Origin of the sequence: Streptococcus oralis (genome assembly GCF_004127215.1) — a bacterium.
Classification (GTDB): domain Bacteria; phylum Bacillota; class Bacilli; order Lactobacillales; family Streptococcaceae; genus Streptococcus; species Streptococcus oralis_BD.
Window position 1 is genome coordinate 57,672 of the sequence record NZ_QEWJ01000004.1, and the last position, 82,748, is coordinate 140,419.

Sequence of the window (82,748 nt, forward strand, 5' to 3'; positions counted from 1 at the left end):
TTAAAGCATTTTGTTATCTTGCAGTGATTAGGTACAGAAAAACAGGCCTAAGCCTGCTCTAAATCTAACTTGATTTTCTCCAAAACTATTAAATTCAAATAAGCTGAGAAAACATAAAGGGTAACAAAAAGGGGACTTAAATTGATGAGTTCAGTAAGCAAGTAGATTGCACCTATCAAAGGTGCTTTTTATTTTAATAATACTGCACTTCAATTCCATCCATGATATTTATTAAAGTGTTGTCGCCAATTTTTAAAGAAATTAGATCATTGAATGACGATACCTGGTGTTCCTTATCTCCAATCACCACCACAATATCATGAATAGAATTAAGAAAAATCCCACACGCTTGACCATTATAATCAAAAGAGGCGTCCCAACCATTGTCATATAACGCTTGTAAATCATCTAATATTGCCATATAAATCTAAATCCTTTTCCATAGTGTTTTCTTTCAAATAAGGCAGGTAAAAGTGCCTAGATTGTTCTAAGCGCTATGAGATTGGTTTAATTGAGATAATCTCACTCTCAAAGAGAGAAATCTCAGTTGGTTCATCAGGGCTAGGGTTGTCAATGAGGATAGTGATTTCATCTTGCTCATCATTGTCCATTTCGTCAATAAAATCAGTTACTAGACCTGTTAAACTCTCTCCATTTCCTGTTATTACTGCAACTTTTGATCGTAGATACTTCCAAAGTTGTTTACTCATTTTTATCCCTCTCTCAGTTGCTAAAATTCTAAAAAAAGAGGCTTACAGCCTCAATAGGAAATGGCGGGACGGACTTTCCCCACCTCTCAGATACCCTTTCGGGTGCGTGTGCGTCCGATATTTTTCTACTTCATTTCCTCAGTAATATTATATCAAAAGTTACAAAAAAAAGCACCTAATGGCGCTTTCCCATCTGAGTGCGACGTACTTAACATACGCTTAATTGCTTTAATCACAATTCAGATGTTTAAACAGTGTACTTATACCTGTAATTCTATTCTATACCACGCGCGCGCTTTTGGCAAGTAAAAACTACGGTAAATTTAAAAAAGTATGGTTCGGTATGTCTCGTAACTCACTGACCTGCTTTTCATATGAGTTCCATATTCTATTGGCTAAAATATCTGCAGCCTGTATTAAATAGTCATTCTCAGAAACACATGACTTAGTATGGACAACAAAATCACCTTCTAAAATAGGAGGATAAAACTTTCCGTAGTTAAAGTTTGTAATCCCATGCTTCAACTCCTCCAGGATCCCCTCGCCCAAACCATATAAACCATTCGTAGCAAAGCCTTGCTGATCAATATTCACAAAAAGCTCAATATCATCATTCTTGTTAATCAAGCCTTGCTCTATTAGCTTTTTGAACAGATTTTTTACCACCCTCTTTAAGGCATAATCTTTAAATCGCTGACGTGATTTTTTATCTCCCATGACACTTGCGTGAACGTTTGGTAAATTAACTGACACAGAAAAACTAATCTCATCTTTAAGAACCTTAAAGAGGGCATTTTTGTGCTTTCTTTCAATATTCGCCGCTTTGAGTTCTCCCTCTATAGCTTTAGCTTTTTTTATTTTTGTATTAAGGGAGCGATAGCGTTTTTTTGCAGATATTTTGTCCTCGTCAGAAATAAAGCAAAAGCCTGCGTACACAAAGTAGTTATGATTGGAGTGAAAGACCCCTGAGTCATCTATAAAAATTGAAATTTTTTTCAACTGTTCTTCCTCATTAGTTACTAGCTAGAATTATACCACAACAATATATTAATTCATAGCTTTTGTAGTATCTCCTTAACTTTGATTTCAAAATAGCCCTTTATCTCCGCCTTATCTACTAAGTGTTCTATGGCTTTTTGCCTTACTCGATATACCGAGGCTGTAGATACACCTATTTCCTCAGCAACCTGCCAAGCGTCAAGAATATTCAAGTAGAACAGCCTGAGAACAGAACGCTCAAGCGGATTGGCCAGCTTATCGATCAGCCTAGATGTTTCCATTCTCTCCTCAGTAAGTCGCTCAATTCTCTGTAAAGTGTCCTCTTTTAGTTTTAGAACACTTATAAGGTTATTCTCTGCCGTATTTACCCTGCTTGTTTGTACTCTGGTAGTGCTCAGTTCTTGCTTTTTGATAATACCACTTTCTAAAGCTGCAAGCTCTAAATATAAGCCCTCTATTTCTTTATTGATCCACTTAACGCCCTCTAGTTTTTCTTTTACCTGCTCTGGTGTCATGCCTTGGCCTCCTGTATGGTATAATTTTATTGTGTTAATTATAGCTGAGGCGGAACGCCTTGGCTTTTTTGTTTTAGTTAAGTCCAAAAACGGACATTACTCATAGTATTCAACGTACTCAGGATCTCCGAAAAGACTTTCTGGCAATCCACAAACATCTATTAGGCGTTGTACTACTTGTACGTCTATCATTATCTCGCCCTTTTCTGTTATGTGATAGTATTTCTTATGTAAAGAGCCTAAATATACTCCGTTTTTATAGATTGAAAGGCTGCCACTTCTACTAGGTAAAAGTCCTGTATAACGATTATATAAACCGCGTTTCATAGCATTATTGTTTCCATACTTCGGTTGTCTATTCCCTCGATTACCTCTAGCAACTTGATTACCTGGTAAAAAACGCCCTCTAACATCTCTCTCCATTTAGCACCCTCTCACCGTGTTGGTTTCGGAAATTATACTTCATTGGAACGCTCTAAACGCTCCGTAAACCGTTCTAAAAAGTGTACCAGGGTTATTTTATCGCTGATACACTTTTGACTAGTTTTATAAGCTCTCAGATAGCCCTAGAGCCGTATCAAAATGATTAGAGTATGTTTCTAAAGCAGTATTCAATTCATCACTAGCTAAAACTAACATGAAAGCTAGATCACTTGCTGAACCGTTACTATCAATGATTGGAGTATCATGATAGCTCTTAGCATGTTGCTTGAATACCTTTAACAGTTCAGCTAGCCTATCTTCTTTCAGGATATAGCTAGGTAAAGCGATGTTGTTAGCTGATCCGATTTCATGTAATTTCTTAATGGCCAGCGGATTGCGCTTGTATTTCTCTAAGTAACCTAGCAGCTCCTGTTCCGATACTTTCATAGTGCTTAGCAAGTTCAACTCAGCAACATTATCAGCCGTTACAGTTTCGTACTCTGATTTAATTTTCTCTAGTTCTGTCTGTTCAAAGTTCTCTAGCTTAGCTAGAATATTGGCAAACTCAGTATCTGAGTACTGATCGGCCTCTTTTTTAAAGTTCTCCAGGCGTAGCTCAGCCTCAGACTGATATAAAACCTGATTTCGAACTTTTTCCCAAAGTTCTTTTTTCATTGTTCCATAAGCCTCAATCTTTTGTTGCTTATAAGTGCCTAGGCTGTAAATTTGTGCCTTTATTTGTTGTAGTGTCATAGCGATCTACCTCTTTCTTTTTTCTCTGATTAAAACAAAAAGAGACATGACAAAGAGTAGTTAAACTCTTATATCATGCCTCTAGTTTTCTAGTCAGCAGCTAAATTTTTTCTTTTTGCCTAGTTTCCTTTTGAATGGGTTTACCATCTTGTGTTTTGATGATTAGACTACCAAACTCTGGCAACTTAGCTGACTTTATTATACCATTTTTTGAGTATAAAACAAAGCCTTTATCTAACATATTTTTAAGTTGTTCTGCATTTAACGCCATATTAAATCTCCTCTATCTCGGGTGTACCTCCAGGTACACCTGTAAACATTAAATAGTTTGACCTGTAGTTATAACTAGGCTACCAAAATGTACAAACGGGTACAGTTGTAAGCTGACCCATTTTAGGGCCGTCTTTGAGCGACAAAAATGTCGAAAAATCTTCAGTTCCTGTATAACCGTCATTAGTTTTGTTTGCTACTCATTTTTGAGTCACAAATAAATGTTGTAATCTGATTAACTATAAATCATTGATATAACTGATATTTTCAACTATCCAACGTTTTTTACTACCCTTTTTAATGTACTTTAGCTCATTTTTGAGCTTTTTTGAGTTCCATTTTTGGAATGCAAAGCATGCACCTTTTAAGGGTGCAGCTGCACCCCGTGCATACTTTTTCAACCTGCTCAATTTTGAGCAACTTTAGCCTTTAAGCTACTGATTGAGTATCGCTTATCCTTGATTGTGAATGACTTGAAAAAGTTACCCTCTAGGCCAGTTCTGACACGGCTGGCTACTCGATCACTATACAAGCTAGCAATCTCTGAGCTACTTAGATTTGTAGTAATAATAGTCTTATCTCGATTGCTGAGAATATCAAAAATAAACTCTTCTTCCCAGACTGATTTACCTTTACTACTAGCGTTGTCCGATTTTATACCTAGATCATCAAGTACCAGGTAATCAGCCTCTTTTAGCATTCTTGAGTAATAGCCCTCTAGACTAGTAGGAGCGTTAAAGCTCTCTCGAACTCGTCTAAGGATTTCTGTTAGATTGACAAATAGCACGCTCTTAGGCTCTCCTTTGGCCTTGTAGCCCTCGTTTATAGCCTTAGCAATAGCTACGCTTAAATGACTCTTTCCAATCCCTGTAGAGCCTGTAAATAGGGTATTTCCTGTCATACCGTCCAGGTATTTATCTACCTGATCCCTAGCAAATGCTAATAGTTGCTTTTCCTCGGCTGTCTCAACTATGAAATTCTCAAAGCTAGCCTCTTTAAGCTCCCTAGGGATCGTACTGTCTCGCATAAGCACATTATAGGTTTTTAGGTAGGTCTCAGCATTCAAGCTATTATCTACTCCCTCCCTATCCTGCCTCTCTATTAGTTCCTTTGTGCATTCAGGACAAAACTCTTGTATACTTCGTTCCTTACTGCCCCTTTTAGGTGTTGATATTTGCCAATAATTGACCTTGTGAACCTCACATACCTTTTCACTAATTTTTCTGTTGTTATATTGCTCAAATTTATTTTCCATTGCTCACCCTCCTAAAATGGGTTTTCTTCTGTTCGTGTTTTTAGCCATTCCTCACGACTAATAGGTTCTGCTTGCTTAGGTGACTGTTTCAGTTTTTGACGTTGCTCCTCATGCTGCTTAACTTGCTCTACTGTTTTAAGTCCTAGACCCTGCCAATTTGAAAGAATTGACCTGGTATATCTAATTGACTTACCAGCGTTTAGGATAGTTACCTCAAGAGCATGGATAACTAACTCTTTGCCATGGATCTCTAACAAGTCTCTCACTTCTTCTATCATTGTCCCATTGACTGACATTTGACCAAAAGCTGACTTTAATTTTTCAAAGATTGGATTTTCATGCTCGTCCTCGTCATTCTGACTTGACCTAGATTGACTTAGATTATCTTGACTTGACTTATATTGACTTATATTGGGTAAACCAGTGGTTTCCGTTTGGTTGTCCATTGGTAAACCAGTATATTTCTCAGGTGGCTTTTCTAGTAAATGCTTATAGATACTAGGACTGTATCTGTCTTTTCTAACAGTATTCTGCTCATGAAAATCCACAATAAAATAAACCATTTCATCATTAAGCGGCCTGATAAATTCCTTGACTATCAAAAGTCCTAGGCTATCCTCACTAACCCCTATCATTCTAACAACAGGGAAAGCCTCTACTACTCCATCATCATCTGAGTTTTGAATTAAATGAAAATATAGAGCCTGTGCCTCTAATGGTAGCCGCAAAAATCTCTGAGTTTGGGTTACTGTCTTACTTATCATTCTACGATTTCCCATTTTTCTTCCGTTGCACCTCCTTGTTAATTCCCCTGATGATGTCATAATAAGAGTGACCAGGAGGAATGACATAGCCCTCTGTTTCAAATTCCACCCATTGCTCCACACCGTCCACAATTACCTTGCGTAGATTTGTGATGGTAGGCGTCCATTGTTCTTTTTTCTTTGTCATTATTCTCCCTAATCTACTGCAAGAAAATTGTATATATCGGTCTTGCGGTAATAAATCTTCTTACTGTTCTCAAAAGGCGACTGATAAGGCTTTAAGCCGTGTTTTTCCCAATTATTCAACGTTGTTCCGCTGATCCCTAACTTTTCTAGTAGATCAGCTCTAGCAATTAAGTCCCAGCCGTCATTATGCTGCTTTTCAAGCTCAAGCCTTTTCTCTAAGTGATCTCCCACTTTCTCCAGTAGCTCAAGCTCTGCCTCTCTTGATAATAGTTGCATATTGCACCCCTTTTCTAATTGTTCCGCTTGCCTGCTAGTTGAATATAACACCCATAGCAAGGGTTTAATTCCTCTCTTGGGGTTTCTATCATCTGTTTGCTTTCTCGCTCCATTTGGGAGCTTTTTTGGCGGTCTCGATGGTTCAAATAAAGTAGCAAGCCAATCAGTACCATCATGAAGATAACCGCCTGTGTATTGGTTAAATCTAGCTCGTTCATTTTAGTAGCCCTCTTTTTTGCAGATCAGCAACTACTAAACTACGTAAGTACATCCAAGTTGACGTAGTTACATGATTGATCCCATTACTTAAACCATTTTCTTTTATTACTTGATCTAAGAAATTGAATAGCAACCAGTCAGGAGCTTTTCCATGTTTTTCTGTACATTCCTCGTCATATCTTTTTAATTCTCCAAGCAAATTCTCAACATTCCTATTAAAGAAATCCTCATGACTTACCTCTTGCTTTTTATATGCCTCAGATAATTTGTAAAACTGAGTCCATAGCTGACTAATAGTTGATTTACAATCTTCAGCAATCTCTGTCGCTCCATCATGATTTTTAGCTATATGCCACTCTGATAGAATATCTAGTTTTTCCTCAACAAGTTGTAACCCTTTTTCAAATTCTTCAAAGTATGTGTTCATGTTTTTTCCTCGATCATATTTTATTTTCTATAGTTGCTCTACTCTAGGACTTTCTCCCAAATTTGGGAAAGGTTCCACCAGCTTTTTAATGTCTTTCTTGCAATTGCTCACTGCCTCACGCTCTCGGTCGCCAATATCTGAAAGCGTGAGAAAGTACCAGTTTAAAGAGTTAGCGCTCTCTCGTTGGGACACAAATCACTATTTTGTGATATAATTAAATAAATACTTAACTAAATCCCATACTTGCTATTTGTGGTTTTAGTTGTTTAAGTGAAAAGCCTTGCTAGTTTGCCGACTGTTTAGGCTTTTTTTGTTGCTCAGATTTCTTTTTGTGAAAGGTAGCAAGAAATCTTATAAATCTTCTACTAGCCAGTTCATGACTGCCTCATAGATACGCTTTGGAGCGTCATAGTCTCCATTTTCAACTTTGGTATAGGTTTGTGGTTTAATACCTAATTCCTCAGCTACAGCCTTTTTAGTCTGCTGAGCTTTAGCACGTTTAACACGTACCTTTTCAGCTAATTCCGTTGAAATAAACATACCAGCCCTCCTTTCTAAACAGACTTTTTTGTCTGTTTTCAAGTTTATAATGCAGACTTTTTTGTCCTTTGTCAAGTATTTTATTTTAAAAAACAGACTTTTTTGTCTTTTTTCTCCTTTTGTGTTATAATCGTTTTTGAAAGGTAGCAACAAAATGACAAAAAATAAACTTAAGGAGCTTAGAAAAAAAGCAGGCTTGTCTCAACTAGACATAGCAAATGAGCTTAATATATCTGTAAAGACTGTCTCACGTTGGGAAAATTTAGAAACAGATATTAAGCCGAATAAAGCAGAAGAGTTAGCAAAATTGTTAGGGGTAACTGTTCCTGTACTACTTGGTTATGGATATCAAGAACCTATTAAATACCTCGCTTGGATGGGCAATATACCAAAATTGAGAAAAGAAAAAGGTATAACTCAAGAAACACTCTCTAAAGAGACTTCTATCCCTTTAGAGCTTATAAAAGAGTGGGAGAATAATAACGGTAGCTACACACCAGAACAGTTAGAAATCTTAGAAAAATACTTCGAAGTCTCTACCCCAGAGATAATAGGATATTCCATTGCTCACTCAGAGCTAAGAAACGTGATAAATGAGCTTTCTGAGGATAGTAAACAAAAACTATTAACTTACGCTAAAGATCTAAAAGCCTTGGAGGATTTCAATAAGGCAAACAACACCTAAAACAAACGAAAATAGGCCTATTCTCGTAACTCTCAGCGCCATATAAAAACAATATTCATAAATACTTAACTAAATCCCATACTTGCTTACTGATGTTAGAAAGGTATGACTATGAATATTACAGAATACAAAAAGAAAAACGGTGCTACAGTGTACCGTGCAAGTGTTTATTTAGGCGTTGATAAGCTTACAGGGAAAAAGGCCAGGACAACAGTCACGGCCAACACTAAAAAAGGGGTTAGAATCAAAGCCAGGGAGGCCGTCAATGCTTTTGCAGCTAACGGATATAGCGTAAAGGAAAAACCAACCATTACAACCTATAGGGAGTTAGTCGCTTTATGGTGGGAGAGTTACAAGAATACAATCAAACCTAACTCCCAGCAATCCATGGAGGGGATCGTAAGGCTTCATATTTTGCCTGTATTCGGCGATTACAAGCTAGACAAGCTCACTACTCCTATCATTCAGCAGCAAGTCAATAAGTGGGCTGACAAGGCCAATAAGGGCGAAAAAGGAGCGTATGCAAACTATAGCTTTCTAAACAATATAAACCGCCGTATTCTCCAGTATGGAGTAACTATGCAAGTGATCCAGCATAACCCTGCTAGGGATGTCATTATTCCACGCAAGCAACAAAATAAAGAGCATAAAGTAAAATTTTTCAGCAACCAGAAACTAAAACAATTTTTAGGCTACTTGGATAACCTAGACTTGTCTAACTATGAAAATTTCTTTGACTACGTGCTTTATAAGACATTGCTTGCTAGTGGTTGCCGTATAGGTGAGGCTTTAGCTCTTGAGTGGTCTGATATTGACCTCAAGAAAGGTATTATTAGTATTTCTAAGACTTTGAATAGATACCAGGAAACAAACACGCCTAAATCTAAGGCAGGTCTAAGAGAAATTGACATTGACAAGGCTACAGTTTCCCTACTCAAGGAGTATAAAAAGCGCCAACAGATCCAGGCATGGCAACTAGGACGGTCTGAGAGTATTGTCTTTACTCCTTTTACCACAAAATACGCCTACGCTTGCTTGCTAAGAAAGAGACTGCAAGGCCACTTTAAAGCTGCTAGCGTTCCTGATATTAGTTTCCATGGTTTCCGACATACTCACGCTACAATCATGCTATACGCTGGCATAGAGGCGAAAGATCTACAGTATAGGCTAGGCCACTCTAATATCTCAATGACCTTGAATACTTATGTCCATGCTACCAAAGAGGGGGCCAAAAAAGCCGTCTCAATCTTTGAGGCAGCTATCAGCAATCTATAAATAATAAGGGTGTCCCATTTTTGGGCTACCCTATTACTATACCTAAAATTAGTTATGGGTAACTAAAAGGGTAGTAAAATCAAAAAAAGCACTCTAGGATAGAGGCCTAAAGTGCTTCGTTTCAAGGCTTTACAGCCTATCTTATTTAATAAAATATTACAACATTTTGTTGTAGAATTCAACGACAAGTGCTTCGTTGATTTCTGGGTTGATTTCGTCGCGTTCTGGCAAGCGAGTCAATGAGCCTTCCAATTTTTCAGCGTCGAATGATACAAATGCTGGACGTCCAAGAGTAGCTTCTACTGCTTCAAGGATTGCTGGAACTTTCAATGATTTCTCACGAACTGAGATCACTTGACCTGGAGTTACGCGGTATGATGGGATATCAACGCGTTTTCCGTCAACAAGGATATGACCGTGGTTTACGAATTGACGAGCTTGACGACGAGTAGTCGCAAGACCAAGACGGTAAACAACGTTATCCAAACGACGTTCCAAAAGAAGCATGAAGTTGAAACCAAGGATTCCGCCTTTGATTTTTGTAGCTTGTACGAACAAGTTACGGAATTGTTTTTCACCTACACCGTAAGTGAAACGAAGTTTTTGTTTTTCAGCCAATTGCAAACCGTATTCTGACAATTTAGAACGGTTGTTTGGTCCGTGTTGTCCTGGTACGTAGTTACGACGTGCCAATTCTTTACCTGTACCTGTAAGTGAAAGGCCAAGGCGACGAGCTTGTTTCCAAGATGGTCCTGTATAACGTGACATATGTATGTCCTCCTGATATAAATAATATTTCGGTGGAAATAGTCACTTAGAGAGCCCTGATTCGTGCAGATGCCCTTCGCCCAAACAGCCAAGGTTACTTGTCATAAGACACCTGTTGACGAGCTTCATGCTTTCCTGCTGCTATTTCACACAAAGGCTATTGTACCATGAAAAGCTAGATTTGTAAAGGGATTTTACAGCTTTATTTCAAATTGAGAGAGAATGTAAACTTGCTACCTAAGCCATACTGACTTTCTGCTGTGATGTCGCCACCAAGCTGATGGGCTAGTTCTCGTGCAATCGCAAGACCTAAGCCATGACCACCTGTTTTCATATTGCGTGAAGTTTCTACACGGTAAAGTCGTTTAAAGATCTTTTCCAAATCCTCAGGATGAATCCCCTGACCCTCGTCTTTCACACTGATTGTCAGCTCTTGTTCTGTTAATTGGGCAAGAACCTCGATTCTGGTTCCTGGTTCTGAATATTTAAAGGCATTGTTTAACAAATTGACCAGAATGCGAGAAAGTTTGTCATGATGGCTCTTGACTTTCGCTGACTCAGGTGATACTTGAATGTAAACATCTCGCTCCTCTTGTTCAATCTGGAGTTGAAATTCACTCATTGACTCAATCAGCAACTGATCTAAAAAGACCTCTTCGACTTCTTCATCAGTAGTAACTTGAGGTTGGGTGTTGAGAGTCAAAACATCCAACTCCTCCACCAGCTTGTTTAAACGCTCGGTTTGTCGACCAATCGTGGTTAAGTAGTGGAGTCGCTCCTCTTCTTTGATCACCCCATCTAGAATTCCCTCCACGGTAACCTGAATGGAGGTAATGGGAGTTTTAATATCGTGAGAGAGCTGCGCAATCATCATTCTTTTTTCTTGCTCACTCTCATTAAGTGATTGAAAGATAGCCTGCAAATTGTGGGACATATCATTAAAAGCCTGGCCCAGCTCTTGAAATTCTAATGGTCCTTTGGTTTCAATTTCTGTGCTGAAATCCTTGCTAGCTATATCCTGAGCTTGTTTTTTCAAGTGTTTCAGAGAAGAAAAAACAGGTGACAGAAGAAAAATGCTCACTGCAGCGCCGATGAAACTAGCAATCAAGGTCATTCCAACGAGAAAGTAAACTTCACTTTTCTCAATCAACATTCGTTGGACTGCCCAGAAAACGACCAAAATCGTTAGTAGAGTCGACACTAGATACCCCACTAAAATATAGTTTTTTAATTTCATTTTCTACCTCTTGGTCTTTCCATCTTATAGCCCAAACCCCAGACAGTTTTGATAGCAGGAGCATTTGAATTTGTATACTTGGTCAACTCTTGCCTCAAAGCATGGATATGAACATTGAGTGTATTGGTATCATCCACATAGTCCTCTTGCCATACCTTCTCGTAAAGTTCCGTCTTTGAAAAGACTCTCTCAGGATTACTGGCCAATATCCATAGAAGTTCAAAGGATTTCACTGTCAATTCCAAAGGTTGCTCCCCAATGCGAACCTCATGAGTCACATGGTTGATTACCAAGTCACCAAACTCGATCTGCTCTATCTCACCTCCACGGCTAAGGCGACGCAAGATATTATTTACTCTTAAAACCAATTCTCGTGGACTAAAGGGTTTGACTATAAAATCATCTGCCCCCAAACTCAAGCCATAAATCTTATCCTGTTCGCTTGTCTTAGCAGTTGTAAAGAGGAAGGGTTGATCCGGAGCGATATACTGAACTTCACTGATAAAATCATAACCGTCCATATTGGGCATCATGATATCTGTGATGATGAGGTCAATAGATTTTTTTCTGAAAAGCTCTAATCCCTCTTTACCATCATGGGCGACTAAAACATCGTATCCTGCCTGTAAAAGATAGCGGTTTTGAATATCTAGAATATCTAACTCATCATCAACCAGCAAAATTGTCTTTTTCATCTGACACTCCTTTGATAAAAACAGTGTTATACTTGCTTTAGTATAACACTATTTTCCCTAATGTTTAAATAATTTGAATCTTAATCTTCTCGTTTGGTTGTCAAACCTAAGAGTCCAATAAGGCCTGCCAAGGCTAGACCAAAGATACCAAGGCCAGCTGTAGCCGGTTGAGCTTCCCCAGTATTTGGTAGCATCGCTTTATCATCTTTTTTCATCATATTAGTCATTGGGCTAGAAGCCGGTTGATCGGTCTTCATGTCTGACATACGGTGATTTGTGCCCATCATACCCTCAGTTGTACCTGTAGAGCCTGTTTCAGAAGGTTTCGTATTCATCTGACCTTGTTGAGATGGTATTGTCGCCATTTCTTTTCCACGAAGCTGAATCGTTACTTGACGAGTAGCAATCAGATTGGTCAAATCAGGTTTGCCATCTTTAGAACCATACACTTTAACAGTAGCTTGGTAAGTGTGAGTGCCATTGGCACGAAGTTGATCTAGAAGGGCTTGTCCTTCTTTGCCTGTCGTGTTGCCATTCAAATCCACTTCGTAGAAATATTGGCCTTTAGCCAAGCCTTCAAGTGGCAATAGCGCTGGGTTATTCGCTGTTCCATTGTCAGACCATGGGGCTTTGTCTGAGGCCTTTAACAAGAGACGAGTCAACATACCATCTCCACCAAAAGCTTCGTATGGGATGACTTGGTTGACACCGGCCAAGAAAGGTCCAGGAACCTTAGCCTTATCAAGGTAGCTAGCTGGAACATCAATCATGTCTTTGACATTGTTAACAACAGACTCTTTAACCTGATTTGGTGTGGTCAAGCCGTTCAAATTAACAGTCAAATCTTTAGTCGCTACCAGATTAGTTAAGTCAGGCTTGCCGTCTTTTGCACCGTACACCTTGATGGTTGCCTTATAGCTTTGAGTGCCGTTTTGTTTTAAGAGGTCAAGCAAGTCCTTATCTGATTTTCCTTGAGTGCCTGCCAAGTCTACTTCATAGAAGTAGAGGCCTTTGCCCAATTTCTCTACTGGTGGGAGAGCAGGATTTCTAGCTGAACCATTATCTGACCATGGGGCCTTGTCTGAGGCCTTCAAGATAAGACGAGTCAACATACCGTCACCAGCGAAGAATTCGTATGGAATAACTTGATTGACACCAGCTGTAAATGGTCCTGGGAAATTGGCTTTATCCAAGTAAGTAGCTGGAACATCCACTGTGTCTTTGGTGTTGTCGGCCACGCCTTTTTGCACTTCAGCTGGTGTGGTCAAGCCGTTCAAATTAACAGTCAAATCTTTAGTCGCTACCAGATTAGTTAAGTCAGGCTTGCCGTCTTTTGCACCGTACACCTTGATGGTTGCCTTATAGCTTTGAGTGCCGTTTTGTTTTAAGAGGTCAAGCAAGTCCTTATCTGATTTTCCTTGAGTGCCTGCCAAGTCTACTTCATAGAAGTAGAGGCCTTTGCCCAATTTCTCTACTGGTGGGAGAGCAGGATTTCTAGCTGAACCATTATCTGACCATGGGGCCTTGTCTGAGGCCTTCAAGATAAGACGAGTCAACATACCGTCACCAGCGAAGAATTCGTATGGAATAACTTGATTGACACCAGCTGTAAATGGTCCTGGGAAATTGGCTTTATCCAAGTAAGTAGCTGGAACATCCACTGTGTCTTTGGTGTTGTCGGCCACGCCTTTTTGCACTTCAGCTGGAGTGGTCAAACCATTCAAATTAACATCCAAATCCTTAGTCGCTACCAGATTAGTTAAGTCTGCCTTGCCATCTTTCGCACCGTACACTTTGATGGTAGCCTTATAGCTTTGCGTACCGTTTTGTTTTAAGAGGTCAAGCAGCTCTTTACCTGATTTTCCTTGAGTACCTGCCAAGTCTACTTCATAGAAGTAGAGGCCTTTGCCCAATTTCTCTACTGGTGGGAGAGCTGGATTTTTAGCTGAACCGTTGTCTGACCATGGAGCCTTGTCTGATGCTTTCAAGATAAGACGAGTCAACATACCGTCACCAGCGAAGAATTCGTATGGAATGACTTGGTTGACACCAGCTGTGAATGGGCCTGGGAAATTAGCTTTGTCAAGGTAGCTAGCCGGAACATCTACTGTGTCTTTGGTGTTGTCAGCTACGCCTTTTTGCACTTCAGCTGGGGTAGTCAAACCGTTCAAGTTGACATCCAAATCTTTAGTCGCTACAAGATTGCTCAAGTCTGCCTTGCCGTCTTTCGCACCGTACACTTTGATGGTAGCCTTATAACTTTGAGTGCCGTTTTGTTTCAAGAGGTCAAGCAACTCTTTATCTGATTTTCCTTGAGTGCCTGCCAAGTCTACTTCATAGAAGTAGAGGCCTTTGCCCAATTTCTCTACCGGTGGGAGAGCGGAATTTTTAGCCGTTCCGTTGTCTGACCATGGAGCCTTGTCTGATGCCTTCAAAATCAGGCGAGTCAACATGCCGTCTCCACCAAAAGCTTCGTATGGAATGACTTGGTTAACACCAGCTGTAAATGGTCCTGGGAAATTGGCTTTGTCAAGGTAGCTAGCTGGGACATCTACTGTATCTTTGGTGTTATCGGCCACACCTTTTTGCACTTCAGCTGGAGCGGTTGCTGGCTGCGCTTCACTGGCTTCACGGTCTTGCACAGAAACTGTAGATGCAGGACTTTCCACAGGTTTAACTGCATCTTCTGTTTGTTTCTTAGAGTCAGGTTGGGCTTGCACTTCTTCTTTTAGTGCCACTACTGGCTCTTTGGCATCGGCATCCGCTTTTTCTGAAGAGTCTGTAGCATCCAAACTTGTTTTAGGTGTTGGAACAGACTGTTCTGAAGGAAGAGTTACATCGACTGCTTTTTTGAGAACATCTACTGGCAGGTCGCTTTTTCCACTCACGGAAGCAACGTCTGGCACGACTTGAGCAGGAGTTGGATTGACGACGTCAGCACGTGCAGAACTTGGTTGACCGATTAGGACAAAAAAGCCACTGGCTACAACAACTGAAGCAACACCGACACTGAGACGGCGAATAGACCAACGAGTATATCTCTGATTTGGATTGAATTTCATAGGATTCTCCTCAGAACTTTCTTTTTTTGATGACTCTAGTATAATCTCCTAAAATTAAAAAGGATTAAGAAAAAGTTAAAATTTTTCTTAAATCCCTCTTATAAAATACTTATATTGACTCGTTAATTATTGGGAAAGAGAGTAGTCCTTCCTTTCCTACTCACTCAGCTCTGCTAGAGTATCCAAATGTTGGTTATTAATGACTGCCATGATATAGCTATCTGCCTGCAAGAGATCATTGGGTCCGAATTGGACATCCAGAGGAGCATTTTCATAGGCACGAAAACCTAGTACGTTGAGGTTGTATCGCCCACGTAGATCTAACTGACTGAGGCTTTTACCTATCCATGATTGGGGGATTTTCATCTCGACAATCGATACATTCTTGTCCAACTGAAAGACGTCTACGCTGTTATGAAAGAGGATGGTCTGCGCCAATGAGCGCCCCATTTCAAACTCTGGTGAGATAACTGCGTCCGCGCCAATTTTTTCCAACACCTTTTTAGCTGTATGGCTTTTGACCTTGGCAATGACGGTCGGCACTCCTAGACTCTTGCAGTGCATAACCGCTAGAACACTGGACTCCAAATTTTCACCCGTTGCGACAACTACGGTATCGCAGGTGTCAATCCCCGCTGATAGAAGGAGTTCTTCATCCGTGATATCTCCAACTACTCCACGCGCCAGCACAGGCTCAAATTGATTAATGCGTTCCTCGTGGTCATCAATAGCGATGATATTCATGTCATGCTTGGCTAGGGCAGCCAAAACACTGCTCCCAAAAATTCCCAAGCCTAAAATTCCAATTGTCCGATCTGACATCATTCTTCCTTTCTTATCCGATAGTGATATCTGCTTTCATATAGTGAATCGTATCTTTCTTGTCTGGCTGGTATTCCGCTACACTGACCAGTAGTGTCAAGGGACCAATACGGCCGATAAACATCAGCAACATAACGATACTGAGGGCTAACTTACCTAACTCCGGCGTTAAATTTGCCGTCACTCCAACTGTCGCAAGGGCTGAAATGGTCTCAAACATGAGGTAGATAAAACGCGGATTTCCCTCTGCTGTTATTCCTAGCAGGATCAAGCCCAGCAAGAAGGTCAGCAAGAAGATAATAAAGACACTGAAAGATTTTTGCACAGTTCGGGGTTCAATGGTCCTCCGAGCCACATTGGCATGAGGCAAGCCCAATAGTTCGCTACGGGCAAAGACCAATAAGACAAAGAAGGTCGTAATCTTGAGCCCCCCTGCTGTCCCTCCAGGCGCCCCTCCTAGAAACATCTGTAGGATATAGATGAACAAGGTCACCGGTCGAGCCTGGGTGTAGTCAATTGAAGCAAAGCCAGCCGTTCTCATGCTGACGGTCTGGAAAAAGCTAACCAGCAGTTTCTCTGGAGCGCTGAGATTTCCAATCGTCCCAGGATTGTTCCACTCAATTAAGAGAGTCGATACCGTTCCAAAGAGCAAAATTCCCGCAGTTAAAAAGAGAACCAGCTTAGTATGGAAACGCAGACGGCGTTTTTTCTTTTTTCCAAACTGGGTCGCTAGATCAAACCAGACCATAAATCCTAGCCCACCCGTGATAATCAAACCTGCAATCACTAGATTGATCAAGGGATCCGTTTGAAAGGCTAGCAAACTCGTACTACCAAAATTATCAAATCCAGCATTGCAGAAGGCTGAAATAGCCAAAAAGATAGAGGTTAAAATCCCTCGCCCCCAGCCAAATTCAGGAATAAAGCGGAAACTCAAGAGAAAGGCACCAATCCCTTCCACCAGAAAAGTCGTCAGAAAGATCGAGCGGATAAAGTCCTTTAGAGACTGAGTTTCCCCATAGCTAAAACTTTCTTGAATGGTCTCACGACCACGAAGACTGAGCTTTTGCTTGCCTTGGATATAAAAGATTCCGATAAAGGTCATGAGCCCCAAACCACCAATCTGGATCAAGATCATGCAGATCAACTGGCCCCAGATATTGTAAGTAGAGGCCACCGGCTGGGTGAAGAGCCCTGTCACACAGACCATGGACACAGTCGTAAAGAGATGGTCAAAGTAGGTCGCTTGTGACGTTGCTGCTTGCACAAAGGGAAGGCTTAAAAGGAGTGAACCCAGGAGGATAACCAGAGCAAAACTTAAAAAGATGCGACGGGCTGGCGATAACCGTCCCAGTGTCGTCTTGATTTTTTCAAAAAATGATTTGAATAACATAACTACATTCTACCATAAAAACAGTAAGAGTACTCACATATGGTGCACAATGGCAAGACAGAGTTCAAGGGCCTTCTCGAAAGCTTCTGAGCCCCAGTCACGACTGTCGTAGTTATCCAGATCTGCTAAGGAATCTGCGGTAAAGAGCAACTCTCCCCAGACAACCCCACGAAGCTGGGCTACTGCCGCCAGAGCAGAGCACTCCATCTCCACAACAGCACAGCCTTCTTCCTTGCGATAGGCAACCTTTTCAGCCGTCTCTCGATAAAAACCATCTGTCGTCCAGGTCATGACCTCCTCGTAAGGAATGCCTCTTTGTTCCAAGACTTGCTCGATGGCAGAGATCGCCTCAATCTGCATCTCCATATAACGAGAAGGCGCTACATAGTGGTAACTCGTCCCCTCATCTCGCAGAGCGCGAACAGGGACGAGAAAGGCATTTTCCTCTATATCGGCTAGGACGCCACAGGTTCCAGTGGAAATGATTTGCTTCACACCATAGCCAATCAACCAATCCATAAACTGGGCCGATGGGGCAGAACCAACAGGCGCCTGGGCCAGACAAATCTCCTCACCCTTGTAGTTGATGACATATACTGGATACGTTTTGGTGGCAGAAACGAACTCACCGATACAGTCCGCCCCTACTTCCTGAGCATAGTGGTCAATCTCCTCCTCCAAAAATGCATAGATACACTTCTTTGGCAACTTTAAGTCTAACCCCTCATGTGTCGGCATAAGAACCGCTTGGGGGTTATCATCAAACTCTAAAATGGGAATCGCATGCTTCTGAATCATAGTCCACCTCCTGTAATTTTGTACTATTGTATCAAAAGCTGACGGAGTGTCAAGGAGTTGTCTTTACATTTCCTCTAGTAAGAACACAAAACTCTCCCTTCTCTCTCGAGAAAGGAGAATTTTGCTTATCCTTGTCCGCCAGGGGCTGGACCGTCACCTTGAGGAACTCCATTCGGTCCACCGCCTCCAGGCATAGAATTGACGATTTCCGTTTGTTTTTCACCATTGAGGTAGATGTCTCCACCTGTGTAGGTCGCTGTTCCATCAAAGTCAAAACCTGTTTGCCCAGTCATTTTAATGGTTCCGCCAGTGACTGTCACGTTCCCATTTGAGTCGATTGGGTCTGTGTCCCCTTGACCGACTTCTACTGTCAGGTTCCCACCGTTCATGGTGAAGAAGATTTCACTCTGTTGGGCGTTTTTATTAGCTGCGTTGACTCCATCATCTGTCGAATAGATGGTAATGTCCCCACCGTTGATAGTGATGGATTTCCCTTCAAGTCCTTCGGTGGAATTTTTGACGGTGTAGGTCCCACTATCGATAACGAGGTCTCCAGAAGCGTGGATGCCATCATCCCCTGCTGTAACGGTGATCTTGTTATTAGATAGGTACATGGTTCCGACTGAAGTATCTTCATCATTGTCCACCTTGACTCCGTCTTCTTTGGCATCGATGGTCATGGTCGTACCAGTGATGTTGAGTTCATCATTGACATTAAAGGCATCGCCAACTGCTGTGATGTTATAGGTTCCACCCGTGATGTGGAGGGTGCCATTAGCCTTGATCCCATTGTTTTTCTTACCATCTACATTGAGAGTTCCTTTACCGTTGATGGTCAAATCCACCTTAGAAAATAAGGCTGCATCAGCTTTTTCGTCACTGTTCGAGCTTGAGTCAGAGAGACTGTTGGTGGTTTCTTCTGCCAGAGTCAGGTAGACATGGCCAGCCGATGTCGCAGATATCGCTGCATTGGTGTTAGTCATGGTCGCACCTTTTAAGACTAGGTGAATATCTGCCGACTCATCTGCCTCGACCTTAATCTGAACTCCGTCAGACTGACCTGAAATCACATAGATTCCAGATTTTGTGATGGTCACTGTTGAACTAGATACTGTTGCCCCATCTCCAGAGACGTTTGCAGATGAGCCAGATAGCTCAATCTTAGAAGCTGTGCTTTCATCATAAGAAGTATCATAGTCCTTTTCTGTAAAATAGGAAGTTTGATTTGTCTTTGTTGAAGTTGTCGTTGCATTGGTATTAGATGTAGTTGTTGACTGGGCACATGCTGCCATCAGCACCATTGCCGTTAGACTCGTTGCAAGTAGGGTCCATTTTTTTGATTTCATACCTTTTTCCTCTCCTTCGTATGATATAGCTAGACAGTCTACAGAAGATTCCTGAAACGAAACTAAAACTTTTCTGAAAGTTTCCTTAAATTTAGTTTCGATTAGTATTCTTTTGAAAGGGCTACTAGAAACAATTTGAGAGTACTAAAATGCATTTAATAGTTTTTAAAACCAACATCCCCAGTGCCATGTCTCCTTGACCAAGAAAGCCAAAAAGAAGAAAAATTTATAAGACTAATGCTCATAAAAAGAACAGCCCAGCTGTTCTTTTTAATTTTCTTTTACAGAGATTTCCTTGATAACACGCGCAGGATTGCCACCTAAAACAACATTGTCTCTGAAGGACTTGGTAATCACGGCCCCTGCTCCTGCCACTACGTTATTGCCCAGTGTCACTCCAGGAAGGACAATGACGCCACCTCCAGCCCAGAAATTGTCACCGATGGTGATGGGCTTGCCGTATTCGACCCCTGAATTACGTTCCTTCGGATCTAGTGGATGGAGTGGGGTTAAAAACTGACAGTTGGGGCCAATCATGGCATTGTTACCGATGCGAATCGGACAAACATCCAGCATGGTCAAGTTCCAATTAGAATAAAAATTTTCCCCTAGATGGATATTAATTCCATAATCAACCACCAGTCGTGGATTGACATAGAGATTTTTCCCAGTTGAACCAAAACAACTTTTGATAATCTCCGCCCCTTTCAAGGGATCTAGCTCCTGGTTGAAATCCGCCTGCTTCTGGCGTGCAGTCTGAGCCAAGGCCCGCAACTCAGAATCAAACGGATGATAGGGTTCTCCCGCTATCATTTTCTGGTATTCACTGGTCATCTTTATACCTCACACTTACTTTGACGCCATCATATCAAAAAGACTTTGAAAGGTCAAGAATAGCTTGCTTTCCAGTCTCTCAAAACAAATCCCCATCCCAACTCAAAACAACTTGCTTGACAAAAGCTTTACTTCATGGTTTAATATACCCCATAAGGGTATATTTGGAGGTGCCTATGTTTCACTTATTATTTACAAAAATTGACAGTATTTCTACCAGCGAGTTAGAAGCTAAACTCAGAGAACCGATTCAGCTACTGGATGTTCGGACACCTACAGAATTCCGCAGAGGTCATATCAAAAATGCCAAGAATGTCCCTCTAACCGAAATCGGATCTTACACACCTGAGACAAAAGAAACACTTTATGTCATTTGTCATTCTGGAGTGCGAAGCAAACTAGCTGCGAAGAAGCTAAAGAAAAAAGGCTACGATGTCATCAACGTCCGAGGGGGCATGAGTGCTTGGACAGGCAAGGTCATCTAGATTTATAAAGGAGAAAATCAATGAAAATCATTATTGTCGGAGGAGTGGCAGGCGGTATGTCTGCAGCAACCCGTCTCAGGCGTCTCATGGAAGATGCTGAAATCACTATTTTTGAGAAAGGTCCCTTTGTTTCCTTTGCAAACTGCGGACTTCCTTACTATGTTTCAGGAGAAATTGCAAACCGTGATAGTTTATTGGTTCAAACTCCTGAAAGTCTCAAGGCACGCTTTAATCTTGATGTTCGTCCTTTCCATGAGGTCATCCAGATTTCGCCAGCAGAGCACACTGTGACCGTACGCCATGATGGACAGGAATTCACAGAAAGCTATGACAAGTTGATCCTCTCCCCAGGAGCTAAACCATTTGTTCCTACCATTGAAGGCTTGGCAGAAGCTAAGAACGCCTACACGCTCCGCAATGTTCCCGATCTTGATGAAATTATGGCAGCCTTGGACAATCATCCAAAAGAAGCTGTCGTTATCGGTGCAGGCTTTATCGGTCTTGAAATGGCTGAAAACCTGGCAAAACGTGGATTGCAAGTTACCATCGTTGAGAAAGCGCCCCATGTCTTGCCGCCATTAGATCACGAAATGGCAGCCTTTATCCAAGCAGAATTGGTTAAAAACGGCGTTCGTGTTATCACTTCTCAGTCTGCTACTCGATTTGAAGATCAAGGAAAAATCATCATTCTCGAAAACGGTCAAAAGATCACTTCTGACCTCACCATCCTTTCTGTAGGTGTTGAACCTGAAAACAGACTGGCTCAGGCAGCTGGGATTGAACTGGGACTTCGTGGCGGTATCCTCGTCAACGAAAACTACGAAACCAGTCAAAAAGATATTTTTGCAGTTGGAGATGCCATCGTCGTCAAGCAAGAGATTACTGGCCAAGATGCCCTCATCTCTCTAGCTTCTCCTGCCAATCGTCAAGGACGACAAGTAGCGGACGTCATCGCAGGACTCGGTCGTACCAACAAGGGCAGTATCGGTACTGCCATCGTTCGTGCCTTTGATATGACAGCTGCTTCGACTGGTCTCAGCGAACGTATCCTTGTCATGAATCAACTTCCTTACAAGGCCCTTCATGTCAGTGGGAAAGACCACGCTGGTTATTATCCAGGCGCTACTGATATGACCTTGAAGCTCCTCTTTGACCCGACCACTGGAAAAATCTACGGTGCCCAAGGAGTTGGGAAGAAAGGCGTTGACAAGCGAATCGATATCCTGGCAACTGCTATCAAGGGAAATCTCACCGTCTTTGACTTACCAGAATTGGAGTTCACCTATGCGCCACCATTTGGCTCTGCCAAGGATCCCGTCAATATGCTGGGCTACGCAGCCTTGAACCTTATCGAAGGTCTCAGCGATAATGTTCAATGGTACCAGCTCGAAGACGAACTAGCTTCTGGAAAGAAATTCCTAGATGTGCGGACAAGTGGCGAATTTCAGAGTGGTCGACTCAAAGTCGACACTATCCACATTCCCCTAAACGAACTTCGTGAACGCTTGGATGAACTGGACAAGAACCAAGCCTACATCGTTAGCTGCCACAGTGGTTTGCGTAGCTATATCGCAGAGCGTATCCTCAAACAAACAGGATTTACCGTTCAAAACCTTGACGGCGCTTATTCACTATACAAAATGGCTAACCCAGAAGGAGTAGAATATGGTAACTAATATCAGCATGGCTGACTTTTATGAAAAATATCAAAATGAAAAACTAGATCTTATCGATGTACGTGAAGTACATGAGTTTCAAGCAGGACATGCGCCAGGTGCAAAAAATCTTCCGTTAAGCACCTTGGAGCAAGGCTACAAAGAACTCAAACCTGACCAGGAATACCATGTCATTTGTCAAGGTGGAGTGCGTTCTGCCTCTGCCTGTCAATTTCTCAGCGCCCAAGGCCTTACCGTTACCAATGTAGAAGGTGGTATGAACCACTGGCCAGGTGAGGTAGAATAAGTCAAAGTTACTTAAAATCAGTCTCAGCAATCAGTCCGCATCCAAATCCTCACATAGGATTAGAATGCGGGCTTTTTGTATTGACCACGTTAGTGCCGTTATCAATACAATTCCCCCTCTGGATAGCTGACCTTCACTCTCCCACAAGGATACAAGCAAGAAAAACCCAAACAATTTCTACAAATCTCTGTCAAAAAGGTTGCACTATTTTGACTATTTTGCTATATTAAGAACATAAACAATAATAAACAACTTATTTTTTGTAAGTTTTTTTTAAAATAAAAATGTATACGCTTACAAGAAAGAAGAGGGAGATTCCTATGGACAAAAGATTTTGGGAGAAATCCTGTCGCTACAGCATCCGCAAACTGACAGTTGGGACTGCTTCTGTTTTGTTGGGAGCTGTTTTTCTAGCCAGCCACACTGTCTCCGCTGATAGTATTGAGGTCAAACAAACTGAACAGACCTCCGTCGAAACTAGCACTAAGCCTGATAGCGAACCCAGAGCAGTTGAAGCTACTGAGACTACAGAGCCACCTCTAGCTGAGAATCCAGTTTCCAAAAGCAAAGCAACCGGGGAGACTCAGACAACAAATCGTCAAGCTAGTGAAGAAGCCATTGTAGAAGCTAAAGAAAATAAGGAGAATAAAAATACCGAGCTGCCAGTGAAAAAGCAAGAAAACTATCAACTCAACTATGATCAGCCAACAGCCCCTTCCTATGATGGATGGGAAAAACAAGCCCTTCCAGTCGGAAATGGCGAGATGGGAGCCAAGGTCTTTGGTCTGATTGGCGAAGAGAGAATTCAGTATAACGAAAAGACCCTCTGGTCAGGAGGTCCCCAACCTGATAGCACCGATTATAACGGAGGGAACTACAAGGATCGCTATAAGGTCTTGGCAGAGATTCGTAAAGCTCTCGAAGATGGAGACCGCCAAAAAGCCAAACAACTAGCTGAACAAAATCTAGTTGGACCAAACAACGCCCAGTATGGTCGTTACCTAGCCTTTGGGGATATCTTCATGGTCTTTAATAACCAGAAGAAAGGGCTTGATACTGTAACAGACTATCACCGCGGTTTGGACATCACAGAAGCCACTACGACCACTTCTTATACCCAAGATGGGACGACCTTCAAACGCGAAACCTTCTCCAGCTATCCTGATGATGTCACCGTGACCCACTTAACCAAAAAAGGAAACAAGACGCTTGACTTTACCCTTTGGAATAGCTTGACAGAGGACTTACTTGCTAATGGCAACTACTCTTGGGAATATTCCAACTATAAGAACGGTCATGTCACTACAGATGAAAATGGAATCCTTCTAAAAGGGACTGTCAAAGATAACGGCCTCAAATTTGCATCCTATCTAGGAATTAAAACGGACGGAAAAGTCACTGTTCAGAATGAGACTCTAACCGTTACAGGTGCAAGCTATGCGACCCTCTATCTCAGCGCCAAAACTAACTTTGCTCAAAATCCAAAAACCAATTATCGAAAAGACATTGACCTCGAAAAAACGGTTAAAGGCATTGTAGAAGCCGCTAAGGCCAAAGACTACGAGACACTTAAAAAGGACCACATCAAGGATTATCAAAGTCTCTTTAATCGCGTTAAACTAAACCTAGGTGGAAGCAAGACTGCTCAAACGACAAAAGAGGCCCTTCAAGGATATAACCCTAGCAAAGGGCAAAAACTGGAAGAACTCTTCTTCCAATACGGACGTTATCTATTGATTAGTTCGTCTCGTGATCGGACAGATGCCCTTCCTGCCAACCTACAAGGAGTCTGGAATGCTGTAGACAATCCACCTTGGAACGCTGACTACCACCTCAATGTCAATTTGCAAATGAACTATTGGCCAGCCTACATGAGCAACCTGGCTGAAACAGCCAAGCCAATGATTAATTACATTGACGACATGCGTTACTATGGCCGTATCGCTGCCAAGGAATACGCTGGTATCGAGTCAAAAGACGGACAGGAAAATGGATGGCTGGTCCACACTCAAGCAACACCATTTGGCTGGACTACTCCTGGTTGGAATTATTATTGGGGTTGGTCGCCAGCTGCTAATGCCTGGATGATGCAGAACGTCTATGACTACTATAAATTCACCAAGGATGAGACTTATCTCAAAGAAAAGATTTATCCTATGCTCAAGGAAACTGCCAAGTTCTGGAACTCCTTCTTGCACTATGACAAGGCCAGTGACCGTTGGGTGTCTTCTCCATCCTACTCACCAGAACACGGTACCATTACCATCGGAAACACCTTTGACCAGTCGCTAGTCTGGCAGCTATTCCATGACTACATGGAAGTCGCCAACCATCTGAAAGTCGACCAAGACTTAGTCACAGAGGTCAAGGCTAAATTTGACAAACTAAAACCCCTTCACATCAACAAAGAAGGACGGATCAAGGAATGGTACGAGGAAGACAGTCCACAATTCACCAACGAAGGGATTGAAAATAACCACCGCCACGTTTCCCATCTGGTAGGTCTCTTCCCAGGTACACTCTTTAGCAAGGATCAGGCTGAATACTTAGAGGCTGCGCGTGCAACCCTTAATCACCGTGGAGATGGCGGGACTGGTTGGTCTAAAGCCAATAAAATCAACCTCTGGGCTCGTCTCTTAGACGGTAACCGTGCCCATCGCTTACTCGCTGAACAGCTCAAGTATTCAACCCTAGAAAATCTTTGGGATACCCACGCACCATTCCAAATCGATGGAAACTTTGGGGCAACTAGTGGGATGGCAGAAATGCTCCTGCAATCTCATACTGGCTATATTGCGCCATTGCCAGCCCTTCCAGATGCTTGGAAAGACGGTCAGGTTTCTGGCTTGATTGCCCGTGGTAACTTCGAAGTCAGCATGAAGTGGAAAGATAAAAATCTTCAAAGCTTGTCCTTCCTTTCAAATGTCGGTGGAGACTTGGTTGTAGACTATCCAAATATCGAAGCCAGCCAAATCAAGGTCAATGGCAAAGCTGTCAAGGCAACTGTCCTCAAAGATGGCCGCATCCAACTGGCAACACAAAAAGGCGATGTCATTACCTTTGAACATTTCCTTGGTCGCGTAACCAGTCTGACAGCAGTTCGACAAAATGGAGTCACTGCCGAACTCACCTTCAACCAAGTAGAAGGCGCTACCCACTATGTCATCCAAAGACAAGTGAAAGACGAATCTGGCCAAACCTCTGCAACTAGAGAATTTATAACCAATCAAACTAACTTTGTCGACCGATCACTAGATCCTCAACTCGCCTATACCTATACTGTAAAGGCTATGCTGGGCGAAGTTTCCACACAAGTATCTGAACAGGTCACTGTAGAAACTCCTGGTGAATTGATGGACGACCGAGATAACCGTATCCAATACGGTGCTGCCTTTGGAAACTGGGCCGACTCAGAATTATTTGGAGGAACAGAAAAATTTGCTGACCTTTCAAAAGGTGACTACACAGACGAAGATATCACTGCTACCATTCCTTTCAATGGTGTTGGTATCGAAATCTATGGACTAAAATCGTCCGAACTAGGCCTTGCTACTGCTAAAATTGACGGCAAAGAAGTTGGAGAGCTTGATTTTCATACTGCTGGGGCAACTGAAAAAGGCAGTCTCATCGGTCGCTTCACAGGATTGTCAGACGGACCTCATACATTGACTCTTAGCGTTAAACGTGAGCACAAAGGACGTGGAAGTGAACGCTCGAAAATTTCATTAGATTACTTCAAGATCCTATCAGGAGCAGGCAACACGATTGAGAAAATGGATGATCGCGACACTCGTATCCAGTATGGTTCCCAGTTTAAGGACTGGTCTGACCCTGAACTCTACGGAGGTACGGAAAAATACGCTGACATCAACAACAGCGACTCTAGTGCAGCTTCAGAAGCTCAGGCAACTATTTCCTTTACTGGTACAGGTATTCGTATCTATGGTTTGAAGAGCCTTGCCCTTGGACGAGCGCGTGTTACACTAGATGGCAAAGAAATGCCAAGTCTAGACTTCTACACTTCAGGTGCTACTGAAAAGAGAGCCTTTATTGGCGAATTTACAAACCTTGCTGACGGTCCGCACACCCTAACATTACGTGTTGACCCAGATTCACCAGAAGGTCGCAAGAAAATTTCTCTAGACTCCTTTGATATCATCAAAGCCCCTGCTGTTGGTATAGATAGCCCTAGTATCGCTCCTCTTAAAGAAAATGACAAAGAAATTTCCTTAACCCTACCATCTGGAGATTGGGAAGCCATCGCTGTGACCTTCCCAGGTGTCAAAGATCCTCTAGTCTTGCGCAAAGTGGACGAAACGCATCTGGTTACAAGTGGGGATCAGACCGTGCTATCAATCCAGGACAATCAAGTTCAAATCCCAATCCCTGACGGTACTGATCGACAAACCGGAAAAGCGATTGCAGCTTATGCCATTCAAGGAACTACCACAAGCAGTCCTGTCGTAGCCGTCTTTACTAAAAAGGATGAGAAAAAGGTTGACGAGAAACAACCAACTACAAGTAAGGGGGACGAACCAGCTCCTACTGTAGAAATTCCTGAATACACCAATCCTATCGGAACCGCAGGGCAAGAGGAAGCTCCAATAGTAGAAAAACCTGAGTACACTGACCCTATCGGAACGGCGGGTCAAGAGGAAGCTCCTACTGTTGAGAAACCTGAATACACCAACCCTATCGGAACCGCAGGGCAAGAGGAAGCTCCAATAGTAGAAAAACCTGAATACACCAACCCTATCGGAACTAGTGGAGATCAGGCTGCTCCAACCCTCACTCGACCTGAGTATCAGTTGCGCACCTTGAAAGATAAAAAGACGGGGGTCGAAATCATCGGTGGAGCTACTGACTTGGAAGACGTTGCCCACTTAGCAAGCCGACGAGTGCTAGCCCAAGAACTCTTTGGTAAGACATACGATGCATATGATTTCCAGCTCAAAAATAAGGAAAATCACAATGTCCAACTACAGAACCAAGTCTTAGTTCGCTTACCAGTTTCAGGAGAAGTGCAAGGAGTCTACTACCTCACTCCGACTAGAGAGTTAGAACCACAGGACTTTACTATCCGAGATGGCATGCTTGAATTTTTGACCAATAACGTTAGTACTTATGCAGTTGTCTACAACACTACAAGCTCACCAACTGTTGAGGTTGTAAACCCACATGAAAAACCAACTACAACAGAGACAGAGGCAGAGGCACTGGTACACACAACTGATAGTGGTCATCAAGAAAAACTCCCTGCAACTGGGGAAGAAAGAAATCCACTCCTCTTCTTAGCTGGTCTCAGTTTGGTCTTAACAGCTACTTTCTTAGTAAAAACTAAAAAGGAGTAAAATAAACATCATCCAAATCACCTAAAGATAAGAAGAAATCACATTGTCCTGCCCCCTAAAAGCTGCATTTGCTTCTAAGGGCAGGACAATTTTTTATTTGCTTGGTAGTCTAGAAAAGACGGAACAGACTGTCCGTCTATCACCTCTGCAAACAAAGTAAGGTAAAATGAAAAAGACCTAGTTCTGAGCAAGTCAAAACTAAATCTTTTCAGTTTTCCTACAGTTTTTAGATTGTCGTGAAAATCATCTGCCTATATTGTAGTTGATTTAGCAGACAATACTTCTCTCTATTTCCAAATCAGATACTAGACGAAATTTCAGGAGCTTGATAACAGACCGCAAGACCGTTCGGTAAAATAGAAAGACCCTCGTCTGTTTCTTGACAATGACTGGCTAGCACTACAGAATCACGACCTACAAGATAGTTTTCAGTTGATTGGTTAAAAATGGCTTGGACCTTTTGACCATCATAATTCCATTCTAGAACTAGCACATCCGGCTTGATTTCTTCTAGAATATATTTTCCATGCTGGATAATATCTGAAACATCCTTGCGAAGCTGAATCAATTTCTTCATAAAATCGAGCATCTCATTGCTGTCGGAAACGCGTTCCCAAGGCATCACACGACGACAATCTGGATCCGGCCCTCCGTCTAATTCTAACTCGGTTCCATAGTAGAAACACGGTGTTCCCCTTTGTAAAAAGAGGCAGGCTAGGGCAGATTTGACCAATTGGATGTTTCCTTTTGCTGTTGTCAAAATGCGCTCCGTATCGTGCGAATCCAGAAGATTGAACATCACTTCCGAAATCTGCTGTCTATAATACATAGACTGACCATTGATCTCATCGATAAATTGACTGGTCTTCTTGACCCCACGTAAGAAATAATCCTTGATACTGTCAGAGAGAGGATAGTTCATGACCGCGTGGAACTCATCACCATTTAGCCAAGGCTGAGACGTGTGCCAGACTTCTCCAAGAATATAAAGGTCAGGCTTTTTAGCCAAGACAGCCTTGCGGAAATCTCTCCAAAATTGGTGGTCCACCTCATTTGCCACATCCAAGCGCCAAGCATCGATATCAAATTCTTCAATCCAGTAGGTCGCAACGCTCAACAAATAGTCCCTCACTTGAGGATTGGCTGTATTTAGCTTGGGCATATAGCTCTCAAAGGCAAAGGTATGGTAAGGGAACTTTCTTGGATTTGTAAGCTTATCCTTTGTCACCGGGAACTCTTGAACATGGAACCAGTCTTTATAAACAGAATTTTCACCATGTTTGAGAACATCCTGCCACTGTGGAGACTGGTCTCCTATATGGTTAAAAACAGCGTCCAGCATGATTTTCATCCCTCTCTGATGAGCTTCTGTCACCAGTTGACGGAAGGTCTCCTTGTCTCCAAAATGACGGTCAATTTCGAAATAATCTGTTGTATTGTACTTGTGATTGCTTGGAGATTCAAAAATCGGACAGAGATAAAGACCTGTAATCCCTAAGTCTTGCAAGTAATCCAGATGGTCAATAATACCTTGTAAATCACCACCAAAGAAATCGCTAGTTTTTGGTTTAATAGACGAATCCCAAGCTAGCGCCCCTTTGGGAGAAATCTCAGGATTGCCATTGGCAAAACGTTCTGGGAAAATCTGATACCATACCGTCTCAGCTACCCAGTCAGGAACATGGCAAGCATCAATCTCATGGATATAAGGAACTTTAAAGCCGTTTCCTTCGTAATGAAGGTTTTCTAGCGTATTTTCAACACATCCCTTATCGCCATATAAGATTGTCTGACCTTGCTTATCCTTGAGTTCAAAAAGATACTGGAGTCGTGCATAGCCGACCGTAATCTCCACTTGCCAGTAATCAAACAAAGCATCGGAGGTGACTTTGACCATTTCCTTGATTGCTTCATAATGATCCTCTATAAAGATAAAAGGATCTCCATAATGTAAGTTGATGCTTTCAATATCATCTTTCTTGGTTCGGATACGAATGTGCATTGTATTGTCTTTATAAAGATATGCATACTCCGACTCTGGTCTGTGGTAAATGGCTGTTAATTCCATTGTTTTGTCTCCTAAATTGTCTCTTATCATTTCAATTCTATGCAAACGATTCCATAGCTTAATCCTAGTATACTACTTTACAACTACCTTTGCAAGCGCTTCTCTTTCTAGAAAATTCTCCTTCTTTTAGCACATTCCCCCTTCTTTAGAGCACCTGAAACAGACTACTTCAAATGGAATCTTCCTGATAAATCGTTACGATGTTCAGAATCAGATTCACTTCACTAAGTACCAGCAGTTTTCGAACTACATGATTTTTTAAGCATATTAAAAGATTCCTGTCTCACCTTTACTAGAAACAGGAATCTTATTTTATTTATACAAGATGATTCTGCAAAATAGCCCCACTCTTAATATTTCCCCAACTCACGGAGGCTAGTATGATTTTCCTGAATGCGTCGGAACATCTTTTCCATATCCGACTTGGTGAAATGCACCAAAACAGGACGTCCGTGGGGGCAGTTATAAGGATTGTCACATTGAGAAAGCTGATAAAGGAGCTGTCTGGCTGAGTGGTCATCGATACGGTGATTGGCCTTGATAGACCGCTTGCAGGACATCATGATAGCCAGCTCCGCTCGGTATTTCTTGATAGAAACTTCCTTGGTCAAGAGCAGCATGTCACACATTTCATAGATGCCAGACTCGATTTCTTCCTCTGCCATCCAAATAGGATGTTCACGCAGGATAAATTGGTGTTCCCCGTACTCTGCTAAAAAGACGCCCACTTCCTCCAAAAGAGGCATTCTTTCTCTAAGGCGAAGGGCATCATCCGCAGGAAATTCAAAGATGTAGGGCACTAGGAGTTGTTGTTGACTTTGGTCAACATTGCCAATGCTTTCACGGTATTCCTCGTACTTGACCCTTTCCTGAGCCGCATGCTGGTCTATGATGTAGAGCCCATCTCTACCTTGGGCAAAGAGATAGGTCCCGTGCATTTGTCCGAAAAATTCCAACTCTGGAAAGCTTGACGATTCTTCTCGCTCCAGCTTGTCATAAGCCTTATCGAGACTGGCAAGGTCTAGCTCTGGATGGTCTAGTTGATCATAGTTAGCTGGCTTTCTCTCTGCAAAATGGAGTTTGCCCGGCTTTGTCAGTTGCTCCAAGGTTTCCTTGGCAAACAGGGTTAAATCCTGCCCATCCTCAGTTAATTCAACCTGATGATCAGCTACCTCAGCTTGACTGGGTCTTGTTACCTCTGTTTTTTCATAGTAAAGCGTACTTTCTTTGAGTGGAAGAATGGTCTGCTCTACCTTTTGACGATTACGCACGGTCGATTTGGCAAGATTTTCCAAGGCATCAGGTATCAAAGTCTGTTCCTTAAGACTCTTTGCGATAGCTTCTGATACAAGTGCCATCAGTTCTTTTTCCTTGGAAATCCGCACCTCTTGCTTGGTTGGATGCACATTGACATCCGCCAGATAAGGATCGATATGGATGTGAATGACAGCCAGTGGAAAACGTCCTACCATGAGCTTACTGCCATAGCCGTCAAGAATTGCACGGTTGAGCAGGAAGTTTTTGATATAACGGCCATTGATAAAGATACTGATGTAGTTGCGGTTGGCACGAGTTAACTCAGGCAAAGACACAAAACCTGAAATTTCAAAGTCCAGATCCGAGTTCTCAATGGCTATCATCTTCTTGGCACTCGCCAAACCATAGATCCCAGCAATAGCTTGGCGCAGCTGACCAGTTCCTGCTGTCCGTGTCATTTCCTTGCCATCACTGATTAAACTAAAAGAAATCTCAGGATGGGCCAAGCCCAGACGGTTGACAATATCAATGATATGGGACAACTCCGCCTGCTGGCTCTTCATATACTTGAGGCGAGCAGGCGTATTGAAAAAGAGGTCCTCTACACAAACCTTGGTCCCCACGGGACTAGTCGCTGGGATGATTTCCTCAACTTGACCTCCACGCGCGACTAACTTGGTCCCATGACTCGCACCATCCACCGCCGTCAACAGAGTTAAGACACTGACAGAAGCAATAGAGGGCAGGGCTTCACCACGAAAACCAAGCGTCCGAATCCGAAAGAGATCTGCTTGATTTTTTATCTTACTGGTCGCATGGCGACGCAGGGCCAACTCCACCTCATCGTGGGCAATTCCATGACCATTATCTGTGATTTGGATCTTCTTAAGACCTGCTTCCTCAATCTCGATGATAATCTGGCTAGAACCAGCGTCAATGGCGTTTTCTACCAACTCTTTCACCACACTGGCAGGACGTTCAATAACCTCTCCAGCCGCGATCTGGTTTGCTAGCACCTCTGGCAATTCAATAATATGAGACATCTTTCAGCCCCTTTCTGTATCTATTTTCCTAGAAATTGATTATATTATACCATATTTCAGATGCTACCAGAAAAAGCAAATACCACATAGACTCCAAATCTCTCCACATAGGCAAAAGCTCTTGCCATGGGTCGTAAAATAGTGTTTAATAAAGGTGTACAGGAAGTGATCACAACCTTGTATAACTGAAAAGGAGGGAAATTTATGAAAGTAGAACTACAGATTAAGGAGACTTACGAGGAGGAAAAGCTGATTGTCCAAACTCCTCAGCCGACCGAAAAAGTCCAGAAAGTCATCGAGTTCGCAGAAAATCTTGACCAAAAAGAAACAATCAAAGGAAAGATTGATGATCAGGTCTATCTAGTTGAAATTGGCAAGATTCAGCGCTTCTATATAGAGAATCGAAAGGTTCTAGCAGAAACTGCCAGTCAGACCTACAGCATTGATTTACGACTCTATCAGGTTCTTGAAATTCTGCCGACCACTTTTATCCAAATTTCCCAATCAGAAATCGTCAATATCGATTCCATCTCTCATCTCAAGCTCACGCCCAACGGTCTGGTTGAAATTTTCTTAAAAAACGAAAGCTTCACCTACTCTTCACGCCGTTACCTAAAAACCATCAAGGAGAAATTAGAACTATGAAAAAACAAATCTTTCACGACGCAGCTGCTGGCGTCCTCATCGGCCTCATCCTCTCTATCATCTTTTCACTCATTTATGCACCAAGTACCTACGCCCCACTGAGTCCCGACTCTCTCATCGGCCAAGCGATGGCTCAACATCAGGTTCACGGTGCCCTAGTCTTGCTCTACTGCACGATTATCTGGTCAGCTATCGGCGTTCTCTTTAGCTTTGGCAGCCGCTTATTCAGCCGTGATTGGAGCATGCTTCGTGCGACTCTTACTCATTTCTTCCTTATGCTGGCTGGCTTTGTTCCACTAGCAACTCTGGCTGGTTGGTTCCCCTTCCACTGGACCTTCTATCTCCAGCTCATTCCAGAGTTTGCGATTGTCTACCTCATCATCTGGGCTATTCTCTATAAAAGAGAAGCTAAAAAAGTAGACCACATCAATCAACTTTTGGCCCATAAAAAGTAATAGACGATGAATGAAACCATATCCTTCACAATAAATCATTACGAGCCTCAAAATGAAATTTTTGAGGCTCGTTTGCTTACTCTATACTAACTGGGGCACTTAAAAAGTGACTTTTTCTGCATAATCATTTAATCAAAACAGACACACAATCATAGCCTTTCCCAATCATACTTGAAAGCGCTACACAAATATTTGTTTTTTATAAAAATAGGAGTACAATAAATTAGTATAATAAAATAAAAAGCACCGAATCGGTGCTCACTTTTTTAAGTTGTGTACGGACAAAGCCTTATTTTAACTTTGCTGTGTTGTTTCGAATGGTTCAAACTTACATAAAAAGCTACTCAAAAAATGAGTAGCTTTTTAACTATTCTAACCCTATACATAGCTCATTCCTTTGTAGAAAAGGAAAACGGCCAATACAATAAAAAGTACAGTGGCTCCGATTCGCTGGCTGGTACTATACATCCTTCTCTCCCATTTGACTGGAAAGATGACTGCTAGAAAGGCCCCACCTACCGCACCACCAATATGGCCTGCTAGGCTGATTCCTGGAATCAGAACACTTCCAATGATATTTATCACGAAAAGTGTCAGGTAGGATTGCCCCAACTGCTGGATATAGAGGTTGCGAGTTGCGTAGCGCAAAATGATAATCGCAGCAAATAATCCATAGAGAGAAGTGGAGGCACCTGCTGCTAGGACTTTCGGTGTGAAAGCAAAAACAAAGAGATTCCCCATCATTCCTGATAAGAGATAGAGAAAGAAGAACTGCTTAGAACCAAAAATCTCCTCCACCTGTCGTCCAAGAAAGTAAAGTGAAATCATATTAACAATGAAATGTTCCCAACCTATATGCACAAATATAGCTGAAAAAAGGCGCCATATCTGCTCTGGGAACAGGCGAATGATCGGTCCATACATAGCTCCAAACTGAAACAGAGTTTTTGTCTGATCAAAGTTGATACCCGTAGTAATCAACATCAAGAGAAATACCAAAGCTGTCATTAGGAGAAAAAGACTAGTAACAGGGTAACGTTTATCAAAGATTTCCTTCATAGATTAGCACCTCCTGGACGGGAATATCGTGGTCTTCCGAGTTAAATTCTTGAACTTGACAAGGATAGATTGTGCTCAGGCTATGCCCAGCAAAATTCTCCAAATAACGGTCATAGTAGCCCCCACCATATCCGATCCGATAACCCTCTGTTGTAAAAGCCAAGCCCGGAACATGAATCAAATCAATCTGAGAGGTATCCACCACTTCCAAGTTCCCTTGGGGCTCCAGTAGACCAAAGGAAGTTTTTACCAACTGCTGCGGATCGTAAACCACAAACTCCATACGCCCCTTGGGATAGGTTTTAGGTATCATAACCTTCTTGCCATCTCTTAGTGCCTGGTCAATCAGTCCCTGCGTTTGAAACTCATGCGGAAAAGAGAGGTAGGTTGCGATGACCTTGGCTTCTTGGTAAAAAGGATGGTGCAAAAGTCGATCGGTTAAAGCTCGATCCATAGTATTTTTTTGCTTCTGAGGAATGGCCTTCATTTCTTGCAAGACTTGCTTACGTAATTCCGATTTCATAGACAATACCTCTACTCTGCTACTTTCTTTTTCAGGAAGCTAGAGACCGCATCCACTCCAATAGCTAAGGCTTCTTCCTTGGGGCTCATCTGAGGGTGATGAAGAGCATAGGGACTATCAATACCCAGCCAAAACATAACCCCATCCACCTTTGAAAGGAGATAGCCAAAGTCCTCGCCAGTCATAGCAGGCTCGATATTAATCAACTCGATTCCCTCTTTTTCTTCAAAGAAGTCCATCAGCTCACGCGCCAAGGCTGGGTTGTTCTCAACAGGTAGGTAGCCTCCTTGCTTGAGTTCCACTTCGACTTCCATATCAAAGGCTACTGCAACCCCTTCTGCGACTGTCTTGACCCTCTTTTGTACTAGTAGACTCATATCCTGGGTCAAGGCGCGAATGGTTCCGTGCAAAAAGGCTGTATCTGTGATGACATTGTTGGTGGTTCCAGCTTGAAAAACACCAAAGGTCACTACTGCTCCCTCGATTGGATTGACATTGCGGCTGACCACTGACTGTACTTGGGTCACAAAGTAACTAGCAGCCACTAGAGCATCATTTGCCTCATGCGGGAAGGCTGCGTGCCCGCCTTTTCCTTTGAAACGGATCTTAACTTCGCAAGTCCCAGCAAAGAGTGTATGGGTGTTGGTCGCAATCTGGCCAACTTTCAAATCCGGGCGAACATGGAGTCCATAAAACTGGTCTGGTAGCCAGTCCCCAAAAGCACCATCTTCATACATAAGCATGCCACCAGCTTCATTTTCTTCAGCAGGCTGAAATAGGAAGAGTAGATTATTCTTGGGTTGCTCCTCAAGGGTGCGCTCAAGACAGCCCAAAGCAATGGTCATATGAAAATCATGTCCACAAGCATGCATACGACCTTGGTGTTGGGAAGAAAAAGGTAGTCCTGTTTGTTCAACGATAGGCAGGCCATCAATGTCTGTTCGCCAACCAATGGTACGCTCCGGCTGACTTCCCTGCAAATAAACCAAAATTCCTGTCCGCCACGTACGAACTTGAACAAAATCCTTGCCCGCAGCCAATTTCTCAATCACATCCAGCAAATATGCCTGAGTTTTGAATTCCTCCAAGCCAATCTCTGGAATCTGGTGCAAATCTCGTCGAGTCTGAATCAAATCTAACATCTATCTATCCTCCGATATAGCAGAAAGAGGCTGGAAAAAGGGTTCCGCCTCTTTTTTTTACTTTTATAATTACAAGGTACGAAGCGCATCCTCTAGCGCTGTTTTTTGTTGGGTTTGGGCATCAATTTCTTTGATGATACGAGCCGGAACACCTGCCACTACCACGTTTTCTGGAACATCTTGGGTAACGATAGCTCCTGCAGCGACAACTGAACCACTGCCGATTTGAACTCCTTCGATAACCACTGCATTGGCACCGATAAGAACATTATCTCCGACACGGACTGGTTCAGCGCTAGCTGGCTCAATCACACCCGCCAAAACTGCACCTGCACCAACGTGACTGTTTTTCCCAACGATAGCACGACCTCCAAGGATGGCACCCATGTCAATCATGGTTCCTGCACCGATTTCTGCTCCGATATTGATAACAGCTCCCATCATGATAACAGCATTGTCACCAATTTCAACCTGGTCACGGATAATAGCACCTGGCTCGATACGAGCATTGATAGCACGTTTATCTAACAAAGGAACTGCAGAATTACGAGCATCTTGCTCGACAACATAGTCTTGATTTTCTACTAAACCTTCAAGAAGCGGAGCCACGTCCTTCCAGTCTCCGAATAAAACATTTCCTAGTTTGACAACAGAGCTTGGCACAGCAGTTGCAAGTTCTCCCTCAAAAGTTACTTTGACACTGGTTTTCTTTTCCGCATTGGCGATAAATTGGATAATTTCTTGAGCGTTCATTTTTGTAGCAGTCATAGGTGCCTCCTGGTTCGTTATAATGATACCTATTCTACCAAAAAAGGCTTCAAATTTGAAGCCTCAACTATCAAATAATCATCTTTACCGGGCTTGTTTTGCTTCTTCTACAGATAAGAAAATCATCGGAACGATAATCAACACCATAGCCAAGGCCAAAAAACCATCCATGACCAATCCCAGAAAAAGAACACTTAATAAAGCTGAAGAGAGCGGTTCGCTAGCACTCACCACCGATACAACTAGCGGAGAAACGAGTGACACAGCCTTCATGGATAGGAAGAAGGCAAAAGCAGTTCCAAACACGGCAATCGTCAGACAAATCAGCACACTTACCAGATCCACTTGAAAACTTATCTGATAAATAGGGTAAAGGAAATTACTAAAGAGCCCTGCCAGAATCATCCCCCAACCAACAGTCGGAACAAATCCGTAGCGCCGTGCAAAACGCTGAGGAAGGATAACATTAAACATGACCCCTACTGCACTGAGCAAACCAGTCACTAGAGCCAAAGGTGTCATGGATAACTGGGACAAATCCCCTTTTGTAGCCATCAAAAAAACACCTAGCATGGCAATCAAAACATAGAACACAGCTGTAATCGAAGCTTTCTTCTGGTAAATAATTCGATTGTAAAACAGGATAAAAACAGGGCTGATAAATTGCAAAATGGTCGCCGTCGTCGCATTGGAATACTCAACGCAGAGATAAAAGAAAAATTGCACAGAAAAAATACCTAGAATAGCATAGGCTAAAAAGGGTAGATAATTTTTCTTATCACGCCAGATGTCCAATAATCGAGTGCGCAACTGAAAGGCTGATAGGCCTAAAACCAAACTCCCCGCCACTAGTAAACGCATAGAAGTAATCCATCCAGAAGACACTGGATAATGAGTGAAAAAATACTCCCCTAAAATCCCACAAATCCCCCAGATCAGGCCTGAGAGCAGCGAGTATAGTGTTCCCTTAACAATCTTTTTCTGATGATGATTCATATTCTTATTGTAACACGAAACCGACAAAGAAAAAAGTAGCACGAAACATAATATTAAATGAAACCTGCTACTTTTTATTCTATCGATTTGATTGATTTGAGCGAGTTGATGAACTTGTTCCAGAACGGCCACTTGAACCTGGAAGAGTTGGGCTAGGAAGACTCGGTAAACTTCCTAGAATGCTCTTCCAAGCATTTTGATAATCGGCATCGCTCCCTCCGATGGCAAAGCGGTAAGTGGTTACTGGCGCCCCTTCTTTAGTAGCCCAATAGCTCGTTACTGTAGAACCTGAAACGTTGACTTCTTTGCCATTGATTGTGACCTTGCCTGCTTTCTCCCCTGTCGATTTGAGGACTTGAGATTTTGTCACGCTTGGATCGAGATTGAAGCGCTCATTTCCCCATATTCCAGGTTCGACTTGCTGGATAGCATTAACCAAGTGAGCCATATAATTGGCGTTTCGATAATGACCAGCCCCCTTAGCTAGCGGTCGGTTGTCGTCGTGTCCTATCCAACCACCTAGAGTCAGTCGAGGTGTAGAAAGCATGAGCCACATATTTTCATCTTCATTGGTCGTACCAGTCTTTCCAATCCAGTCAGCACGAGCCAGACTTGGGTTGATAGAGGCCAAATCAGTCTGAAAGCTTGACGTAACTCGAGATGAAATGACATCACGAAGTAGACTTTGCATGATGGTCGCTGTCGCTTTTGAATAAACTTGAACAGGTTGACTTTTATATTCATAAATCACTTGACCCGTCGTCGATTCAATCTTGGAAATCATATGTTTCTTATGATAGACTCCATTATTAGCCAAGGTCTGATATCCGTTGGTATGCTGGGCAACTGTAACCTCAATCCCCCCACCCATCGGCAGACTTTCAATACCATATTCTGGGATTTCATAACCCATTTTTTCCATATAACCCTTGACATCAACACCCTTCTCTCGAAGTGTGCGATAAGTCCAGTAGGCTGGGATATTCCATGAATAATTGAGGGCCTCTCCCAAGGTCATCATCCCTGTGCCAGGACTATTGACATACATGATGGGATTGCCGTTTGAAAAGTTTGTCGGATAGTTTGATAAGATACTTGCGCTTCCCATCAAACCTTGGTCAATCGCGATACCATAGGCCAGTATAGGCTTAGTGGTTGAAGCTGGAGAACGCTTGGTATCAATAGCGTGATTGTTCTGATTTTCCTGATAATTACGGCCACCGACAAAGCCAAGAATAGCTCCCGTTTGGTTGTCCATAAGGACATTTCCTACCTCAGGCTGGCCTGTCGAATCATCTAGCAATCGACCATAATTTGCCACTGCATTTTGCATAGCTGTGTGAACTTTTTTATTGATGGTAGTAGTAATTTTATAACCACCATTTTCGATTTCCTTAGCTGCCAACTCACGATATGCTTTTTGGATGGATTCATTCTTTAACTCCTGAGCAGAGACATGATCTCTCTCAACTAGATAATCATACATCCGATCTGTGGCTTCTGATAGAGCTGCAAAATAAAGATAATCACGTGAAGCAGTACTCACACTACCTGATGGTAAGAAGTCTTTTCGTACATCATAAGACTTATACTGCTCATAGTCTTTCTGACTCAAGGCGCCTGTTCGATACATATTGTAGAGGACATCTTTCCCACGCTTTAAACCGAGGGCCATATCCTCATCACTCTTCAAACTTCCGTCAGATTCATAAGGGGAATAACTAATCGGGCTTTGCGGCAAGCCTGCGATAAAAGCCGCTTGAGGTACCGTCAAGTCCGAAGCATTAACACCAAAGATTCCTTCTGCAGCTTGCTGGGCACCTGCAATGTTTTGACCCTTATGATTGCGACCGAAAGGAGCAATATTCAGATAGGTTGTCAGAATTTCGTCCTTACTCATGACACGCTCCAAGGCAAGAGCATCTATGATTTCTGTCGCCTTACGAGCTAAGGTCGGAGCATCTCCAACCACCTGCTGTTTGATGACCTGTTGTGTTAAAGTTGAGCCACCACTGGATGAACCCAATCCCACAAGCGTTCCTAAAGTTGCACGAATAACAGCCTTTGGAACTACGCCCTTATGCTCAGTAAAATGCTCATCCTCCGTCGCAATGATGGCTTTTTTTAGATTATCAGATATAGCATCTGATGCTACTGAAGTGCGCAATAAATCACCCTCAATTGAAGCAATGGTGCTCCCATCAGCATAATAAATCTCCGAGATGGAAGTAATGTCTTTGACCCGATTAACCAACTCCGCTGATTGAGGGATAGAGACCTTATCAAATAAGGCGACACCGTAACCTATAGCTATTCCAGCCCCAAAAAATCCACCTATGACAGCCAAGACGAAAAGCGTATTAAAGGTCACTTTAAAGCCATTCAAAATCTTGGCAAGGATAGAGGCTACTCTAAATCCGCCTAAGACACTTGAATCTGCGGCTTTTTTTCTTGATTTGTTTTGGTTTATTACCGTTTTTGATTCATTGTTTCTTTTTTTCATGAATGTCCTCACTTTCTCTATTATACCATAAAAGGTAAACTTTCAATAAAATAGCCACTTTCTTCCCTATTCCACTAGGCTATTGCCCAAGTTTGTGATACAATAGGTAGAAACAATATTTTAAAAAGGAGAAAAGACATATGCACATTTTTGATGAGCTAAAAGAGCGTGGTTTGATTTTTCAAACGACTGATGAAGAAGCTTTGCGTAAAGCCCTAGAAGAAGGTCAAGTTTCTTATTATACCGGCTACGATCCAACTGCTGATAGCCTTCACCTCGGTCACCTTGTCGCAATCTTGACCAGTCGTCGTTTACAACTAGCAGGTCACAAACCTTATGCGCTCGTTGGCGGTGCTACAGGTCTCATCGGAGATCCGTCCTTCAAAGATGCTGAGCGTAGTCTCCAAACAAAAGACACGGTGGATGGCTGGGTCAAGTCTATCCAAGGACAACTTTCTCGCTTTCTTGACTTTGAAAACGGTGAAAATAAAGCTGTCATGGTCAACAACTACGACTGGTTTGGCAGCATCAGCTTCATTGACTTCCTCCGTGATGTCGGAAAATACTTCACCGTCAACTACATGATGAGCAAGGAGTCAGTGAAAAAACGAATTGAAACAGGGATTTCTTACACAGAGTTTGCCTACCAAATCATGCAAGGGTATGACTTCTATGTCCTTAACCAAGAGCACAATGTTACCCTTCAAATCGGTGGTTCTGACCAGTGGGGAAACATGACAGCTGGTACTGAATTGCTTCGTCGTAAGGCCGACAAGACAGGTCATGTTATCACAGTCCCTCTTATCACAGATGCGACTGGTAAGAAATTTGGTAAGTCAGAAGGAAACGCAGTCTGGCTCAACCCTGAAAAGACTTCTCCATACGAAATGTATCAATTCTGGATGAACGTCATGGACGCTGACGCTGTTCGCTTCTTAAAAATCTTTACCTTCTTGTCACTCGATGAGATTGAAGACATCCGCAAACAGTTTGAAGCAGCTCCACACGAACGCTTGGCACAAAAAGTCCTCGCTCGTGAAGTCGTGACACTTGTCCACGGAGAAGAAGCCTACAAAGAGGCTCTTAACATCACCGAGCAACTCTTTGCAGGAAATATCAAAAACCTTTCTGTCAAAGAACTCAAACAAGGACTTCGTGGAGTGCCAAACTACCAAGTCCAAGCAGATGAAAACCACAATATCGTAGAAATCCTCGTATCTTCTGGTGTAGTCAACTCAAAACGCCAAGCCCGTGAAGATGTTCAAAATGGAGCCATCTACGTCAACGGCGACCGCATCCAAGACCTTGACTATGTCTTAAGCGACGCAGACAAGCTCGAAAACGAACTGACTGTTATCCGTCGTGGGAAGAAAAAATACTTTGTATTGACTTACTAAATTGTTCAATATTTACCTATAAACAAAGGAGTTAACCTCGAGAAAGGTAACTCCTTTTTGCTGTGAATAGTCCCCACCTATCCCTTAATAGACAGGCTACGCAGTACAATGCGTAAGGTTGTTAGATTATGTAAGATAGAGAGATTTGAAGGACTGAGCCAGTTAAACAAGCCAAAGCCAATCAAACTACTATTTACGACAACGGTATCTTGAATATTCTTCTTAATGAGTGTTTGCAAAGATGATGATAGCGAATCCAATTCTTGGAAGAAATCCAAACGATTATCTAACAATAAGATATCACTCATCTGCTTAGAAATATCTGCACTCTCATTCATCACCACACCGATATCTGATAGGGTTAGAGCCGCTGAGTCATTCAATCCATCTCCAACCATCAAAATAGTGTGACCTGCTTTCTGCAGTTCCTCTACTAACTCAAATTTCCCATCAGGTTTCAAGTCTGTATATACCTGATCAAAGGGCAAATCTTTGACTAATTCCTCTGTCCTAACCGAGGTATCCCCTGTTGCCAGAATCAATTTTTTCCCCTGTGCCTTAAGTTTATCCAAGGCTGTTTTTGCTTCTTTTCTCAAAGGAGTATGAATGCAGAACATTCCAATCAATTCATTCTGATAAGCCAAGAATAAGAGATTGTAGTGACTCTTGTACTCTTCAATTAAAGCATTTTGTTCTGAACTGATATGAATCTGCTCATCCTGCATCAAGACATAATTCCCAATAAGAACTGGTTGGCCATCTATATGAGATTTGATCCCCTTGCTTGCGATATATTGGAGTTTCCCATGCATTTCCTCATGTTCAATTCCCTCTATCTCAGCTTGCTTGACGATGGCATTAGCAATAGGATGATAAATGTGTTCCTCAAGACAGGCACTGATTCTGAGAATATCTTCCTCACTATAGTCCCCAAAAGGTAACACCTTGTCAACTATCGGATAGCTAGTTGTGATTGTTCCCGTCTTATCAAACAAGAAAGTATCAACTTCCAGATATTTCTCCAAAACATCTCCATCCTTAATCACCATTTCACGGTTCAACCCCTCCTTGATAGCTGTTAAATAAGCTACAGGAGTAGAGATTTTCAAAGCGCAGGAGAAATCGACCAATAGGAAAGAAATAGCCTTAGAAAAAGAACCTGTCAATAGGTAAGTCAGCCCAGCCCCCAAGAAATTATATTTGACGACTTTGTCCGCCATTTTGATGAAATAGCGTTGTTTCGTTTTCTTGTTTTCTTCAGATTTCTTCATCAACTCAATCAGTTGTAAAACCCGGCTGTTCATCTGATTATCGGTTACACGAATGCGTAACTCTCCAGTTTCTAATACTGTATTTGCACAAACCAAATCAGACTCTCTTTTTTCAACTGGAAAACTCTCTCCCGTCAAGGAACTTTCGTTGACCATACCTAAACCTGAAACTACTTGTCCATCAAACAGAATTTCATTTCCTTGAGATAAGACCAAAACATCTCCTATTTGAACATCGGAACTCTTGATACTAACAACCGTATCGCCCTGTACTAGGAATACATCGCTCTCTTTTGCAAGAAGACTCTGTTCTAAATCTGTTGCAGTTTTTTTCAAGGACCACTGATCTAAATGATTCCCCAAATCAAGCATAAACATGATGTTGCTCGCTGTCTTGGATTGATTCATGAACAAGGATAATAAAATAGCCGAACAGTCCAAAACCTCCATCGTTAGTTCCTTACGCGCTAGGGTCTGATAAGCTTCTTTGACATACCCCAGAGCCTGATAACAAGTCCATATATAGCGAATAGGAGACGGTACAAGACTACGAAAAAGCACACGCTTAATCGCTGCACCTGAAACAATAGAATAGGCACTATCTTCTCTACGAATGGGAAGAGTCATCAACTCAGAAACTTTCCCTTTATCAATTCTTTTTAAAAAGGCTTCTGCATTGTCTAATACGGAGAAGCCTTCTTTTATACGTAGAGTAAAGTGCTGTTGATCCATGTAAAACTGGATAGACTCAATTCCCTTTTCATCTCTCGCCAAGGAACGAAGATAGTCTTGAATATCCAAGGTAAGTGAAAAAGAAGATGATAGTCGGATATGTTGATATCCTCTATATAGCACTTTAAAAGACATATTATTCTCCTATCAGGCTATCTAATTGTTCTTCTTTTTTCTCTTGCTCGTACAAATATTTAGCATCTTGCAAGACATCGTCTCCATGTTGCTTCACAACAGAAACAGATGCATCTAGCTCATCTTTCAACTTGTAAGCCTTAGCCAAAGCTTTAGAATAACCTTTTTTAGCTTCCTTACTTGCTAAGATTTTCAAACCAAGGGTTCCAAATGCAACACCACCTAAAAAGAGTGATGATTTTTTCGCAACTTTTGCGACAGTCAATACTTCTTTTAACATACTTATTTCCTCCTTATCATTATTATATAGCAATTTAGATATAAAAGCAATTTCATTCTATAAATTGGAGAATTAATTTTATTTCTACTGAATCTCCCATCTACTTATTCCTAAGGTTGCTTTCATTTGCCTCTTTTGATACACTTAAACTATGAATACAAACCTCAAACCAAAACTTCAACGCTTTGCTTCTGCTAGTTCCTTTTCCTGCCCCATCTGCCAAGAAGATCTCACCTTGGTAGAGTCTAGCCTCAAGTGTAGCAACCGCCATTCTTTTGATTTGGCAAAATTCGGCTATGTCAATCTGGCACCGCAAATCAAACAATCCACCAACTACGACAAGGAAAATTTTCAAAACCGTCAACAAATCCTAGAAGCTGGTTTTTATCAAACTATTTTCGAGGCAATATCTGACTTGCTAGCAAACTCAGAAAGCGCCAAAACAATTTTAGACATCGGTTGTGGCGAAGGGTTTTACTCTCGCAAACTACAAGAAAGTCACTCTGATAAAACCTTCTATGCTTTTGATATTTCCAAAGATTCCGTCCAAATCGCTGCTAAGAGCGAACCCAACTGGGCAGTCAATTGGTTTGTTGGTGATCTAGCTCGTCTTCCTATAAAAGACGCTAGTATGGATATCCTGCTCGATATCTTCTCGCCTGCCAATTATGGAGAATTTCGCCGCGTTCTATCCCAAAACGGTATCTTAATCAAGGTCATCCCAACCGAAAATCACCTCAAAGAAATCCGCCAAATGGTGCAAGACCAACTGACAAAGAAGGATTATTCCAACCAAGATATCAAGGAACATTTCCAGGAACACTTCAGTATCCAAGCTCATCAAATAGCCTCCCTGACCAAACCCATCACAGCTGAGCAACGCCAAGCACTGCTCAGTATGACTCCGCTACTCTTTCATGTTGACCTGACCAAGATTGACTGGAGCCAACTGACTGAGATTACCATTGAAGCAGAGATTCTAGTTGGGAAAGTACGGTAAACCAATCTTTCAGATAAGACAAAATCCGCACCTCAATAAAAGGTGCGGATTTGATTTTTGAAAAAAATAGTGAGTCAACTATTTCCATTTTTGTTTTAAACCAATTTCTCCCACTTGAGATTTTCTTTACTAACTGCATCTTGAATGGCGTTTGAAAACTCCCCTTTGATTTCCGCGTCGATTTGATTATTAACGAAATCAATCTCTTCCTTCGTCTTTGTACCTATTTCCTTCGCTTCTTTGTCAAATTTCTCAATAATCCGAGCTATAGCCCGTTTTTTAGCCGGAACATACAAGGTTTTTATGATGTCTTTTTCTAATTTCTTCTCAATTTCACTATAGGCTTCAAAAGAGCGTAACTGATCCATCCCCCAGTCATAAGCCCCGTGTATAGCACCCTCTACTTCTCTCACGCCTGGAATATGCTCCCTAGCAAAATCATTGATACCAGAAATTCCATTACCGATGTTGTCCATTGTGTCTGAAGCAAAGTCATAAATTCCAGTACCAACATCCTCAAAAAATCCCATCCGTTTCCCTCCTATTTTTCATCTGTCTGACATGCTCTTAGTTCACTAGAAAGTTGTTCAATAACTGCCTCTTGCTTTCGACACTTTTTCTTATAGCTATCTTCTAAGTCGTCATACTTTCTTTCTAGTTCGTATTGCCGAGTTTTAAACTCCTCTTCATTCACCATCCTATATCGGCGAATAGTCTCCACTGCAGCATCCAGCATATCCTCAGTCGCATCCGGCATTTTTGAATATGCTGATAAAACAATGGAATGCTTTTCGTCAAATTTTTGGTCTAAACCTCTATAAAAATCTCCCAAAAAATTCCACTTAGTGTCCAACTCATTCTTTGACTGTCGATATTCATCGTCTATCTTGTAGAGTTCTTCTTGAGCATCCACTAATTTAGATCTAATCTTACTCCACTTATCCATGGGCAATTAATCCTTGTAATTCTGTATCTTTCTGAACGGTTTGTTCAATTCCTGCCTTTATTTTTGTCTCCAAATTTGTAAATGAAGTAGCTACCGTCTTCGCGGTCTTTTTAACAGTTCGACAATGACTATCTACCGCTTCAACAATAGTTCCATAGTTAATATTAGATTCATTGTAAGTCGCTCTGACTTCATCAGAAGATAGAAGAAAACCGAATGGTACATCTCCGAGGCTTTTATACACAGTCAGAGCTTTATCGACTGCACTTGTCCCTTTGGCACCTATCAAATCAACCGTTGCACTGGAAGTAGCGGATAATCCGCTAGCAACAACCAGAGCCTGCTCTGAGTCCAGCGCGATGAGTTCTGCCTTGGACAAGCCATTTGGAGAAGCAGTACCGATGTCATTGACTTTAAAGAGATCTTTTTTAATCTGCACACTTTTTAAGCCTTGCTCTGTATTTCTTTTAATGTTGTCCATCGCAATCGTATACTTGATATCTCCAGCGACCGCCCGCAAATCCTCCATCATGTGACCACCTGAATGGGGGATGACATACTCCTTACCCACATAAACTCCACCGACTAGATCAGATATATTATTCAGAGGATCTTTCTTTGTCGTAATGCGAGTGATATTTCCTGTAAACTGAGCTATATCCCTCTTTATCTCAAATATGTTGCTTGTGAAAGGGACTGCTAAAGAAGGAATATAGAGAGGCGCTGCATTGTAGACAATGGTTTTCGGAACGTTGTATTTTAGAGCGACACGCTGAGCAATATTCCCACCCAAGGAGTGGCCTGTCAAGATAACATCTTCTGGATTTAAGCCGTTCTCTTTCATGACTTTTTCATAAAATTGATAGGCTGGACCGTAATGGTGACCCGTCCCAAAGGCGATACTGAGCCCATCTGTCATGACTGCATCATTTACCGAGTCACTATCAAGATTAGTCCCTGTAAAAGCAATGATGGTTTTGCCACTTGGCTTATCTTTAAAGGCAACCCCGCTCGTCCCTGTCGCAGGATCACGAAAGCTGGACACATATGTGAAATTTAGGGGTTTGATTTTCTTTTCGGTGTCAGAATACTTATCCAATACTTCGCGATCTGTTGCTCCATCTATCCTAGCTTTTTCAAATTCATAGGACAAATCCGAAGCATCTAGTGTCGGATTTGTCCCGTCTAGAACTGTATAGCCTTTATTATCACTCATATTTTTACCTCGCAGTGCTTCTCTACACAAATTTATTACTTTTGCCGAAATATAACTTTAGTAACCTTCAATTAATTCTGTATGAGAGTTATGATCATCTTTAATATCTAAAGTATAACTATAAGCCTTATTTTCAACGGTCTCATGCATGATATAAATAATCATTTTTAATTCTTTAGCCTGCTCCACTCCCATGTAGGTGTTCAAAATTGGATCCGTGAGAGTGTATACAATATCTGCACTCCCAGTCCCACTATTATAACTTTTACGAACTATATCCAGATCTGATAATTTATCTTTGTTTATAGTAAATCTCTGTAGCAATAACACAGAATTCTTAATTTTAAAATTCGCATTTGGATCTTTTAATTGAATTTTACCATCTTGATAAATGACTTCACCCTTATATACAAACCTTTCACTACGCTTCTCATCTTGATCAAAACTAACTTGTTTCTCTGATATTGTACCTGAAATCTGTCTAGTTTGAGAATTTCCATTTAAACTGATTGATTGGAGTTTATACCCACTTTCTTCATATTCGTATAAATCCTTTGAGGTAATCTGAAACCCCTCCGGAAACTTTTCAAATAAGTCTTCCAGGTTCTCTGTCGGATAGACCTTGCTGAGCTCAGCGGCCTTCCCTTCAATAAATTGTCGACTACTCTTCCCACTACATCCAGCTAACATCATCATTCCAAGCCCTCCTAATAACATCATCATTGCAATTTTTTTAAACATGGATTGCTCCCCCTTCTCAGAATCCAAGATAGTAACTTTATTATACCAGTTTTAAGGTTCTGATTCAATCTAAGCGCCAATCAAATGATTCAAATGATGGTTTTTCCACTTGTCTCATCTTTAAAGGCAACCCCACTCGTCCCTGTCTCAGGATCACGAAAACTGGATAGATATGTGAAATTCAGGGGCTTAATTTTATATTCTTCTTCGAAATATAGACTATCAACATCTTCATTAGTCGCACCATTAATTCTGGCCTTTTCGAATTCGTAGGACAAATCCGAAGCATCAAGTGTTGGATTAGTCCCGTCTAACACTGTATAAAGTTCATTAGCCATTTACTTTACCCCCCACTGATAATCTCCGCATGTGTATTTTGCCCATCTTGAATTTCTAAAGTATAGCTATAGGTCTTATTTTCAACAGTACCAGACATGATATAAATTACCATTTTTAATTCTTTATCCTGCTCTACTCCCATGTAGGTATTTAAAATTGGATCTGTTAAAATGTAGTCAATATCTGCGCTCCCAGTTTCAACACTATAACCTTTTCCTCCCATTTTTAATTTCGACAGAGTATTTCTATTGATTGTAAATTCTTGGAGCAATAGTTTAGGATTCTTTATCGTTACATTTGCCTGAGGATCCATCAATTGAATCATTCCATCTTTATAAACCACTCCACCTTCATAGAGTACATCTTCCTTTCGTTTTTTATTCTTATCTATGCTGACTTTTTTCTCCTTAAAAATTCCTCTAACCACTTTATTCTCAGCATCACCCTTTAGTTCAATAGATTGATAAAAATAACCTTCCCCTTCTTTATAATCATAAATATCGTCGCTAAAAATACCAAACCCATCCGGAAACTTGTCAAACAAGTCCTCCAAATTCTCCGTCGGGTAGACCTTACTGAGCTCAGCGGCTTTCCCTTCGATAAATTGTCGACTACTCTTTAGACTACATCCAGCTAGCACCATCATTCCAACCCCTCCTACTAACATCATCATTGCAATTTTTTTAAACATGGATTGCCCTCCTCTCAGAATCCAAGATAGGCACTTCATTATACCAATTTTAAGGTTTTGATTCAATCTAAGCGCCAATCAAATGATTCAAATAATGGTTTTTCCACTTGTTTCATCTCTAAAGGCAACCCCACTAGTCCCTGTCGCAGAATCACGAAAGCTGGATAAATATGTGAAATTTAGGGGTTTGATTTTATTTTCTTCTTTAAAGTATCGACTGTCAACGTCTTCATCAGTTGCCCCTTTAATTCTTGCTTTTTCAAATTCATAAGACAAATCTGAAGCATCCAGTGTCGGATTCGTCCCATCCAAAACAGTATATTCTTTATAATCGCTCATTACTAATCCTTTTCTAGTTTTCCAACAATGCCTTCTGCATGATAAAGATTATCATTTCTAAAAATGATGGAATATCCATAACTTTTACCTGATATTGTTGGTTCAAAAATATTGATACCCATATTAATTTGAGCATCATTCTCTAAGCCCAAATAAGTATTGACTTGTTCATTTTTAAGCTTATAGGTGATGCTGGCAGAACCCGTCTCAAAACTATAGCCTTTCCGAACTACTTCTAGACTTTTTAAACTCGACCTTGAAATAAGAAAATCTTGCATTAAAAGACGGGAATGTTTTAAGTCACCTTTCTCTTTATTTTTTGAAGAATTTCCCTCTGATAAATGTAGACTTCCATCTTTGTAGTAGACATGTCCTTGATATAAAATTTCTTCTTCAATTTTCCCATCTGAATTTTCAAATGAGCTTTCTTTGGTAATTTCTCCTTTTATTTCTTTAGTCTCAGAAATGCCATTTAAAACTAGCTGATAACTAATTGAAGGAGAGTCTTCACTATCCTCACTAATATCTGTTATACGAATCTGAAATCCATCCGGAAACTTTTCAAACAAGTTTTCCAGATTCTCCGTTGGATAGACCTTGCTGAGCTCTGAGGCTTTCCCTTCAATAAATTGTCGACTACTCTTTAGACTACAGCCAGCTAGAGTCAACAATGCTACTCCCAAAAGTACTGCTATCAGCACTAATTTTTTCCTCATAAATTCCTCCATCAATCATTATAAAGTTTATATTTCTTTTCCTTGTAACCACTAAATAATTCCGAATGAGAATTATGCCCATCTTTGATATCTAAAGTATAGCTATAAGCCTTATTTTCAACAGTCCCAGACATGATATAAAAAATCATTTTTAATTCTTTATCCTGCTCAACTCTCATGTAGTTGTTTAAAATTGGATCCGTTAAAATGTAATCAATATCTGCGCTCCCAGTTTCAAAACTATAGCTTTTTCTCCCCATTTTTAGTTTCGACAGAGTCTTTCTATTGATTGTAAATTCTTGGAGCAATAGTTTAGGATTTTTTATCGTTGCATTTGCCTGAGGATCCATCAATTGAATCCTTCCATCTTTATAAACTACTCCACCTTCATAGATTTTTTCTTCAGTCGGAGCCTTTGTTCCATTCGATGTTACCTTCTCACTAACAATAGTTCCTATTATCTGTTTAGTTTCTCCATCTCCTCTCAATTTTACAGATTGGAACATATAACCCTCCTCTTTATAATCGTAAAGGTCTTCACTCCAAATACTAAACCCTCCCGGAAACTTTTCAAACAGGTCTTCTAGATTCTCTGTTGGATAGACCTTGCTGAGCTCAGCGGCTTTCCCTTCAATAAATCTTCGACTACTTTTTGTAAAGCAACCAGTTAGTGACAATACTGCCACTCCTAAAAGTACTGCTGTCAGCGCTCGTTTTTTCATCATAAATTCCTCTCTTCTTTATCCGATTCAGTCTAATTAACAATAGTATACCTGTTTTTCCTCTGTTGTGCTAGCGTTTTACCGGTATGGAGGCTCTTCTATTAAAGTCCCTACTTTTTTCTATCAAAAAAACGCACCTTTTTAAGATGCGTTGTTTTATAGTCTCGTGCAAAGAATCTTAGTTCAAGTGCCAGATGTCTTCGTTGTACTGAGCGATTGTACGGTCAGATGAGAAGAATCCTGCTTTGGCAATGTTAACGATGACTTTATCCAACCATGCGTCACGGTCTTCGTAGTCAGCCAACATTTGCTCTTTCACCTTTATGTAGTCTTCCAAGTCAAGGAGAGTCATGAACCAGTCTTTGTTGATTAATTCGTTGTAAAGACGCTCCAAGCGTTCTTTCTTACCTACTGCAAGAACAGCGTCGCTGACGATGAAGTCAACCAATGGTTTGATGGCTTCACGAGCGTAGAATTCGCTTGATTTGTAAGCTGCTTTTGCGTAAAGGTCGATAACAGTTTCAGAATCTTCACCGAAGATGTAGATGTTTTCGTCGCCAACCAATTCAGCGATTTCCACGTTAGCACCGTCCATAGTACCGAGAGTCAAAGCTCCGTTCAACATGAATTTCATGTTACCAGTACCTGAAGCTTCTTTGGAAGCAAGTGAGATTTGTTCTGAGATATCACATGCTGGGATAAGGAAGCTTGCTGCAGTAACGTTGTAGTTTTCAACCATAACCACTTGCAAGTGTGGAGCTACTGCTGGATCATTTGCAATCACTTCTGACAAGCAAAGGATCAAGTGGATGATATCTTGGGCAATTGTGTAGGCAGGAGCTGCTTTACCACCAAAGAATACTGTAATTGGACGAGCAGGGATGTTACCAGCCTTGATGTCAAGGTATTTGTGAATCACATACAAAGCGTTCATTTGTTGGCGTTTGTACTCGTGGAGACGTTTGATTTGGATATCAAAGATAGAGTTTGTATTGATTTCCACACCTTGGTGTTCTTTCAAGTGACGAGCCAATTTACGTTTGTTGTGAGCTTTGATGCTTTCCAATTTTTCTTTGACAGCAGCTTTGTCTTCGTAAGACAAGAGTTTTTCAAGCTCATCCGCTTCATGGTGCCATCCCTCTCCAATAATCTCATCCAAGTAGTGAGATAGTCTTGGGTTGGCATGCATGAGCCAACGACGGAATGTGATACCGTTTGTTTTGTTGTTGAATTTTTCTGGGTAGATGTCGTAGAATGCCTTCAACTCTGAGTTCTTCAAGATTTCAGTGTGGAGTGCTGCTACCCCGTTAACACTGTATCCGTAGTGGATATCCATGTGAGCCATGTGTACACGGTCGTTTTCATCAATGATTTGAACAGCTGGGTCTTTGTATTCTGCTTTCACACGACGGTCCAATTCTTTGATGATTGGTACCAAGTGAGGAACCACTTCTTCCAAGAATTCAAGAGGCCATTTTTCAAGGGCTTCAGCAAGGATGGTGTGGTTAGTGTAGGCAGTCATGCTACGAACGATAGAGATTGCTTCGTCAAGCTCGATACCACGCGCAGTCAAAAGACGAATCAATTCAGGGATAACCATTGATGGGTGAGTATCGTTGATTTGTACAACTGCGTAGTCCGCAAGGTCATGCAAGTTGCTTCCTTTTTCGATTGCTTCGTCGATGATCAATTGCGCACCGTTTGAAACCATGAAGTATTGTTGGAAGATACGGAGCAATTCACCTTGCTTGTCGCTGTCGTCTGGATAAAGGAAGAGTGTCAAGTTGCGAACGATATCTGTCTTGTCAAAGTCGATACCATCTTTGATGATAGAAGAATCAACTGAATCCAAGTCAAACAAACGCAAGCGGTTCTTAGTTTCTGTCTTGTAACCAGGTACATCGATATCGTAAAGAGTAGATGTCAATGTGAAGTGTGCAAATGGCACTTGGTAGCTACGGCTTGAGCGAACCAACCAGTTTTGCTCAGTCAACCAAGCGTTAGGAATAGTTTCTTGTTGGTTGTTTTTAAGAACTTGTTGGAAAAGACCGAAGTGATAGTTCAAACCAACACCGTCACCGTTCAAGCCAAGTGTAGCGATTGAGTCGATAAAGCAGGCTGCCAAACGTCCCAAACCACCGTTACCAAGTGATGGTTCCAATTCCACTTCTTCGATTTCGATTAACTCTTTACCTGCAGCTGCAAGTTCTTTCTTCACATCGTCATAAAGACCAAGGTTGATCAAGTTGTTTGACAAGAGTTTACCAATCAAGAACTCAGCTGAAATGTAGTAAACTTTTTTCTTACCAGTGTTGACTGGTTTTTGACTGCTAGCAAGCTTGCTGTAGTTGAGAAGAGCAAGGTAAAGCTCTTCATTGCTACATTCTGCGATAGATTTATTGTAACGCTTTTGTACAAATTCGTTTAATGGTAACATGTTTATGTGTCTCCTGATAATGTCTTATTTCTTTAATTCTACCAAATTTTCATTGATTCGGCGATAAATTGTAGTCAAGTCAAGCAAAGTTTCTTCAACAGCTGGTGTCAATTGATCTTCAGTCATACGCCAAGACCAGTTTCCACCAAGGGTAGATGGGAAGTTCATACGAGCTGACTCATCTAGTTCTAGCAAGTCTTGCATGGTTGCAATAGCCATGAAGCTAACTGATGAAAAGACTGTACGAAGCATAGCGTGTGGCACTGTTTCGTATTCTTTACGGTTAGTGTAGCGAGCCATGTACTCACGTGTCGCATCATCGATCTCGTTACGGTACCAACCAAGGACCGTATTATTATCGTGTGTTCCTGTGTACATAACAGAGTTGGCAGGCGCCAAGTGTGGGCTATCGATACTTTCATCTTCTGGGTTGAAGGCAAATTGAAGAATCTTCATTCCTGGGAAGCCAGTGTGTTCACGTAACTCGATGACTTCATCTGTCATGAAACCAAGGTCTTCTGCGATGATGTTTAGCTCACCAAGCTCTTCCTTAACGGCTGCGAAGAGTTTGTACCCTGGACCTTTCACCCATTTACCTGGGGCCGCTGTATCGGAACCAGCAGGGATTTCCCAGTAAGATTCAAAGCCACGGAAGTGGTCGATACGAACAATGTTGTAGATTTTGAAGCTTTCACGCAAGCGTTCAACCCACCATTTGTAACCGTCTTTGTCCATTGCTTCCCAGTCATAGATTGGGTTACCCCAAAGCTGACCAGTAGCAGAAAACTCATCTGGTGGACATCCAGCGATGCAAGTCGCCTTGCCACTAGCATCTGTCTTAAAGAGATGTGGATTTGCCCACATGTCGCTTGAATCTTCCGCAACATAGATTGGCATATCTCCAACAATTTCGATGTGGTTATCGTTAGCATAGGCTTTCAATTTTAACCATTGTTGGAAGAAGAAGTATTGAGTCACACGGTGGTAAACCAACTTGTCTGCCAATTTCTCACGGTAGCTTTCAAGTGCTGAAGCTTTACGAGCACGAGCATCTGCATCTGGCCATTCTGTCCAAGCAAGATTGTCAAAATGCTCTTTGATAGCCATATATTCTGCGAAGAGTTCGAGCCATGATTGGTTGTCTTGAGCAAACTTCTCAAAATCTTTGACATCACCCACTTCCAAGAAGCGTTTGACTGCTTTTTCTAAAAGTGGACGACGTGCGTAATAAATCTTCGCATAGTCAACTTCAGATGCATCGTTACCAAAGTCAACACCTTTAAGATCACTGGCTTCGAGCAAGCCTTGCTCTACCAAGATATCAAGGTCGATAAAATGCGTATTCCCAGCAAAGGCTGAGAATGATTGGTATGGAGAATCTCCATAGCTTGTTGTCCCAAGAGGGAGGATTTGCCAGTAACGTTGCTTCGTACGAACCAAGAAATCAACGAAATCATAAGCAGTCTGGCCAAATGATCCAATCCCGTATGCTCCTGGCAGAGAAGAGATGTGCATCAACACACCACTTTGACGTTTTTTCATAATAGCACCTCATGTGTTTGTTATAAAACGTTGCGCAATTAAGGCGCAAACGTTTGCGTTAATTTAAGTATAACGCATTTCAAAAACAAATGCAAGCGTTTTTAAAAAAATTTTTTGAATTATTTTAATCAAACAAAACTTGTTGCCACTGATATTTTATGAAATAAGCGAAAAAATTTTAAAGATTTTCTGATTTAAGATAATTCATTCCCAATATCTGCTCTATTTTCTGAAAAACCGAGCCGAATTTACGCAATCGTTTTCCTAATATATTTTCAATTCAAAAAAAACAAACATTTTAAGTTCTTTCCTATATATGGGCTTTAACAAATGTTTGAAACCTTAAAATTTTTTTAAAAAATTTCCTAAAAACGCTTGCAACCGTTTTCTATTTGTGCTATACTAAGTTCGTAAAAGAAAACGTTTGCGTTTTCTCATTAAATTATTTTTGTTATTCTTTAGGAGGAATACACTATGTCATCTAAATTCATGAAGAGCGCTGCTGTGCTCGGAACTGCTACTCTTGCTAGCTTACTTTTGGTAGCTTGCGGAAGCAAAACTGCTGATAAAGCAGCTGATACTAGCTCATCTGAAGCAAAAGAAATCACTTTCTACGTTGAAGACCAATACAAAGCCTACGCTGAAAAAGTTGCTGCAGCTTATGAAAAAGAATCAGGTACAAAAGTTAACATCAAATCAGGTGACCAACTTGGTGGACTTGACAAACTTTCACTTGACAACCAATCAGGTCAAGCTGCTGACGTTATGATGGCACCATACGACCGCGTAGGTAGCCTTGGTACTGACGGACAACTTTCAGAAGTTACTTTGAGCGACGGCGCTAAAACAGATGATAAAACTAAATCTCTTGTAACAGCTGCTGACGGTAAAGTTTACGGTGCTCCTGCCGTTATTGAGTCTCTTGTTATGTACTACAACAAAGACTTGATCAAAGAAGCTCCAAAAACTTTTGCTGAATTGGAAGAACTTGCTAAAGACAGCAAATACGCTTTCGCTGGTGAAGATGGCAAAACTACTGCATTCCTAGCTGACTGGACAAACTTCTACTACGCTTACGGACTTCTTGCTGGTAACGGTGGTTACGTATTCGGACAAAACGGTAAAGACGCTAAAGACATCGGTCTTGCAAACGACGGTTCTATCACTGGTGTCAACTACGCTAAATCTTGGTATGAAAAATGGCCTAAAGGTATGCAAGATACTGAAGGTGCTGCAAACTTGATCCAAACTCAATTCCAAGAAGGTAAAACAGCTGCTATCATCGACGGTCCTTGGAAAGCTCAAGCATTCAAAGATGCTAAAGTAAACTACGGTGTTGCTACTATTCCAACTCTTCCAAATGGTAAAGAATACACACCATTCGGTGGTGGTAAAGCTTGGATCATCCCATCAAGCACTAAGAACCTTGAAGCTGCACAAAAATTTGTAGACTTCCTTGTTTCAACTGAACAACAAAAAGCATTCTACGATGCAACTAACGAAATCCCAGCTAACACTGAAGCTCGTTCATACGCTGAAGGTAAAAACGATGAGTTGACAACAGCTGTTATCAAACAGTTCAAGAACGCTCAACCAATGCCAAACATTTCTCAAATGTCAGCTGTTTGGGATCCAGCTAAAACAATGCTCTTTGATGCTGTAAGTGGTAAAAAAGATGCTAAGACAGCTGCTAACGATGCTGTAACATTGATCAAAGAAACAATCAAACAAAAATTTGGTGAATAATTGAATTCGTTACAAGGGGGGAGAATACAAATCCCCCTTTGAATTTATCAATAAAAAAACATATATAGTTTAGTTTTTGATTAAAAACCAGTATCCTATGAAAGGAGTTATTATGGAAAAGCAACAACCTAGTAAAGCAGCCCTGCTGTCTATCATTCCTGGGTTAGGACAGATTTACAATAAACAAAAAGCCAAAGGTTTTATATTCCTTGGTGTAACTATCGTATTTGTTCTTTATTTCCTAGCACTTGCTGCGCCGGAATTGCACAATTTGATCACTCTTGGTGACAAGCCAGGTCGTGATAATTCCCTCTTTATGCTGATTCGTGGTGCCTTCCATTTAATCTTTGTAGTCGTTTATGTGCTCTTTTATTTCTCAAATATTAAAGATGCATATACAATCGCAAAACGTATTAACAATGGAATTCCTGTCCCACGTACTTTTAAAGATATGATCAAAGGTATTTATGAGAATGGATTCCCATACCTTTTGATTATCCCATCGTATGTAGCAATGACATTTGCAATTATCTTCCCAGTTATCGTAACCTTGATGATTGCCTTTACCAACTATGACTTCCAACACTTGCCACCAAACAAATTGTTGGACTGGGTTGGTTTGACTAACTTTACAAATATCTGGAGCTTAAGTACCTTCCGTTCAGCCTTCGGTGCGGTTCTTTCTTGGACCATCATCTGGGCCTTGTCTGCTTCTACTTTGCAGATTGTGATTGGTATCTTCACAGCGATCATTGCTAACCAACCATTTATCAAAGGAAAACGTATCTTTGGTGTTATTTTCCTTCTTCCTTGGGCTGTTCCAGCCTTCATCACTATCTTGACATTCTCAAACATGTTTAACGATAGTGTCGGAGCGATCAACACTCAAGTATTGCCTATCTTGGCTAAGGTCCTTCCTTTCCTTGACGGAGCGCTTATCCCTTGGAAAACAGACCCAACTTGGACTAAGATTGCCTTGATTATGATGCAAGGTTGGCTAGGATTCCCATACATCTACGTTTTGACTTTGGGTATCTTGCAGTCGATTCCTAACGACCTCTACGAAGCGGCTTACATCGATGGTGCCAATGCTTGGCAAAAATTCCGCAACATCACTTTCCCTATGATTTTGGCTGTTGCAGCTCCAACATTGATCAGCCAATACACCTTCAACTTTAACAACTTCTCTATCATGTACCTCTTCAACGGCGGAGGTCCTGGTAGCGTTGGTGGTGGAGCCGGTTCAACTGATATCTTGATCTCATGGATTTATCGTTTGACAACAGGTACATCTCCTCAATACTCTATGGCGGCAGCTGTTACCTTGATCATCTCTATCATTGTCATCTCTATCTCTATGATCGCATTCAAGAAACTACACGCATTTGATATGGAGGACGTCTAAGATGAATAACTCAATCAAACTCAAACGTAGACTGACTCAAACCCTCACTTACCTCTACTTGATTGGCTTATCAATCGTCATTATTTATCCACTTTTGATCACCATTATGTCAGCCTTCAAGTCTGGTAACGTGGTAGCCTTTAAACTAGATGCTAACGTCGACTTTAGCTTTGCCAACTTCCAAGGGCTCTTCACTGAAACCTTGTACGGCACTTGGTACCTCAACACTTTGATTATCGCCTTGATTACAATGGCTGTTCAAACAAGTATCATCGTACTTGCTGGTTATGCCTACAGCCGTTACAACTTCTTGGCTCGTAAACAAAGTTTGGTCTTCTTCTTGATCATCCAAATGGTGCCAACTATGGCCGCTTTGACAGCCTTCTTCGTTATGGCCCTTATGTTGAATGCCCTTAACCAAAGCTGGTTCCTCATCTTCCTTTATGTTGGTGGAGGTATCCCGATGAATGCTTGGTTGATGAAAGGCTACTTCGACACAGTACCGATGTCTCTTGATGAATCAGCAAAACTAGATGGTGCAGGACACTTCCGTCGCTTCTGGCAAATTGTTCTCCCACTCGTTCGTCCAATGGTTGCAGTACAAGCGCTCTGGGCCTTCATGGGACCTTTCGGAGACTATATCCTCTCTAGTTTCTTGCTTCGTGAGAAAGAATACTTTACAGTTGCCGTTGGTCTACAGACCTTTGTCAGCAATGTGAAAAACTTGAAGATTGCCTACTTCTCAGCAGGTGCTATCCTCATCGCCCTTCCAATCTGTATTCTCTTCTTCTTCTTACAAAAGAACTTTGTTTCAGGACTTACAAGTGGTGGCGACAAGGGATAATTTATCCCCGCCACCCTTTTTCATTTTGGAGCTTGTTGCTAAAGCTACAAGATTGGACACCCTTCTACAAATCTTATTGAAACCCTATTTCAATATATAATTGATTTCCTAGACTTGAAATAAAGCACATTTCTCTATATAATAATACTCATATAGAAAACACTTTTAGAAAGATGCCTATGCTTCCATATCCATTCTCGTATTTCTCTAGTATCTGGGGATTTCGTAAGCCCCTATCAAAACGTTTCGGCCTCAACTGGTTTCAGCTTCTCTTTACGAGCATTTTCCTCATCAGTTTGTCTATGGTTCCGATTGCCATTCAAAACAGCTCACAGGAAACGTATCCACTGGATACCTTTATCGATAATGTCTATACTCCACTGACAGATGAAGCCATCATGGACTTGTCAGAGAATGCACAAATCGTTGATGGAAAGCTGAACTACTCAGGTACGAAGAATCAGCAGCCTTCTCTTTTAATTGGCCCAAGCCAAAACAAAGAATTGCCAAAGGACTTGCAACTTCATTTTGATACGGAAGAACTCGTCATCAGTAAGGAAAGTAAGGAACTAACTCGCATTCGCTACCACGCGATTCAAACGGAGAGTTTCCAGAGTAAGGAAGATCTAACCCAAGCCATTTCTAAAGATTGGTACCAACAAAATCGGGTCTATATCAGTCTCTTTCTCGTTCTTGGTGCAAGCTTCCTCTTTGGATTGAATTTCTTCATTGTCTCTCTTGGAGCTAGTCTCCTCCTTTATATCACCAAAAAATCACGCCTCTTTTCATTTAGGACCTTTAAAGAGTGCTACCACTTTATCTTAAACTGTTTAGGATTACCCACTCTGATTACGCTTATTTTGGGGCTTTTTGGCCAAAATATGGCAACCCTTATCACTGTACAAAACATTCTTTTTGTTCTTTATCTGGTCACCATTTTTTACAAGACACACTTCCGTGATCCAGATTATCATAAATAGGAGATTTTTATGCCCGTTACGATTAAAGACGTGGCCAAGGCAGCAGGTGTCTCACCTTCAACTGTTACCCGCGTTATTCAAAACAAATCAACGATTAGTGATGAAACCAAAAAACGAGTTCGCAAGGCGATGAAGGAGCTCAACTACCACCCCAATCTCAATGCTCGTAGCTTGGTAAGTAGCTATACTCAAGTTATCGGCCTGGTGCTTCCTGATGACTCGGATGCCTTTTACCAAAATCCTTTCTTCCCATCTGTCCTTCGTGGTATCGCCCAAGTCGCGTCTGAAAACCACTATGCTATTCAGATTGCAACGGGGAAAGATGCAAAAGAGCGGCTCAAAGCTATTTCCCAGATGGTCTATGGTAAGCGTGTAGATGGTTTGATTTTCCTCTATGCCCAAGAAGAAGATCCTTTGGTTAAGCTAGTAGCAGATGAGCAATTTCCTTTCCTTATCTTAGGTAAATCTCTATCTCCCTTCATTCCGCTCGTCGATAATGACAATGTCCAGGCAGGTTTTGATGCAACAGAATATTTCATCAAAAAAGGATGCAAGCGAATTGCCTTCATCGGAGGAACCAAAAAACTTTTCGTAACACAAGATCGTCTAATGGGTTATGAGTTAGCTCTTAAACAATACCAACTTCCTATTGATCCAAATCTGACCTACTTTGCGACCGAATTTCTTGAAGATAATGGTTATCGCTTTAGTAAACTTCTCTTCGAGCATGATCCAAATATTGATGCTATTATTACTATTGATAGCCTTCTTGCTGCAGGGGTCTGTGATTACATCGCAAAACACCAACTGGATGTCCCTGTCCTCAGCTTTGACTCGGTCAACCCTAAACTGAACTTGGCAGCCTATGTGGATATCAATAGCTTAGAACTCGGGCGCGTTTCCTTTGAAACCATTCTCCAGATTATTAACGATGCCAAAAACAATAAACAGATTTGTTACCGCCAGTTGATTGGACACAAAATTATCGAAAAATAAAGACCAGCCTCAAGGCTGGTCTTTTGAGTATTATTAATTGTCTGTTTCTACGAATCGTCCTAGGATGTGGACATTTTCGGATACAGAGACAAAGGCTGTCGGATCGACCTGTTTCATGATGTGTTTAAAATCATTAAACTCTGCTCGCGTGATAACCGTAATCAAGACTGCTTTTCTCTCATGATTATAGGTTCCTTCTGCATCGTGGATCATGGTTGCTCCGCGGTGCAATTTTTTATGGATTTTTGCGATTACCTTGTCAGGATTATTGGTCACAATCATGGCCTGCATGCGTTTTTGCTTTGTAAAGACCGCATCTGTCACACGGCTCGATACAAAAATGGTGATCATAGAGTAGAGGGCGTATTTCCAACCAAAGGTCAGACCTGCTATCAGCATGATGGTTCCATTTACCAAGAAAGAAATACTGCCGACATTCTTACCCGTTTTCTTTCGAATGGTGAGACTGACGATATCTGTACCTCCGCTAGAAATATTGTTACGGAGTGCAAAACCAATCCCCAAGCCCATGACAACACCCCCAAAAAGAGCATTGATGATGGGATCCTCTGTCAAGGTCACAACTGGCACAAGCTGGATAAAGAGGGAACTCATGGATACTGTGATAAAGGTAAAGATTGTAAACTTATGCCCAATCTGATACCAAGCCAAAATCATCAACGGAAAATTGATGGCATAAAAGGTCAGCGATATCGGAATATAAAAACCAAACCAGTGATTACTCAAAGCAGAGATAATCTGTGCCAAACCCGTCGCACCACTGGAGTAAACGTGTCCTGGTTGAAAAAAGAAATTGACTGCTACTGCTGACAGAAAGCCATAAACCAGAGAAGCCGATACTTTCTCATCATATTTTTCCCGAGAGATACTTTGTAAAACTCGTAAGATTTTTATCTGATAAGCAAAGCGGCGCAGATAATAGCGCCACCGCTTAATTCGTTTTGCTTGTTTCATCTTCTTCTACTTGTAAGCTGAGTTCCTCTAGTTGTTTGAGAGCGACTGTTGATGGAGCTTGTGTCATTGGGTCGGTTGCCTTATTGTTCTTAGGAAAGGCAATGACTTCACGGATATTTTCTTCTCCTGCTAAGAGCATCACAAAACGGTCAAGACCGATAGCCAAGCCACCGTGGGGTGGGAAACCATAGTCCATGGCTTCAAGAAGGAAGCCAAACTGGTCATTTGCTTCTTCAGCTGAGAAACCAAGAGCCTTAAACATGCGTTCTTGAAGGTCTTTTTGGTTGATACGAAGACTACCACCACCAAGCTCATAACCATTCAAAACGATATCGTAGGCAATGGCTCGAACCTTAGCCAAATCACCTTCTAATTCGTAAGCTGTTTCTTCCTGTGGAAGAGTAAATGGATGGTGGGCGCTCATGTAGCGACCTTCTTCTTCAGACCATTCAAACATTGGCCAATCAACCACCCAAAGGAAGTTGAACTTATCGTTATCAATCAAGCCAAGCTCTTTGGCGATACGGCCACGAAGGGCGCCTAGTGTTGCATTGGCCACTTCAAGCGTATCTGCTACAAAGAGAACCAAGTCCTTATCTTCAAGATCAAGTGTGCTAGTCAAATCACCTTGGATGCTCGTCAAGAACTTAGCAACTGGTCCGTTTAATTCTCCATCCACAACCTTGACCCAAGCAAGACCCTTAGCACCATACTGCTTGGCTACTTCGGTCATCTTGTCGATGTCTTTACGCGAATAGTTGTCCGCAGCCCCTTTAATGACAATCGCTTTAACTGCAGGTGCTTCTGAAAAGACCTTGAAGTCCACACCCTTAACGACTGCTGTCAAGTCTTGAAGCAACATGTCAAAACGGGTATCTGGCTTGTCAGAACCGTAAAGAGCCATAGCGTCATCGTATTTCATACGAGGGAATGGAAGTGTTACTTCAATGCCTTTGGTTTCTTTCATCACGCGCGCAATCAAGCCTTCTGTAATATCTTGGATTTCTTGCTCTGTAAGGAAGGATGTTTCCAAGTCGACCTGGGTAAATTCAGGCTGGCGGTCTCCACGCAAGTCTTCGTCACGGAAACATTTGACGATTTGGTAGTAACGGTCAAATCCAGCATTCATCAACAATTGTTTGGTAATCTGTGGACTTTGAGGAAGAGCGTAGAAATGACCTTTATTGACACGAGATGGCACCAAATAGTCACGTGCCCCTTCTGGCGTTGACTTAGAAAGGAAGGGGGTTTCCACATCAATAAACTCCAACTCGTCCAAGTAGTTGCGGATAGAGTGGGTCACCTTAGCACGAAGTTTGAGATTTTCCAACATCTCTGGACGACGAAGGTCAAGGTAACGGTAACGTAGACGCGTATCATCATTGGCCTCAATGCCATCCTTAATCTCAAATGGGGTTGTTTTAGCGGTGTTTAGGACTGTCAGGGCTGTCACGTTCAACTCAACTGCACCCGTTGCTAATTTATCATTTGCTTGCTCGCGTGCCACAACCTGACCCGTCACCTCTATGACAAATTCGCTACGAAAGCTTTCAGCTGTTGCCATGACTTCTGCTGAAACTTTTTCTGGATTGATAACCAACTGCATGATTCCTTCACGGTCACGAAGGTCGATAAAGATCAAACCGCCCAAATCACGACGACGGCCAACCCATCCTTTCAAGGTAATTTCTTGTCCGATGTGTTCCTCACGAACACGACCAGCATACATACTACGTTTCATGTTTTCTCTCCTCTTTTATTCTGTTACTATTTTACCATAAAAGCGCAGGCTCTTCATGAAAATCAGCAGAAAAGTTTGGTTGTCTGTAAAAATCAAAACGAAGAGCTAAAAAATCATGACAACATCAAAAAATCCGATGAAGACACCATCGGATTTTCTTATTTTGATTCTTGACCTTTTTTACGTTTTTCCGCGATTTCAGCCGCTTTTTTAGGCAGAACAATCTCCGTCGCATAAGCTGAAGCAAAACGCAAGACACCTGCAATAGGTGCAAAAATCACTGCTAGATTGTTGAAAAAGAAATCGCCTTTAAAGGCATAGGCAAGTGCCCCGATGATAAAGAAGAGAACAACTGCCTGTATCACTGCTAATAAAATTACTCGTTTCATGTGACCTCCTGACTCTATTATAGCATGAGTATCATCAAAAAGCCGATTAAATTATTCAAAGCATGTAAAGAAATGCTGTAAAGAAGGCCTTTTCGGCTCACATAAGCTAGACCCAAACTTAATCCCAGACTAGCATAGACTAAAAACTGTTGCAAAGTCCCTGGAAAATGAATCAAGGCAAAGAGCACACTCGATACGAGGAGAAACAGAGCTGTCTGTTTGCTATTGTCCTGCTTAGGAAAGAGGTAGCGCGCCAGCATCCCTCTAAAAATGAGTTCTTCCGTCAGAGGAGCAAAGACCACTACCATAAAGAAACCAAATTCAGGCTGTACCACTGTCAGTTGGGATACGATTTGTTGATTGGTCGACGGATCGTCTGGTAAAAAGAACTGGGCTGTAATAGCCACTAGTAAAACCAGAGTAGGCAACCAGATATAACGATTAAAAGCAGTTGTCTGGATGCTAACCTTTTCTGTCTGATACCACTTGTAAACTCCATAAACATAGGCTCCTGACAGGGCGATATAAAGTGGCAAGACTCCATAGATTGAAGCCCCTAGTCCAAGAGCTGACAGTGCCATACTCTGAACCAGACCATAACCAAAGAAAAAGGATAGAACAGTTAGAAGAAACCAGCCAAGATTTTTAAGTATTTTCATAAAGATCTCCTATTTGAAATAACGTTTTGTTTTGCGTAACTGCGCAAAATTGATGTAAAGATGAATTACAACCAAAAGAACTAAAGCAACAAGTTGTATTTCTTGTAAAATGATTGATAGCACCAATAATAAAATATAAAGTTCTGGGAGTAAAATTTGGTTTAATCTAAACAGGGTCAAATAGGTATTCTCCATTTCTGCTTGCTTTTCTCCCTCATCATAAGTATCTAGGAATTCTAACATTTCCTTAGGAGTTGCCATGATAGAAAGTTTATAATTACGGATCAAGCTAGTCGTATTGAGACAGTAGCTACCCACAAAAATTACAAGTATAGCTAAGAGAAAAGGAGATAAAGATAATCTAAACCCAGGAAACATGGTAACTAAGCTAAATAACATACTAATTAGCAAAGTACTATTAGCCACTGTACCATAATCTAAGAAACGATACATCCTAATATAGTCTTGTTCACTTTGTTCGTCGTCTTCTTCTCTTTGGTAGTTATTGTAGGCTTTACGACTCATTCTGGTAAAATAAAGAGCTAAAATTGTTGAAATAATCCCAAACCAGAAAAAGAAGGCATCTAGAACAAACAGTACTTGATTTTTAGAAATTTCTGAACGAAGACTAGCAAAGCCAGTACCAATCATTCCCAATAAAACACCTAACAGTACACTCCCCAACAAAATTAATAAATGTTTCTTTTTCATATTCATCTTCTTTCTAAACTACACCAATCCAACTAACCACTGACCAAAAGCTTTTCCTGATTCATAAATTGCTGTCAAACCCTCTGTTCCAAGTGATACTAAAATCAAACAAACAGCAAACAAGAGAATAGCTTGGTTTCTTGCTTTTTTCGCCCCTTCTCTTAAAGGATCTCTCCCAAGCCAGCCTGCTAGATAAGCATATAGGATGACTGTTAAAATCCCAAACTCTGTTGACGAAAGAAACAACAAAATTGCTACTAAACGGATAACGTTAGTCTTGATATTAAAATAATTTCCTAAACCTGCACAGACACCTGCAAGTTCTTTGTTCTCAGTATCTACTTGAAAACCTGCTAAAAATTCTTTCATATTCCTTCTCCTTTTTCACTTGCTAGATTTTTTGATTTCTTTTCAATCCATTCAATTACTGGTATGAGAGTAAAATAGGCCCAAATAAATTGGTCACTTTGATAGGGATTAAACCAGCCTAAGTCTATCCCAATCAATAGAAACACGCTGACTACTAGAGCTATAGCAACTATATAATAAATCACTTTATACTTATTCATTATTCATCCTCCTCTATACGAAATACCGACTCGACTGGTTCATTGAATATCTGTGAAATCTTCAGGGCGATCACAACCGACGGGGTATATTCATCCCTCTCAAGCAGACTGATAGTCTGTCGAGAGACCCCTGCTAGCTTGGCTAGTTCGGTTTGGTTGAGACCATCGCGAGCTCGAAGCTCTTTTAGACGATTTTTTAGTTGCATGTTACACACCTACTCTCCGTCAAATTCAACGGTTTGGATATCCTCAATACGTTGCAACTTGAATTTTTCTTTTCCTTTTTTATCTACACGTCGTAGCTTGACCCACTCCTCATCAACATCTACAACTTCCCAGTTGTCTGTCCCAAACAATTGTCCAACGATGACCGGTTTTTTCCCAATCAGTTCTTTTAAAATTCTTGACATTTCTTTATTTCCTTTCTGTTTTTGCTCAATTCTTTTGATTTTATTCTCTAGTTTCTTGACCCTTTGGGTATGATAGAGATAAAACATAATCACAAGAGGTACAAATCCTAATGCCCACATAATCGTTCCTTTCTGGTTTCTATTTCTTAACTTGAATTTATTGTAACACATCTTTTTCTTTTTGACAACAATATTTGTCAAAAAGTTTATGATTTTTGTCATTTTGCAAAAGAAAAAGGTCAGGAGTAGGTTCCTGACCGGTTTATCTGTTATTAAAACCCTAGTTTTTCAAAGACTTCTGAGAAGTTTTGGCTGATTGTATCAAGCGTAACTTCCACCTCTTCTCGAGTTTGGTTGTTCTTGACTGTCACTTGTCCGCTTTCGACTTCACTCTCTCCTAGGGTGATAAGGGTCTTAGCCGCAAAGACATCGGCTGACTTGAACTGAGCTTTGAGTTTACGGTTGAGGTAATCACGCTCTGCTTTGAAACCTTGTTGGCGAAGGGCTTGCACCAACTCCAAGGCCTTGATATTTGCTCCTTCACCCAAGACTGCAATATAAACATCTAGAGCGTTTTCGATAGGGAGGGCCACCCCTTGCTTTTCAAGAATGAGCAGCAGGCGTTCTACACCAAGTCCAAAACCAAAGCCAGCAGTTTCTGGGCCTCCAAAGTAAGCAACCAAGCCATCGTAGCGACCACCTGCACAGACCGTCAAGTCATTACCCTCAATCTCTGTGATAAATTCAAAAATCGTGTGGTTGTAGTAGTCCAGACCACGTACCATATTGGTATCGATGATATAGTCTACTCCAAGAGTTTCCAACATCTGACGCACAGCATCAAAATGAGCCTGGCTTTCTTCATCAAGGAAGTCCAAGATAGAAGGCGCATTCTCTACCGCTACCTTGTCTTCTTTTTCCTTAGAGTCCAAGACACGGAGAGGGTTTTCCTCTAAACGACGTTGGCTATCCTTAGACAAGGTCTCCTTGAGCGGTGTCAAATAGTCAATCAAGGCTTGGCGGTAGGCCGCACGACTCTCAGGATTGCCAAGAGTGTTGAGGTGCAGTTTGACACCTTGGATACCGATTTCTTTCAAGAAATGGGCTGCCATCGCGATGGTTTCCACATCTGTAGCTGGATTGCTAGAGCCAAAGCACTCAACACCGATTTGGTGGAACTGGCGTAAACGACCTGCTTGCGGACGCTCATAACGGAACATTGGACCCATGTAGTAGAATTTACTTGGCTTTTGCACTTCTGGGGCGAAGAGTTTATTTTCCACATAGGAACGGACAACGGGCGCTGTTCCTTCTGGACGGAGAGTGATGTGGCGGTCACCCTTGTCATAAAAATCATACATTTCCTTGGTTACGATATCAGTCGTATCCCCGACAGAGCGACTGATAACCTCGTAATGCTCAAAAATAGGCGTGCGCACTTCTGCATAGTTATAGCGCTTGAAAATTTCACGTGCAAATCCTTCAACGTACTGCCACTTGGCAGACTCAGCAGGTAAAATATCCTGCGTTCCTTTTGGTTTTTGTAATTTCATAGGGAATCCTCTTTAAACTTAATAGTCCTATTTTACCATAAATAGAGGGATTAAAACAGTGAGAAAAGAAAATCTCAAAAGAGTCTTTTCAGAAAATTCATCAAAAACTTGCCAAATTGTCAGAATTATGAGAAAATAGAGGATATTTATCAGGTGGAGGGACGTAATGAGAGACGATATCAAAATCAATGACCGCGCTTTAGCCTTACAAGACCAAATTATCGAAAAACTAGAGAAGGTTTTTGATACAGATGTGGAATTGGATGTTTACAATCTAGGGCTGATTTATGAAATCAATCTGGACGAAACAGGTCTCTGCAAGATTGTCATGACTTTCACTGATACTGCCTGTGATTGCGCCGAAAGCCTGCCTATCGAAATCGTGGCAGGTCTCAAACAAATCGAGGGCATCGAAGATGTCAAGGTTGAAGTTACTTGGTCACCCGCTTGGAAGATTACACGAATCAGTCGCTACGGCCGTATTGCCCTTGGACTACCACCTCGTTAAGCAGGCAAATCACTTTTGAAGATGAAAAGAAGCAAGCCGAAGGTGGCTTGCTTTTTGAGTTTATTTTTTACCTGACTTGTCCATATTCCAGAAGTCTGTCACGGCTCCGCGTGAAGCAGATGATACGATGTGGGCATATTTACCAAGGACACCACGGCTGTATAGTGGTGGCAAGGTTGTTTCTGCCTTGCGTTTTTCAAGTTCTTCTTCGGATACGGCCATAGAAATTTCTTTGGTATCTTGGTCAACCGTAACGATATCACCTGTACGAAGGTAGGCAATTGGTCCACCATCCTGAGCTTCAGGAGCGATATGTCCAACAACCAGACCATAAGTACCACCAGAGAAGCGTCCGTCTGTCAAGAGGGCAACCTTGTCTCCTTGACCTTTACCAACGATCATGGATGAAAGTGACAGCATCTCAGGCATACCAGGACCTCCCTTAGGTCCAACGAAACGCACAACGACAACGTCGCCATCAACGATTTCGTCTGTCAAGACAGCCTGAATAGCATCTTCTTCTGAGTCAAAGACCTTAGCTGGACCAACGTGGCGACGCACTTTAACACCAGATACCTTGGCAACCGCACCATCAGGGGCAAGATTCCCGTTCAAGATAATCAATGGTCCGTCTGCACGTTTTGGATTTTCCAGTGGCATGATGACTTTTTGACCTGGAGTAAGATCTGCAAAATCAGCCAAGTTTTCAGCAACAGTCTTACCAGTACATGTGATACGGTCTCCGTGAAGGAAGCCATTCGCTAGCAAGTACTTCATAACCGCTGGGACACCACCGACTTCGTAGAGGTCTTGGAAGACATACTGACCCGAAGGTTTCAAGTCGGCCAAGTGGGGCACACGCTCTTGGATCGTATTGAAGTCCTCAAGTGACAAGTCAACATTGGCAGCATGGGCAATAGCAAGCAAGTGAAGAGTAGCATTTGTAGAACCACCTAGAGCCATAGTCACAGTGATAGCATCTTCAAAGGCTTCACGAGTCAAGATATCTGATGGTTTGAGACCAAGCTCCAACATCTTAACAACAGCACGTCCTGCTGCTTCGATGTCTTCTTTTTTGTCAGCTGATTCAGCTGGGTGAGAGGATGATCCTGGCAAACTCATCCCTAGAACTTCGATAGCAGTCGCCATGGTGTTAGCTGTATACATACCACCACAGCCACCAGGGCCAGGACAGGCATTACATTCAAGACGTTTCACGTCCTCAGCTGTCATATCACCGTGGTTCCATTTCCCGATACCTTCAAAGACAGAAACCAAGTCAATGTCTTTGCCATCAAGATTTCCCGGTGCAATGGTTCCACCATAGGCAAAAATAGCTGGGATATCCATGTTAGCAATGGCAATCATGGAACCAGGCATGTTCTTGTCACAGCCACCGATAGCGACAAAGGCATCCACGTTGTGACCACCCATAGCTGCCTCGATTGAGTCCGCAATGATATCACGAGATGTCAAAGAGAAACGCATACCAGGCGTTCCCATGGCAATCCCGTCTGCTACCGTGATGGTCCCAAACTGCACAGGCCAAGCACCTGCAGATTTGACACCTTCTTTGGCCAATTTCCCGAAATCATGCAAGTGAATGTTACATGGCGTATTTTCTGCCCAAGTTGAAATCACTCCCACAATCGGTGTCTCAAAGTCCTTATCTGTCATACCAGTCGCACGAAGCATAGCACGGTTTGGTGATTTTACCATACTGTCATAAATGCTACTGCGGTGACGTTTATCTAATTCAGTCATTTGTTCCCTCCCGTCTCAGTTTTTACTATTATAGCACATTTTAAAAGCAATGAACAGAAGAAAATTCTTGAATTTTCAGAAAATTTCGATTAATTTGATTGAATGACTTCTAATTTTTTCATCTTTTTTTGTCAAGTAACTTTACTTTACAAAAAAAATGTGTTATCCTAGTATGGCTGATGAAAATCACTAGATTGAATCGAATTTAAATACCTAAAGGAGAAATCAAAATGGCAGTACCTGCACGTCGCACTTCAAAAGCGAAGAAAAACAAACGTCGTACACACTACAAAGTAACAGCTCCATCTGTAAACTTTGACGAAACTACTGGAGATTACTCACGTTCTCACCGTGTATCACTTAAAGGATACTACAAAGGACGTAAGATCGCTAAAGCTGCATCAGCTGAATAATAGAAGGGAGATACCATGCGCGTAAATATTACACTTGAACACAAAGAATCTGGTGAACGCTTGTACCTTACTTCTAAAAACAAACGTAACACCCCAGACCGTCTTCAATTGAAGAAATACTCACCAAAACTTCGCAAACACGTTGTGTTTACAGAGGTTAAATAGTAGGTCATTACGTTTCAGTAGAAACGAAAAAACCTTGATTTAACGCGATTCTTGAATTTTCAAATTTCAATGTATTGCAATAAAAATCAACCGAATGACTACATTTTTGACTACATTTTTTGTGAAATAAATTAGATGTTCGGATATATAGAAAACGCTCTAGTCATATTGTCTAGAGCGTTTTTGTATTTTATAATCTATTCAATCTTTGCTTTCCAATCATCAATGTTCAACGAATCATCATATAAATCATAAGCAATTGAGATTAATGTGATTTTTGAAGCAATACTCTCTATCTTCATAATTCATTTTATCTTATTATTAAATCTTCTATTTTTATCAAGATTGATATTTCAATTTCAACATAGTTCATATCGATTTTTAAATCTCTTTTTGTTTATTATCAAAAACTTTTTTTGAATCAATGATTTTTTGGTAAAAATCATATTCAATCTCTGTAAAGTGACAGAATACTTCAGCACACTCAATTAAAATAGGATTTAGTTTTTCTCTTGGGGGTAATCCAACTGAAAATTTAATTTTGTCTCCTTTTTCAAAACGTTCGGTCCAAAAGGCTTCATGAAATGCGACTTCAGACAAATGAACATAACCAGATGATTTATTGTAAATTTCTTCAATCTCAGGATAATACTTCGACATCCTTTTCTTAAGATTGGCATCAGTCATCTTTTCATTTTGATTATCTTTCATATTCCTAATAGGTGTACCACTTAATGTCTCTTTAATAAATGATCTTCTGTCCTCTGATATAAAAGCTGCAAAGACTCTCATAAGGTTATCAAGTTGTGTTCGTACTATAATTCCTGTACAAGTCAGATTTCTCGTTCTTAATAAGTTCATTATTCCATCAATAAATTGAACTCGTCTGTTAAGTGCAGAAATAAAAAATAAATCATCTTCAGTAAGATTTTCACCAATAATACCAGCAGCTATCGACTTTGATTCCTCACGATATTCTCTTAATTTAATGAAATATGTCTCTATTTCATTAAAATACTCATCGTTTGTCATTACATCTCCTCCTAATCTATCTTTCTAATATGGATTCAATCATTGGTTCAATCCCATTTTCAATCAAGTTATCTATCTTACGCTGAGCAGAAAAGCGCCCAACTTCATAAGCTACATAGTGTAAAATCTGAGCAGCCACTTCTTTAACATTGAATGAAAATTGTTCCTTTAGAACTCTATAAGAAAGAGTAGCAAAAGAGTCTGCATCTTCAAATCGTTTCAAATATTGCTCATAGTTAGAATGAATCGTCTGAATGATATAAATCGCATGTGTATCATCTAACTTCATAAAGATCATTAAGCTTTCAATAAAAACATTACCTTTTTTTATACATTCTTGACATAACTCTCTTGCTGGCATTTCATAGATATAGTTTTCTATGTCGTCATCAAAAACACCGTTGCTAATTTTTTCCCATATTGTCTTCTTAAAAGCATCGTCGCTTCTAATTCTCAACCATGCATTTAATGCACTCAACATTTCAGTAGCATCTTGATACCTATAATCAGGTTCTAAATTCGTAGCTTTTTCACTAACAGAACGAAGTGAATGAGAAGAAATATTAGGATACTTAGTCATAACAAAATTAATAATACGTCCCAGCGAATACACATCGCTTCGTTTATCGGCATCTTTTAAAAGCATTAATTGCTCTGGTGCGCAATAAAAGAGTTGACCAAAGGAAGTTGTGTCCATTGTTTGATGAGATGTCAGAGTGTTTAGGTTTTTTCCTAAACCAAAATCAGCAATCTTAATTATCCCATTCACGAAAAAAACATTGGTCGGACTTAAGTCTCTATGTAGAACATCTCTTTGGTGGACAAGAGACATAGTATAAAGTATTTGACGCAATATATTGAGTTTAGAATCCTCTGTCAGCTCACTTGCTTCAATATAATTTCCCAATGTATCATCGGCTTTTTCCATTGTGTATGAACAATTACTACTATCGAAATCAAATACTCGAATAATACTCTCAATATCCGAACAAGACTTAGTTATTTCATACTCTCTTTTTAACCTACTTCTCAACGATTGTCGTCTCACAGATTCCTCATTTAGTTTTTTTACCACTAATCCTGTGGATTTTTGGAAATAAATATCAGCAAAGCCACCCTTTCCAATCTCAACTAAATCTAAATCAATTTCTACTAAATAAAATTCAGTTCCTTTTCTTGAGAGTTTTAAAGAATAAACAGAACAAATTTTATCTAATTCATTTATTATTTTCTGCTGATGCTCTATAGCATCCACTTCACTTATCTGACGCTCTGTTAAAAGATATTGTTTGCTGAGTATAAGGTTGAAAAATGAATTGATAATGCCTCTAGATGAAAAGTCCAACAGCTTGTCATTCACATATATCCATCTTGTAGGAAAGCCCTGACCATAACTATCTTGAGTATGGAAATGGGTATTGAAAAAAGAAACTAGCTGAGGCCCTGATTTATAAGTAAACAGCTCTGTCTCATCTCCACAGAATATCTTTGCTAGTCTTTTGTAAAAATCTGGATTGATCAATAACTCGTCCTCCTTATAGATGGTAATTCTTTAATTTAATAAATGTAGGCAGTAACATACAATCTACTTTCTCAATTAAACAGAGGGTGTCGTCAAGAATAGAAAAAATATAAAATCTATCTTGAAATATAGTTACAAAATAGGTATCAAATCCCTTCGCTTTTAAACTTCTGTATTCAAATAGTGAGTGGAAATCATAATTTAACGCGCTTACAATAATATCATCCGAATTATCTGTCTCGAGTATATCAATCAGCTCAAACGAATATGGAAAAAATAATAAAAGGTTTTTCTGTTTTTCAAGCATTTTCAACACTTTTATGATATCTCTTTCAATACCATACTTTCTAATATTTAAAAAGTTTTCCCCTAATCGAGTGAGCTCTGATATATCTCTTGTTCGGAATGCAACATGAATCTGAGTAGCTTTTACTTCACCGAATTTCTTTTTACTTTCATGAATACCAATTATACCATCGCCATAATTGCTAATGCCCAGAGAAAACAAATGACTAGCTTGTAATCTAGTGCTAGATGATAATAATTTAAAGTCTATTTCATAATTTTTCGATATTGCATCACATTGACCATTATTTTCATTTAACGGTTTAGAGAAAGGAGATTGCCCTTTATCTTTAAAATGAGATGACTTATTAAGTAGCTCTAGTAAATAGTTCTCATAATTACAATCGGGCTCTCCATCAACAAAATTTTTAATAATAGTAGCTGGTGGTAACAATTTGAATTTTATACGTGGGTCAATATTAGGGTTTAAATTTTCTTCCATAAAAATTCCTCCAGTTTATTATAACATTAACATCTTAAAATTTTTACACTTAATACACTTACAACAAATAATTTCTTTGTTCACTAGCTTATGCTACCACCTACCCTTTAGTAACAACTATGGATACCTTATGTATTAGAGTATTTTGTACTATTATGGTATAATAAAATACAAACATCTTTACCTTTCATTTATATAATTAAAAAGGAATAATTATGCCTGAAACAAATAAATATCAGTACTGTATAAGCAACAATGAAATACTTGAACTTCACGTACTAGAAGAGGAATTCTATAGAAACAAACAAGCAACAAGAGACAGATACAGAGGTCAACTACTATGTCCTGGGTGTAAACAAGTACGATTATCTATAAAAGAGAATAGTAATGGAATTTACCTTGCTGCTTACCCCAACTCTGTTCATACAGAAAATTGTGAGTACTTACTTAAACCTGCTGCTAGAAGAGAATTAAGAGTATTCTATGATCAAATCGCTCCTGACAGAGCTGAACAAATGTTAGAACGTATTTTAGATGATAGAATAATTGTGGTAAATATACCTCAAAATCAAAATCATAATGTTGATGTTGATAAAGGTGATGATGAAAATTACGAATTGACAAATGAAAATGGTATTAGAAAATACTTGCCTCGAAGATCATTACAGTTAAGAAAAATGGAAGAATCTGACCATCTTGTAATGTATTATGGAGAATGCAGATTGTTTCTAGTGCAAGATAAGTGGAACAACTTCTACCTAAGAATTTTTCGAAATGATGAAACTAGGTATTATCTATGTAGTTTAAAAATTCCAAAAGTTGTTTTCAATCATTTATCGGATGAATTAAACTTTATTCCTTGCGAGCAAGATTTCGATGTAAATAATTCTAAGGAAAAATCTGTTCCTACTAGAATAGCTTTTATCTCTGAAATCGAAAAAAAATTATCGTATTTTAATGGGAAAATAATTCATTCTAAGCTATTAAAAGTAATCCAACTATAAATTAAGTTTAATCTCCTGATTTTTATATTACAATGCCAATCGTATCCAAATAACTTTTCATTAGCTTTTTATCATTATCAGAAAAATTCTTTTCAACCATAAAAATAGGTATAATCGTTCTTAACTGAGAGATAAAGTTTTGGTATTCTAATTCAAATTTTTCATAGAAATTTCCCTTTTGAAAATAAACATCCCAATCTAAGTTTAGATCACCAAGCATAAAAGAATTAAATCTCTTTTCTACATCTTTAACTAATTTATCTGAGATATTCATATAATATTTTTCTAACATTTGATGATTTTCACTATCGTACAATTCATATTCTTCTTCTAGGCGATTTATTATTTTCTGGTATGACTTTTCAATTGAAGTTATTTCTCTCATTAAACAAGAATATTCAGAATTAATTTCTCTGTTTAGTCCTTCTACTTCCATTGTTTCATTAAAATTTAAGAGTAAACTCTTAATGTTACAATAATAGTTTATATCCTTTACAAGAGGTAAGAGCGTATCTCTATACAGAACGTTAATGTACTGATAACAGTATTTAAGGTATAATTCAAATAAATCAATTTGATTATCGATATATTGGTTCTCAAAATATAAATTAAATTTAGAACAGTAAGTTTCATCATTTTCAAATAGTATATTCTGTAAAGTATAACAAAAGAATTTTGAAGATAAGTATAGAATTGTGTTTAATATGCTGCTAATTAATTTATCTGAAAGATTGTAGTATCTGTTGAAAGTAGCTTTGTAATGAATTCCACAGAAGATTACTAATATTGAATACAAGTTGTTCATCAAGTTTATTTTTGCAAAAAAACTATCAATCAATCTCGATAAAATAATAATTATTATTTGATTATTAATAAATCCCACTTGATCTATCAATAATTCCTTATTATCTTTTAAAGTTAGTAAAGAATTGTATATTTCATTACGTGTTGGAAAATCATAATAGTGTACTTTTTTAAATGTACGATTACTATTTTCTAAATCTTCCCTCAAGAATTTTATAAACTCACTGACAAAAGGTGCATTATATACTTTTTGAAGGTTTCCCTCTTTGAATTTTGTTTTCGTATTTTCAGATTTAATTTCAGTTGTAAAGTAAGGAATGTCAAAATAAAAAAATCTATCCTCGATTGTTAAAAAACAGTCCTGTTCATTAATGATGATGTTGTCGTTATATTTCAGGAAGTCTATCGGTATATTTGTTAGAGGGTATTTTAGACCACCAATAGATGCAGTGCAGTATTTCGAACTTGTTTTTTTAAATTTTATATGATATTTCCTTTCAATTTGCTCTTCAATATTTAGAAGAGCTTTTTTTTTATCCTCTATTGATTTAAAAATGATAAATTCTTCATTTTTAGAGGAAATGTTTGAAATATCTAATGTCAAACCCAATTTTTCAATATCTTTTAGATAACAAAGATATAGTTTTCTTTCAAACTCATTAGAAGTTTTCCCCTTAGAATTACTAGAATATTTTTGAGGAATTTCTTCGTGGATTGTACACAAAACTTTCCCTATAATTTCGGTATCTTTACCGAATAAAGAACAATAAACATACTTTAAAATCTCTAATTTATCATTTAGGGAGAAAAGATATTGATTCAAAATATCTTCTCTTTTTTCAAAAATCCTTAATTTTTTGCGAATAGTTTCCTTATCATAATGTATTGTTGAGTCACCACTATTCCATAAATTGGTAATACTATCTACTGTAAATTTTTCGTGATATAGCTTTTGTAGTTTGTTAATTAATAAATTGAAAGTATCTTCATCCCATTGATTAAATTCATGCCCCAAGAGTTTATATGTCCCACGATCTAAAGTATTCATTAAGAAGACATGTCTCAATAGGTTATATGCAATGGATAATTGTCTATCATTATATACATAGTCGATAAAAAACGATTCTGAATAAATTTTGCCAGTCATAAAAATCCCTCAATCCCAGGTTCATAAAAATTATTACTTTTGTTTTAATTATATATGAAAGTAATAAAAGATGCATAAGATAAAGTCAAGTGTAATTTACTGCTTTCAAACATAAATAATAAGTCCTATATGATGCGCATCGAATGGACGGATAGAAACTAAAAGTATCGACATATCTGTTAGTTGTCTATACCTTGTAGGGTTTCGCCGTTGATTTAGTGTGCTTTTTTAACATCTAGCGGTTGGGATTTATTTAGTTTCTTTCCGTCTTCGGACGCAAAGGAAGTAAAATGACATCATATAGAAAAGTGATAACAAAATTGTATTGCAAATTGTTAGGTGAAGAATTCAAGATAAGGTTCAAGGAGAAACAAATATTACAAAACCAAATTGGATATGAATCATACGAAAAAGAAGTTGATCTATTATCTGAAACAACGGTTGGGCAAATTCTGAAAGGAAAAAGAAATATTAGTTTCAACGCTTCGCTAGCTTTTCAAACTAGTTTAGATTATAAACATCCCAGAGATTTATTCTTTCCGAATAAGAAATTTGAATTATTGCTGATTAAAAATATAATAACTACGATTTTAACTGATCCTGTATTTGAAGACACGCTTCTAAAGCAGTTATTAGAAAAAAATTTTTTAAATATTTCTCAGAAAGATGTATCTCAATTCATTGAAAAAAACAAAGAAGTTTTCCTATGTTCTTTGTCAAACTTTATTTCAGATTTCCCCGAGGAAGAAACTTCTCATCAAATAGCTGAAAAATTAACTGATTGGTTATCTGAATTAGCTTGTTTAATATCACAAATTTAATAGTAAACTGTCAAGAAAACTGACAGTTTGCTTTCAGAATCTACGTTAAACTAAAAATGTCTTGGCCAAGACAAATAATTAAATACGAGGTGAAACTTATGAAAACAAGAAATCGTAAAAGTGGTTATTCAACTAATACAGCAAATGAGTATATAGATAGCAAGCAAGGTGTTTATTGCTTAAGCATAGAGTTAGAACCACAAATTAAATTTGAAGATAATCAACCGACAGGGGAAATTGTTGCTTATAAAGCCTGGTTCTCTCAGAAGGGACTTCCACCTTTTCGTGTCAAATTTGAAAACGAAATAGAACTTCCCTCCTATATGGCCTTGGTACAGTTTGAAAATTTACAAGCTTGCGAGGTCGGCTTTAATGTCTACTTCAAAGCTGATAATGTTAAGGGGATTAAATAATGACTAGAAAGGAACTAGAGCAGTATCTGCTTCAAAGTTTAAACATGGGGCTGGGAAGTATTATGCAAGGAGAAACCAGCTATACTAATAGTTTTGACTGTAAGGTTATGGAAGAAGGATTTCTCTTTCTTCCTCGTTTGCCAGCTAGCTATATCATTGATGATGATCTCTATCAAAAAATTTTTCTGATTGCAAATGCTTCTCTGTACCCTCGCTTCACTCTTCTCAAACAAAATTCGGCTTATTTTATGGCACTAGAAACAGATGATATCCATGTTCAACGTGGACTCTTCTTTCCTTGGAGAGTAGGTATATCTGAGCGATTAGTTATTTCTGATTTGGAAGAATTCTCAGATAATCAAAAAGGGTATTTGATTCCTATAATGAAAAACCTTACTCTTGACTACAATAAAGTAACTTCGATAGCTATAGCAGGGAATAGCGGTTCTGGTAAGTCTTACGCTCTGACCTATTTTCTTAGTCTACTAAAAAACATTTCAGATTTAATAATTGTAGATCCCAAATTTGACACACCCAGTCGATGGGCTCGCGAACATGGCATTCCGGTTCTACATCCTCAAAAGAATCGTTCTAAGTCTGACTTTGTTTCAGAAATCAACGAGAATTTGAGTAACTGCTTGAATCTTATCCAACAGAGACAGGAGATTCTCTATGATAATCCAGATCATAAATTTGAACATTTGACGATTGTCATTGATGAAGTGTTGGCGTTGTCCGAGGGAGTCAATAAAACTATTAAAGATTCATTCTTCTCTCTCTTAGCTCAAGTTTCTCTTTTGGGGCGTGCCACATCTATCCATTTGTTGCTGGTTAGCCAGCGCTATGACTATAATACTATACCTATATCTGTTAGGGAGCAATTAAATGTTTTAATTCAAATTGGTAATATCAACAAGAAGACAACACAATTTCTATTCCCTGACCTAGATCCTGAAGGTATTGTTATCCCTATAGGAAAAGGAACCGGACTTATTCAGATTATTGATAATGAACATCCTTATCAAGTTTTACCTCTCCTTTGCCCTACTTACTATACAAAGAAAGGCATTCTGTAACATATGAAAAAAACTTTCTTTCAAACGACCTACAACCTAAATGCGAACTTGATAGTGCTTGCGTTGCTTAGTTTTTTCTTTAAGATTGGAATTAACTTACTTATTCAAACGATAGAAACCACTAAACTCTCTGGAATGCAAGGCTTTCTTACAACAATACTAGATAAGTTAACTACTCTTGAATACTACATTCAACTGTTATCATTCTGTCTCATTTTCATTACTTTCCTTTTGATAATCATTGAGATTGTTCAACGACTATCAAAAGACTCATTGTGGAATTATTTCAAGTCTATCTATCAAACTTCTCTTATGAGGCAATTTCTAAAGCAAGATGAAAAATCTGAATCAATGAGTACGATTGAGAACCAGACTGTTACTCGAATCAATCCCATATTAAAAAATTTCAATCAATCTATATTAGGATGTACAGTAGATGTAAGAAAAGAAACCGTTACTATCTTACTTCTTGTTCCTCGTACTCAACAAGCCCAAAGGCTTCTAAAAGAAATGGAAGATGATATAAAGGAAGAAATTTCAAGTAGGAATCCAAACTATTATTTTTCTTCATCATATCGAAAAGGCAATAAACTTTGGTTTATAGGAACTAAAAGATAAAGGGAAATATGGGCTTGGCCCACAAAGTGAAGGCCAAAGAGCCCATATTTTCAATATTATTCTGTTTGTGTGTAATGGGGTTACTACGACCCCCATTACATCAACAATCAATAATCACTCAAATTGCAAACAATTTGAAAATGTTAATTGAAGGGAGGTATTCATGGTCAAAGATAAACGTTCCAATAAATGGGCCTTCCTGCTTTATCAAGAAAGCGCGCCGGAAAACTATCTTGATATTCTAGAGGGGATGCATATTCCATTTGTCTTGAGTCCTTGGCATGATAAGGATGTTAATAAAGAAACTGGAGAATTTAAAAAAGCGCATAAGCACGGGGTCCTATTTTTCGAATCACTTAAAAGCTATACGCAGATTTCAGAGTTACTAACTGAAAAACTACATACACCTTCTCATGTAGAGGTAGTTATGTCACCAAAGGGGATGTATGATTATTTCATACACGCAGAGAATCCTGACAAAACACTTTACGATATGGATGAGATTGAATCAGGTTGTGGTTTTGAATTGGAACAATTTCTAATCACTAACAATAACGAACAATTTCTTTCAACTGTGATTGATATTATCGAGGAACACAACTTTACTGAGTTTAACAATCTTGTTAGATATGCACGAGTTGAGAATCCTTCGTTATTGAATCTAATTATTGATAAGACGTACTTTTTCGCAAAATATCTAGATTCTCGTAGGCACTCCAGCCATGGAAAGGAGAGTGGAAAATGACGAATAATGAACTCATTAAATTGAATCAAATTGAACAGATTTTGAATTGTTTGCTAGCTTTGATGCAGAAGCAAGAAGCTACTCAAAAGCATGTAAGTATACTTACACAGAAGGAACTGCTTTCGATACTTAAGATTTCTCCTAACACGTTGAAGTCTTGGGAGAAAACTGGACTAAGGCGTCTAGAACCACCGATTGAGGGGACTAGAACTGTCTACTATAGAATGGAGGATGTGCTGACCTATTTAACTCCTTAATTCTAAGAAATGTGCTAAAATAGTACTATCACATAGAATAATGTGAGGTTGTTATTTTAGCCTTTTATATATCCGAACGTGAAAGGCTACTATGCAGAAAGAAACTATCATTCACAACAATCGAAAAGTCATTAAAACTATCAAGAGTAACGGAACTATTAGCTATACGCAACGTGGTGTATATATTGGTGTAGATGTTAAAACTGGTAAAAAAGTTACTTCATCTATAACTGCTAAAACTCTAAAAAGTCTTGATAGGAAAATCATTCAAGCTCGAATTGATTTTGAAGAGAAGGGTTCAACTCTAAAAGAGACCTTGTTGATTAATAACTTCGAGGAGTTAGCAGAAGCCTGGTTTATCAGTTTTGTAACTTGGGTGACTTCTCAAAATACGATCAACCGAGTTCGAAGTTATCTTGATACCTATATCATCCCTAAGTTTGGAGAATATAGGCCTGAAGAAATAAAATCTGCAGATATTCAGATTTGGGTTAATAAATTAGCTCAACAATCTAAAAAGTCTGTTGAATCGGGTGTTAAAAAATCCAAAAAGGGGCACGCAAAAGATTTCGGTGCAGTTATCTATAAACTCAGTGATATTTTTGATTATGGGATTACGAATTTCGAACTTTCTCATAATCCAGCTCGGACAGTAAAAATCCCTCCAAAACCGAAGTTGGTAAAGGAGAGAATCATGGTATTGCATGGAGAGGACTTGGCTACTTGGCTGAACTACCTTGATAATCTCCCTGATACTCGAGCAAATCGAAGATTCAAAGTCATCTGCGACACACTTCTAGCTTCTGCGCTTCGAATCAATGAGCTTCTTGCTTTATCGATTCATGATCTCGATTCTGATTCCAATGAAATCATAGTTAATAAGACGCTGATGTGGAAAGCTGGAGATAAGAAACTTGGGATCAAGGGTGAGGTGATTTGCAAGACCAGTGCCAAAACTGATGCTGGTAACAGAAGAGTTGCAGTTCCGAGACAAGTTTTGGATGACTTGAAAGCTTTTCATGCTGAGATGAGTGATTACTTTGTGAGTCATGATTTACCAACTGTGGACCTAATTTTCCCAACAATTTACGGGAACTATATGTGTGATAGAAATGAACGTGCAACGCTTAAAAAGCGTTTGACTGAGTTGGGACTGCCAAACTATGGTTTCCACCTTTTCCGTCATACACACGCTTCTTTGATGCTGAATGCTGGTGCAAATTGGAAAGAACTACAGATAAGAATGGGCCATAAATCGATTAAAACGACAATGGATACTTATGCTGAATTGGCACCGAAAAAGAAGGCAGAAGCAGTTGAAATCTACCTCAAAGAAATTGCAAAATTGACGGCATAGCAAAATGACTACATTTATGACTACATTTTCTATAGAACAATCTTAAGACGTTGATATGACGGCGTTTAAAGGGTGCTAAAATAACATTAACAACCTTTACAGAAGTGAAGTAAGCATTCAATACGAATCAATACATAATAAAAACGCTGATTTTGAACTGCACCCCAAAAGTTAGACAGAAAAAATCTAACTTTTGAGGTGTTTTATTATGAAATTGAGTTATGAGGATAAAGTTCAGATCTATGAACTTAGAAAACAAGGATATAGCTTAGAGCAACTTTCAAATAAATTTGGGATAAACAATTCTAATCTTAGGTACATGAT

The 82,748-nt window shown here is 40.2% G+C and carries 83 protein-coding genes and 3 pseudogenes; 27 read left to right on the top strand and 59 right to left on the bottom strand.

Annotation, left to right across the window (positions count from 1 at the left end):
* Positions 1-193 precede the first annotated feature (193 nt).
* The 14 genes from DF216_RS04480 to DF216_RS04540 all read right to left on the bottom strand — a co-directional run bounded on the left by DF216_RS04480 (position 194) and on the right by DF216_RS04540 (position 7,337).
* Positions 194-421 (bottom strand): 16S rRNA processing protein RimM, encoded by a 228-nt coding sequence (locus DF216_RS04480; protein ID WP_129326099.1) that lies wholly within the window; start codon positions 419-421, stop codon positions 194-196.
* A 73-nt stretch (positions 422-494) separates the two neighbouring features.
* Complete coding sequence (locus DF216_RS04485) at positions 495-710, bottom strand: hypothetical protein (RefSeq protein ID WP_129326100.1); 216 nt, start codon at positions 708-710, stop codon at positions 495-497.
* A gap of 312 nt (positions 711-1,022) precedes the next feature.
* A complete protein-coding gene (locus tag DF216_RS04490) occupies positions 1,023-1,709 on the bottom strand; it encodes a DUF3800 domain-containing protein (RefSeq protein WP_015606052.1) in 687 nt (228 codons plus the stop codon).
* Positions 1,710-1,762: 53 nt separating this feature from the next.
* Positions 1,763-2,224: a DUF1492 domain-containing protein gene (locus DF216_RS04495; protein ID WP_129326101.1), complete on the bottom strand. Its 462-nt coding sequence runs from the start codon at positions 2,222-2,224 to the stop codon at positions 1,763-1,765.
* 96 nt (positions 2,225-2,320) lie between these two features.
* On the bottom strand, positions 2,321-2,647 hold the full coding sequence (locus DF216_RS04500; protein ID WP_129326102.1) for a hypothetical protein: 327 nt from the start codon (positions 2,645-2,647) through the stop codon (positions 2,321-2,323).
* Positions 2,648-2,770: 123 nt separating this feature from the next.
* Positions 2,771-3,400, bottom strand: coding sequence for a hypothetical protein (locus tag DF216_RS04505; protein WP_129326103.1), 630 nt, complete (start codon positions 3,398-3,400; stop codon positions 2,771-2,773).
* A 100-nt stretch (positions 3,401-3,500) separates the two neighbouring features.
* Complete coding sequence (locus DF216_RS10820) at positions 3,501-3,671, bottom strand: hypothetical protein (protein ID WP_164979002.1); 171 nt, start codon at positions 3,669-3,671, stop codon at positions 3,501-3,503.
* Positions 3,672-4,076: 405 nt separating this feature from the next.
* Positions 4,077-4,925, bottom strand: coding sequence for a DnaA ATPase domain-containing protein (locus DF216_RS04510; protein WP_129326104.1), 849 nt, complete (start codon positions 4,923-4,925; stop codon positions 4,077-4,079).
* 11 nt (positions 4,926-4,936) lie between these two features.
* The gene (locus tag DF216_RS04515) at positions 4,937-5,704 is read right to left on the bottom strand and encodes a DnaD domain-containing protein (RefSeq protein WP_129326105.1); all 768 of its coding nucleotides are present in this window, start codon (positions 5,702-5,704) and stop codon (positions 4,937-4,939) included.
* A complete protein-coding gene (locus tag DF216_RS04520; protein WP_129326106.1) occupies positions 5,691-5,876 on the bottom strand; it encodes a BOW99_gp33 family protein in 186 nt (61 codons plus the stop codon). Before DF216_RS04520 ends, DF216_RS04515 begins: the two co-directional genes overlap by 14 nt.
* Positions 5,877-5,884: 8 nt before the next feature.
* The gene (locus DF216_RS04525) at positions 5,885-6,151 is read right to left on the bottom strand and encodes a hypothetical protein (RefSeq protein ID WP_061865008.1); all 267 of its coding nucleotides are present in this window, start codon (positions 6,149-6,151) and stop codon (positions 5,885-5,887) included.
* Positions 6,152-6,165: 14 nt separating this feature from the next.
* Positions 6,166-6,369, bottom strand: coding sequence for a hypothetical protein (locus DF216_RS10935; RefSeq protein WP_061865009.1), 204 nt, complete (start codon positions 6,367-6,369; stop codon positions 6,166-6,168).
* Positions 6,366-6,797 (bottom strand): hypothetical protein, encoded by a 432-nt coding sequence (locus DF216_RS04535; protein ID WP_129326107.1) that lies wholly within the window; start codon positions 6,795-6,797, stop codon positions 6,366-6,368. The genes DF216_RS10935 and DF216_RS04535 overlap by 4 nt, the downstream gene beginning before the upstream one ends.
* Before the next feature lie 351 nt (positions 6,798-7,148).
* Complete coding sequence (locus DF216_RS04540; RefSeq protein WP_061865011.1) at positions 7,149-7,337, bottom strand: helix-turn-helix domain-containing protein; 189 nt, start codon at positions 7,335-7,337, stop codon at positions 7,149-7,151.
* A gap of 154 nt (positions 7,338-7,491) precedes the next feature.
* Here DF216_RS04540 and DF216_RS04545 point away from each other — a divergent pair, with 154 nt between their 5' ends.
* The gene (locus tag DF216_RS04545; protein WP_061865012.1) at positions 7,492-8,022 is read left to right on the top strand and encodes a helix-turn-helix transcriptional regulator; all 531 of its coding nucleotides are present in this window, start codon (positions 7,492-7,494) and stop codon (positions 8,020-8,022) included.
* A 111-nt stretch (positions 8,023-8,133) separates the two neighbouring features.
* Entirely contained in the window at positions 8,134-9,297 is a 1,164-nt protein-coding gene (locus tag DF216_RS04550) for a tyrosine-type recombinase/integrase (protein WP_129326108.1), read from the top strand.
* A 156-nt stretch (positions 9,298-9,453) separates the two neighbouring features.
* Here the strand turns inward: DF216_RS04550 and rpsD are convergent, their stop codons facing one another.
* The 9 genes from rpsD to DF216_RS04595 all read right to left on the bottom strand — a co-directional run bounded on the left by rpsD (position 9,454) and on the right by DF216_RS04595 (position 20,252).
* A complete protein-coding gene (rpsD, locus tag DF216_RS04555) occupies positions 9,454-10,065 on the bottom strand; it encodes a 30S ribosomal protein S4 (protein ID WP_000092756.1) in 612 nt (203 codons plus the stop codon).
* A 202-nt stretch (positions 10,066-10,267) separates the two neighbouring features.
* Positions 10,268-11,302: a sensor histidine kinase gene (locus DF216_RS04560; RefSeq protein ID WP_129326109.1), complete on the bottom strand. Its 1,035-nt coding sequence runs from the start codon at positions 11,300-11,302 to the stop codon at positions 10,268-10,270.
* A complete protein-coding gene (locus tag DF216_RS04565) occupies positions 11,299-11,997 on the bottom strand; it encodes a response regulator transcription factor (RefSeq protein ID WP_129326110.1) in 699 nt (232 codons plus the stop codon). Before DF216_RS04565 ends, DF216_RS04560 begins: the two co-directional genes overlap by 4 nt.
* An 80-nt stretch (positions 11,998-12,077) precedes the next feature.
* Positions 12,078-15,059, bottom strand: coding sequence for an SSURE domain-containing protein (locus tag DF216_RS04570; protein ID WP_129326111.1), 2,982 nt, complete (start codon positions 15,057-15,059; stop codon positions 12,078-12,080).
* A 156-nt stretch (positions 15,060-15,215) separates the two neighbouring features.
* Positions 15,216-15,881, bottom strand: coding sequence for a potassium channel family protein (locus tag DF216_RS04575; protein WP_129326112.1), 666 nt, complete (start codon positions 15,879-15,881; stop codon positions 15,216-15,218).
* Positions 15,882-15,894: 13 nt separating this feature from the next.
* Complete coding sequence (locus DF216_RS04580; protein WP_129326113.1) at positions 15,895-17,274, bottom strand: TrkH family potassium uptake protein; 1,380 nt, start codon at positions 17,272-17,274, stop codon at positions 15,895-15,897.
* A gap of 33 nt (positions 17,275-17,307) precedes the next feature.
* Positions 17,308-18,072 carry a nucleoside phosphorylase gene (locus DF216_RS04585; protein ID WP_129326114.1) on the bottom strand — a complete coding sequence of 255 codons (765 nt, stop codon included), beginning with the start codon at positions 18,070-18,072 and terminating at the stop codon, positions 17,308-17,310.
* Between the two features lie 125 nt (positions 18,073-18,197).
* The gene (locus DF216_RS04590; protein WP_129326115.1) at positions 18,198-19,418 is read right to left on the bottom strand and encodes a carbohydrate-binding domain-containing protein; all 1,221 of its coding nucleotides are present in this window, start codon (positions 19,416-19,418) and stop codon (positions 18,198-18,200) included.
* Between the two features lie 270 nt (positions 19,419-19,688).
* Positions 19,689-20,252, bottom strand: a complete 564-nt coding sequence (locus DF216_RS04595) for a sugar O-acetyltransferase (protein ID WP_129326116.1) — start codon at positions 20,250-20,252, stop codon at positions 19,689-19,691.
* A gap of 176 nt (positions 20,253-20,428) precedes the next feature.
* On the opposite strand from DF216_RS04595, the gene DF216_RS04600 reads away from it, so the two are divergent.
* The 4 genes from DF216_RS04600 (at position 20,429) to DF216_RS04615 (ending at position 28,050) form a co-directional block, all read left to right on the top strand.
* Complete coding sequence (locus DF216_RS04600) at positions 20,429-20,737, top strand: rhodanese-like domain-containing protein (RefSeq protein WP_084972096.1); 309 nt, start codon at positions 20,429-20,431, stop codon at positions 20,735-20,737.
* A gap of 20 nt (positions 20,738-20,757) precedes the next feature.
* On the top strand, positions 20,758-22,413 hold the full coding sequence (locus DF216_RS04605; protein WP_129326117.1) for an FAD-dependent oxidoreductase: 1,656 nt from the start codon (positions 20,758-20,760) through the stop codon (positions 22,411-22,413).
* Positions 22,403-22,699 (top strand): rhodanese-like domain-containing protein, encoded by a 297-nt coding sequence (locus tag DF216_RS04610; protein ID WP_000258399.1) that lies wholly within the window; start codon positions 22,403-22,405, stop codon positions 22,697-22,699. The genes DF216_RS04605 and DF216_RS04610 overlap by 11 nt, the downstream gene beginning before the upstream one ends.
* A 320-nt stretch (positions 22,700-23,019) precedes the next feature.
* Positions 23,020-28,050: an SIALI-17 repeat-containing surface protein gene (locus tag DF216_RS04615; RefSeq protein ID WP_129326118.1), complete on the top strand. Its 5,031-nt coding sequence runs from the start codon at positions 23,020-23,022 to the stop codon at positions 28,048-28,050.
* A gap of 298 nt (positions 28,051-28,348) precedes the next feature.
* Here the strand turns inward: DF216_RS04615 and DF216_RS04620 are convergent, their stop codons facing one another.
* Positions 28,349-30,118, bottom strand: coding sequence for a glycoside hydrolase family 13 protein (locus DF216_RS04620; RefSeq protein WP_129326119.1), 1,770 nt, complete (start codon positions 30,116-30,118; stop codon positions 28,349-28,351).
* Between the two features lie 350 nt (positions 30,119-30,468).
* On the bottom strand, positions 30,469-32,418 hold the full coding sequence (gene mutL, locus DF216_RS04625) for a DNA mismatch repair endonuclease MutL (protein WP_129326120.1): 1,950 nt from the start codon (positions 32,416-32,418) through the stop codon (positions 30,469-30,471).
* 204 nt (positions 32,419-32,622) lie between these two features.
* Here mutL and DF216_RS04630 point away from each other — a divergent pair, with 204 nt between their 5' ends.
* Positions 32,623-33,063: a LytTR family DNA-binding domain-containing protein gene (locus tag DF216_RS04630; protein WP_129326121.1), complete on the top strand. Its 441-nt coding sequence runs from the start codon at positions 32,623-32,625 to the stop codon at positions 33,061-33,063.
* Positions 33,060-33,518, top strand: coding sequence for a DUF3021 domain-containing protein (locus DF216_RS04635; protein ID WP_129326122.1), 459 nt, complete (start codon positions 33,060-33,062; stop codon positions 33,516-33,518). The genes DF216_RS04630 and DF216_RS04635 overlap by 4 nt, the downstream gene beginning before the upstream one ends.
* Positions 33,519-33,896: 378 nt before the next feature.
* Here the strand turns inward: DF216_RS04635 and DF216_RS04640 are convergent, their stop codons facing one another.
* The 6 genes from DF216_RS04640 to pbp1b all read right to left on the bottom strand — a co-directional run bounded on the left by DF216_RS04640 (position 33,897) and on the right by pbp1b (position 40,509).
* The gene (locus DF216_RS04640) at positions 33,897-34,577 is read right to left on the bottom strand and encodes a rhomboid family intramembrane serine protease (RefSeq protein ID WP_129326123.1); all 681 of its coding nucleotides are present in this window, start codon (positions 34,575-34,577) and stop codon (positions 33,897-33,899) included.
* A complete protein-coding gene (locus DF216_RS04645; RefSeq protein WP_129326124.1) occupies positions 34,561-35,100 on the bottom strand; it encodes a 5-formyltetrahydrofolate cyclo-ligase in 540 nt (179 codons plus the stop codon). The genes DF216_RS04640 and DF216_RS04645 overlap by 17 nt, the downstream gene beginning before the upstream one ends.
* Before the next feature lie 11 nt (positions 35,101-35,111).
* Positions 35,112-36,242 (bottom strand): N-acetyldiaminopimelate deacetylase, encoded by a 1,131-nt coding sequence (locus DF216_RS04650; protein ID WP_129326125.1) that lies wholly within the window; start codon positions 36,240-36,242, stop codon positions 35,112-35,114.
* Between the two features lie 69 nt (positions 36,243-36,311).
* Positions 36,312-37,010 (bottom strand): 2,3,4,5-tetrahydropyridine-2,6-dicarboxylate N-acetyltransferase, encoded by a 699-nt coding sequence (gene dapD / locus DF216_RS04655; protein WP_000127447.1) that lies wholly within the window; start codon positions 37,008-37,010, stop codon positions 36,312-36,314.
* Between the two features lie 84 nt (positions 37,011-37,094).
* Positions 37,095-38,006: a DMT family transporter gene (locus tag DF216_RS04660; RefSeq protein WP_129326126.1), complete on the bottom strand. Its 912-nt coding sequence runs from the start codon at positions 38,004-38,006 to the stop codon at positions 37,095-37,097.
* A gap of 79 nt (positions 38,007-38,085) precedes the next feature.
* A complete protein-coding gene (gene pbp1b / locus DF216_RS04665; protein WP_129326127.1) occupies positions 38,086-40,509 on the bottom strand; it encodes a penicillin-binding protein PBP1B in 2,424 nt (807 codons plus the stop codon).
* Between the two features lie 140 nt (positions 40,510-40,649).
* Between pbp1b and tyrS the strand changes: the two genes are divergently transcribed.
* A complete protein-coding gene (gene tyrS / locus DF216_RS04670) occupies positions 40,650-41,906 on the top strand; it encodes a tyrosine--tRNA ligase (RefSeq protein ID WP_129326128.1) in 1,257 nt (418 codons plus the stop codon).
* Between the two features lie 77 nt (positions 41,907-41,983).
* Here the strand turns inward: tyrS and DF216_RS04675 are convergent, their stop codons facing one another.
* Positions 41,984-44,044 carry a heavy metal translocating P-type ATPase gene (locus DF216_RS04675; protein WP_125827620.1) on the bottom strand — a complete coding sequence of 687 codons (2,061 nt, stop codon included), beginning with the start codon at positions 44,042-44,044 and terminating at the stop codon, positions 41,984-41,986.
* Position 44,045: 1 nt separating this feature from the next.
* Entirely contained in the window at positions 44,046-44,324 is a 279-nt protein-coding gene (locus tag DF216_RS04680) for a DUF6110 family protein (protein WP_000910909.1), read from the bottom strand.
* Between the two features lie 151 nt (positions 44,325-44,475).
* On the opposite strand from DF216_RS04680, the gene DF216_RS04685 reads away from it, so the two are divergent.
* Entirely contained in the window at positions 44,476-45,324 is an 849-nt protein-coding gene (locus DF216_RS04685) for a putative RNA methyltransferase (RefSeq protein ID WP_129326129.1), read from the top strand.
* Positions 45,325-45,419: 95 nt separating this feature from the next.
* On the opposite strand, the gene DF216_RS04690 is transcribed toward DF216_RS04685, so the two are convergent.
* The 11 genes and pseudogenes from DF216_RS04690 to malQ form a co-directional block, all read right to left on the bottom strand.
* Positions 45,420-45,854, bottom strand: a complete 435-nt coding sequence (locus tag DF216_RS04690; RefSeq protein ID WP_061454183.1) for a hypothetical protein — start codon at positions 45,852-45,854, stop codon at positions 45,420-45,422.
* An 11-nt stretch (positions 45,855-45,865) separates the two neighbouring features.
* Entirely contained in the window at positions 45,866-46,270 is a 405-nt protein-coding gene (locus DF216_RS04695) for a hypothetical protein (RefSeq protein WP_061454184.1), read from the bottom strand.
* Positions 46,263-47,486 (bottom strand): hypothetical protein, encoded by a 1,224-nt coding sequence (locus DF216_RS04700; RefSeq protein ID WP_061454185.1) that lies wholly within the window; start codon positions 47,484-47,486, stop codon positions 46,263-46,265. Before DF216_RS04700 ends, DF216_RS04695 begins: the two co-directional genes overlap by 8 nt.
* A gap of 57 nt (positions 47,487-47,543) precedes the next feature.
* Positions 47,544-48,227, bottom strand: coding sequence for a hypothetical protein (locus DF216_RS04705; RefSeq protein WP_061454186.1), 684 nt, complete (start codon positions 48,225-48,227; stop codon positions 47,544-47,546).
* Positions 48,228-48,319: 92 nt separating this feature from the next.
* A pseudogene (locus DF216_RS04710) lies at positions 48,320-48,565 on the bottom strand (hypothetical protein); the annotation flags it as partial.
* A 5-nt stretch (positions 48,566-48,570) separates the two neighbouring features.
* Positions 48,571-49,257 (bottom strand): hypothetical protein, encoded by a 687-nt coding sequence (locus tag DF216_RS04715; protein WP_061454188.1) that lies wholly within the window; start codon positions 49,255-49,257, stop codon positions 48,571-48,573.
* A 90-nt stretch (positions 49,258-49,347) separates the two neighbouring features.
* Positions 49,348-49,596, bottom strand: a pseudogene (locus DF216_RS04720) (hypothetical protein); the annotation flags it as partial.
* A 2-nt stretch (positions 49,597-49,598) separates the two neighbouring features.
* Positions 49,599-50,312, bottom strand: a complete 714-nt coding sequence (locus tag DF216_RS04725; RefSeq protein WP_061454189.1) for a hypothetical protein — start codon at positions 50,310-50,312, stop codon at positions 49,599-49,601.
* A gap of 11 nt (positions 50,313-50,323) precedes the next feature.
* Positions 50,324-51,037, bottom strand: a complete 714-nt coding sequence (locus tag DF216_RS04730) for a hypothetical protein (RefSeq protein ID WP_061454190.1) — start codon at positions 51,035-51,037, stop codon at positions 50,324-50,326.
* Positions 51,038-51,212: 175 nt separating this feature from the next.
* Entirely contained in the window at positions 51,213-53,471 is a 2,259-nt protein-coding gene (gene glgP, locus DF216_RS04735; RefSeq protein WP_129326130.1) for a glycogen/starch/alpha-glucan family phosphorylase, read from the bottom strand.
* A 24-nt stretch (positions 53,472-53,495) separates the two neighbouring features.
* Positions 53,496-55,013: a 4-alpha-glucanotransferase gene (gene malQ / locus DF216_RS04740; RefSeq protein ID WP_129326131.1), complete on the bottom strand. Its 1,518-nt coding sequence runs from the start codon at positions 55,011-55,013 to the stop codon at positions 53,496-53,498.
* Positions 55,014-55,487: 474 nt separating this feature from the next.
* Between malQ and DF216_RS04745 the strand changes: the two genes are divergently transcribed.
* From DF216_RS04745 to DF216_RS04765, 5 genes are all read left to right on the top strand, one after another.
* Positions 55,488-56,759 carry an extracellular solute-binding protein gene (locus DF216_RS04745; protein ID WP_084938754.1) on the top strand — a complete coding sequence of 424 codons (1,272 nt, stop codon included), beginning with the start codon at positions 55,488-55,490 and terminating at the stop codon, positions 56,757-56,759.
* 112 nt (positions 56,760-56,871) lie between these two features.
* Positions 56,872-58,164 (top strand): sugar ABC transporter permease, encoded by a 1,293-nt coding sequence (locus tag DF216_RS04750; RefSeq protein ID WP_000414951.1) that lies wholly within the window; start codon positions 56,872-56,874, stop codon positions 58,162-58,164.
* A 1-nt stretch (position 58,165) separates the two neighbouring features.
* Positions 58,166-59,008 carry a sugar ABC transporter permease gene (locus DF216_RS04755; protein ID WP_001065649.1) on the top strand — a complete coding sequence of 281 codons (843 nt, stop codon included), beginning with the start codon at positions 58,166-58,168 and terminating at the stop codon, positions 59,006-59,008.
* 179 nt (positions 59,009-59,187) lie between these two features.
* Positions 59,188-59,988 (top strand): DUF1189 domain-containing protein, encoded by an 801-nt coding sequence (locus DF216_RS04760; protein WP_000938242.1) that lies wholly within the window; start codon positions 59,188-59,190, stop codon positions 59,986-59,988.
* A gap of 9 nt (positions 59,989-59,997) precedes the next feature.
* On the top strand, positions 59,998-60,984 hold the full coding sequence (locus DF216_RS04765) for a LacI family DNA-binding transcriptional regulator (RefSeq protein ID WP_001145418.1): 987 nt from the start codon (positions 59,998-60,000) through the stop codon (positions 60,982-60,984).
* A gap of 33 nt (positions 60,985-61,017) precedes the next feature.
* Here the strand turns inward: DF216_RS04765 and DF216_RS04770 are convergent, their stop codons facing one another.
* From DF216_RS04770 to hisS, 10 genes are all read right to left on the bottom strand, one after another.
* Positions 61,018-61,959 carry a YitT family protein gene (locus DF216_RS04770; protein ID WP_000806299.1) on the bottom strand — a complete coding sequence of 314 codons (942 nt, stop codon included), beginning with the start codon at positions 61,957-61,959 and terminating at the stop codon, positions 61,018-61,020.
* On the bottom strand, positions 61,937-63,700 hold the full coding sequence (gene aspS / locus DF216_RS04775) for an aspartate--tRNA ligase (protein ID WP_129326132.1): 1,764 nt from the start codon (positions 63,698-63,700) through the stop codon (positions 61,937-61,939). Before aspS ends, DF216_RS04770 begins: the two co-directional genes overlap by 23 nt.
* A gap of 158 nt (positions 63,701-63,858) precedes the next feature.
* Positions 63,859-64,089: a hypothetical protein gene (locus DF216_RS04780; protein ID WP_129326133.1), complete on the bottom strand. Its 231-nt coding sequence runs from the start codon at positions 64,087-64,089 to the stop codon at positions 63,859-63,861.
* Between the two features lie 17 nt (positions 64,090-64,106).
* A complete protein-coding gene (locus DF216_RS04785) occupies positions 64,107-64,748 on the bottom strand; it encodes a CPBP family intramembrane glutamic endopeptidase (RefSeq protein ID WP_129326134.1) in 642 nt (213 codons plus the stop codon).
* Positions 64,749-64,757: 9 nt separating this feature from the next.
* Entirely contained in the window at positions 64,758-65,459 is a 702-nt protein-coding gene (locus DF216_RS04790) for a DUF3169 family protein (RefSeq protein ID WP_129326135.1), read from the bottom strand.
* Between the two features lie 18 nt (positions 65,460-65,477).
* Positions 65,478-65,828 (bottom strand): PspC domain-containing protein, encoded by a 351-nt coding sequence (locus DF216_RS04795; RefSeq protein ID WP_129326136.1) that lies wholly within the window; start codon positions 65,826-65,828, stop codon positions 65,478-65,480.
* The gene (locus DF216_RS04800) at positions 65,825-66,028 is read right to left on the bottom strand and encodes a hypothetical protein (RefSeq protein WP_129326137.1); all 204 of its coding nucleotides are present in this window, start codon (positions 66,026-66,028) and stop codon (positions 65,825-65,827) included. Before DF216_RS04800 ends, DF216_RS04795 begins: the two co-directional genes overlap by 4 nt.
* A complete protein-coding gene (locus DF216_RS04805; protein ID WP_129326152.1) occupies positions 66,028-66,234 on the bottom strand; it encodes a helix-turn-helix transcriptional regulator in 207 nt (68 codons plus the stop codon). Before DF216_RS04805 ends, DF216_RS04800 begins: the two co-directional genes overlap by 1 nt.
* Before the next feature lie 9 nt (positions 66,235-66,243).
* Positions 66,244-66,711 carry a hypothetical protein gene (locus tag DF216_RS04810; RefSeq protein WP_129326138.1) on the bottom strand — a complete coding sequence of 156 codons (468 nt, stop codon included), beginning with the start codon at positions 66,709-66,711 and terminating at the stop codon, positions 66,244-66,246.
* Positions 66,711-67,991, bottom strand: a complete 1,281-nt coding sequence (gene hisS / locus DF216_RS04815; RefSeq protein ID WP_129326139.1) for a histidine--tRNA ligase — start codon at positions 67,989-67,991, stop codon at positions 66,711-66,713. Before hisS ends, DF216_RS04810 begins: the two co-directional genes overlap by 1 nt.
* Positions 67,992-68,157: 166 nt before the next feature.
* Between hisS and DF216_RS04820 the strand changes: the two genes are divergently transcribed.
* Positions 68,158-68,499, top strand: a complete 342-nt coding sequence (locus DF216_RS04820) for a metal-sulfur cluster assembly factor (protein ID WP_001204052.1) — start codon at positions 68,158-68,160, stop codon at positions 68,497-68,499.
* A gap of 60 nt (positions 68,500-68,559) precedes the next feature.
* Here the strand turns inward: DF216_RS04820 and ilvD are convergent, their stop codons facing one another.
* Positions 68,560-70,263, bottom strand: coding sequence for a dihydroxy-acid dehydratase (gene ilvD, locus DF216_RS04825; RefSeq protein WP_000137343.1), 1,704 nt, complete (start codon positions 70,261-70,263; stop codon positions 68,560-68,562).
* Between the two features lie 230 nt (positions 70,264-70,493).
* Between ilvD and rpmF the strand changes: the two genes are divergently transcribed.
* Positions 70,494-70,676 (top strand): 50S ribosomal protein L32, encoded by a 183-nt coding sequence (gene rpmF, locus DF216_RS04830; protein ID WP_000290417.1) that lies wholly within the window; start codon positions 70,494-70,496, stop codon positions 70,674-70,676.
* 15 nt (positions 70,677-70,691) lie between these two features.
* Entirely contained in the window at positions 70,692-70,841 is a 150-nt protein-coding gene (rpmG, locus tag DF216_RS04835) for a 50S ribosomal protein L33 (protein WP_001265622.1), read from the top strand.
* Positions 70,842-71,222: 381 nt separating this feature from the next.
* On the opposite strand, the gene DF216_RS04840 is transcribed toward rpmG, so the two are convergent.
* The 3 genes from DF216_RS04840 to DF216_RS04850 are packed head-to-tail and all read right to left on the bottom strand — an operon-like array spanning position 71,223 to position 74,182.
* Positions 71,223-71,873 carry a hypothetical protein gene (locus DF216_RS04840; RefSeq protein WP_129326140.1) on the bottom strand — a complete coding sequence of 217 codons (651 nt, stop codon included), beginning with the start codon at positions 71,871-71,873 and terminating at the stop codon, positions 71,223-71,225.
* Between the two features lie 16 nt (positions 71,874-71,889).
* Positions 71,890-73,395 (bottom strand): serine/threonine-protein kinase, encoded by a 1,506-nt coding sequence (locus DF216_RS04845; RefSeq protein ID WP_129326141.1) that lies wholly within the window; start codon positions 73,393-73,395, stop codon positions 71,890-71,892.
* Between the two features lie 13 nt (positions 73,396-73,408).
* Positions 73,409-74,182, bottom strand: a complete 774-nt coding sequence (locus tag DF216_RS04850; RefSeq protein WP_129326142.1) for a hypothetical protein — start codon at positions 74,180-74,182, stop codon at positions 73,409-73,411.
* A 215-nt stretch (positions 74,183-74,397) separates the two neighbouring features.
* On the opposite strand from DF216_RS04850, the gene DF216_RS04855 reads away from it, so the two are divergent.
* Positions 74,398-75,186, top strand: a complete 789-nt coding sequence (locus DF216_RS04855) for a hypothetical protein (RefSeq protein WP_129326143.1) — start codon at positions 74,398-74,400, stop codon at positions 75,184-75,186.
* Between the two features lie 22 nt (positions 75,187-75,208).
* Here DF216_RS04855 and DF216_RS04860 read toward each other — a convergent pair whose 3' ends face one another.
* Positions 75,209-77,137 carry a hypothetical protein gene (locus DF216_RS04860; protein ID WP_129326144.1) on the bottom strand — a complete coding sequence of 643 codons (1,929 nt, stop codon included), beginning with the start codon at positions 77,135-77,137 and terminating at the stop codon, positions 75,209-75,211.
* 290 nt (positions 77,138-77,427) lie between these two features.
* On the opposite strand from DF216_RS04860, the gene DF216_RS04865 reads away from it, so the two are divergent.
* From DF216_RS04865 to DF216_RS04900, 8 genes and pseudogenes are all read left to right on the top strand, one after another.
* Positions 77,428-77,958 (top strand): hypothetical protein, encoded by a 531-nt coding sequence (locus DF216_RS04865; RefSeq protein ID WP_129326145.1) that lies wholly within the window; start codon positions 77,428-77,430, stop codon positions 77,956-77,958.
* Positions 77,959-78,056: 98 nt separating this feature from the next.
* Positions 78,057-78,371, top strand: coding sequence for a hypothetical protein (locus DF216_RS04870; RefSeq protein ID WP_129326146.1), 315 nt, complete (start codon positions 78,057-78,059; stop codon positions 78,369-78,371).
* Positions 78,371-79,447, top strand: coding sequence for a cell division protein FtsK (locus DF216_RS04875; protein WP_129326147.1), 1,077 nt, complete (start codon positions 78,371-78,373; stop codon positions 79,445-79,447). The genes DF216_RS04870 and DF216_RS04875 overlap by 1 nt, the downstream gene beginning before the upstream one ends.
* Before the next feature lie 3 nt (positions 79,448-79,450).
* Positions 79,451-80,065, top strand: coding sequence for a hypothetical protein (locus DF216_RS04880; RefSeq protein ID WP_129326148.1), 615 nt, complete (start codon positions 79,451-79,453; stop codon positions 80,063-80,065).
* 163 nt (positions 80,066-80,228) lie between these two features.
* Positions 80,229-80,810: a replication protein gene (locus DF216_RS04885; protein WP_129326149.1), complete on the top strand. Its 582-nt coding sequence runs from the start codon at positions 80,229-80,231 to the stop codon at positions 80,808-80,810.
* A complete protein-coding gene (locus DF216_RS04890) occupies positions 80,807-81,067 on the top strand; it encodes a helix-turn-helix transcriptional regulator (RefSeq protein ID WP_129326150.1) in 261 nt (86 codons plus the stop codon). The genes DF216_RS04885 and DF216_RS04890 overlap by 4 nt, the downstream gene beginning before the upstream one ends.
* A gap of 91 nt (positions 81,068-81,158) precedes the next feature.
* Positions 81,159-82,424: a tyrosine-type recombinase/integrase gene (locus DF216_RS04895; RefSeq protein ID WP_129326151.1), complete on the top strand. Its 1,266-nt coding sequence runs from the start codon at positions 81,159-81,161 to the stop codon at positions 82,422-82,424.
* Between the two features lie 208 nt (positions 82,425-82,632).
* Positions 82,633-82,748 (top strand): annotated as a pseudogene (locus DF216_RS04900) (transposase); the annotation flags it as partial.

What these genes read in the sequence shown, in the direction of transcription:
- rpmG (WP_001265622.1), top strand. Translation starts at nt 70,692, where the DNA reads ATGCGCGTAAATATTACACTTGAACACAAAGAATCTGGTGAACGCTTG.
- ilvD (WP_000137343.1), bottom strand. Translation starts at nt 70,263, where the DNA reads ATGACTGAATTAGATAAACGTCACCGCAGTAGCATTTATGACAGTATG.
- DF216_RS04545 (WP_061865012.1), top strand. Translation starts at nt 7,492, where the DNA reads ATGACAAAAAATAAACTTAAGGAGCTTAGAAAAAAAGCAGGCTTGTCT.
- DF216_RS04685 (WP_129326129.1), top strand. Translation starts at nt 44,476, where the DNA reads ATGAATACAAACCTCAAACCAAAACTTCAACGCTTTGCTTCTGCTAGT.
- DF216_RS04615 (WP_129326118.1), top strand. Translation starts at nt 23,020, where the DNA reads ATGGACAAAAGATTTTGGGAGAAATCCTGTCGCTACAGCATCCGCAAA.
- DF216_RS04560 (WP_129326109.1), bottom strand. Translation starts at nt 11,302, where the DNA reads ATGAAATTAAAAAACTATATTTTAGTGGGGTATCTAGTGTCGACTCTA.
- DF216_RS04865 (WP_129326145.1), top strand. Translation starts at nt 77,428, where the DNA reads ATGACATCATATAGAAAAGTGATAACAAAATTGTATTGCAAATTGTTA.
- DF216_RS04660 (WP_129326126.1), bottom strand. Translation starts at nt 38,006, where the DNA reads ATGAATCATCATCAGAAAAAGATTGTTAAGGGAACACTATACTCGCTG.
- DF216_RS04880 (WP_129326148.1), top strand. Translation starts at nt 79,451, where the DNA reads ATGAAAAAAACTTTCTTTCAAACGACCTACAACCTAAATGCGAACTTG.
- DF216_RS04700 (WP_061454185.1), bottom strand. Translation starts at nt 47,486, where the DNA reads ATGAGTGATAATAAAGGCTATACAGTTCTAGACGGGACAAATCCGACA.
- DF216_RS04855 (WP_129326143.1), top strand. Translation starts at nt 74,398, where the DNA reads ATGCCTGAAACAAATAAATATCAGTACTGTATAAGCAACAATGAAATA.
- DF216_RS04790 (WP_129326135.1), bottom strand. Translation starts at nt 65,459, where the DNA reads ATGAAAAAGAAACATTTATTAATTTTGTTGGGGAGTGTACTGTTAGGT.
- DF216_RS04745 (WP_084938754.1), top strand. Translation starts at nt 55,488, where the DNA reads ATGTCATCTAAATTCATGAAGAGCGCTGCTGTGCTCGGAACTGCTACT.
- DF216_RS04885 (WP_129326149.1), top strand. Translation starts at nt 80,229, where the DNA reads ATGGTCAAAGATAAACGTTCCAATAAATGGGCCTTCCTGCTTTATCAA.
- DF216_RS10935 (WP_061865009.1), bottom strand. Translation starts at nt 6,369, where the DNA reads ATGAACGAGCTAGATTTAACCAATACACAGGCGGTTATCTTCATGATG.
- DF216_RS04600 (WP_084972096.1), top strand. Translation starts at nt 20,429, where the DNA reads ATGTTTCACTTATTATTTACAAAAATTGACAGTATTTCTACCAGCGAG.
- DF216_RS04645 (WP_129326124.1), bottom strand. Translation starts at nt 35,100, where the DNA reads ATGAAATCGGAATTACGTAAGCAAGTCTTGCAAGAAATGAAGGCCATT.
- DF216_RS04680 (WP_000910909.1), bottom strand. Translation starts at nt 44,324, where the DNA reads ATGTTAAAAGAAGTATTGACTGTCGCAAAAGTTGCGAAAAAATCATCA.
- DF216_RS04800 (WP_129326137.1), bottom strand. Translation starts at nt 66,028, where the DNA reads ATGAATAAGTATAAAGTGATTTATTATATAGTTGCTATAGCTCTAGTA.
- DF216_RS04635 (WP_129326122.1), top strand. Translation starts at nt 33,060, where the DNA reads ATGAAAAAACAAATCTTTCACGACGCAGCTGCTGGCGTCCTCATCGGC.
- DF216_RS04725 (WP_061454189.1), bottom strand. Translation starts at nt 50,312, where the DNA reads ATGAGGAAAAAATTAGTGCTGATAGCAGTACTTTTGGGAGTAGCATTG.
- DF216_RS04890 (WP_129326150.1), top strand. Translation starts at nt 80,807, where the DNA reads ATGACGAATAATGAACTCATTAAATTGAATCAAATTGAACAGATTTTG.
- DF216_RS04780 (WP_129326133.1), bottom strand. Translation starts at nt 64,089, where the DNA reads ATGAAACGAGTAATTTTATTAGCAGTGATACAGGCAGTTGTTCTCTTC.
- DF216_RS04705 (WP_061454186.1), bottom strand. Translation starts at nt 48,227, where the DNA reads ATGTTTAAAAAAATTGCAATGATGATGTTATTAGGAGGGCTTGGAATG.
- DF216_RS04895 (WP_129326151.1), top strand. Translation starts at nt 81,159, where the DNA reads ATGCAGAAAGAAACTATCATTCACAACAATCGAAAAGTCATTAAAACT.
- hisS (WP_129326139.1), bottom strand. Translation starts at nt 67,991, where the DNA reads ATGAAATTACAAAAACCAAAAGGAACGCAGGATATTTTACCTGCTGAG.
- DF216_RS04755 (WP_001065649.1), top strand. Translation starts at nt 58,166, where the DNA reads ATGAATAACTCAATCAAACTCAAACGTAGACTGACTCAAACCCTCACT.
- DF216_RS04750 (WP_000414951.1), top strand. Translation starts at nt 56,872, where the DNA reads ATGGAAAAGCAACAACCTAGTAAAGCAGCCCTGCTGTCTATCATTCCT.
- DF216_RS04690 (WP_061454183.1), bottom strand. Translation starts at nt 45,854, where the DNA reads ATGGGATTTTTTGAGGATGTTGGTACTGGAATTTATGACTTTGCTTCA.
- mutL (WP_129326120.1), bottom strand. Translation starts at nt 32,418, where the DNA reads ATGTCTCATATTATTGAATTGCCAGAGGTGCTAGCAAACCAGATCGCG.
- DF216_RS04650 (WP_129326125.1), bottom strand. Translation starts at nt 36,242, where the DNA reads ATGTTAGATTTGATTCAGACTCGACGAGATTTGCACCAGATTCCAGAG.
- rpsD (WP_000092756.1), bottom strand. Translation starts at nt 10,065, where the DNA reads ATGTCACGTTATACAGGACCATCTTGGAAACAAGCTCGTCGCCTTGGC.
- DF216_RS04765 (WP_001145418.1), top strand. Translation starts at nt 59,998, where the DNA reads ATGCCCGTTACGATTAAAGACGTGGCCAAGGCAGCAGGTGTCTCACCT.
- DF216_RS04550 (WP_129326108.1), top strand. Translation starts at nt 8,134, where the DNA reads ATGAATATTACAGAATACAAAAAGAAAAACGGTGCTACAGTGTACCGT.
- DF216_RS04520 (WP_129326106.1), bottom strand. Translation starts at nt 5,876, where the DNA reads ATGACAAAGAAAAAAGAACAATGGACGCCTACCATCACAAATCTACGC.
- DF216_RS04515 (WP_129326105.1), bottom strand. Translation starts at nt 5,704, where the DNA reads ATGGGAAATCGTAGAATGATAAGTAAGACAGTAACCCAAACTCAGAGA.
- DF216_RS04870 (WP_129326146.1), top strand. Translation starts at nt 78,057, where the DNA reads ATGAAAACAAGAAATCGTAAAAGTGGTTATTCAACTAATACAGCAAAT.
- DF216_RS04840 (WP_129326140.1), bottom strand. Translation starts at nt 71,873, where the DNA reads ATGACAAACGATGAGTATTTTAATGAAATAGAGACATATTTCATTAAA.
- DF216_RS04595 (WP_129326116.1), bottom strand. Translation starts at nt 20,252, where the DNA reads ATGACCAGTGAATACCAGAAAATGATAGCGGGAGAACCCTATCATCCG.
- DF216_RS04575 (WP_129326112.1), bottom strand. Translation starts at nt 15,881, where the DNA reads ATGTCAGATCGGACAATTGGAATTTTAGGCTTGGGAATTTTTGGGAGC.
- DF216_RS04695 (WP_061454184.1), bottom strand. Translation starts at nt 46,270, where the DNA reads ATGGATAAGTGGAGTAAGATTAGATCTAAATTAGTGGATGCTCAAGAA.
- aspS (WP_129326132.1), bottom strand. Translation starts at nt 63,700, where the DNA reads ATGAAACGTAGTATGTATGCTGGTCGTGTTCGTGAGGAACACATCGGA.
- DF216_RS04535 (WP_129326107.1), bottom strand. Translation starts at nt 6,797, where the DNA reads ATGAACACATACTTTGAAGAATTTGAAAAAGGGTTACAACTTGTTGAG.
- DF216_RS04570 (WP_129326111.1), bottom strand. Translation starts at nt 15,059, where the DNA reads ATGAAATTCAATCCAAATCAGAGATATACTCGTTGGTCTATTCGCCGT.
- DF216_RS04850 (WP_129326142.1), bottom strand. Translation starts at nt 74,182, where the DNA reads ATGGAAGAAAATTTAAACCCTAATATTGACCCACGTATAAAATTCAAA.
- dapD (WP_000127447.1), bottom strand. Translation starts at nt 37,010, where the DNA reads ATGACTGCTACAAAAATGAACGCTCAAGAAATTATCCAATTTATCGCC.
- rpmF (WP_000290417.1), top strand. Translation starts at nt 70,494, where the DNA reads ATGGCAGTACCTGCACGTCGCACTTCAAAAGCGAAGAAAAACAAACGT.
- DF216_RS04480 (WP_129326099.1), bottom strand. Translation starts at nt 421, where the DNA reads ATGGCAATATTAGATGATTTACAAGCGTTATATGACAATGGTTGGGAC.
- DF216_RS10820 (WP_164979002.1), bottom strand. Translation starts at nt 3,671, where the DNA reads ATGGCGTTAAATGCAGAACAACTTAAAAATATGTTAGATAAAGGCTTT.
- DF216_RS04610 (WP_000258399.1), top strand. Translation starts at nt 22,403, where the DNA reads ATGGTAACTAATATCAGCATGGCTGACTTTTATGAAAAATATCAAAAT.
- DF216_RS04675 (WP_125827620.1), bottom strand. Translation starts at nt 44,044, where the DNA reads ATGTCTTTTAAAGTGCTATATAGAGGATATCAACATATCCGACTATCA.
- DF216_RS04505 (WP_129326103.1), bottom strand. Translation starts at nt 3,400, where the DNA reads ATGACACTACAACAAATAAAGGCACAAATTTACAGCCTAGGCACTTAT.
- DF216_RS04485 (WP_129326100.1), bottom strand. Translation starts at nt 710, where the DNA reads ATGAGTAAACAACTTTGGAAGTATCTACGATCAAAAGTTGCAGTAATA.
- DF216_RS04495 (WP_129326101.1), bottom strand. Translation starts at nt 2,224, where the DNA reads ATGACACCAGAGCAGGTAAAAGAAAAACTAGAGGGCGTTAAGTGGATC.
- DF216_RS04640 (WP_129326123.1), bottom strand. Translation starts at nt 34,577, where the DNA reads ATGAAGGAAATCTTTGATAAACGTTACCCTGTTACTAGTCTTTTTCTC.
- DF216_RS04785 (WP_129326134.1), bottom strand. Translation starts at nt 64,748, where the DNA reads ATGAAAATACTTAAAAATCTTGGCTGGTTTCTTCTAACTGTTCTATCC.
- malQ (WP_129326131.1), bottom strand. Translation starts at nt 55,013, where the DNA reads ATGAAAAAACGTCAAAGTGGTGTGTTGATGCACATCTCTTCTCTGCCA.
- DF216_RS04770 (WP_000806299.1), bottom strand. Translation starts at nt 61,959, where the DNA reads ATGAAACAAGCAAAACGAATTAAGCGGTGGCGCTATTATCTGCGCCGC.
- DF216_RS04760 (WP_000938242.1), top strand. Translation starts at nt 59,188, where the DNA reads ATGCTTCCATATCCATTCTCGTATTTCTCTAGTATCTGGGGATTTCGT.
- DF216_RS04860 (WP_129326144.1), bottom strand. Translation starts at nt 77,137, where the DNA reads ATGACTGGCAAAATTTATTCAGAATCGTTTTTTATCGACTATGTATAT.
- DF216_RS04540 (WP_061865011.1), bottom strand. Translation starts at nt 7,337, where the DNA reads ATGTTTATTTCAACGGAATTAGCTGAAAAGGTACGTGTTAAACGTGCT.
- DF216_RS04565 (WP_129326110.1), bottom strand. Translation starts at nt 11,997, where the DNA reads ATGAAAAAGACAATTTTGCTGGTTGATGATGAGTTAGATATTCTAGAT.
- DF216_RS04730 (WP_061454190.1), bottom strand. Translation starts at nt 51,037, where the DNA reads ATGATGAAAAAACGAGCGCTGACAGCAGTACTTTTAGGAGTGGCAGTA.
- pbp1b (WP_129326127.1), bottom strand. Translation starts at nt 40,509, where the DNA reads ATGAAAAAAAGAAACAATGAATCAAAAACGGTAATAAACCAAAACAAA.
- DF216_RS04805 (WP_129326152.1), bottom strand. Translation starts at nt 66,234, where the DNA reads ATGCAACTAAAAAATCGTCTAAAAGAGCTTCGAGCTCGCGATGGTCTC.
- tyrS (WP_129326128.1), top strand. Translation starts at nt 40,650, where the DNA reads ATGCACATTTTTGATGAGCTAAAAGAGCGTGGTTTGATTTTTCAAACG.
- DF216_RS04820 (WP_001204052.1), top strand. Translation starts at nt 68,158, where the DNA reads ATGAGAGACGATATCAAAATCAATGACCGCGCTTTAGCCTTACAAGAC.
- DF216_RS04875 (WP_129326147.1), top strand. Translation starts at nt 78,371, where the DNA reads ATGACTAGAAAGGAACTAGAGCAGTATCTGCTTCAAAGTTTAAACATG.
- DF216_RS04510 (WP_129326104.1), bottom strand. Translation starts at nt 4,925, where the DNA reads ATGGAAAATAAATTTGAGCAATATAACAACAGAAAAATTAGTGAAAAG.
- DF216_RS04715 (WP_061454188.1), bottom strand. Translation starts at nt 49,257, where the DNA reads ATGTTTAAAAAAATTGCAATGATGATGTTAGTAGGAGGGGTTGGAATG.
- DF216_RS04585 (WP_129326114.1), bottom strand. Translation starts at nt 18,072, where the DNA reads ATGATTCAGAAGCATGCGATTCCCATTTTAGAGTTTGATGATAACCCC.
- glgP (WP_129326130.1), bottom strand. Translation starts at nt 53,471, where the DNA reads ATGTTACCATTAAACGAATTTGTACAAAAGCGTTACAATAAATCTATC.
- DF216_RS04795 (WP_129326136.1), bottom strand. Translation starts at nt 65,828, where the DNA reads ATGAAAGAATTTTTAGCAGGTTTTCAAGTAGATACTGAGAACAAAGAA.
- DF216_RS04630 (WP_129326121.1), top strand. Translation starts at nt 32,623, where the DNA reads ATGAAAGTAGAACTACAGATTAAGGAGACTTACGAGGAGGAAAAGCTG.
- DF216_RS04500 (WP_129326102.1), bottom strand. Translation starts at nt 2,647, where the DNA reads ATGGAGAGAGATGTTAGAGGGCGTTTTTTACCAGGTAATCAAGTTGCT.
- DF216_RS04620 (WP_129326119.1), bottom strand. Translation starts at nt 30,118, where the DNA reads ATGGAATTAACAGCCATTTACCACAGACCAGAGTCGGAGTATGCATAT.
- DF216_RS04590 (WP_129326115.1), bottom strand. Translation starts at nt 19,418, where the DNA reads ATGAAATCAAAAAAATGGACCCTACTTGCAACGAGTCTAACGGCAATG.
- DF216_RS04580 (WP_129326113.1), bottom strand. Translation starts at nt 17,274, where the DNA reads ATGTTATTCAAATCATTTTTTGAAAAAATCAAGACGACACTGGGACGG.
- DF216_RS04525 (WP_061865008.1), bottom strand. Translation starts at nt 6,151, where the DNA reads ATGCAACTATTATCAAGAGAGGCAGAGCTTGAGCTACTGGAGAAAGTG.
- DF216_RS04605 (WP_129326117.1), top strand. Translation starts at nt 20,758, where the DNA reads ATGAAAATCATTATTGTCGGAGGAGTGGCAGGCGGTATGTCTGCAGCA.